The sequence below is a fragment of the Halalkalibacter sp. HAAS-P013 genome, assembly GCF_056619925.1.
This window is the reverse complement of the sequence record NZ_JBWQTU010000008.1, coordinates 57,672-173,014: the sequence shown is the minus strand read 5'-3', so window position 1 is coordinate 173,014 and position 115,343 is coordinate 57,672. Positions and strand designations below refer to the sequence as shown.

General features: G+C 36.7%; 105 protein-coding genes, 2 tRNA genes, 2 pseudogenes, 1 riboswitch and 1 other annotated feature (2 of these 111 cut by a window edge). Of the genes and pseudogenes, 30 read left to right on the top strand and 79 right to left on the bottom strand.

What is annotated here, in order from left to right; translation table 11 throughout:
* From AC1FXP_RS12590 to AC1FXP_RS12530, 13 genes are all read right to left on the bottom strand, one after another.
* Positions 1–304: the beginning of a DEAD/DEAH box helicase gene (locus tag AC1FXP_RS12590; RefSeq protein WP_480061856.1), read on the bottom strand. It extends 3,488 nt beyond the left edge of the window; only the first 304 of its 3,792 coding nucleotides appear in the window; its start codon is at positions 302–304; its stop codon lies beyond the left edge, outside the window.
* 1,016 nt (positions 305–1,320) lie between these two features.
* Positions 1,321–2,289, bottom strand: a complete 969-nt coding sequence (locus tag AC1FXP_RS12585; protein WP_480061854.1) for a sugar ABC transporter substrate-binding protein — start codon at positions 2,287–2,289, stop codon at positions 1,321–1,323.
* Between the two features lie 332 nt (positions 2,290–2,621).
* A complete protein-coding gene (locus tag AC1FXP_RS12580; protein ID WP_480061852.1) occupies positions 2,622–3,641 on the bottom strand; it encodes a LacI family DNA-binding transcriptional regulator in 1,020 nt (339 codons plus the stop codon).
* Positions 3,642–3,911: 270 nt separating this feature from the next.
* Positions 3,912–5,333, bottom strand: a complete 1,422-nt coding sequence (gene xylE, locus AC1FXP_RS12575; protein ID WP_480061850.1) for a D-xylose transporter XylE — start codon at positions 5,331–5,333, stop codon at positions 3,912–3,914.
* A gap of 190 nt (positions 5,334–5,523) precedes the next feature.
* Positions 5,524–6,351, bottom strand: a complete 828-nt coding sequence (locus AC1FXP_RS12570) for a sugar phosphate isomerase/epimerase family protein (RefSeq protein ID WP_480061848.1) — start codon at positions 6,349–6,351, stop codon at positions 5,524–5,526.
* Between the two features lie 41 nt (positions 6,352–6,392).
* Positions 6,393–7,415, bottom strand: coding sequence for a Gfo/Idh/MocA family oxidoreductase (locus AC1FXP_RS12565; protein WP_480061846.1), 1,023 nt, complete (start codon positions 7,413–7,415; stop codon positions 6,393–6,395).
* A 526-nt stretch (positions 7,416–7,941) separates the two neighbouring features.
* A complete protein-coding gene (locus AC1FXP_RS12560; protein ID WP_480061844.1) occupies positions 7,942–8,805 on the bottom strand; it encodes a sugar phosphate isomerase/epimerase family protein in 864 nt (287 codons plus the stop codon).
* A gap of 158 nt (positions 8,806–8,963) precedes the next feature.
* A complete protein-coding gene (locus tag AC1FXP_RS12555) occupies positions 8,964–10,403 on the bottom strand; it encodes a sugar porter family MFS transporter (RefSeq protein WP_480061842.1) in 1,440 nt (479 codons plus the stop codon).
* 325 nt (positions 10,404–10,728) lie between these two features.
* Positions 10,729–11,601, bottom strand: a complete 873-nt coding sequence (locus AC1FXP_RS12550; protein ID WP_480061840.1) for a sugar ABC transporter substrate-binding protein — start codon at positions 11,599–11,601, stop codon at positions 10,729–10,731.
* A gap of 228 nt (positions 11,602–11,829) precedes the next feature.
* Entirely contained in the window at positions 11,830–13,032 is a 1,203-nt protein-coding gene (locus AC1FXP_RS12545) for a Gfo/Idh/MocA family protein (protein ID WP_480061838.1), read from the bottom strand.
* 76 nt (positions 13,033–13,108) lie between these two features.
* Positions 13,109–14,086: a sugar phosphate isomerase/epimerase family protein gene (locus AC1FXP_RS12540; protein WP_480062057.1), complete on the bottom strand. Its 978-nt coding sequence runs from the start codon at positions 14,084–14,086 to the stop codon at positions 13,109–13,111.
* A gap of 463 nt (positions 14,087–14,549) precedes the next feature.
* Positions 14,550–15,428, bottom strand: coding sequence for a helix-turn-helix domain-containing protein (locus tag AC1FXP_RS12535; RefSeq protein ID WP_480061836.1), 879 nt, complete (start codon positions 15,426–15,428; stop codon positions 14,550–14,552).
* 37 nt (positions 15,429–15,465) lie between these two features.
* Complete coding sequence (locus AC1FXP_RS12530; protein WP_480061834.1) at positions 15,466–16,374, bottom strand: AraC family transcriptional regulator; 909 nt, start codon at positions 16,372–16,374, stop codon at positions 15,466–15,468.
* Positions 16,375–16,786: 412 nt separating this feature from the next.
* On the opposite strand from AC1FXP_RS12530, the gene AC1FXP_RS12525 reads away from it, so the two are divergent.
* Positions 16,787–17,629: a nuclease-related domain-containing protein gene (locus AC1FXP_RS12525; RefSeq protein WP_480061832.1), complete on the top strand. Its 843-nt coding sequence runs from the start codon at positions 16,787–16,789 to the stop codon at positions 17,627–17,629.
* A 36-nt stretch (positions 17,630–17,665) separates the two neighbouring features.
* Here the strand turns inward: AC1FXP_RS12525 and AC1FXP_RS12520 are convergent, their stop codons facing one another.
* Entirely contained in the window at positions 17,666–17,803 is a 138-nt protein-coding gene (locus AC1FXP_RS12520) for a hypothetical protein (protein ID WP_480061830.1), read from the bottom strand.
* A gap of 932 nt (positions 17,804–18,735) precedes the next feature.
* Between AC1FXP_RS12520 and AC1FXP_RS12515 the strand changes: the two genes are divergently transcribed.
* Positions 18,736–19,896 (top strand): iron-containing alcohol dehydrogenase, encoded by a 1,161-nt coding sequence (locus tag AC1FXP_RS12515; protein WP_480061828.1) that lies wholly within the window; start codon positions 18,736–18,738, stop codon positions 19,894–19,896.
* Between the two features lie 65 nt (positions 19,897–19,961).
* Complete coding sequence (gene adh / locus AC1FXP_RS12510; RefSeq protein ID WP_480061826.1) at positions 19,962–21,482, top strand: aldehyde dehydrogenase; 1,521 nt, start codon at positions 19,962–19,964, stop codon at positions 21,480–21,482.
* Between the two features lie 65 nt (positions 21,483–21,547).
* Here the strand turns inward: adh and AC1FXP_RS12505 are convergent, their stop codons facing one another.
* From AC1FXP_RS12505 to AC1FXP_RS12495, 3 genes are all read right to left on the bottom strand, one after another.
* Positions 21,548–23,014 (bottom strand): sigma-54-dependent transcriptional regulator, encoded by a 1,467-nt coding sequence (locus AC1FXP_RS12505; RefSeq protein ID WP_480061824.1) that lies wholly within the window; start codon positions 23,012–23,014, stop codon positions 21,548–21,550.
* A 78-nt stretch (positions 23,015–23,092) separates the two neighbouring features.
* Entirely contained in the window at positions 23,093–24,778 is a 1,686-nt protein-coding gene (locus AC1FXP_RS12500; RefSeq protein WP_480061822.1) for an ATP-binding protein, read from the bottom strand.
* Between the two features lie 11 nt (positions 24,779–24,789).
* Positions 24,790–25,944: an iron-containing alcohol dehydrogenase gene (locus AC1FXP_RS12495; RefSeq protein ID WP_480061820.1), complete on the bottom strand. Its 1,155-nt coding sequence runs from the start codon at positions 25,942–25,944 to the stop codon at positions 24,790–24,792.
* 378 nt (positions 25,945–26,322) lie between these two features.
* On the opposite strand from AC1FXP_RS12495, the gene AC1FXP_RS12490 reads away from it, so the two are divergent.
* Both AC1FXP_RS12490 and AC1FXP_RS12485 read left to right on the top strand, forming a co-directional pair.
* Positions 26,323–27,183, top strand: coding sequence for a LysR family transcriptional regulator (locus AC1FXP_RS12490; RefSeq protein WP_480061818.1), 861 nt, complete (start codon positions 26,323–26,325; stop codon positions 27,181–27,183).
* 206 nt (positions 27,184–27,389) lie between these two features.
* Positions 27,390–27,920, top strand: coding sequence for an AEC family transporter (locus AC1FXP_RS12485; RefSeq protein WP_480061816.1), 531 nt, complete (start codon positions 27,390–27,392; stop codon positions 27,918–27,920).
* 72 nt (positions 27,921–27,992) lie between these two features.
* Here AC1FXP_RS12485 and AC1FXP_RS12480 read toward each other — a convergent pair whose 3' ends face one another.
* The 5 genes from AC1FXP_RS12480 to AC1FXP_RS12460 all read right to left on the bottom strand — a co-directional run bounded on the left by AC1FXP_RS12480 (position 27,993) and on the right by AC1FXP_RS12460 (position 33,851).
* Positions 27,993–29,918, bottom strand: a complete 1,926-nt coding sequence (locus AC1FXP_RS12480; RefSeq protein ID WP_480061814.1) for a PTS mannitol transporter subunit IICBA — start codon at positions 29,916–29,918, stop codon at positions 27,993–27,995.
* 169 nt (positions 29,919–30,087) lie between these two features.
* On the bottom strand, positions 30,088–30,240 hold the full coding sequence (locus AC1FXP_RS12475; RefSeq protein WP_480061812.1) for a hypothetical protein: 153 nt from the start codon (positions 30,238–30,240) through the stop codon (positions 30,088–30,090).
* A gap of 439 nt (positions 30,241–30,679) precedes the next feature.
* Positions 30,680–31,660: an oxygen-dependent tRNA uridine(34) hydroxylase TrhO gene (trhO, locus tag AC1FXP_RS12470; protein WP_480061811.1), complete on the bottom strand. Its 981-nt coding sequence runs from the start codon at positions 31,658–31,660 to the stop codon at positions 30,680–30,682.
* Positions 31,661–32,024: 364 nt separating this feature from the next.
* The gene (locus AC1FXP_RS12465; protein ID WP_480061809.1) at positions 32,025–32,858 is read right to left on the bottom strand and encodes a hypothetical protein; all 834 of its coding nucleotides are present in this window, start codon (positions 32,856–32,858) and stop codon (positions 32,025–32,027) included.
* Between the two features lie 231 nt (positions 32,859–33,089).
* Positions 33,090–33,851, bottom strand: coding sequence for a MurR/RpiR family transcriptional regulator (locus tag AC1FXP_RS12460; RefSeq protein WP_480061807.1), 762 nt, complete (start codon positions 33,849–33,851; stop codon positions 33,090–33,092).
* Positions 33,852–34,063: 212 nt separating this feature from the next.
* Between AC1FXP_RS12460 and AC1FXP_RS12455 the strand changes: the two genes are divergently transcribed.
* Positions 34,064–35,392 carry a 6-phospho-beta-glucosidase gene (locus tag AC1FXP_RS12455; RefSeq protein ID WP_480061805.1) on the top strand — a complete coding sequence of 443 codons (1,329 nt, stop codon included), beginning with the start codon at positions 34,064–34,066 and terminating at the stop codon, positions 35,390–35,392.
* A 110-nt stretch (positions 35,393–35,502) separates the two neighbouring features.
* Here AC1FXP_RS12455 and AC1FXP_RS12450 read toward each other — a convergent pair whose 3' ends face one another.
* Positions 35,503–36,054 (bottom strand): hypothetical protein, encoded by a 552-nt coding sequence (locus tag AC1FXP_RS12450; protein ID WP_480061803.1) that lies wholly within the window; start codon positions 36,052–36,054, stop codon positions 35,503–35,505.
* Positions 36,055–36,297: 243 nt separating this feature from the next.
* Positions 36,298–36,420, bottom strand: coding sequence for a hypothetical protein (locus AC1FXP_RS12445; RefSeq protein ID WP_480061801.1), 123 nt, complete (start codon positions 36,418–36,420; stop codon positions 36,298–36,300).
* Between the two features lie 239 nt (positions 36,421–36,659).
* Here AC1FXP_RS12445 and AC1FXP_RS12440 point away from each other — a divergent pair, with 239 nt between their 5' ends.
* A complete protein-coding gene (locus AC1FXP_RS12440; RefSeq protein WP_480061799.1) occupies positions 36,660–37,193 on the top strand; it encodes a GNAT family N-acetyltransferase in 534 nt (177 codons plus the stop codon).
* A 394-nt stretch (positions 37,194–37,587) separates the two neighbouring features.
* Here AC1FXP_RS12440 and AC1FXP_RS12435 read toward each other — a convergent pair whose 3' ends face one another.
* The 3 genes from AC1FXP_RS12435 to AC1FXP_RS12425 all read right to left on the bottom strand — a co-directional run bounded on the left by AC1FXP_RS12435 (position 37,588) and on the right by AC1FXP_RS12425 (position 39,551).
* Positions 37,588–38,130: a sugar O-acetyltransferase gene (locus tag AC1FXP_RS12435; RefSeq protein ID WP_480061797.1), complete on the bottom strand. Its 543-nt coding sequence runs from the start codon at positions 38,128–38,130 to the stop codon at positions 37,588–37,590.
* A 113-nt stretch (positions 38,131–38,243) separates the two neighbouring features.
* A complete protein-coding gene (locus AC1FXP_RS12430; RefSeq protein ID WP_480061795.1) occupies positions 38,244–38,804 on the bottom strand; it encodes a sugar O-acetyltransferase in 561 nt (186 codons plus the stop codon).
* Between the two features lie 225 nt (positions 38,805–39,029).
* Entirely contained in the window at positions 39,030–39,551 is a 522-nt protein-coding gene (locus tag AC1FXP_RS12425; protein ID WP_480061793.1) for a GrpB family protein, read from the bottom strand.
* 444 nt (positions 39,552–39,995) lie between these two features.
* Between AC1FXP_RS12425 and AC1FXP_RS12420 the strand changes: the two genes are divergently transcribed.
* Complete coding sequence (locus AC1FXP_RS12420; protein WP_480061791.1) at positions 39,996–40,217, top strand: hypothetical protein; 222 nt, start codon at positions 39,996–39,998, stop codon at positions 40,215–40,217.
* 304 nt (positions 40,218–40,521) lie between these two features.
* Positions 40,522–41,475 carry an arsenic resistance protein gene (locus tag AC1FXP_RS12415; RefSeq protein ID WP_480061789.1) on the top strand — a complete coding sequence of 318 codons (954 nt, stop codon included), beginning with the start codon at positions 40,522–40,524 and terminating at the stop codon, positions 41,473–41,475.
* A gap of 182 nt (positions 41,476–41,657) precedes the next feature.
* Positions 41,658–41,800 (bottom strand) — a sequence feature (23S ribosomal RNA rRNA prediction is too short).
* Between the two features lie 149 nt (positions 41,801–41,949).
* Here AC1FXP_RS12415 and AC1FXP_RS12410 read toward each other — a convergent pair.
* The 11 genes from AC1FXP_RS12410 to AC1FXP_RS12360 all read right to left on the bottom strand — a co-directional run bounded on the left by AC1FXP_RS12410 (position 41,950) and on the right by AC1FXP_RS12360 (position 52,405).
* The gene (locus AC1FXP_RS12410) at positions 41,950–42,699 is read right to left on the bottom strand and encodes a GntR family transcriptional regulator (protein WP_480061787.1); all 750 of its coding nucleotides are present in this window, start codon (positions 42,697–42,699) and stop codon (positions 41,950–41,952) included.
* A gap of 574 nt (positions 42,700–43,273) precedes the next feature.
* A complete protein-coding gene (locus AC1FXP_RS12405) occupies positions 43,274–44,011 on the bottom strand; it encodes a GntR family transcriptional regulator (protein WP_480061785.1) in 738 nt (245 codons plus the stop codon).
* Positions 44,012–44,187: 176 nt separating this feature from the next.
* Entirely contained in the window at positions 44,188–45,003 is an 816-nt protein-coding gene (locus AC1FXP_RS12400; RefSeq protein WP_480061783.1) for a PfkB family carbohydrate kinase, read from the bottom strand.
* Between the two features lie 17 nt (positions 45,004–45,020).
* Positions 45,021–45,911 carry a carbohydrate ABC transporter permease gene (locus AC1FXP_RS12395; protein WP_480061781.1) on the bottom strand — a complete coding sequence of 297 codons (891 nt, stop codon included), beginning with the start codon at positions 45,909–45,911 and terminating at the stop codon, positions 45,021–45,023.
* 1 nt (position 45,912) lies between these two features.
* Entirely contained in the window at positions 45,913–46,797 is an 885-nt protein-coding gene (locus AC1FXP_RS12390) for a carbohydrate ABC transporter permease (protein WP_480061779.1), read from the bottom strand.
* Between the two features lie 100 nt (positions 46,798–46,897).
* Positions 46,898–48,202: an ABC transporter substrate-binding protein gene (locus tag AC1FXP_RS12385; RefSeq protein ID WP_480061777.1), complete on the bottom strand. Its 1,305-nt coding sequence runs from the start codon at positions 48,200–48,202 to the stop codon at positions 46,898–46,900.
* A 259-nt stretch (positions 48,203–48,461) separates the two neighbouring features.
* Positions 48,462–49,469, bottom strand: coding sequence for an SIS domain-containing protein (locus AC1FXP_RS12380; RefSeq protein ID WP_480061775.1), 1,008 nt, complete (start codon positions 49,467–49,469; stop codon positions 48,462–48,464).
* Positions 49,470–50,215: 746 nt separating this feature from the next.
* Complete coding sequence (locus AC1FXP_RS12375; protein ID WP_480061773.1) at positions 50,216–50,659, bottom strand: hypothetical protein; 444 nt, start codon at positions 50,657–50,659, stop codon at positions 50,216–50,218.
* A gap of 118 nt (positions 50,660–50,777) precedes the next feature.
* Complete coding sequence (locus tag AC1FXP_RS12370; RefSeq protein WP_480061771.1) at positions 50,778–51,386, bottom strand: FMN-binding negative transcriptional regulator; 609 nt, start codon at positions 51,384–51,386, stop codon at positions 50,778–50,780.
* Between the two features lie 22 nt (positions 51,387–51,408).
* On the bottom strand, positions 51,409–51,927 hold the full coding sequence (paiA, locus tag AC1FXP_RS12365; RefSeq protein WP_480061769.1) for a spermidine/spermine N(1)-acetyltransferase: 519 nt from the start codon (positions 51,925–51,927) through the stop codon (positions 51,409–51,411).
* Between the two features lie 25 nt (positions 51,928–51,952).
* Positions 51,953–52,405: a MarR family winged helix-turn-helix transcriptional regulator gene (locus AC1FXP_RS12360; RefSeq protein WP_480061767.1), complete on the bottom strand. Its 453-nt coding sequence runs from the start codon at positions 52,403–52,405 to the stop codon at positions 51,953–51,955.
* Between the two features lie 209 nt (positions 52,406–52,614).
* Between AC1FXP_RS12360 and AC1FXP_RS12355 the strand changes: the two genes are divergently transcribed.
* Positions 52,615–52,830, top strand: a complete 216-nt coding sequence (locus AC1FXP_RS12355) for a P-loop NTPase family protein (RefSeq protein WP_480061765.1) — start codon at positions 52,615–52,617, stop codon at positions 52,828–52,830.
* A 106-nt stretch (positions 52,831–52,936) separates the two neighbouring features.
* Here AC1FXP_RS12355 and AC1FXP_RS12350 read toward each other — a convergent pair whose 3' ends face one another.
* From AC1FXP_RS12350 to AC1FXP_RS12330, 5 genes and pseudogenes are all read right to left on the bottom strand, one after another.
* A complete protein-coding gene (locus AC1FXP_RS12350) occupies positions 52,937–53,485 on the bottom strand; it encodes a GNAT family N-acetyltransferase (RefSeq protein ID WP_480061763.1) in 549 nt (182 codons plus the stop codon).
* Positions 53,486–53,631: 146 nt separating this feature from the next.
* A pseudogene (locus AC1FXP_RS12345) lies at positions 53,632–53,869 on the bottom strand (GNAT family N-acetyltransferase); the annotation flags it as partial.
* 327 nt (positions 53,870–54,196) lie between these two features.
* Complete coding sequence (locus AC1FXP_RS12340) at positions 54,197–54,631, bottom strand: DUF4181 domain-containing protein (protein ID WP_480061761.1); 435 nt, start codon at positions 54,629–54,631, stop codon at positions 54,197–54,199.
* A gap of 165 nt (positions 54,632–54,796) precedes the next feature.
* The gene (locus tag AC1FXP_RS12335; protein ID WP_480061759.1) at positions 54,797–55,108 is read right to left on the bottom strand and encodes a hypothetical protein; all 312 of its coding nucleotides are present in this window, start codon (positions 55,106–55,108) and stop codon (positions 54,797–54,799) included.
* 227 nt (positions 55,109–55,335) lie between these two features.
* The gene (locus AC1FXP_RS12330) at positions 55,336–55,515 is read right to left on the bottom strand and encodes a hypothetical protein (protein ID WP_480061757.1); all 180 of its coding nucleotides are present in this window, start codon (positions 55,513–55,515) and stop codon (positions 55,336–55,338) included.
* Positions 55,516–56,308: 793 nt separating this feature from the next.
* On the opposite strand from AC1FXP_RS12330, the gene AC1FXP_RS12325 reads away from it, so the two are divergent.
* Positions 56,309–57,541, top strand: a complete 1,233-nt coding sequence (locus tag AC1FXP_RS12325; RefSeq protein ID WP_480061755.1) for a saccharopine dehydrogenase family protein — start codon at positions 56,309–56,311, stop codon at positions 57,539–57,541.
* 1 nt (position 57,542) lies between these two features.
* On the top strand, positions 57,543–58,670 hold the full coding sequence (gene nspC / locus AC1FXP_RS12320) for a carboxynorspermidine decarboxylase (protein WP_480061754.1): 1,128 nt from the start codon (positions 57,543–57,545) through the stop codon (positions 58,668–58,670).
* Between the two features lie 45 nt (positions 58,671–58,715).
* On the opposite strand, the gene AC1FXP_RS12315 is transcribed toward nspC, so the two are convergent.
* Positions 58,716–58,865, bottom strand: coding sequence for a hypothetical protein (locus AC1FXP_RS12315; protein ID WP_480061752.1), 150 nt, complete (start codon positions 58,863–58,865; stop codon positions 58,716–58,718).
* Positions 58,866–59,294: 429 nt separating this feature from the next.
* On the opposite strand from AC1FXP_RS12315, the gene AC1FXP_RS12310 reads away from it, so the two are divergent.
* Both AC1FXP_RS12310 and AC1FXP_RS12305 read left to right on the top strand, forming a co-directional pair.
* The gene (locus AC1FXP_RS12310; protein WP_480061750.1) at positions 59,295–60,008 is read left to right on the top strand and encodes an SDR family oxidoreductase; all 714 of its coding nucleotides are present in this window, start codon (positions 59,295–59,297) and stop codon (positions 60,006–60,008) included.
* A 12-nt stretch (positions 60,009–60,020) separates the two neighbouring features.
* Complete coding sequence (locus tag AC1FXP_RS12305; protein ID WP_480061748.1) at positions 60,021–60,668, top strand: ThuA domain-containing protein; 648 nt, start codon at positions 60,021–60,023, stop codon at positions 60,666–60,668.
* A 195-nt stretch (positions 60,669–60,863) separates the two neighbouring features.
* Here the strand turns inward: AC1FXP_RS12305 and AC1FXP_RS12300 are convergent, their stop codons facing one another.
* The gene (locus AC1FXP_RS12300; RefSeq protein WP_480061746.1) at positions 60,864–61,031 is read right to left on the bottom strand and encodes a phosphatase PAP2 family protein; all 168 of its coding nucleotides are present in this window, start codon (positions 61,029–61,031) and stop codon (positions 60,864–60,866) included.
* 193 nt (positions 61,032–61,224) lie between these two features.
* Between AC1FXP_RS12300 and AC1FXP_RS12295 the strand changes: the two genes are divergently transcribed.
* Positions 61,225–61,299 (top strand) — tRNA-Gln (locus AC1FXP_RS12295).
* Between the two features lie 70 nt (positions 61,300–61,369).
* Here the strand turns inward: AC1FXP_RS12295 and AC1FXP_RS12290 are convergent.
* The 5 genes from AC1FXP_RS12290 to AC1FXP_RS12270 all read right to left on the bottom strand — a co-directional run bounded on the left by AC1FXP_RS12290 (position 61,370) and on the right by AC1FXP_RS12270 (position 65,779).
* Positions 61,370–62,230: a MetQ/NlpA family ABC transporter substrate-binding protein gene (locus AC1FXP_RS12290; protein WP_480061744.1), complete on the bottom strand. Its 861-nt coding sequence runs from the start codon at positions 62,228–62,230 to the stop codon at positions 61,370–61,372.
* 18 nt (positions 62,231–62,248) lie between these two features.
* Positions 62,249–62,917, bottom strand: coding sequence for a methionine ABC transporter permease (locus tag AC1FXP_RS12285; protein WP_480061742.1), 669 nt, complete (start codon positions 62,915–62,917; stop codon positions 62,249–62,251).
* Positions 62,910–63,935 carry a methionine ABC transporter ATP-binding protein gene (locus AC1FXP_RS12280; protein WP_480061740.1) on the bottom strand — a complete coding sequence of 342 codons (1,026 nt, stop codon included), beginning with the start codon at positions 63,933–63,935 and terminating at the stop codon, positions 62,910–62,912. The genes AC1FXP_RS12285 and AC1FXP_RS12280 overlap by 8 nt, the downstream gene beginning before the upstream one ends.
* 136 nt (positions 63,936–64,071) lie before the next feature.
* A riboswitch (SAM riboswitch) is annotated at positions 64,072–64,185 on the bottom strand.
* 254 nt (positions 64,186–64,439) lie between these two features.
* Positions 64,440–65,171, bottom strand: a complete 732-nt coding sequence (locus AC1FXP_RS12275) for a hypothetical protein (protein WP_480061738.1) — start codon at positions 65,169–65,171, stop codon at positions 64,440–64,442.
* A 197-nt stretch (positions 65,172–65,368) separates the two neighbouring features.
* Positions 65,369–65,779 (bottom strand): hypothetical protein, encoded by a 411-nt coding sequence (locus AC1FXP_RS12270; protein ID WP_480061736.1) that lies wholly within the window; start codon positions 65,777–65,779, stop codon positions 65,369–65,371.
* 173 nt (positions 65,780–65,952) lie between these two features.
* Here AC1FXP_RS12270 and AC1FXP_RS12265 point away from each other — a divergent pair, with 173 nt between their 5' ends.
* Together AC1FXP_RS12265 and AC1FXP_RS12260 are read left to right on the top strand one after the other, a co-directional pair.
* On the top strand, positions 65,953–66,882 hold the full coding sequence (locus tag AC1FXP_RS12265) for an ABC transporter ATP-binding protein (RefSeq protein ID WP_480061734.1): 930 nt from the start codon (positions 65,953–65,955) through the stop codon (positions 66,880–66,882).
* A 1-nt stretch (position 66,883) separates the two neighbouring features.
* Positions 66,884–67,996 (top strand): ABC transporter permease, encoded by a 1,113-nt coding sequence (locus AC1FXP_RS12260; RefSeq protein WP_480061732.1) that lies wholly within the window; start codon positions 66,884–66,886, stop codon positions 67,994–67,996.
* A gap of 83 nt (positions 67,997–68,079) precedes the next feature.
* On the opposite strand, the gene AC1FXP_RS12255 is transcribed toward AC1FXP_RS12260, so the two are convergent.
* From AC1FXP_RS12255 to AC1FXP_RS12245, 3 genes are all read right to left on the bottom strand, one after another.
* Positions 68,080–69,105, bottom strand: a complete 1,026-nt coding sequence (locus AC1FXP_RS12255) for a LacI family DNA-binding transcriptional regulator (RefSeq protein WP_480061730.1) — start codon at positions 69,103–69,105, stop codon at positions 68,080–68,082.
* A 198-nt stretch (positions 69,106–69,303) separates the two neighbouring features.
* On the bottom strand, positions 69,304–69,555 hold the full coding sequence (locus AC1FXP_RS12250) for a hypothetical protein (protein WP_480061728.1): 252 nt from the start codon (positions 69,553–69,555) through the stop codon (positions 69,304–69,306).
* A 698-nt stretch (positions 69,556–70,253) separates the two neighbouring features.
* On the bottom strand, positions 70,254–70,406 hold the full coding sequence (locus AC1FXP_RS12245) for a hypothetical protein (RefSeq protein ID WP_250094592.1): 153 nt from the start codon (positions 70,404–70,406) through the stop codon (positions 70,254–70,256).
* Positions 70,407–70,584: 178 nt separating this feature from the next.
* Between AC1FXP_RS12245 and AC1FXP_RS12240 the strand changes: the two genes are divergently transcribed.
* Positions 70,585–70,659: transfer RNA gene (locus AC1FXP_RS12240), tRNA-Gln, on the top strand.
* Positions 70,660–70,737: 78 nt separating this feature from the next.
* Here AC1FXP_RS12240 and AC1FXP_RS12235 read toward each other — a convergent pair.
* The 4 genes from AC1FXP_RS12235 to AC1FXP_RS12220 form a co-directional block, all read right to left on the bottom strand.
* Positions 70,738–71,640 carry an AEC family transporter gene (locus AC1FXP_RS12235; RefSeq protein ID WP_480061726.1) on the bottom strand — a complete coding sequence of 301 codons (903 nt, stop codon included), beginning with the start codon at positions 71,638–71,640 and terminating at the stop codon, positions 70,738–70,740.
* 349 nt (positions 71,641–71,989) lie between these two features.
* Entirely contained in the window at positions 71,990–73,006 is a 1,017-nt protein-coding gene (locus AC1FXP_RS12230; protein ID WP_480061724.1) for a S8 family peptidase, read from the bottom strand.
* Between the two features lie 52 nt (positions 73,007–73,058).
* The gene (locus AC1FXP_RS12225; protein WP_480061722.1) at positions 73,059–73,253 is read right to left on the bottom strand and encodes a hypothetical protein; all 195 of its coding nucleotides are present in this window, start codon (positions 73,251–73,253) and stop codon (positions 73,059–73,061) included.
* A 373-nt stretch (positions 73,254–73,626) separates the two neighbouring features.
* A complete protein-coding gene (locus AC1FXP_RS12220) occupies positions 73,627–74,385 on the bottom strand; it encodes a carbon-nitrogen hydrolase family protein (RefSeq protein ID WP_480061720.1) in 759 nt (252 codons plus the stop codon).
* Between the two features lie 318 nt (positions 74,386–74,703).
* Between AC1FXP_RS12220 and AC1FXP_RS12215 the strand changes: the two genes are divergently transcribed.
* The gene (locus AC1FXP_RS12215) at positions 74,704–75,066 is read left to right on the top strand and encodes a hypothetical protein (RefSeq protein WP_480061718.1); all 363 of its coding nucleotides are present in this window, start codon (positions 74,704–74,706) and stop codon (positions 75,064–75,066) included.
* Between the two features lie 190 nt (positions 75,067–75,256).
* Here AC1FXP_RS12215 and AC1FXP_RS12210 read toward each other — a convergent pair whose 3' ends face one another.
* Entirely contained in the window at positions 75,257–76,327 is a 1,071-nt protein-coding gene (locus AC1FXP_RS12210) for an ATP-binding protein (RefSeq protein ID WP_480061716.1), read from the bottom strand.
* A gap of 197 nt (positions 76,328–76,524) precedes the next feature.
* Between AC1FXP_RS12210 and AC1FXP_RS12205 the strand changes: the two genes are divergently transcribed.
* The 6 genes from AC1FXP_RS12205 (at position 76,525) to AC1FXP_RS12180 (ending at position 82,471) form a co-directional block, all read left to right on the top strand.
* Entirely contained in the window at positions 76,525–78,027 is a 1,503-nt protein-coding gene (locus AC1FXP_RS12205) for a transposase (protein WP_480061714.1), read from the top strand.
* 335 nt (positions 78,028–78,362) lie between these two features.
* Positions 78,363–78,932 carry a biotin transporter BioY gene (locus AC1FXP_RS12200; protein ID WP_480061712.1) on the top strand — a complete coding sequence of 190 codons (570 nt, stop codon included), beginning with the start codon at positions 78,363–78,365 and terminating at the stop codon, positions 78,930–78,932.
* Positions 78,933–79,010: 78 nt separating this feature from the next.
* Positions 79,011–80,498, top strand: a complete 1,488-nt coding sequence (locus tag AC1FXP_RS12195) for an AMP-binding protein (protein ID WP_480061710.1) — start codon at positions 79,011–79,013, stop codon at positions 80,496–80,498.
* Positions 80,495–81,640, top strand: a complete 1,146-nt coding sequence (locus AC1FXP_RS12190; protein WP_480061708.1) for a thiolase family protein — start codon at positions 80,495–80,497, stop codon at positions 81,638–81,640. The genes AC1FXP_RS12195 and AC1FXP_RS12190 overlap by 4 nt, the downstream gene beginning before the upstream one ends.
* Before the next feature lie 11 nt (positions 81,641–81,651).
* Positions 81,652–82,080, top strand: a complete 429-nt coding sequence (locus AC1FXP_RS12185; RefSeq protein WP_480061706.1) for an FAS1-like dehydratase domain-containing protein — start codon at positions 81,652–81,654, stop codon at positions 82,078–82,080.
* Positions 82,081–82,090: 10 nt separating this feature from the next.
* Positions 82,091–82,471, top strand: coding sequence for a MaoC family dehydratase (locus tag AC1FXP_RS12180; RefSeq protein ID WP_480061704.1), 381 nt, complete (start codon positions 82,091–82,093; stop codon positions 82,469–82,471).
* An 11-nt stretch (positions 82,472–82,482) separates the two neighbouring features.
* Here AC1FXP_RS12180 and AC1FXP_RS12175 read toward each other — a convergent pair whose 3' ends face one another.
* The 5 genes from AC1FXP_RS12175 to AC1FXP_RS12155 all read right to left on the bottom strand — a co-directional run bounded on the left by AC1FXP_RS12175 (position 82,483) and on the right by AC1FXP_RS12155 (position 86,644).
* Complete coding sequence (locus AC1FXP_RS12175) at positions 82,483–83,430, bottom strand: ATP-binding protein (protein ID WP_480062055.1); 948 nt, start codon at positions 83,428–83,430, stop codon at positions 82,483–82,485.
* A gap of 33 nt (positions 83,431–83,463) precedes the next feature.
* Positions 83,464–83,640 carry a hypothetical protein gene (locus tag AC1FXP_RS12170; protein WP_480061702.1) on the bottom strand — a complete coding sequence of 59 codons (177 nt, stop codon included), beginning with the start codon at positions 83,638–83,640 and terminating at the stop codon, positions 83,464–83,466.
* Between the two features lie 254 nt (positions 83,641–83,894).
* The gene (locus AC1FXP_RS12165; protein WP_480061700.1) at positions 83,895–84,980 is read right to left on the bottom strand and encodes an acyltransferase family protein; all 1,086 of its coding nucleotides are present in this window, start codon (positions 84,978–84,980) and stop codon (positions 83,895–83,897) included.
* A 400-nt stretch (positions 84,981–85,380) separates the two neighbouring features.
* Entirely contained in the window at positions 85,381–85,632 is a 252-nt protein-coding gene (locus tag AC1FXP_RS12160; protein ID WP_480061698.1) for a biotin/lipoyl attachment domain-containing protein, read from the bottom strand.
* Positions 85,633–85,726: 94 nt separating this feature from the next.
* Positions 85,727–86,644, bottom strand: coding sequence for a proline dehydrogenase family protein (locus AC1FXP_RS12155; protein WP_480061696.1), 918 nt, complete (start codon positions 86,642–86,644; stop codon positions 85,727–85,729).
* Positions 86,645–87,185: 541 nt separating this feature from the next.
* On the opposite strand from AC1FXP_RS12155, the gene putP reads away from it, so the two are divergent.
* Positions 87,186–88,715 carry a sodium/proline symporter PutP gene (gene putP, locus AC1FXP_RS12150; protein WP_480061694.1) on the top strand — a complete coding sequence of 510 codons (1,530 nt, stop codon included), beginning with the start codon at positions 87,186–87,188 and terminating at the stop codon, positions 88,713–88,715.
* Positions 88,716–89,054: 339 nt separating this feature from the next.
* Here putP and pruA read toward each other — a convergent pair whose 3' ends face one another.
* The 6 genes from pruA to AC1FXP_RS12120 form a co-directional block, all read right to left on the bottom strand.
* Positions 89,055–90,686 (bottom strand): L-glutamate gamma-semialdehyde dehydrogenase, encoded by a 1,632-nt coding sequence (pruA, locus tag AC1FXP_RS12145; protein WP_480061692.1) that lies wholly within the window; start codon positions 90,684–90,686, stop codon positions 89,055–89,057.
* Between the two features lie 366 nt (positions 90,687–91,052).
* Positions 91,053–92,621, bottom strand: a complete 1,569-nt coding sequence (locus AC1FXP_RS12140; protein WP_480061690.1) for a sigma-54 interaction domain-containing protein — start codon at positions 92,619–92,621, stop codon at positions 91,053–91,055.
* A gap of 600 nt (positions 92,622–93,221) precedes the next feature.
* Positions 93,222–96,293, bottom strand: a complete 3,072-nt coding sequence (locus tag AC1FXP_RS12135) for an efflux RND transporter permease subunit (protein ID WP_480061688.1) — start codon at positions 96,291–96,293, stop codon at positions 93,222–93,224.
* A gap of 251 nt (positions 96,294–96,544) precedes the next feature.
* Entirely contained in the window at positions 96,545–97,582 is a 1,038-nt protein-coding gene (locus AC1FXP_RS12130) for a FecCD family ABC transporter permease (RefSeq protein ID WP_480061686.1), read from the bottom strand.
* Positions 97,575–98,588: a FecCD family ABC transporter permease gene (locus AC1FXP_RS12125; RefSeq protein WP_480061684.1), complete on the bottom strand. Its 1,014-nt coding sequence runs from the start codon at positions 98,586–98,588 to the stop codon at positions 97,575–97,577. The genes AC1FXP_RS12130 and AC1FXP_RS12125 overlap by 8 nt, the downstream gene beginning before the upstream one ends.
* A 120-nt stretch (positions 98,589–98,708) precedes the next feature.
* Complete coding sequence (locus AC1FXP_RS12120) at positions 98,709–99,701, bottom strand: ABC transporter substrate-binding protein (protein ID WP_480061682.1); 993 nt, start codon at positions 99,699–99,701, stop codon at positions 98,709–98,711.
* Positions 99,702–99,991: 290 nt separating this feature from the next.
* Here AC1FXP_RS12120 and guaC point away from each other — a divergent pair, with 290 nt between their 5' ends.
* Positions 99,992–100,975 (top strand): GMP reductase, encoded by a 984-nt coding sequence (gene guaC / locus AC1FXP_RS12115; protein WP_480061680.1) that lies wholly within the window; start codon positions 99,992–99,994, stop codon positions 100,973–100,975.
* 378 nt (positions 100,976–101,353) lie between these two features.
* Positions 101,354–102,631: pseudogene (locus AC1FXP_RS12110) on the top strand (MFS transporter).
* A gap of 338 nt (positions 102,632–102,969) precedes the next feature.
* Here AC1FXP_RS12110 and rbsK (AC1FXP_RS12105) read toward each other — a convergent pair.
* From rbsK (AC1FXP_RS12105) to AC1FXP_RS12070, 8 genes are all read right to left on the bottom strand, one after another.
* A complete protein-coding gene (gene rbsK / locus AC1FXP_RS12105; protein ID WP_480061678.1) occupies positions 102,970–103,920 on the bottom strand; it encodes a ribokinase in 951 nt (316 codons plus the stop codon).
* 332 nt (positions 103,921–104,252) lie between these two features.
* Positions 104,253–105,209, bottom strand: coding sequence for a ribokinase (rbsK, locus tag AC1FXP_RS12100; protein WP_480061676.1), 957 nt, complete (start codon positions 105,207–105,209; stop codon positions 104,253–104,255).
* 51 nt (positions 105,210–105,260) lie between these two features.
* Entirely contained in the window at positions 105,261–105,923 is a 663-nt protein-coding gene (gene rpe / locus AC1FXP_RS12095; RefSeq protein ID WP_480061674.1) for a ribulose-phosphate 3-epimerase, read from the bottom strand.
* 42 nt (positions 105,924–105,965) lie between these two features.
* A complete protein-coding gene (locus AC1FXP_RS12090; protein ID WP_480061672.1) occupies positions 105,966–106,790 on the bottom strand; it encodes a carbohydrate ABC transporter permease in 825 nt (274 codons plus the stop codon).
* Positions 106,791–106,800: 10 nt separating this feature from the next.
* Complete coding sequence (locus AC1FXP_RS12085; RefSeq protein ID WP_480061670.1) at positions 106,801–107,751, bottom strand: carbohydrate ABC transporter permease; 951 nt, start codon at positions 107,749–107,751, stop codon at positions 106,801–106,803.
* Between the two features lie 80 nt (positions 107,752–107,831).
* Positions 107,832–109,193, bottom strand: coding sequence for an ABC transporter substrate-binding protein (locus tag AC1FXP_RS12080; protein ID WP_480061669.1), 1,362 nt, complete (start codon positions 109,191–109,193; stop codon positions 107,832–107,834).
* A 549-nt stretch (positions 109,194–109,742) separates the two neighbouring features.
* On the bottom strand, positions 109,743–110,537 hold the full coding sequence (locus AC1FXP_RS12075) for a DeoR/GlpR family DNA-binding transcription regulator (RefSeq protein ID WP_480061667.1): 795 nt from the start codon (positions 110,535–110,537) through the stop codon (positions 109,743–109,745).
* 200 nt (positions 110,538–110,737) lie between these two features.
* Entirely contained in the window at positions 110,738–111,724 is a 987-nt protein-coding gene (locus AC1FXP_RS12070) for a sugar phosphate isomerase/epimerase family protein (protein ID WP_480061665.1), read from the bottom strand.
* A gap of 238 nt (positions 111,725–111,962) precedes the next feature.
* Between AC1FXP_RS12070 and AC1FXP_RS12065 the strand changes: the two genes are divergently transcribed.
* Positions 111,963–112,850, top strand: a complete 888-nt coding sequence (locus AC1FXP_RS12065) for an SIS domain-containing protein (RefSeq protein ID WP_480061663.1) — start codon at positions 111,963–111,965, stop codon at positions 112,848–112,850.
* Positions 112,847–113,758 (top strand): ribokinase, encoded by a 912-nt coding sequence (locus tag AC1FXP_RS12060; RefSeq protein WP_480061661.1) that lies wholly within the window; start codon positions 112,847–112,849, stop codon positions 113,756–113,758. Before AC1FXP_RS12065 ends, AC1FXP_RS12060 begins: the two co-directional genes overlap by 4 nt.
* Before the next feature lie 32 nt (positions 113,759–113,790).
* Here the strand turns inward: AC1FXP_RS12060 and AC1FXP_RS12055 are convergent, their stop codons facing one another.
* Positions 113,791–114,615: a cache domain-containing protein gene (locus AC1FXP_RS12055; RefSeq protein WP_480061659.1), complete on the bottom strand. Its 825-nt coding sequence runs from the start codon at positions 114,613–114,615 to the stop codon at positions 113,791–113,793.
* Positions 114,616–114,897: 282 nt separating this feature from the next.
* Positions 114,898–115,343, bottom strand: partial view of a sigma-54 interaction domain-containing protein gene (locus AC1FXP_RS12050; RefSeq protein ID WP_480061657.1) — the end only. Its footprint extends 967 nt past the window's final position; the window shows 446 of its 1,413 coding nt (coding positions 968–1,413); its start codon lies beyond the right edge, outside the window; its stop codon occupies positions 114,898–114,900.

Genomic DNA, 115,343 nt, shown 5'->3' with positions numbered 1-115,343 from the left:
CAGAGGCACGCGCCGTTTTCGCCGTTACATTCGTTACAATAAAACGGTCCTTCTCAACGACACAATGCAGTATGACCACAAGCCCTTCGTACATATCGGCCATCCGTACATTTGCCTCATTATCTACGTACAAAGCTACTGAAAGAGGGCGATCCTCTGTCTGCGGATATTTTTCTATATATATACGAAACGATTTCTCCAACGAAAAAAACGAACGCTCCTCGATCCCGAGCACTCGCATCTTATCCTTCGCTTTATTCGTTATAGTAATCGGACAACGGTATGTCTTTATAAGTGTATTCATGCGTCCACCTACTTGCATTATTCAACACCAAAAATGTTTAATAGTTTTCGTCCAAAACTGAATTATAGCATATTGAACTACAGCTGCTCATTAAGATTGAGTTTTTTTGTAGATTTATATGTATGTAATTTTTGCAAGTTTGGAATAAATAATGAGCTTTATCAATTGAGTCGGCTTTAATTATGTTTATCAATAGTTTTTTCAGGAGTCCCTACAGCCTTATGAACTTACTTTTCCTGTTTGATTGAGCATGGATTTGAGCTTCATTGCTCTCTTGAAGGACTTTTCTTCTTGGTTGAGCATGGGTTCGGGCTTCATTCCCCTTATGATGCACTTTTTCTCTTTGTTTAAGTATGGGTTTGGGCTTCATCTCTCTTATGATGCACTTTTTCTCTTTGTTTGAGCATGGGTTCGGGCTTCATCTCTCTTTTGATGAACTTTTCCTCTTTGATTGAGCATGGATTTGGGCTTCATCTCTCTTATGATGCACTTTTTCTCTTTGTTTGAGCATGGGTTTGGGCTTCATCTCTCTTATGATGCACTTTTTCTCTTTGTTTGCGCATGGGTTCGGGCTTCATCCTCCTTATGATGAACTTTTCCTCTTTGTTTGAGCATGGGTTTGGGTTTCATCTCTCTTATGATGCACTTTTTCTCTTTGTTTGAGCATGGGTTCGGGCTTCATCCTCTTTATAAGGAATTATTCCCGCTGAGTTCAGCTCGGATTCGGGCCCCTACCTTTTCATGAGGAACTTTCCCCGTAAGTCCAGCAAGGCATCAACCTTCTCCATTTAAAGCAAAACAGAATCGTAAGCATTATTTCCAAGTGTTCTCTGACACTCTCAATCCCTAAAAAGTCCTCCGACACTGTTACAATGCCAAAGGACCTCCAATCTTTTCACCTATACTCTTATTAAAGTGTATTTTTATAGTAAATCTAGGGGGCTGCTTTTCTTTTCAAAAAAGAATATAGTTCTTTCTGACTCTAGTATTTCAAAATTAGAAAAAGTTACTTACGTTTAGTTTTCCCCTATAAATTCATCCACATTTTCTGGAGTCACTAACTGAAATGGAATCATCACTGTCTCTACCTCTTCACCATTCGCAGCTTTGACTGCTAATTGAACACTCGTAGTCGCTTGTCCATTCGCATCCTGGAAGACTGTTACGTCCAGTTTACCAACCTCTAGTAATTCTAATGCGTCTGGGGATGCATCGATTCCTGCGACGACAATCTCATCTAACTTACCAGCTGCTTCAATGGCAAGTAAGGCACCGATCGCCATTTCATCGTTATTCGCTACAACTGCGTCAATTTGCTTTCCAGATTGAAGCCAGTTTTCCATTAGATTCATTCCTTGATTACGAGACCATTCTCCAGTCCCTTGTAACACGACTTCCATATCTGGGTTTTGCTCGATAATTTCCATGTTTCCTTCTGTTCTTTTAATTTGTGCTTCATGCCCTAACATGCCGTCAATGATCGCAATGTTCCCTTTTCCGTCTAGCAGCTTTGCCACTTCTTCCATTTGAAGCAAACCAGATTCAATGGAAGATGAGCCAACAAAGGCTGTCGCTTGATCGACTGCATCAAATGTTTGATTCACGACAATAATAGGGATACCAGCTTCATTCATTTTCGCAACAATATCAGGAGCTGCAACTGTATCTACTGGCATGAAAATAACCGCATCCACACCGCGAGTTATAAAGTTTTCGACTTGGTTCATTTGTCTTGAACTATCCTCTTGTGCATCGGAAAAAACAAATTCAAAGTCTGGGTGATTACTAGCTTCTTCATTCATTGCATCATAGATAAATGTACGGAATGTATCACTTACACTTGAAAGGGAAACCCCTATGACCTTTTTGTCTCCGCTTGAACCTCCTGTTGCTTCTGATGAGGCCCCTTCTCCTCCACCGCAAGCAGCGAGGATGACAACCATGACCAAACTGAGAATCAATAAAAATACTTTTTTGTTCACCATCTCAAATACCCCCTGAAATAATTTTTAATGACTTATCATTTGTTTACCTATGTAAACCTTCTTACGCGATCACCCCCCTTCAATGGATTGCTGGATTTTTTCAGCTTCACCAGGCAAGTATGCGCTTTCGCAAATCACTAAATAATTTACTGAATATTACAAAAACTAAAGCTGTGAATTCCCTCCTTGGACAATGTTTTCAATTTGTAATGCTATAAAAATCTATTAAAAGTTGTCTACCTTTTAAAATTGGTCTAACAGAATCAAAATTCATACCGAGACACTAGATCCCTTACTTCTATACTTGATTCGTATCTCGGTATTCTCATTCGTTACTTCTTTATTGAAGGTACGCTTATTTCACTCGCCGTTCCTCTAATCACTAGTTCGGGCGACATCACTATTCGCTGTTTCAATTTTTTCGGCTCCTTAATTTCTTCAACTAATAGCTCAACTACCTTTTCTCCCATTTCTTTTATTGGCTGAGAAACTGTCGTTAACTCGGGATAACACATATTAGCAAGGATCGAATTGTCAAATCCAACAATGGAAATGTCTTTTGGAATATCTAATTTTAATTCACGCGCCCCTTTCATTGCTCCAATTGCCAGAGGTTCCGTAGATGCAAAGATAGCTGTTGGAGGGTGCGGTAACTTAAAAAGGTCAACTGTTGAATCTTTCGCATCAGTAAACGTCGTATTATTAAGTGAAACTAATCCCTCGTCATAACTAATTCCCGCTTGTTCAAGAGCTTGTTTGTAGCCATCAAGTCTAGCTCTTGTAACCGGAAAATAAATATCCTCCGTGACCATGGCAATGGATCGATGGCCAAGTTCAATTAGATAAGAAGTGGCTTCATACGCGCCCAAAAAGTCATTTACAACGACCGTATTCAAATCTAGTGAAGGCACTTCCCTGGAAAGTAAAGCGACAGGAATATCATTATTCAATAATGTTTTTAAAGCTTTCGTATTTTTTAACCCTGTCGCAACAATAATTCCATCGATGTATTTCTGTTTTAGAATCGAGACATACTCCATTTCCTTCTCTAAATTATTATCCGTGCTGCAAATCATTAAACTAAACCCATGTTTTCTCCCGTAATCCTCTATGGTTCTTGCGATTTCTGCCATAAATGGATCGGCTATATTTGGTATGAGTAAGCCTATTGTTTGTATTCTTTTTTTAACAGATGCTGCTACACTAGGTTGGTAATCTAATCTCTTCATCGTATCTTCAACTTTTTTTCTGGTCTTTGCCCCGATACTCCCTGTATTATTAAGGACTTTCGAAACCGTTGAAATAGCAACACCCGCCTCTTTCGCAACATCATAGATAGTCGGTTGTTTCAAATCCATTTCCTCCTTTCCCGTAAGGACCAATACATTTATTTTAATCTTTTTTACTTTAGATTAAAATCACCAAGTTAGAGTGATATTTTAGAGCCGGGAACTATTGAACATAAATCACTCTTGAGAAAGAAGGTCATGCAGTTACTAGCGAACGATTTAGTAGCTTCTCGTTTTTTCAACCATTAAAAACTAGCCCAGTCACTTGTATCGATAAAACTTTATGACTTCTTTCACCTTTTTCTATCTCAAAATCCCCATTAATGGTAACGATTACAAATCAATTTTTTTTTGACATAAATCTGTAACTGGTTCATTAGATTGCCAATGTTTTTCGATTTCCTCCAGCGATTTCCCTTTTGTTTCTGGTACCCATTTCCAAACAAAGACAAAAGAAAGAATACACATGACACCGTAAAAGCCATACGTCATGACACTGCTAATTTCTAATAATGAAGGGAATGTCGATGAGATAAGTAAATTACAACTCCAGTTCGCCACAACGGTAATCGCCATTACTTGCCCCCTGATTTGATTAGGGAAAAGTTCAGAAGCTAGCACCCACACCAGTGGTCCAAACGATAGATTATAAAAGGCTGCGTAAAGTAAAATGAACAGCAAAGCACTGAGTCCCATAGACTCCTGAGCTGACAAGGCCGCTACCCCAAACATTCCAATTGCCATACCAACCGACCCTATTAAAAGCAAGCGTTTTCTCCCCCACTTATCTACAAGTGTAAGAGCGATAAAAACAAAGACAAGGTTCACGACTCCAAGCAATACCGTTTGCATCATAGAGTCATCTGCACTCGCTCCCATATTAGCAAATATACGCGGGGCGTAGTACAAAATAACATTAATTCCTACAAACTGTTGCGCCGCAGCTAATAAAACCCCAACAACAACAACTGTCTTTCCAAAAGAAAAAATCTTTCCTTTTGGCACATCTAAGGATCGTTTCACATCATCAAAGATTTCTTGTGCTACTTTCTTCGAACCATTCACTTTCACTAAGATTTTCATTGCCTCTTCATCTCTATTTTTCGAAATTAAATAACGAGGCGTTTCAGGCACTAAGAAGAGCAGGAAGAAGAATAAAAGTGCTGGGATTGCTTCAGAAGCAAACATATATCTCCAGCCAAGATCATGGATCCAGCTAGCACTTTGCCCAGCTGCAATTCGCCAGTTTACAAAGTAAACAACTAATGTCCCAAAAATAATAGCTAGATTATTTAACGTTACTAATCTTCCTCTAATATTCGCCGGAGACGTTTCACTGATATATAACGGCCCTAACCCTGAAGCCAAACCAACACCTATACCTCCCAATATTCGATAGATGTTAAACATAACGAATAGGCCAAGTGTCGGCTCATCCTTTGTAAAAAAGAGGAATTCCGGATAAGCTGAAAGCAATGCTGAAATAAAAAACAACCCTGCCGCAACCATAAGAGAATTTCTACGGCCAATTCGATTCGATAGAATTCCACTTATTAATCCGCCGATAATACAACCAATCAAAGCACTGGAAACTGTTAACCCATGAAATAACGTACTTAAACCAAGTGCATCTATAAAATAGACTTGCAACGACTGCTCTGCACCAGATATAACCGCGGTATCGTACCCAAACAACAGGCCACCCAATGCTGCAATAACGGTTAAATAGATAATATACTTCATATTTTGTTTCAAAATTCTCCACTCCTTCTATTGGTACTGTAATAAGTCCCCGTAGACATTCTTTATATAGGAAACGTTATTACAGTTTGGTTTAACTCCTCGTCTCAACGCCACTCATAGACGTTGAGACGGGGAGTGGCCGCGTTTTCGTAAACGCTTTTCATACATTTAAAAGTGGCAATGATTAGTAGAATTGTTTCTTCTATACTTCTACCTTAGCAACTTCCCATTCTTTCAGTTGTTTCAGAGAGTTTTTATAGTGACCAACAATTTCATCTAAGTAATGATCATGTTTAATAGGCGTAAATGGATTAGGACCTTCTGCCACCATTTCCATAATAACCGGACCGCTGTAACCGATTTCATCCAAAGCCTTGATTTGACTTTCTAAATTAGAATGACCTTCACCGATTCCTTGTCTATTTGAATCAGCAACATGGTAAACGCCTAAGTATTCTCCCGCATCCTTAAGAGCATGGATAGGACAAGCTTCTTCAATATTCATGTGATACGCATCTAATAGAACTTTAAGGTTATCACTTTCAACTTCATTAATTAATTTCAACGCTTCCTTGCCTGTTACAATTTGGTGGTTTTCATAGCGATTTAATACTTCAAACACCACTTCAATGCCTTGCTCTTCTGCTTTCTTAAGCACTTCCCTTGTACTTAGAACAAGCAATTCCCAATCCTTCGCTATTTCTCCACATCCATGAGTCTTCCCAACATCACCATGTAAGCAAATTCTTTTTGCGCCAAGTTGGTCAGCCCAACTTACTAAATCCAAAAAATATTGAACGGCACTAGAGCGAACGTCCTTATCGGCACTTGAAATATCTACATTATCAGGAGTAATGGATAACACTTTTAAATCATACTTCTTTAATACTTCTGCCAATTCCGCGGGGTTCTGCGATAAATCCCCTTGTACTTCCACTCCATCAACACCAATCTCTTTGGCGAGTTTGCATTTTTCTTCAAATTCAATATCCCCAAACGTCCATAAGCAAAGACCATAATCTCTAATCATTTCACTTTCCCCTCCATTATAATTAGTAGAGATCTTTTAAATTATTTAACTAGCACTAGATTATCAATTTTAATGGGACTGTTCGTTTTTACAGATTCAATACTCGCTAACGCAATTTTCAATGCCCATCTAGCATCTTCAGCCGTCGCTTCTACTGGTTTATTTTGAATGATGCAATCTGTAAAGCTTCTTAATTCCTCCACATACGCATCAAACAATAAATCTTGGTCATAACGCGATGTATCGAAACTAACACCATTGTGATTGTATCTAGTCATACTCGATTCACGTATTCCACCCATAGTCAGCATACCTTCCGACCCAAACACTTCCGCTCGAACATCATAACCGTAAACAGCTTGGAAGTTTGCATCTGCCGTAGCAATGGCACCGTTATCAAATTTGACTGTTACAGAAGCTGTATCTAATAATCCACTTGCTTTTAAGTCTGGTCGAATCAATGCATCTGCAACCGCATATACTTCAACTGGTTTGGCACCCGGATTCAAATACATAAGTGCATCAAAGTCGTGAATTAATGTTTCTAAGAAAATCGTCCATTCAGGGATTGATTCAGCTCCATTTAACTTGGGATCTTTAGTCGTAGATTTCATTAATTGTGGAGTTCCAATGTTTCCAGCTTTGATCTCCGTATGAGCTGCTTTAAAGCCTTTTTCAAACCTACGATTAAAACCAACTTGCACTAAAACATTACTTTCCTCTGCCACTTGAACAACCTCATTTGCTTCCTCTAAAGTAACAGCCATAGGCTTCTCACAAAATACTGCCTTCCCTTGTTTAATCGCAGCAAGTACATTGCTTGCATGTGTACGAGCTGGTGAAACAATAACAACCGCTTGAATTTCCGGATCTTGAATTAAATCCATTGGGCTTGTATAAGCCTTCGCATCGACACCTAAACGTTCAATTAGTTTTTCAGCCGAACCTGGAACAGGATCTGCAACCGCATACAAATTAGCTTGAGGTAATCGCTGAGCAATCGTTTCCCCATGAAAAGCCCCCATTCTTCCAGCACCTATTAAACCAATATTTACTTTATTCATAACTATACCTCCATAATAGTAATATGTATCATCCAAATTTTCAGGAAAGTTCTTTCCTTGTTTCTGATATTAACCTATCTATTTTTATTAGTCAAACTATTTTTTGAATTTTACTATTTAAAGATCCTTAGTTTATGTAGGTTGACCCCCAACTACAACACGTGTTATTACAGCATCCCTTACAAAACAATGATAAAACCGCACTCAATAATTCATTTCTTTCTTATAAAGCACAGTCACCCTATAGGAAAGTACTTTCCTTCATTTCCGCTATTTTAATTCGTTTCATTCTATTATGAGGTTCTTTCATTTATAGAATCTTTGTTTACAGTGAATTGATATGATAATTGGAGAAGAAATAAAAGAAAAAAGACCTCGGCAAATACCGAAGTCTTAAAGTTCAAATTGATTTTTAGGATTTTCATAGTTTTTCAGGGGGGAATTTCTATGAAAAAATAGTGGGTTGTGAAACCTGTATTGAATGATCTTCTACTATTTCTTTAAACCATCCTATACTGTTAAATTGTTAAGTATTTAATCCCTCTTTAATGGATTTCAGCGTCAGCTCGTTTGACCATTCTGGTCGATCAGGATAAGCAAAGACTGAATTTGTTACAATTCCATCAAACTTCATTTCTCGTAGCTTACGATATAATGCATCAAAGTTTACTTCCCCTTCACCAGGATTTAGGTGCTGATGAATCGTAACTTTTGCATCAGGTGGATTCACAATATAACGTAATCCAAATGCCGCTTTATGATTAAGCGTATCAGCAATGAGAACATGATCAAGTAAATCTCCTGCTTCTTCTAAGTGTTTCTCTACATCGCCAATTCCATCATCATAGAAGAACGCATGGGCAACAGAATATACCAACTTAATCCAATCTTTATCGAGCGCACGAATCATTCGAATCGCTTCTATATTCAACTCAATAAAATCATTCGGATGCGATTGTAAATTCAGTCTAATCCCTTCTTTTTCAAAAAGTGGCATTAATTCGTACATTGATTTCACAAAAGCAGCTTCACTTTCAACCGGCCGGCTTATATCACCAGCAAATTCACTGTTCATTAAATCGACACCTAATTCAGAAGTGATTTCAATACAACGCTTCCAATTTCGCACTGCCGCTTGACGTTCTTCCTCATTTGGAGAAGACCATTGTTGAACAGGAAGGACCGAAGAGATCTTCACCCCAGCATCTGAGCAATATTTTTTAAGGTCTTTGATCAGCTGCTTATCTACCTTTGGATATTCATAAAACCAAATAAAATCTTTACGCGGCGATAATTCTACATATTCATACCCTAACCTCGCAACGGCATCGATTGTATCTTTTAAATTGGTGTTATCACGATAATGAGACGGATCATAAGCTAAACGCATTATTAAAATTCTCCTTTCATTTGTGGAAAACGGATTCCCACTGTAAAAAAATTTTTATTTATGAACTCTAACCTGTTAGATGAAAACTCTAGAAAACCATTCTTCCCAGACGTCATTCATCTTCTAGTTAGTTGTTCTACTTGGAATTCTGGTCATTTCTAATTCGCCTTTTTTTCAGCCATATCTTGTACTTCTACTTCAATTTTTTTTTCAGCAAGCCATACCTCTTCAATTTCTTCAAGTGATTTATTTTTTGTTTCTGGAACAAATTTCAATACAAAGAAAAAGGCAAAAGCACTAATAAGTCCGTAAATAAGAAACGTTCCTGTACCTAAAGCTTCATTTAGTGGAGGAAATGTAGATGAAGCTGTTAAGTTAGCTCCCCACACTAATGTGACAGCTATCGCAACCGCTTGGCCTCTAATCTTAGTAGGGAACAACTCCGAGATTACAACCCATGCAACAGGTCCCCAAGTCATCTGAAATAAAGCTACAAATACTAAAATAAATATCAAAGTACTAATTCCTTCAATGTTCAAAAAGAAAGTTGCCGCGACTGCAATTAAACTAATTGCACATCCTGCAGAACCCAAAAGCAGTAAGAACTTTCTTCCTTGTCTATCAATGAGCCTTACAGCTATTAATGAAACAATAACACTTATCACTCCAACAAATATCGTTTGAAACATGGATGTTGACGCATCCGCACCAAGGCTTTCAAAGATCCGCGGCGCATAATATAGAATGATATTTATACCGATAAATTGGCATAAAATAGCCAATGTCATACCTACGATCAAAACTCGCTTTCCATAATAGAAAATGTTTACTTTTTCTGTTGAAGTGTTTAAAGAATGTTTGATTTGTTGCAGAGTTTCTCTAGCTATTTGTTTAGATCCATTTATCTTTTCTAATAGGGTATATGCTTTATCATAGTCCTTTTTAAGGGCCATATATCTAGGTGTTTCCGGAATAAATAAAAGAAGGCCGAAAAATAAGGCAGCTGGGATCAATTCTGAAGCAAACATATATCTCCAGCCAATATCATTTATCCAAGCGCTGGTTTGTCCAGAAGCTATGCGCCAGTTGACAACGTATACAATTGTTTGCCCAAAAACCACAGCCATATTATATAAAACGACCAATTTTCCCCTAATATTCGCAGGACTCATTTCACTAATATACATTGGCGCTATGGCCGAAGCTAAACCTACTCCAATACCACCTATGATTCTATAAATGTTAAAGGTAACCAACAATGCAAGGCTAGGTTCACCATAAGTGAAGAATAGTAACTCCGGGTAAGCTGAGCCTAGTGCTGATAGAAAAAATAAAACAGCTGCAATAACGAGTGTATTACGTCGTCCAATCTTGTTGGACAACATTCCAGAAATGATTGCTCCTATAATACAACCTATTAATGCACTAGATACAGTAAAACCATGAACGAACGAACTTAACCCTAAACTGTCCACCAAGTATAATTGTATGGATTGTTCTGCCCCTGCAATAACCGCTGTATCATAACCGAAAAGAAGTCCACCTAAAGAAGCCACTGCTGCTATAAAAAAAATGTAATATCTCTGGTTATTCATCATAAAAGCGAAGGAAGTTCCTTCTATCCCCCCTTATTTTTTCAATGATTCTCAACATCAACGATCAATGCTAGTTTCACAAATTAATTTTTTATAAATTATTTTATACAGTAATAGAGAAAGGGAAGGGTACATATTTATGCACCCACTTACTATTGTTTTATTTTTCAGCTAATACTATTCGTATTTTCTACAACAAATAGAATAAAATGAAATAGGGTTTTCCCTCTTTAATTTTTCCCGACAAATTCGTCTACATTTTCAGGAGTTACTAAAAGATACGGAATGATCACCGTTTCAACATCTTCACCATTTGCTGCTTTAACAGCTACTTGTACCCCTGTAGAACCTTGGCCTTTCGCATCTTGAACACCGTTACGTCCATTTTACCAGCTTGCATATATTCTAACGCATCTGGGGATGCATCGATTCCTGCTACGATAATCTCATCTAATTTGCCTGCCGCTTCAATTGCTAGTAAGGCACCAATGGCCATTTCATCATTATTAGCGACAACAGCGTCAATTTCTTTTCCAGATTGAAGCCAGTTTTCCATTAGGTTCATGCCTTGATTACGAGACCATTCCCCTGTTCCTTGTAAGACGACTTCCATATCTGGATGTTCCTCAATAATTTCCATATTTCCTTCTGTTCTTTTAATTTGTGCTTCATGTCCTAACATTCCATCCATAATGGCAATGTTTCCTTTTCCATCAAGCAAATTCACTACTTCTTCCATTTGAATCAGTCCAGATTCAATCGAAGATGATCCAACAAAGGCCGTTGCTTTATCAACTCCATTAAATGTCTGGTTGACAACAACAATAGGGATGCCAGCTTCATTTACTTTCGCGACGATATCAGGAGCTGCAACTGTATCTACCGGCATAAAGATGATGGCATCTACACCCCGAGAAATAAAGTTCTCAACTTGGTTCATTTGTCTTGAACTATCTTCTTGTGCATCAGAATAAACAAATTCAAAGTCTGGGTGATTTGCTGCTTCTTCATTCATTGCGTCATAGATAAATGTACGGAATGTATCACTTACACTAGAAAGGGAAACCCCTATTACTTTTTTGTCGCTGTTAGAGCCTTCTGTTGCATCCGTTGATGCCCCTTCCCCTCCTCCACCGCAAGCAGCGAGTATGAACACTAAGACTAAGCTAAGAATCATTGAGAACATTTTTTTCTTTGTCATCATAATCCCCCTAATCATTTTTTCATTGCATGTAGAAACTGAAACTTTTCTTTTTCTCCCCCCTTTCAGAGAATAAAAAGTATGCGTTTTCATATTTTAAAGAGGAAACTAAAGACTACTAATGCTTATAGAGTTTTTTAATAAAGCTTGAAAGTCCCAGACAACTTTAGGGGGGACTTTGAAATCAATAGCAGGGTATGAAACCTGCTATTGATTTCATTTATCCTTTTATACTGAAAGACTCTCTTCCACTTCTTCAAAATCTACCCAAGTTGCACCATTGTCTGCTGAGCGTACACAATTCTCAACCCAACGAACGCCATCCAATCCAGCATTAATATCAGGGTAAACAAGGTTACGTAATGTTTCTTCGTCGCCGCGATTTTTCGCATCAATTGCAATCGCAAACTTCAAGTAAATATTAGCCCATGATTCAGAAAGCCCCTCTGAATGTAGAGCTCCTAAACGCTCATCTGCCTTGCAGCTTTCATCTAAATAAGACATACCACGAACCAAAATTTGTGAAGGTTGTCCCTGAACTTCATATCGTAACTCATTCGGATTGCTATCCCACCACTCTAAACTCGCTTTTGAGCCAACAATACGGATTCTATGGCCATCCATACATCCCGCATTGATAGCAGATGTCCACATTGTTCCGACAGCGCCATTTTCATAATGCATTAGGACATGTGCGTTGTCCTCTAACGGGGAACGGCTAGGTATGAAGCTTTGACGGTCACATAATAATTTTTTGATTTTCATGTGAGGCATCACTAGCTGTGACATGTAAAAAGTGTGTGTAGATAGATCGCCTAGTGCAAAGCTTGGTCCTGCAATTTTTGAATCAACACGCCATTTTTGCGCATCACTAAATTTATCTGCCTCATCATTTGCACTAAATCCATGAGTATACTGTAGATCAACAACACGAACTTCCCCAATTTCTCCTTTTTCAATCATCGCTCTCATTTGAAGCAGCATTTGATTACCAGAGAAACCATATGTTACACCAACAATTTTTCCTTTTTCTTCTGCAAGTTCTTTAATTTCTAGAACTTCTTTACTTGTAAAGAATAGCGGCTTTTCACAAATCACGTGAAGGTCGGCTTCTAGTGCTGCTTTACAAATTTCATAGTGCGTTCCATTAGGTGTTGCAATGGAAATTACTTCAATACCATCTTCACGTTTTTCTTCCTCTGCAAACATTGTTTTGTAATCAGGGTACAAGCGATTTTCATCTACGCCTAGATTAATACCGAAGTCTTTCCCTCTTTCAGCATCGATATCAAAAGCACCAGCTACGAGTTGAAAAGCTGTGTTATCTCTTAATGCCCCTGTGCGGTGTTTGTAACCAACCTGTCCGTGTCTTCCTCCACCAACCATAGCCCAACGAAGTGGTCTTGCGATTCTTTTCTCACCATTTAACATAGTAAAAACTCCTCTCATTTTAATAAAATTTATAGAATACTATTTTTAACTGAGGTTAATTTACAATTTTAATTCCTTAAACCGTTACTGGATTTAACAATGAGCTTGTTTTCTTGAAATCTCTTGGCAAAGATTCTTTCAGAACATCCATAGACTTTTTCACACCTGTAAGTGGGTCCATTGTTAAATCTTCCATTTCAAGAACAATTGGACCCTCATAGCCCATCATTTTCACTACTGTAAAGAATTCCTTCCAATAACCGACATCATGACCATATCCTAGTGCTACATAATTCCATGAGCGAGTTGCAAAGTCTTCCATTGGTTTAATATCAATTAAACCGTTTACTTCATTGACCCCTCTTTCAATTCGAACATCTTTAGCATGAACATGGTGCATGGCACTTCCTAATGCTCTTGCTGCTGCAATGGGATCTCCACCCATCCAGAATAAGTGACTTGGGTCGAAATTCATCCCCACCATTTCTCCGACTTCATTTCTTAACTTGAACAACGTTTCTGGATTGTGGACTAGATTGAAGCCAAGGTTTTCAATCGCAATTTTTTCTACACCCAGATCTTTTGCAACCTTTACAGCTTTTTCCCAGTAAGGGAATGCTACTTCATTCCATTGCCATTCTAATTGTTCAAAATGAGGAGGCAAAATTGGATGTGTAATCCAGTTTGGAATGGTGTCATTTGGTCCAGCACTTGGACATCCAGACATCATAACAACAGTTTTTACCCCTAATAATCCAGCTAGCTTAAACGTCTTTTCAACCACTTTTGCGTGCTTTTTCCCTTGTTCTGTTGGTTCAAGCTGGTTTCCTGAGCAATTTAAAGCCGCAATTTCAATCCCTCTGCTTTGAATAGCATCTAAGAATTTTTTACGTGCTTCTGCACTTTCTAATAAACCGTCTAAATCAAGATGTGGAGCTTTTGACCAATTTCCACAACCTAACTCTAAAGTTTCAATACCTAATTCCTGACAAGTGTCTAGCATTTTTTCAAATGGCATATAGCCTAAAATATCTGTAACTAAGCCTGTTTTCATCATGCGATTCTTCCTCCGATTCAATATAGATTAAAGCAATGAAATCGTTATCAATACTCACTACTTTTTTGAAACATTTTTCCTTCGACTTGTAGGGGAGAAACCTAGTAGGTCTAAGAAAATCCTCCCTTTTAGCTTCAGTAACCTGCTTTTAGTTGTAAACCACTGAAAACGATTTCTTAAGTTGATTATAGGAAAATGTAGATTCTTTGTATTTCTAATATCAAGACTACTCTTTGTCTTTTGAGGACATAGTTGAAATTCCGGCAATAAAAAAGAAGGATGTGCCAAAGGAAAAAAACAAACCTTTGGTACACCCTTAAAGAGATTATTGATTTGATAAATCTTATGAAAGTATTGATATTACTAGGTTTATCCTTTGAAGACGATTTAGAAATCAGCCCCAGCACCCCTCTTTTCCTTTCTTATAAAAACGTTAATAAAAATATGGATGTTTTTAAATTTATGTTAAGTCACGAAAACGTCCTGGTGATTTCCCTATAATAGAAGTAAATACACTTGTAAAATAATGAACTGTTGAGAATCCGCTTTCTTCTGCCACATCCTTAATGGAAAGATCCGTTGTTTTCAGTAACGTAGCAGCTCTTTCTATCCTTTCATTTTGAACAAACTCAGAGAAACTAACACCTAATTCAGAAACAAATATTCTAGACAGCTGTCTCCCCGACACATGAAAATGATCTGCCACATCAATTAATTTTAAAGGATTAGATAGATTATCTCGAATATGTAATTTCACTTCATATAGAAGTAAAGAATTAGGATTAGGCAGAGCCTCTTGAATATTATTTTGTGGAAATGGAGCGAACATCTCTAATAATGACTGGATTAATGAACTAGCTAGGCTAGTAATGGTTTCCTTAAACAAAATACAGTCCGTTTTTGCAGCCTGTTGAAGCAACGACTTCCAGAGTAATGCAGAAATGGTCTCTTCGTTTACATGCAACATGACTTTTGAACTTTCCTTTGCTTCTTCGATAATCTTGAACCATTCTTCGCTTGATTCTGACTCAACTAGTTCAAACGCAACATATAAAATAAAAAGCCCTTCTTCACTTTCTATTTGGTGCAAAACATCTGGTCTTGATAGAAACATGGTATTAGAATAAAGAGAATACTTTTTACCTTGTTCTTCCACATAATAACCTTCACCATCAAGCACATAACAGATCTCAAAGAAAGAATGTTTATGAAATATATTATTATAATGCTTTGGCATCGCACCCCAGTAATGAATACGAAAACATGCACCGTTGTGATTTAATAGGTGAACATATTCATTCAAAGGGGTGATTCCCGACACAGTATTTAGTAATGTCAAAAAAAGCCCTCCTTGATCTTAAACTCTATGGGTAAGGTTAATCTTCTTGATAAGTTGTTGTTTTTTGGCTTATATAAAGTGATCGAAAAAGGCCTGGTGAACTCCCCATTGACGAAGTAAAAACCCGAGTAAAGTAATGAACATTAGGAAAACCCGTTTGCTCTGCGATTTCTTTTATAGAAATTTCAGTTTCCTTGAGTAAGATAGCAGCTCTTCGGATTCTCTGGTTTCGAACATAATCAGAAAAACTTACACCTAACTCTGATATAAAAAGTCGAGACAAGTGTCGACTAGATATATTCAAATAATTAGCTAAATCTGCTAGTTTTATGGAATGTGATAAATTATCCTGAATAAATAATACCGCTTGATGCAAGAGTGGTGAACCTCGTTTACTAGGATTCCTCTGATCCTCTTTACCTGAATGAGGGACGAACGCTTGAAGCAATGAAAGGATAAGGGACGAAGCTATACTCCTTAGAATTCCTACAGCAAAAGCACGTTCCATCCTTGTTGCTTTTATCATCAGAGACTTCCAAAGTAACGCACTTGGGTTGTCATCTTCTACGTTAATAACGACTTTTGAACAATTAATAGCTTTTTCCATTAACTTTATCCATTCGACCCTGGATTCTGACTCTACTAATTCAAACCCAACATAGACAATCGATAATCCACTTTCACTTTTTATCTGGTGTACCACTTCCGGCTTAGAGAGGAATATCGTATTTTTATGTAACTTATAGGTACATTCATTATCTATATAAGTCCCTTCCCCATCGACAATGTAACACACTTCAAAATAGGAATGTTTATGAAGTTGATTATCATGATGCCTTGGTATAGCACCCCAATAATGAATATGAAAAGTCGCTCCATCCTGATCTAAGCTATGAACATATTTATTTAGTATGATTTTACCGGGGATTAACTGATTGAGATCCAAGGAAAGCCCTCCTTTCATCGACCTTTTCGATAAGTACCGGCACCTCTAGCATGAATTATAGCATATAGCACTGGGAAGGCTTAGTAGGATTGGGATAGAGATACTTGTTTTATGAACGACTTTTTCTATTTATTTTTTCTTTCTTTGGGCTTTCATCTCTTTTATGAATGACTTTTCCTCTTTGCTTTTGTTCCCTTTGGGTCTTCATCTCTTTTAGGAAGACTTTTCCTCTTTACTTTTACTCTAATACAGCTTTCATCCCCTCTATATTAAAAAATATCCAAAATATTCACACTATTATGTATAATAGACTTGTTAGTATTAAAAAATAAAAGGATGTGGACAATTATGCCCTTATAAATCTCGCACTGAATCGAATGAATTACTTATTCTTAGATCCTTAAACAATAGGATGAATTTATCTGACAAAGAAAAGCAGTACTATTTCTATCTTGAAAAGGGTTTTGAGGGGGAAAAAGCATTTGATTTATTAACAGAAAATCTTCAGTGTGAATGCCTTATAGTAAATGATTTGCTACTCAAACAAAATAACACTTTATTCCAAATCGACTCACTGATAATTACTCAAGAATCTGTTTACTTATTTGAAGTAAAAAATTATGAAGGTGATTATTATTACGATTCAGAAGGATTTTACAAGACCCCCAATTCTGAAATAACGAATCCCTTCAATCAACTGATTAGAAGTGAATCTTTGTTACGGCGATTATTTCAAAACCTTGGATTTAACCTCTCTATCCATGCGTCCGTCGTTTTCATCAACCCCGAATTTACATTATATCAAACACCTCTTAACATCCCATTTATTTTTCCAAGCCAAATGAATAGATATTTAAGGAAACTAAATACGACACCATCAAAGCTAAGTCCCAAACACAAGATGCTAGCTGATAAATTAGTTTCCTTGCATATTACAGACTCTCCCTTTAAAATCCTACCAACTTATGATTATGACCTACTTAAAAAAGGAATTACTTGTACCAAGTGCACCTCATTCTCAATTGCCATCGACGGAAGAAAATGTGTTTGTAAAGAATGTTGGCATGAAGAAGCAGTTACAGGCGCCGTACTGCGAAGTGCAAAAGAGTATAAACTTCTATTCCCTAATCGAAGAATTACAACAAACGAAATGTATAATTGGTGTAAGGCCATAGACTCCAAAAGGAGAATTAGTAAAATTCTACAGAGAAATTTTAAGAGAGTTGGTGTTCGGCAATGGACTTATTATGAATAAGAAACTCTCATAACAGCGATCTTTTTAAGCATAGTTCTATGACGAACCTTTCCTTCTTTCTATTGCTGTCTTTATGCCTTCATTACCTCTATGATGACCTTTTCTCGATTCTATTTCTTCATTTGGGTCTTCATCGCCTTTTTGATGACCTTTTCCCCCTTTCGTTTGTAGCATTTATGTCATCATTACCTCTATGACGTCCTTTTCTCGTTTCATTTTCCAGCATTCGGGTCTTCATCAGCTGCTCCTCTTAATCCCACATTCTTTTGCTAAATTATAGGTAATGCCAGACACTTATCGAATTCGACAGTGTCTGGCGAGCCTCTAACCTCTTAAACCAATCTACACTTTCTGAAATTCATGGATCATCACGAATTCATGAAACAGAGTGGTTTAAGTAATAATGGTAATTCGGAATTCCAATCAGTCAGCTTGTTTTTCAGCATAATCTACTTAGGTTTACGGTACAAATCATTGTCATGATTTTTCAAAATCTCCTTACCTTCACATATGATTTATTCAAATGCTGTATCGGCCGAAAAAAAAGGATTTCATGCAATAGGACTCTTTCTAAAAAATCCCGTTATTTATGCCTTCTTGCTTAGCTTTTTCATCCCCTTCCCTTCTATCAATACACTTTTTCACATACATGGAACTTCCCTACGCAACCGTTATTCCGTGAGTCAAGCTCGAAAACGTATTTCCCCACTGCACATTTACATTCAATTCTAACGTTAGATCGACTGGAAACGGCGCTAGTTTGCACATTGGAAAGCAACGTTTTCGTTGTTACATTCGTTGCAATAAAACGGTCCTTTTCCACGAAACAATGACGATTACTAAACCGTCACTTGGCTAAACGAGACAAAACATCGTCAAATCTAGCCGGAAATTCGGCATTTTTTTCAGCTTAATCATTGTTTTTTCATGCCTAACAAAAAAAGCTCTACTCTAAATTGACCTATTATAACTATGAAAATAGGTAATAAATCAAGATTTACTAAGTATCTATCGGTCTTATCAATTTTTATAAAACGCTTTTCCAAAAAAGTTGGCACAACAATTGCAATATGGTTAGTGTATTTAATTTTAAGGGGGAATTTAAAATGACTCACGAACAAGTATATGGATTCTTTATTCCAAGTGTAAATCTAATGGGAATTGGGGCTGTTAAAGAAGCAGGTCCTCGAGTGAAAAACTTAGGTTGCAAAAAAGCGTTAATTGTAACTGACGAAGGTTTATTGCAATTGGGTGTTGCCGATGGCGTCGCTAAACTTATTCGTGAAGCTGGAGTGGAAGTAGAAATTTTCTCTGGTGCTGAGCCGAATCCAACAGATTTAAATGTTGAAGAAGGTTTACGCATTTATCAACAAAAGGGATGCGATACGATTGTTTCACTCGGTGGCGGAAGCTCTCACGATTGTGCGAAAGGTATTGGTCTGGTTGCTGCAAATGGTGGGCGAATCCATGATTACGAAGGAGTGGATCAGTCAGCTTCACCGATGCCGCCACTTATTGCTATTAATACAACTTCAGGTACTGCAAGTGAAATGACTCGCTTTTGTATTATTACTGACACAGAGAGAAAAGTAAAGATGGCTATTGTCGATAAACATACGACTCCTACCATTTCGATCAATGATCCCATTTTAACTGTAAAGAAACCCAAGGGATTAACTGCGGCTACTGGAGTCGATGCACTTACTCATGCAATTGAAGCTTATGTTTCTACAAATTCAACACCAATCACCGATGCTTGTGCAATACAAGCGATGAAAATCATTAGCAAGAATCTTCGAGCAGCAGTTGCCAACGGAGAAGATGTAGAGGCCAGAAATCAAATGTCTTATGCACAATTTTTAGCTGGAATGGCATTTAATAATGCTTCATTAGGATATGTGCATGCGATCGCACACCAATTTGGCGGGATTTATAACTTACCTCATGGTGTGTGTAATGCTATTCTCTTGCCACATGTTGAACGATATAACTTAATTGCAAAACCAGAACGCTTTGTTGAGATCGCAGTTGCTTTAGGTGAAAATGTAAGCGGTTTATCTACGAGGGAAGCTGCTGAAAAAGCAATTACAGCAATTGAGACTTTAACCAAAGATGTTGGAATTCCTACTGGATTTGCACAACTAGGTGCTAAAGAAGAAGATATTCCGTTACTTGCTGAAAATGCAATGAGAGATGCTTGTGCATTAACGAACCCTCGCAAAGCAACATTGGATGAATTACAAGAAATCATTCGTGCTTCTTTTTAATCAATCGTACTCACTAGGATGGGTCAGTCCATCCTAATTTTCTATAGCTGATGGAGGGAATAACTATGATCTATGCAAATCCAGGAGAAATAAATTCAAAAGTTACATTTAAAAAACGTTACGATAATTATATTAACGGTGAGTGGACAGCCCCTATAAACCAGCAATACTTTGAAAATAAGACTCCAGTTACAGGAAATGTTTTTTGTGAAGTGGCCCGTTCTTCTGCGGCAGATATTGACCTTGCACTCGATGCAGCTCATGCTGCTAAGGAAAGCTGGGGAAAGACGTCCCCCGCTGAACGAGCCAATATTTTAAATAAAATTGCAGATCGTATGGAAGAAAATCTAGAAATGCTAGCAGTTGCCGAAACATGGGAAAATGGAAAAGCCGTTCGTGAAACGATTAATGCAGATATCCCCCTTGCTATTGATCACTTCCGTTATTTTGCAGGAGTTGTTCGAAGTCAAGAAGGAAGCCTTTCGCAAATAGATAACGACACGGTTGCGTATCATTTCCATGAACCACTTGGCGTCGTTGGGCAAATTATTCCTTGGAACTTCCCTATTTTAATGGCAGTCTGGAAACTAGCTCCGGCTTTAGCAGCTGGAAACTGTGTTGTTTTAAAGCCAGCCGAGCAAACTCCGGTTTCGATTTTAGTTCTTATCGAGTTAATCAGTGATCTTCTTCCAAAAGGAGTTGTCAATATTGTCAACGGATTTGGCGTTGAAGCTGGTAAGCCACTTGCCTCTAGTGACCGAATTGCCAAAATCGCGTTTACAGGTGAAACAACGACTGGACGTTTAATAATGCAATATGCTTCAGATAACATTATTCCTGTCACACTCGAGTTAGGGGGGAAATCTCCGAACATCTTCTTCCCTGATATTATGGAAAAAGACGATGCATTCTTTAATAAAGCGATTGAAGGCTTCGTGATGTTTGCCTTAAACCAAGGGGAAGTGTGTACATGCCCTTCTCGCGCGCTCGTACATGAGTCGATTTATGAGCCTTTTATGGAGCGCGTTCTTCAACGTGTCGAATCCATCAAAACAGGGAACCCTCTTGATACTAATACAATGATGGGTGCTCAAGCCTCCGAAGAGCAACTAGAGAAAATCCTTTCTTATTTAGAAATCGGTAAACAAGATGGGGCCCAGTGCTTAATTGGTGGTGAGCGAAACGAACTTGGGAACGAATTTGAAAATGGCTACTATATCAAACCAACTGTGTTTAAAGGGGACAATCGTATGCGGATTTTCCAAGAAGAAATTTTCGGACCTGTTGTTGCCGTTACAACCTTTCAAGATGTAGAGGAAGCACTTGCAATTGCTAATGACTCATTATATGGCCTAGGAGCCGGTGTATGGTCTCGTAACATTAACACTGCGTATCGATTTGGTCGGAATATTCAAGCGGGGCGCGTCTGGACAAATTGTTACCATGCGTACCCTGCTCATGCCGCATTTGGTGGATACAAACAATCAGGAATCGGTCGTGAAAACCACAAAATGATGCTTAGTCATTACCAGCAAACGAAGAACTTGCTTGTCAGCTACAGCGAGGATTCATTAGGGTTCTTTTAATAGCGTAGAGAAACTATCTGCTTCTAAAATCGTACCTAACTAAATAATAAAATGAAAAAGGACATTTATGTTTGTCCTTTTTCATTTAATAGATAACGTAATTTTCTTACACTAATATTAAGCTTTTTCGATGCTTCTTTTCGATTACCTAATGTCTCACGGAGCGCCTTAAAAATAAATGCCTTTTCAACGATTCCCTCTAAACTTCTTAGGTTTTCTTTTACTTTTTCTAAATCAAGCTCATTTTGTTCTTCTAGGAGATGAATCATTTCTGCATTCCACCGATCTAAATACCTCTCAAATTCGGATTTAGAAAAATCTTTAACAACAGGCTGATGTTCTAGCTCCATCATTTCTTTTTGGACTGGAAGAGTGTGTTTAGACTCCGTTATACTATTTGGCAGGTAATTAGGCGTTATTAGTGTTGTCTCCCCTTCTGCCAAAGCAGCCGCTCTTGTAACAACATTTGACAGTTCTCTAATATTCCCTGGCCAATCATAGTTTTCCATTATGGAGATCGTTTCGTTTGTAAATTCCATTCCAGGATACTGTTCAAGTAACTTATTAATAAAAAGCGGGACATCTTCTTTCCTTTCTCGTAAAGGAGGGATCTGTAATTTCACAACATCTAATCGATACAGTAAGTCTTCTCGAAACAAACGATTGCGAACCGCTTCATATAAGTCCGCATGCGATGCCGCGATAATTCTAGCATTTGTTTTTAACGTATGTTCACTACCAACTCTCATAAATTCCCGTGTTTCTAACACTCTCAATAGTTTCACTTGAATGGCTGGCGAAGCTTCTGCAATTTCATCTAAGAAAAGGGTTCCATTGCTCGCAATTTCAAACAAACCTTTCCTAAGTTGATTCGCTCCACTAAAAGCCCCTTTCTCATGTCCAAATAATTCACTTTCCAATAAGGTTTCAGTTAGAGCTCCGCAGTTCAACCCAATAAACGAATGTTTAGCGCGGCTACTCGATTCATGAATAAAACGGGCCAATACTTCCTTACCGGTACCTGTCTCCCCTTCAATTAAAATATTAATATTTTTACTCGCAAATTTATAAGCCATCTTCAGCATCGTTTTCATCGAAGAAGAGTTACCCGTAACCATTCCAATATTTCGGGCTACTTTATCTATTTCTTCGTCTAAAAAGGTACCTGGTACATGCAATAAATTGTCCACATGCTTTTCAAGTTTATCAATATCATCAAATGGTTTTTCAATATAATCGTTCGCCCCATTTTTTATCGCATCCACTGCCGTTTTTACTGTACTATAGCCTGTCATAATAATCACTTTACAAGATGGCTGTTTAGTTTTAATCAGTTGTAATACGTGCAATCCATTCGTATCAGGCATTTTTAAATCAACCATGGCTAAATGAAACTCGTTTTGATCAATATGGGCGACCACTTCACGGAGCGTTCTGGCTACACACACTTCATAACCTCTTTTCGTAAACAAGTAACTTAAAAAATTTCCAATTTCAATTTCATCATCTACGATTAGTAATTTCGTCGTCATTTAACCATTCCTTTATTTAGGTCATGTTCAAAGTTTTCATTCCTTTGCCTATTCGTACACACAAAAGGAAAATCCGTATCAGTCTATTACATCCTCCGTCTCAGTACCTTTAATAGGTATTAATAACATAAACGTACTTCCCTTCCCCTTTTTACTTTTTACTTCGATCGCCCCTCCGTGTTCCTTTGCAATCCCTAAACTGACTGATAACCCTAAACCGGTCCCGTTCATTCTATCCTTTGTCGTATAAAAAGGTCGAAAAATTTCGGTAATTTCCTTCGTACTAATCCCAACCCCATTATCCTCAACAGACATAAAAACATATTTTTCATTTTCGCTTTCCTTGGTGCCTGTTCTAACAATAATTTCTTTTTGTAAATGATCACATTCATCAAGAGCATCTCTAGCATTTAGTAGAAAATTGATCACTATTTGCTCAACCTGTTGTAAGTTGCCTGAAATCATTGGGATCTCTGGATCGAGATCTAGACGTAACGATATACATTGCCTTTCTATTTGATAGCTAATTAAGCTTAACACTTGTTCAACTGCTTTATTTAACGAACATTGTTCAAATTCATATTCATCCTGTCTCGAAAACGTCAATAAATTGCGGATAATATTTTTACTGCGAATCCCGCAATTATGAATATCTTTTAATAATTTGCAGGTCGGATCTTTTTGATTAAAATCTCTTAATAGTAATTGACTATTCCCTATAATAGCAGTTAAAGGACTATTAAGTTCATGGGCCACTCCTGCTGCCATTTCACCAATTGCTGCGAGTTTTCCAGAATGCATTAATTGTGCTTCTGTATACAACTTTTTAGTTACATCTTTTAAATAAATAATGACACCATACATTTCTTTCTTTTCATTAAAAACTGGATAAGTATAAATATCACAAATCCGTTCGTTATCTAACCTCGACTGGCGAAAAGCCGTCTTTTTGGTTCGATAACTTTCTGTCAATGGACAATCAATTGGGTCTTTATAATGAATTACTTCATCCGTCTTTCTTCCATATAATTGATCTTCACTAAGTTTGAAAAAAAGTTTCACTGGATCATTAAAACGAATAATTCTATAATCTAAATCTACGAAAACGAGTAAGTCTTGTACAGCACGAAACGTTTCTTCCCACTCTTTTTTCCCATTTAATACCTCATTATATAAGGATGAATTTTCCATACAAACAGCCATTTGGTCAGCTAATTGTTCAAGAAAAAAAAAGTCGTCATTCGGATAATCAATCTTCGTTTTACTACCTAAAGCCAATACTCCTATCACCTGGTTCTTTCTGTATAAAGGCAAACATAAGATGGTTTCAATTCCTAATGACTTCATTGTATTCTTCTCAACATCTGATAATTGACCAAAGGTTTCATAAGCATCATTGATCAGAACCTTTTTTTCTGTTGCCGCACGGTAATAAAGTGAATTTTCTTTTGGGAGGACTTCCTCCACTTTCAAGAAGAACGAGTCTCTTGGATATACATTCTTTAACACTAGTTGTTCACTTTTGTAGATGGAAAGACTAATTCGATCAAATTTGTAAAGCTTTACAAGCTTATCCATAATGTTTTTCAGCATTTCATCCATCGTCATATCAATCGTAAAACTTTTTGTGACTTCATTAATGATTTCTAGTTTCATATTCTTTTTTTCTAGTTGTTCAATCATTTTCTTTAATTCAGTATAGTAGCTTTTCTTTGACGACTTGACTCCTGTTAACCTCTCAATCATGAGCTGTTTTTGATTCATTCCAATCTCTCCTACATCGCTCGTGAGAAAATATTCTTAATATCATGTGTTGTTATATCACGAGGATTCGTAATCATGCATGCATCTTCAATTGCAGTAAGTGCCATTTCGTTAATACTTTCTTCGTCTGGATCCATCAAATTTAAATCTGAAAAATGTTGTGGTGCCCCTACTTCCTTAACTAACTGCCGAACAACCTCAATACCTTTATATCCTGCTTCATTAGGCTGCAGTGATCTCGTGTCTACCCCTAGTAACTCCGCAATCTCAACATACCTTTCTGGCTTAGCAATGAGATTAAAATCCATAACATGTGGTAAAAGTATCGAATTTACTTCCCCGTGTGATAAATCGTATCTCCCGCCAACGGCATGTGAAATGGCGTGAACAGCACCTAAAATAGCATTGGAAAAAGCTAAACCAGCTTGAAGACTGGCCATCGCCATAGCATCTTTCGCCTCTTCATTCGATCTTGAAGCAACAGACGGCCTTAAAAATTTACCAACTAATTGAATCGCATTCTTTGCCTGTACATCTGTCAGAGATGTAGCCGCTATGCTCACATATGCCTCAATCGCATGAGTTAACACATCTAACCCTGTTGTTGCAGTTAATCTCGCATCTTTAGTCGATAAAGTAAGTGGATCAGTAATTGAAATATCAGGAATGAGCGACTTAGAGATGATCGTCATTTTCTTTTTCTTTTCCGAATCGACAATAACTGAAAATTGAGAAACATCAGAACCTGATCCAGCTGTAGTCGAAGCCATGATCATTGGTGGCAATGGCGCAAACAACTTATCTACACCCTCATAGTCATTGATCTTCCCTCCATTTGTAGCAACAACCGCTATTGCCTTTGCAACATCAAGGACACTTCCGCCACCAATTCCAAGTACTGCGTCACAGTCCGTTTCTTCAAATACTTGAGCTCCGAGTGTAACCTCAAAGTCCTTTGGGTTAGTTGTTAAATTAAAAAAAGTTGAATACTCTAGTCCAGCACTCAGACAATTTTGAGCCACGCTTTCAACCCATCCAGCATCACACACACCTTTATCACTTACTATTAACACTTTCTTGGCACCTAAACGTAAAAAGCTCTCCCCAACTTGTTCAAGTGCCCCCTTGCCAAAAATAATCTCTGGAGACATAAACTTTTTAATCATCTATCATCAACTACCTATCTTATAATCTGTCTTTTTGTAATCGTTTCCAATAATTTTACTATAAAAGTGTTCTTTTATAAACAATATTTCAGAGTTTGTCACGTCTTCACCCACACTTATGAATCTAGACTCAAGAATTAATTGCATGTTTTATCTTAATCAAATATTAAAACCCGACTTTGTTAATTTCATCCACATCTATCTCTCTTATTATCAAATCTGAACTTTCACCAAATAATCAGGAAATAATACTTAAATTTTCAATTAAAGTCTCCATATGAATTCCCCCCTCTATATACACTCTATGTAAAAAAGCGTTATAATTTGATAGAGTAAAATTTGAGAAATCGGAAAAACAGTATTACCGGAGGAAGAAAAATGGATGAACGGGATTGGCTCATTTTAATGAAGCTATATGAAAAGAAGAACATTACGAAAACGGCTCAAAGTCTATATATCTCACAACCGACATTAACGAAACGAATTCAACAAATCGAGAAAGAATACAATACAGCAATCATTAATCGCGGTACAAAAGGAGTTCATTTTACCCCTCAGGGTGAGTATTTGGCTAAATGTGCAGAGGAGATGCTTGTGCGTTTTCAAAGCATTAAAGAAACGGTCCTAAATATGGAGGAAGAGGTTAGCGGTACCTTGCGTTTAGGCGTCTCAAATTACATAGCGACACACATGCTCCCACGCCTATTAGGCCAGTTTCAAGAACAGTTTCCGAACGTGAGTTACAAGGTGACAACAGGATGGAGTCAAGAAGTGTTTCATCAAGTCTATCAGCGCGATGTGCAAATTGGGATTGTACGTGGGGACTATCAGTGGCCCGGACCAAAACTCCTGCTTTTTGAAGAAAACATTTGTATTGCTTCAAAAAACAAGATTGAACTTCACGATTTACCCTCGCTACCGAGGATCGACTATAAAACGGACACCCTGCTTTTGCAAACCATAGATCAGTGGTGGAGTCGAACTTTTTCACAGCCCCCATTCATTGGGATGGAGGTCGATAAAGGGATTACCTGTAAAGAAATGGTGCTGAACGGGCTAGGCTACGGGATTCTTCCTAGTGCGCTCGTCGATGATCATCCCGACCTTTATAAAATTGACCTAACAGATGAACAAAGCAACCCATTAGTTAGAAAAACATGGATGTTCTATCACGAGGACTCTTTAAAGATGAAGGTAATGAAAGAATTTGTCCTCTTTGTTGAACGATTGAATTTTTAGCCCCCAAATCTGTATCTTTTTGGACAACATCGAAGCAATAAGCGCATTCGCTATATGCCTTGAGAGGAGGGGGTGTCTCCTCCCAAGGCACGCACATTTGTAGTCAGTCCCCTTGTTTTGCCCGAAGCATTCCTTTTTTGCATAGCGCTTCATAGATAAATTGAATTTTACGAACGACTCATTCATTTATAAGCTTTAAATAAGGAGTGATCGTTCATGGACGTTTTAGCAGTGATTGTTGTCAATGTGATGTTGCCCATTTTCTCACTTATAGCAGTTGGTGCATTGGACTCTTTCTAAAAAATCCTGTTATTTATGCCTTTTTGCTAGCGGTTGTCTTGCAAACCTTTGCGATTACTATTCCAAGCTATTTGTGGACACCGATTGAAAACATTGCGAATGCGTTTCTTGCTATCGCCCTTATTACACTTGGAGCGCAAAGTGCCTTTATTAAGATTTATCGATTTTCAAAGCCTTTAATTTTGAGTTTAATAGGACGTCTTATTATATCGCCTTGTATTGGGCTCATCGCGATTATCATGCTAAATCTTGAAGGAACGACAGCACAAGCATTATTTATCGCAAGTGCTTTTCCTACTTCTAGAAACAGCTCAATTTTTGCATTAGAGTACGGCAATCACCCAGAATACGCGGCACAAACAGTTTTAGTGTCCACTGTGTTTAGTATGGTCACGGTGACAAGCGTCGTTTATTTAGCGAAGATCTTTTTTCCATGATTGCTCTACTGTAACATTCTTCCAAGAGCAAAAGCAGAATAGAAAGGCAGGAGAACCCGCCTTTGCCTTAGATCATTTACTATTAATGATATCCTTTAGTTCTGCAGCAGTTTTGGCTTGTACCATTTGATCAACATTTGCTTGTTCGGAACAAATCACAGCAATACCTGAAAGGATCTCTAAGTGTGTATTATCTTTTCCGGCAATTCCGAAGATTAATTTTGTTGTTTCTCCGTTAAATTCTACCCCATTTGGTACATGAACAACTGTAAAACCTGATTTGATGACTGCTTTCTTAGCTTCTTCTGTGCCATGTGGAATAGCTACATTATTCCCCATATAAGTAGATGTGATCTCTTCACGTTCAATCATTGCATCTACATAGCTCTCCTCAACATAACCAGCTTTTACTAACGCTGTTCCAGCAAAACGGATTGCTTCTTCTTTTGTTTTGAATTCTTTACCGATAAAGATGTTTTCTTCTAGTAACAAATCATCATCTTCAGCCATATTAGGCTCTACGCCTACAGCATCTTTCTCAGATTCTTCAACAAGCTCTGCCTGTTCTTCTGTTACTCCATTTTGCAAGCTTGCAATTAGCTTATCGTATTCGGGACTTGATAAAAAGTTATCAACTGAGATGTGATAAGCACTTGGCAGCTTGTTCTGCGCTCGAGGCGTCAATTCTTCCTGCGTAATAACAACTTGAGCATCAGCTGGTATATTACTTATCGCTGTATTTGTTACTGATACATCTAGGCCAGCTTCTTTCACTTTCTTTTTCAGAAGTGAAGCCCCCATCGCACTTGATCCCATTCCTGCGTCACAAGCAAAAACGATCTTGTTAACATCTTCAGGCAAAACACCTTTATTTGCTGGAGCTTTTCCTGTTACATTCCCTGCAACTGAACTTTTCTTACCTTTCATTTGCTCCATTTTCTTTGTAGCTTCATTAATATCTTCTTCTGTTTGTTTGCCTGTTTTAAGTACGATAGCAGAAGTAATGAAGGAAACAACTGTCGCTGCGATCACTGCTGCGAAGTTAGCTACATACACCATTCCCTCTGGTGGAGTAACAGCGGTTATCGCTATAATACTACCCGGAGATGCTGGTGCAACTAGGCCTCCCCCTAGAAGTACAAGAGTAAATACGCCACTCATTCCACCAAGGATAACAGAAATAATTAGCATTGGTTTCATCAACACATACGGGAAGTAAATCTCGTGTATCCCACCAAGGAAATGAATAATTGCTGCTCCCGGTGCGGATTGTTTTGCCGTTCCTCTTCCAAACAATAAATATGCTAATAACACACCAAGACCCGGCCCTGGGTTTGCTTCAAGCAGGAAGAGAATCGAACGACCGGCATATTGAACCTGTTCTAGACCGATTGGTGTCATAACACCATGGTTTATCGCGTTATTTAAAAACAAAATTTTAGCAGGTTCAATTAAAATACTTGTTAAAGGAAGTAATCCCGCAACCACTAACCAGTCAACACCTGCTACTAGTACTTGTGTAAAAGATTGGACTAAAGGACCTATACCTAAGAATGCAAGAATAGCAATAATTCCACCAATAATACCAGCAGAGAAATTGTTAACAAGCATCTCAAATCCAGATCTAATTTTCCCATCGATTGCTTGGTCAAACTTCTTAATAATGTATGACGCAAGAGGGCCCATAACCATGGCACCTAAGAACATTGGAGTATCAGGAGCACCAACGATCACACCTATCGTAGCAATCGCACCTACAACCCCACCACGCTGATCATGAACCAATTTACCTCCTGTGTAACCAATTAATAGAGGTAATAAATAAGTAACCATAGGTCCAACTAATTGGGCGAGGTTTTCATTTGGAAAAAAACCAGTAGGAATGAATAATGCCGTAATCAATCCCCAGGCTATAAAAGCACCAATGTTAGGCAATACCATAGAACTAAGGAAGTTACCGAATTTCTGAACTGCAACTTTAATATTTGATTGAGCCATTCTTTTCTTCCTTTCAGTAAATTTATAAGATTTTAACCAAATGATAATTATTGATTGCCAATGAAAACGATCTTTGTCATAGTTAGATGACAAACCTATTGTTTCTCAATTTGCCACTGTTATACTAGACAAAAATATAGGTATACGTCCAACAAAATCGTGGGATTCTTTATGAAAGACTTTTTCTAATTGGCGTCGGTCTTAAATGGTCTTCACACTCTCTACTTGATGCACTCCTCCGTTTCGATTCACTGTCAATTCGGGCTTCATCCGCTGCATGAAGCACTTTTCCTATTCGATTCGCTTTCGATTCGGGCTTCATCCTCTACATGAAGCTCTCTTCCTAATCGATTCACAGTCAATTCGGACTTCATCCTCTACATGATGCACTCTTCCTATTCGATTTACTTTCAATTCGGGCTTCATCCACCGCATGATGCACTCTTCCTATTCGATTTACTTTCAATTCGGGCTTCATCCGCTTGCATGTTGCACTTTTTCTATTCGATCCGCTTTCGATTCGGGCTTCATCCTCTACATGATGCACTCTTCCGTTTCCATTCGGGCTTCACCCTCTACATAAAGCACTCTCCCTTTTCACTTCACTTTCAAAACTAAAAATAATTACCAATTAATAGGTAAAAAAGTTAGAGAATCGAACAGTCCTTCTATTTCAAAGGCTAACCTAACAACAAACGAGGGCGTTTATACAACAAAAAAACGCATGAGATTTTCAATTACGAAAATTCATGCGTCACGTGTTATGAAAGGACTTCTTGTTCCTTTTTTTCTAATTCCTCACCTAGTAGAGAAAGTCTATCTTTTACTTGCTCATCAGACAAATTGTGCTCTTCTACGTAGCGATTTCTTGAATGCACTCTACACTCATGTGTACAACCACGTAGATATTTATGTTCATTCACTTCTGAACATAGGATTTTTTTATTACATTCGGGATTACCGCAGTTTACATATCGTTCACACGGTTCCCCTGTAAAGTGATCTTTTCCAACTATGACGTGTTCGGTTTGATTAACAGGGACACTTATGCGCTCATCAAATACATAACACTGCCCATCCCACAATTTCCCCTGAACTTCAGAGTCTTTTCCGTACGTAACAATCCCTCCGTGTAATTGAGAGACATCCTCAAAGCCTTCTTTCACTAACCATCCAGAAAACTTTTCACAGCGAATCCCGCCGGTACAATAAGTTAAAATCTTTTTCCCCTCGAACTTTTCTCTATTTTCTTTAATCCAATCAGGAAGTTCGCGGAAGTTCGTTATTTCTGGTTTAATCGCTCCACGGAAGTGTCCTAGATCATATTCGTAATCATTTCTAGCATCAATGACGATTGTTACTGGATCTTGCATAGCTTCATAGAATTCTGAAGGCTTTAAATATTTTCCCGTTGTTTCAAGCGGATTAACGTCATCCTCTAATCGCAGTGTAACAAGCTCTTCACGATGTCTAACGTGCATCTTTTTAAACGCATGCGAATCAGCTTCATCCACTTTAAACACCATATCAGCAAAACGTGAATCAGCCTTCATTGATTGCATATATTTTTCAGTTTGTTCAATCGTGCCTGATACAGTCCCATTTATTCCTTCTGCCGCTACAAGGATTCTTCCTTTAAGATCTAAGCTTTTACAGAACTCTAAATGATCTGATGCGAACGTCTCTGAATCTTCAATCGGTACATACATGTAGTAAAGTAACACTCTATATGAATGGTTCATTTTATTCTCACCTATACTTTCTATATTTACTACCTTTCTATAATCCCTTTCCCAGGAAGGGTACAATATGAAAAGAATAGTTGCTAAAACAACTATTCGCCATGAAATATTCGTCTGTAAGTTACGCCAAGAAACTTTTTATACATAAAAGTATAAAAAACACTTCTTAATTACATCATATATCCGTGAAAAAAGCAAATAAATTTACAATTGATTGTGAGGTAATTAAACAAAAAGAAACCCCATTAAACAGATTACTTTATAATCTGTTTAATGGGTGCACAACCCTATATTGCTTGGCCTAATAAGACAATATCAACAGTTCTTTGTATTTGATCTGAGAAAAAGGAGCTCATTTAACATGTTATTTCTTTATCCATCCTTGCAATTGAAATGACAATAAATGAGCTATCATTCTTATTGGAAACAAACCAAGCCAATAGCTCCCTTTCACTTTTAAGCGATCCATTTTTAAAAGAAACCTGTCAACAATAACAATTATGAATAGAGGCAATACGTTCAACCATTTCTTCTTCCGCTCTAATATAAACGTTGTAATGACTGTCTCAATCACAAGATACACCTTAGTAAAAGAATAGTGTTCATACCAAGGCTGTGTTGTCCGGGAAGTCGGTGTAAATCTAAACAATCCAAATAACGAAGCTGAAAATAATAAGCTCATATAAGTGAGGTGAATGGAATGGTACAAAGTCAAGTTCGAGAACAACTTCTTACTTTTTTTAATCCCCTTATAACAAACATCACTTACAAAAAAATAGGTACATATAGCAAATGCCGTAAAAGAGGTATGCCACCAGTTATTTTTAAAAATCTTTACTTTTATAAATAGCCTTTCAATGAATACAAAGTAGAATGTAAATAATATTTTCACTTTCCAACCCAATTGGAAAGCTGATATGAATATGGCTACAGAAGGAACAAATAAAGCTTGAGATAACACGGACCCAAATGAGTTATCTTTTTCTTTGGTTTTAAGTATCCCTGTTCTATATCTATAAGCTTTTAAGATATAAAGAGGATATTCAAAGTGAAAAGCGAATCCAACGATCGATAATAATGTAAGAAAAATCGTTTTCCTGTCTTTCTTTTTAGTAAGAGTCATACTCAAAAGAAGGATATGAATGATAATTAGACCTATATAATACAATTTGTTTTTGGCATCTCTCTTTTTATTCACATTGTTCTCCTTAAGTTGATTTTCCTGTTTTAGTTTTCAACTTAGAGGAGAAAAAATACGTCCTGCTTTTTAGCTGTTATTAACTCTATCCGGTCCATTACCAGTACCATCACATTACATTTTCACCTTCACAAACTTCCGCTTCCCAACTTGTACGACTAATCCATCAGTAAGAGATACACGTAATCCTGTATAAACATTGGTCTCACTTTCCCCAATGCTTATCACTTTTTAATTACTTACCTTATAAACCTCACGAGCTAGTGATTCCAAAATATAAACAACCGGTACTTGTGTCGTTATATTCGAATACTTAAATTGTGGTTCTGTTACAATCCCAAGCGAAGTTTCAAATCGCTCTTCCGTTACATAATATGAAATATTTATATCAGATATTTTAGAAATCGTTGAGTGTTTGCTATTTGTGATGCTAATGACTTCAATTCCCTGTCCTTTTAGTTGGTTAATATGCGTAATGATGGCAGGGGTTTCTCCTGATACAGATAAAGCAAGTACGACACTATCGGAAAGCAGTTTAGCATGAATGGGAAAGTATGGATCTTTTATGTACATGGAGAATTTTCCTATGCTTGAAAAATATCTAGCCCCATATTCAGCCATAATGCCTGAGCTTCCTGTCCCAATAAAGATGACATTATTCGCTCTTGCTAGTAAATAGGCTGCTTTCATTATCTGCTCTTCTATATTGCCCTGTGAGATTCTCTCGAAAAAATCCATTATAGAATGTTCAATGTTTTTAATCGTTGTCTTTTTATTCTCTTTCAAATGTAACTTCAGTTTAGTTTTAAACTCTGAAAAACCGTCACAATTCATCTTCCGGCAAAAACGCAAAATGGTCGAAGTCGACACATGAGTTTCATCTGCTAGTTCACGAATTCGCATATACGCCACTTTATCTTCATTTTTCATAATATAGTTATACAGAGATGTTTCTAATTCATTTAATGAAGCAATCATTTCAGCTGTAAACATGTGTGTCCCACCTCCAAGTTCAACTAGATAGTACCCTCTTTTCTGTCATATTACTATAACTACTTAAGGAAACATAGTGTTACATAGATAAAACAAGTTCCTTTCCATGTTATAAAACTCTAGATACTCCACATGTATTTACTCCCTACCATTGTCTAGATAGAATCAACTTATAAAGTTTATTAAACAAATCCTTACGGAGGTGCAGTAAAATGACAAAAGGAATTAAAATTGTAACGATTGGCGGAGGATCAAGTTATACACCTGAGTTAGTAGAAGGTTTTATTAAACGATATGATGAATTACCGGTAAGAGAATTATGGTTAGTCGATATAGAAGAAGGAAAAGAGAAACTAGAAATTGTCGGAAACTTAGCAAAACGAATGATTCAAAAAGCTGGTCTACCAATCGACGTGCATTTAACTCTCGATCGAAAAACAGCTTTAAAGGATGCTGACTTTGTTACAACTCAATTTCGAGTAGGATTGTTAGATGCTCGTTCGAAAGATGAAAGAATTCCTTTAAAATATGGAGTCCTTGGACAAGAAACGAATGGCCCAGGCGGATTATTCAAAGGTCTACGCACGATACCTGTTATATTAGATATTTGTAAAGATATAGAAGAGCTATGTCCTAATGCATGGTTAATTAACTTTACAAACCCTGCTGGTATGGTTGTTGAGGCCGTATTACGTTATTCGAATATCAAAAAAGTGGTAGGTCTATGTAATGTTCCAATTGGAATCGAAATGGGCGTGGCAAAATTATTAGATGTAGATCACTCCCGAATTCGAATTGACTTTGCCGGACTAAATCATATGGTATACGGCTTAGATGTCTACGTTGATGGAATCAGTGTAAAAGATAAGGTCATAGATCTATTAACAGATCCAGCCAACAGCAGCTTTGTGAAAAACATTGACGGATTAGGTTGGGAACCCGAATTTATTCGCTCTTTAAATGTTCTAACTTGTCCATATCATATGTATTACTACAAAAAAGATCAAATGCTCGAGAAGGACCTAAAAAACTATGAAACCGGAGAAACACGTGCTGAAGTTGTACAAAAGCTAGAAAAAGAACTATTTGAGCTTTATAAAAATCCGGATCTAGCTATCAAGCCACCACAGCTCGAGGAACGCGGTGGAGCGTATTATAGTGATGCAGCCGTTCGATTAATTTCATCCATCTATAATGATAAGCGTGATATTCAACCAGTTAATACACAAAATAATGGGGCGATTGCTGGTATTCCATCCGACTCGGCTGTAGAAGTAAGTTGTATGATTACAAAAGATGGTCCAAAACCAATTGTCGTAGGAGAACTACCCGTACAAGTTCAAGGTTTAGTACAACAAATTAAATCATTTGAGAGAGTAGCAGCAGAAGCTGCCGTTACAGGAGATTACGAAAAAGCCATTCTTGCTTTAACGATCAATCCCCTAACTCCGTCTGATTCAATTGCCAAGGAAATTATCAATGAGATGTTAGAAGCTCATAAGGAACATTTACCTCAATTTTTTCAAAAAGTAGAAGCATAAGCAATCACCTGCATGCTAATCATGAAAGACCTAGCCATATATGTACACTAGATCAACAAGGGACAGTCCCCCACTTTTTAAAGAAGGGGGAACTGTCCTTGTACCCACGACTATGCATTTTTCCATACACTTGCATATTTCTTTTGGTATTTACTATCTTCTTCTTTAGTTATTAAATCTAGGGCTTTTTGTTTAATCTCTTCTTTCTTTACTTCATCATATAAGTTTCTAAGACCTTGGATCATATCATATCGAATCAACGTATAATTCTTTTCCTCTACACACTCGTTAAAACGAGTAGTAAAGTGATTCAATACCAATTCTAATTGTTCATCCCCAGCTAATCCTACTCTCCAGATCGATTGCAAGCTATGTCTTGCAGTGACAAACTTAGGATCTCTTGTCACTCCCCATATGGCTGGAAAATCCGTAAGCATTCGTTTTTCTGGATCACTTATCGCCAAATAAGAAAGAAATTGTGCTGCTCGGGATCTTTTATGATGGTCACGATCGGTTAGATCTTGTAATAGTTGACCCCAAACTTCATATGCCCAGTTCACTTCTTTTTCTGTTAAAGTTAATATATTCTTGTATGCCTCATATTGAGTTTCTTTGTCTGTTGATTCTAAATCGGCAAAATACCTTTGAACTTGTTCTTCCATCGGATCAACTCCTATGTATAACGATAATCCATTTTACCATTTCCTTCTTCGCTGTTCTAAACATTCGTGAGCAATTTATAAGGCTTCTTTAACAATAACTCTGTTATTAGATCCGTTACACGTTACCATAAGTGAATCTCTTCACATTTTGCAGTTAAAACTAACATACTAAAAAGAGAAACTTAGTACATTTATGATGAACATTTCTTCTATTTTTCTGTATTGTTTTGTCCTTCATTAGCTTTATGAAGGACTTTTCTCCTGCATTTTCACGTTGTCTTGTCCTTCATCAGCTTTATATAAGACTTTTTTCCAGCTTTTCCACCTTGTTTTGTACTTCATTTCAACTAACTTTTGATTCTTCAAAAATTAAACAAGCCCCCTCTATTTGTAGGGATTTCTGCCTGCTTTTTTTAGCAAGTAGTAAAATATTGAGATTGACCTCGACACCATCACTTTATAAAATAAAAACATACTATAATGGATATTTTTTTGTTTAACTTATATTTAGAACTTTATGCGTAAACCTTTCTATTAAGACTAGCACATTAAGAGATGACATTTATAGGATAAAGAAACGTTAATTAAGGAACAGGAGACTATAAATGGAAATTCTAATTAGACAAGAGCTCACTAAAGATTATATTATAACTGAAGAAATGGTTAAAAAAGTCTTTTCACATGAAGAATATAGCAATAAGAAAGAGCACGTACTTGTAAATAAGATTAGAAAATCAGAGGCATTTATTCCTGAACTTTCATTAGTCGCTTTAAATCAAGGGCATGACATAATAGGGCATATTCTATTATCTAAAATAAAAATCATAGATGGTGATGCCGCTTTCGATTCTTTGGCACTTGCTCCAGTTTCTGTTTTACCTAAGTATCAGAAAAAGGGAATTGGGACTCAGTTAATTCATGCTGCGTTAAAAAAAGCAAAGGAGCACGGGTTTCATTCCGTTATTGTTTTAGGACACAAAGACTATTATCCAAAATTTGGTTTCAAACCAGCTAGCTTATGGAATATAAAAGCTCCATTTGAGGTGCCTGATGACGTATTCATGGCACTAGAATTAACTGATCATTCTCTTAAAAATGTGCATGGTATCGTTCAGTATGCAAAAGCTTTTTCCGAGTAATGCTTGCTAAATTCTGAGATTTAAAGATGTTGTTCTCATTTAGTTCCTATAAAAAGTAGATGAGAAAATGGAGCAAAATAAAATGGTTTTATTTTATTATGTTAACTGTAAGATAATTTATTAGAGAGAGTTGCCAAGGGAGGCCGTATGACTTTTTTAATTATATTAGTTGCAATTGTGTGTATCGCAGCTCTAGTCATTACATTATCATTGACAAGAGCTGAAGACTCCAACTATAGCAGTAATCGAAGTATCAATAATCAATTAATCATGTATCTTGCACTTATTCCCATTATCGCTGTGATTTTAGTGCTGGCGTGGGTGTTAATTATGTAATACGTACAAAATGCAAAGAGCTGGTGAGAAATTCCGCCTGCTCTTTGCATCTATAACCCTAAATACTTCTTAATATCTTCGCTGGATTTCCAGCTACAACCACATTAGCAGGGACATCCTTGGTAACAACAGAACCAGCAGCAACCACTGAATTCTCACCAATATCAACTCCAGCTAATATGACACAACTTCCCCCAATCCAGACATCGTTACCGATTTTAATAGGTATAGCAAATCCACTTTTATTCCTGCCTGTAGATTCAAGTGAATGACCAGCAGTATAGATTCCAACGTTAGGACCTAACATACAGTTGTCACCAATTCTTACCTCAGCCATATCTAAAATAGTACAGTTATAGCCAGCGTAAAAGTCATTACCAACATGAATATTATAGCCTAAGTCGCAATGAAAATTATGCTCAATACTTGGGTTGTTGCCTACACTCCCAAACAAGTTTCTAATAATCTCTTCTTTCTTTCCATCTTCCTCAACTTCAACATGATTAAATTCTTTAATAAGTTTGTGCGCGCGAATGTTCTTCTTTTTTAGATCCTCTGTTCCTCGTTCATAATAGATTTTTTCTTTACTATTACCTCCCAAAGCTTCTCCCCCTATTATAGTTTATTTTCTTGTTGAGCTAAATTGCTCCATTAGCAGAATAATGAAGAACGCTGTTCCTTATTGAATCAGGCGCTCCCTTTAGTATATTAGCTTTAAATTTCAATCTTTTTAATTACTTTGGCTGGGTTCCCACCTACTACAACATTATCTGGTACATCTTTAGTAACTACTGCACCTGATGCAATCACAACATTATCTCCTACTGTTACTCCTGGATTTACGACTGCACTTCCACCAATCCATACATTGTTTCCAAAAGTAATCGGTTTTGCGTATTCTTTACCTGAATTACGTTCAGTTGGGTTAATAGGATGTGTCGCTGTGTAAATTTGTACTCCAGGTGCGAGCATACAATTATCCCCAAACCGCACTTCGCAAACATCTAAGATCGTACAGTCAAAGTTCACAAAGAAATTTTCGCCTACATATGTGTTATAGCCATAGTCAAATCTAATGTTTGGCTCCATGTACACGTTTTCTCCCGTTGAGCCAAGTAATTCCTTTAATAATTTAGTCCGTTTCTCTCCTTCAGTTTCCAATGTTTGATTATAGATTCTAACTTTTCTTCTTGCTTCCTCACGTTCTTTTAGTAATACTGGGTCAGCAGGGTTGTACATTTCTCCGGCTAACATTTTTTCTTTTTCCGTTCTCATTACAAAGTCTCCCATCTCGGTTAATTAAACTTTACTTTAATAATAACATTTGAATGATCGTTTTCATTACAGCATTCCACGCACTCTCGTACTCTACCTTATTCTCCTACTTTTCTTACTCTTTATCTCGTGAAGTAGTTCAACTCTTTTTGCTTACTTCCTTTAGATCTATGTACAATAATGAATGAGCGCTGTTTTCATTGAATCAGCCTAGCATTATCAGATTCATTTATGATTTTCTTTATACCAGTCCAGTGCTTTTTCTTCTATTTCTCTTACAAGACATTCTTTACCATTTATATACGATTGAATATCATAGGGAAATTGCTGTGCCAATTTCTCCTTTAACTCACCATAACTCATCTTTAAACCTGGATGTCTTTGCAAGTAGTCTCGAAAAGCCAAATGTCGTTTTATTTCATGACTTCCAACCTGATAAATGTGAACGTGATGGGAGCGATTATCCCCACCTTTTTGAAAGTACCTTCGTCCAGGTATTTCGTTCTCACCTTTGGGGTCATATCCTAAGTCTCGCATCTTATCATTATATTTATCAACGATGTGAATGTCTTTAACGATAGGCATAATATCTATTATTGGTTTGGCTTTTAAACCTAGAACAGAAGTACTACCAATGTGATGAACGGTTACAATTTCATTTCCGAAAATGAGATTCAGTTTTTCGGCTTCTTCCGCAAACATTAAAGCCCAATTATCATTATATGAACATACTTCAACCTTTCTCAAAATTGCCCTCTTTCCTTCAACTAAAGTGCCTCTCAGTAAAAAGCTATCTATTAACCATAGGGCCAAGATCGCTAATTTCGAAAAAACAACGGACCCACCCCATCACCCTCAACTGAGAAATATGCAAAGATTGAAAATAACAATATTATTATTGCTACAATACATACTAAAATTGATAAAATAGTAATGGTAAAAGAATGCACATGACCAATTTTAACTGAATGTATACCAGCAATTAAAGTTCTTCTCAAGTAATTCGTTATTTACCGGCTTATTCCACGAAATTCAAAACAGACCTCTGGTAGCACTGGAAGTTTTAATTAGATTTGATTATGGTGATCATGGATAATAAGAACCTTGTACGACTCCACGATCCACTGCAACAGTTCGGAAAGGCATGTGTCGTTGAGTCACATTGGATCTATTCTATAAGGAGAGGAAATAATGAAAGATATTACTAAAAATGTCCATATAGGTGAATTAATAGCTATTTCTAATGTATTTAAATTAAATACTTATCGAATGCTAACATTACTAGAAAAAGGTTTAATGGAAGTATTCGAAAATAAGGAAGCTTTTTATAAAAAGTATGGAAAGAAGGAAACTTATCCCGAATTAGATTGGTGTGAATTAAATAACGGAAAAATCTTCACTAAATTAAAATAGGTAGGAAATAAAACCTTAGAATAGTTATCAGTGACCGTAAAAAATGACTATTGAAGTAAGGGAATTCCTGATCGTGCCCAGGAATTTCCCTTATCTTGTTGGGTTTGGGTTAATAAAATATTGTTGTAGTTAAAAGCCATAAACTACGATCTTCAGTTGCATTGTTATAGTACAAGTGTAGAAAACTTATGAATCTGTTGCTCTATTATTCGCAACCGTTATTACAGTAAGCAAAACTTACTGTAATAAAACTATGGTAAAATTACATGTGCATTAAATTATTTTTAGCAGGTTGTGATCTACAATGAACTTATTTGAAAAATTATATACTCTTATTATTTTCTTAGCTGTAATTATTGGTATAGGTCTAGGGCAAGTAGAATTTATAAGAGCTAATGCTGAAAGCTTCATTGTTCCTTTATTAGTAGCGATGCTTTATATTACTTTCTTACAAATTCCTATTGAAGAAATAAAAAAAGCTTTTAACAACATCAAATTTACATACACTTCAGTCATTATAAACTTTGTTTGGACACCTCTCCTAGCATGGCTGCTGGCACTGGTATTTTTAAGTGATAACCCAGCGTTGTATATTGGATTTATTATGCTTATGGTTACACCATGCACTGATTGGTATTTAATCTTTACAGGGATAGCAAAAGGAAATGTTGCGTTATCAACGGCAATCTTACCTTTAAACTTAATCTTACAAGTCATCATGCTACCTATTTATCTTCTTATTTTTGGTGGAACAACAGGAGTTATAGAGCTTTCATTTCTAATGGAAAGTATCTTAATTGTTTTATTTATACCATTAGTTTTAGCTTTTCTAACAAAAATGTTCTTGAGAAATAAACAGCAGGTAAGAGATCATCTTCTATCCAATCTTAGCGTTTTACCGATTATTTTTCTAAGTCTTGCAATCGTTGCTATGTTTGCTTCACAAGGGCAATTATTGCTTGATAATTTAGATTTAATGTGGCAAATTACCATACCTATTTTTTTATTTTTTATTGTAAACTTCTTCGTTGGCCAAAAGGTTGGTCAGCTTATGAAGTTCCCGAACTCCGACAGAACAAGTTTAAGCTTAACAACTTTAGCAAGAAATTCACCTATCGCTTTAGCAATTGCTATGACCGCATTTCCAGACCAACCATTAATTTCTTTGACACTAATTATAGGACCATTATTGGAATTACCTATTCTAGCTATCTTTACACAACTTTTATTATTTATTTCTAAAAATAAAAGTAAATAAAAATTCGGAAGCACATTGAAAAGCATCAAGGTAAAAAAAGCCGCTTTCCCTTCGCAGCCTCCAAACACATCAAAGAACCAGGAAAATAGCGATTAATCATATTCTGGATACGCCCTTCTGTAACCATTAGCTATTGGAAGCGTCGATCTTTAAATAAACAGGGTTTGATATACCCTTCTAAAAAAGAATGGATCTACCCAATAGGTAGACCATTCTTTTGATTTGCCCGACTTTCATCCCTGCTCGACTTGTAGGTCTCGCAGTCAATCTCCCCTATGCCTTTACACTCTTCGATGATTTCCAACCATTCTGAGGGAACCTTTGAGCTCCTCCATTACTCCCAATGTCAACATTTACCGAAGCAATTTTGGTATGCGTATACAAATCGTGGGCTATGATACAGCGTAATGGAATCAAATTTACTGCTCTTAAGTAACTATATAACTTCCCTAAAAATACACTTAACTCTAGGTACTAAATTTCATTCATGTCAACATCGATATAGAATTTTACCATACTGGCTAGAAGATAGTATAAGGAATAATGAACAGGGAGACCCTTTTCATCTTTAATGACCTTCTTAACTTGTATTAATGGCTCTATACTTGAGACTTCCATAAGTTTACTAATATCGGTGGAAGGATGAACAATCTCTATTTCCTTATTTGCTTTACTGAATTCCACTCCATAATCGTTACGAATAATCTGAAAGGTAGATACGTTATCTTCCAGTTTGTTTAAAATACCTGTATATAAATCATGAGGTAAATATGCATAATCAATACTAAATACAACATTTTTGTCCCTAATGATTCTTATAATCTTCACTACTTCAAAAGGTTTATCACGATTAAAGACTTTCATTAACGACTCGTCTGCCATTTCAATACTTTTTGCGTGGATCTCTTTTGAAAGACTATTTTCTTCTACGGATAGACCTTCGGTAAAACCTTTAAGGTTTAAAATATGCAGCTGTTGTTTTGCCCTCTTGATAAAGGTACCTTTACCATGAATAATCTCGATAACACCTTCACTAGCCAGCTCCTTTAATGCTCTTCGTATCGTAATTCTGCTCGTATTGAAAGTGTCACACAAATCCTTCTCATTAGGCATCTTATCCCCCTGAACAAGCTCTCCATTTGCAATCATTTCCTTTATTCGAATTTTCACCTGTTCATACAAAAAGACCGAACTCTCTGATCTAACCGACTTTTCCTTTGACATAGCACACCCCTACATTTCAAATAAATATAGTCATCCCCTATTATAACTCAGTTTTTAGAAGATTTAATTTACCCAGTATAAACAATCGTGCCTATACTTTTAATTGTTCGTCATATACGTAATAAGTACCATCCCATAAATTTACAATTGTGTTATTAGAAGAATATAAGGATCCTGTCACTATAATTCCCTAAAATATCCAACGTTAAGACAGGAGTAAAATGCCCCTTTAGAAAGTTTGTTCCATGTGTGACAGCATACCATCTATCATTTAACTTCGAAAAAACCGGGATTCGTTCCCTTTTACCGTCTAAATTAGAAAAGGGATCTATGCCCAATTGTTTTTATAGTAAGGAGGAGTATATACTATATCAATATTTGATCACATTAGAGACCAAGCTCTTCTCCTATTAATTTTCCAGAGGGTAACCTGCCCTCTTTATTATAAGCTAATAATTATACCACCGGCTATACTCACAACTACTTTTTGATCCTATTTAAACTCTACATCTAACCATTGTCTTTATTAAATAATGGAAGCAAGAAACCTAAAACTCCTATCTTCAATACCAACTTACATATCAACATTAATGCAAAACTTTACTGTATTTATAGGTAAATAATATTTAGAATAATGGATAGGAAGATCCTTTTCATTTTTTATTATTTTTTTAATTTGCACTACCGGTTGTAGATTAGATATACGAAGAGCCTCGCAAATTTCTAAAGATGGCTGTATAATCTCCATCTCTTTTCTCGCCTCTTTAAAGGAAATACCGTATTTATTGTTAATAAGTTTGAAGGTTGAGACATTATCTTTCACTATACTAGAAATCCCTGGAAAAATATCATTTGGTAAATAAGCATAGTCTATACTTACTAATTCGTCTTGATCTCTTATTAATCGAATCAATTTTACTACCTCAAAAGGTTCCTCACGTTCAAAGACTTTTACTAGATTCTCATCTGCTATTTCAACGTTATTAACTAAAACTTCCTTTGTGATATTTTTTTCTCCTATTCCTAGGCCCCCTTCAGTAAATCCTTTAAGGTTCAAAATTTGAAATTGACGCTTCTCCATTTTCACAAAAGTGCCTTTACCATGAATGATTTCAATTACCCCTTCACTTGCCAGCTCCTTTAGCGCTCTTCGAATTGTTATCCTACTTATATTAAACATCTCACATAGTTCCGCTTCATTTGGAAGTTTGTTACCAACAATAAGTTCGCCATTGGTAATCATCTCTTTTATTCGAACTTTTGCCTGCTCATACAAAAATATATTACTTTCTAAATTGGTTATTTTATTCATTTTAACTTTTCCACCACTTTCCCCATAACCTTGATGTGTCATAGTTGCTTTTTACAAACGGATAAGTAACCACACCGACCCATTTTTTAATTTTAGTAAAAGAAATGTAGCACTTTAAGAAGTCAAATAATAGCCTTCTGCACCTATTGCACAAGGCTATTATTTGATCACTTTTATTACAACTCTTTTGGATATCCAAATCCTCCATAAAACCCACATGTAATACTTGCATTTTCCGCTGCCACTTTTAAGGAATTGACCATATCATTCGTATTTAAAAATGCTGTTAAAAATCCACCGATAAAACTATCCCCCGCGCCCATTGTATCGATAACTTCCACCTCGATAATTTCCTGATGATATCGCTTTCCACGATTAATAAATAGTGCAGGTTTTGAGCCACGTGTTATACCTATAACTTCTAGGTTATATTTTTCAAGCTCGTCTAATAGCTCTTCCAACTCCTTTTCACTTAAGTCGGCCCCTGAAAAAAATCCGAAAGAAATATGAGGACAAATCTTTGCAAGATATTCAGGCTCACGGCGATCTGAAAAATCAAAAGAAATCTTAATATGTTCTGATAAGTCTGGAAGCTCTTCTTCTAAAAACGAGTAACAGCTAGAATGACACACATCAAACCTTTTCAAATAATCATAGTCATCCTGTACTAATCGTATCTTTACTTGGTGTTGCACCGTATTCTTCGGCCCACCAATAAAGATCCGATCACCATCCTTAGATAGATTGACCTTTGGTTGTCCACTAATTCCCTCTACTGTTCGTGAACGATTGTATTCTATATTCTCTTCATCTAGTACAAATCTTAAATGGTCTGCTTTATCGTCTGTTGCCAGGAGACCGATATATCCTACCTCCTCCGCCCCAGATCGTTTACAGTTAACTGCTACATTGACACAATTTCCTCCTGGGTAATATTTTCCCTGGTCCAAATAACAATCAACTACATTATCTCCGATAGTTATGATTTTCATCTGTTTAGCCTCCCAATTTATCCTTTAACAGAACCTTCTGAAAGTCCTCTAACCAAATACTTTTGTACAGCGATAAGTAAAACAATCATTGGTAATGACGCTATCACCATCCCTGCCAGAAGAACCCCCCAGTCCGTACGTAAAGAGTCTCTAAAATTCATTAGACCTGCAGGAATTGTTTTTAATACGTCTGAATCAACAAAGATGATCGCAAAAAGAAACTCATTCCAAGCAAAGAAAGATGTCAAAACAACGGTAGTTACAAGAATCGGTAATGCAATCGGCAGGTAAATTCTAGAATAGATCCCCCACTCACTACACCCGTCAATGACAGCTGATTCTTCAAGCTCTCGTGGAATACTCAAGAAATGAGCACGGAGTAATAGTACTGCGAGTGGCAACCTGTATGCGATATAGGTAAGGATCAGAGCCCATCTAGTATTAATTAAATCCAATGTACTTAAGATGTTAAACAAAGGAATTAACGCTACCTGCGGATTCATCATCAGTCCACCGATAATGAAAATAAGCATAAAGTCAATTAGTTTAGATTGGTATCTTGACAAAGCAAAGGCAGCCATGGAACCGAACAGGACTACTCCTAGTATTGTAAAGCCTGTTACAAACAAACTGTTAATAAAGTAATTGGATATCCCTTTTGACCAAGCTTCAATATAGTTTCCTACGAGCCATGTACTTGGAAGACCCCAAACATCGTTATAGATCTCTTCGTAACTTTTCATAGATGAAATAACCATCCAAATAAGTGGATATAAAATGATAACTGCGAAAGCAACCAGTCCAACAGCTGTAATAAATTCCCCTAATCCAAACTTCCTGCGCTTTCTAGGCGAGTGCTTTTTCGTTTTCGTATCCACCATCTTTTCCGTTTCCATTATTGCTTTCAAATCAATCATCCTTTCCAGTACGAGACAGTCGAATTTGAATGATTGCAAATAGAGCTGAAAGTCCAAAGATACAAAGGGCTAATGTAGAAGCATATCCCATATTATCCTTTACAAAGCCTTCCTGGTACATATGAACAGCCATTGTAATCGAGCTAAATCCGGGACCACCATTTGTAAGAATATAAGGTTCGTTAAATACTAACATGGATCCAGTAACTGTAATGAGAACGTTTACAAAAATTGCCTCTTTCACCTGCGGTACCGTTACACTAAAGAATTTTCTTATCTTACCCGCACCGTCAATATCAGCTGCTTCATATAATTCTTTCGGAATTTTCTGAATTGCAACAATAAATAACAACATAATAAACCCTATACTCTGCCATTGAGACATAGCAATAACTGCATATATGGCAGTGCTTGCATTACCAAGCCACGGTTTTGCCCAATCACCTAATCCTACCAAATCCAAGAAACTATTTAAAAGACCCATTTGCGGATTATAAACAAAACCAAAAAGTAAAGCTATTACAGAAATAGAAATCATTACTGGTATAAAATAAACTACCCTGAAAAATGGTGCTACCCTTCTAAACACCTTATCTTCTAATATATAAGCAAGGACTAATGCGAACCCAACCTGTAAGATTACAGATATAATGGCATATTTAATAACATTGGCCAATGCCACAGGCACAACTCTATCATTTATAAGTATCTTAAAATTGTCTAGGCCGACAAATGTTTTACTCGGTGAAAAAACTGAAAATGAAAAGAAACTATTATAAAAATTTTGAAAAAGAGGAATGTACACAAACGTTACAAGTAATAAAATGCTTGGAAGTAAGAATACAATAGGAAGTAATAAGCTTTTTCTGTGTTGCAATTGCCCCACCCCTTTCCTTTCAATCTCATCATGTGTTTTTATATTTTCTAGGATTAAGGAAACATCCTGAATCCTAGAAAAGGGGGAATACAGTTAATTACTACTTTAAACGCGCTGCCTGTTCCTGCGCATCCTTGAGAATCTCTTCAGGAGTTGCTTGACCTATTGCTAGCGACTGACCGCCTCTCATGAACGCATCTGCCACATTAATATTAACAGCATTATCAAACCACGATGCAGATCCACTGGAATTCAACAAAATTTCATATGCTTCTAATCTTGCAGGAGAAGTATTTTCTTCTGTTACTGCTCCTTTAATAGCATTTAATTGCCCATCTACTTTTGTAAATTCAAAAGCTGTTTCTGCAGAAGTTAAGAATTTTAAGAAATCAATCGCTTCTGGAGGGGCATTATTACTTAACATCCATCCTTCCGGAGCTCCTGTTAATAAACTAGCATCTCCTTTTCCATCTGCAAAGGCAGGGAAGTTGAAGAATCCGAAGTCTACTCCGCCAATATCCTCTACCATCTTAATTTCCGCAAATTGCATATAAACAATTGGAATTTCACCGTTACCGAACATATTTCTCGCATCCTCATGCGTGATAGCAGTAGATAGGTCACCCATGTATGTTGTAAGCTCTTCAAATATTTCTAATCCGCGGATATATCCAGGATCCGTAAACTCTCCTTGGCCATCGACATAATCTACTGCGGTTACAGCAGGATCTAAGATTCGTTGGAATATCGTCCCCATATAGTGAGAAATGGCCCATGTATTCTGTAAACCCTCTACTAAAGGTGTTTCATAACCAGCTGCTTGAAGGTCATCTAAAACTACAATAAACTCATCATACGTAGTAGGTGCTTCTAGATTATTCTCAGCAAAGATATCTTTATTATAGAAGAATACTTTACCATCAATTGTAAATGGAACACCATACGTTACATCGTCAAAAGTAAAACCTTCAAACTGAGATTCCATAATGTTTCCCGACCATTCTGGATCTTCTGCTAATATATCATTTAAAGGCATAATTCTGTCGGATGATACTAGATTTGAAGCAAACGAATCGGACCAAGACGAGAAAACATCTGGCAGGTTCTCGTTGGAAATCAACACTCTGATCTTTTCCTTATAGGCATCATTCAAAACCGCATCCACATTGATTTTTACATTAGGGTTTGCTTCCATATACTCTGCAATCTTCTGATCATAGAAGGATTTACGTGGCTCATTTGGCCATCTGTGATTGAAATTAATTTCAACAATCTTATCCTCATTGCCTGAGGCTGTACCTTCCCCCCCTGAAGGCTCATTGGAGGCAGTCCCCCCTGACGTACACGCCACAAACACCGGCAAAAGAAACAGTACCATAACTAAAACTGCAATTAACCTTTTCACTTAGTTCACGCCCTTTTTTATTTATTTCAAAAAACTCAACACGTGATGATCAGAAGTATAGTACCGATTAATAGTATTAATATACTACCAATATTCCATTCTGTCTCTAACTCTAGCAAGTTATTTTTCTAGCAGAAAGAGTCAATATCGGAAACTACACTCCCTTACATAGAAATTAAATTAAAAACAGTTACTCAGTCTGGGCAGGGGTAAAGATTTTTGGAAATCTTGTTGTTAGTTAAAACAAATAATTCACCTTTTAATATTCCATTTTCCACATATAGCGTCTTACGGATAGTGGATGACCTGTATGCTCTGCTAATCCATCTGCATATTGTCTTAGTACAGCACCTACAATGGCAGGTCCAAAGTACTCACGGAGGTCTTTATCAATACCCGTATAATCAAGATCTGCAACATCTATTACTTCTACTTTTTCACTAAACTTCTCAGCAAAGTTGATAGCTCTTTGATCTAGTGGCCGGGTAGCACCTTCGCCTTTAATTATTAGGAAAGGAACATCGTAATCTGTAATTTCGAATGGCCCATGGAAATATTCACCAGAGTGAATTGCATTTGAGTGGATCCAAAGCATTTCCATTAATAGGCAGCTTGTAAAAGAATAGGCTTGATGATAATAAACACCGCTACCCATTGTATAAATTAACTTTTCTCTTTTATTATCTTTACCAAATTTAAATGCTCTTTCTAACGTTTGCTTCTTATTTATTTCAAAAAGATTTTCTATATTTTCTAATTGGTTTAAAACACGTTGGTACTTCTCATCTTGAGATAAAGCATTGATAATTCCGAAAATTAAACTAAAGTAAATGCCTACTTCCTCATCAATAGCATTAGATCCATCTTTGTAGTTGTAGTGAACTGTATATTCAGCCTCTTGGCAAAGTGGAGAATCTACGTCCATTGAGATAGCAATGGTAATAGCACCTTTTTCCCTAGCAAACTTTGCTGCTTCTACAGTCTCCGGTGTAGTTCCAGAGTGTGAGCGAAGAATTACTACACTATTTTCCCCTAGACCACGAGGGTTAACATGAATGAACTCGTTAGAAGTATAAACTCTAGTAGGAATATCTAGCTCTCGATCGATGAAATAATCCCCAGAACCTAAGGAAGCCATAGACCCTCCACAAGCTACGAAGTAAAAATTCTTTACGTTAACTGCTTTCACTGCATCTACAGCAGCTTGGATTTGTTGCACATGTTCAGTTTTCATGGCTTGGCTTTGTTGCACGTGTTCAGTTTTCATGAATAAGTACCCCCTAAAAAATATTACATCATATGATGTATTAAACACATAATATAACGTTATATTATGTGTTGTCAATTCATTTTTTAAAATTTTCAGTTAATACCCTCGAGAAAACGCCTACTTCTAACTAATAGGGATATCGTATCAAGAACAAAAAAGTATACAGATATATTTTATTTTCCAAGAAAACATTACAGGAAATTCTAATTACCACTAATTTTATCGGGGTAAATCCTGCATGCAAGTAGCATAAAATATTAGTTATAAATATCCAAAAATAATTAATTAATTATTTAATTAATCTATGTAACAGCCTTAAAAAATTTAACTTTTCTAATTTTACGGAAGGAACAACTTACTAGCACAGCTATTACTGATTCATTTTTTGCATAATAAAACAGACCTTATTTTCATAAAGATAAGGTCTGTCATTATGATTGTGTCTGGGTTATTACGGTTAATTTCTATCATCAATTAGTTTTATAACTTGAGTTAAGCTTTTTTCTGACATGTAATATAGAGTAAATGATGGTTTCTAAACTTAATACTTATAAGATAAGAGGGACTCATTCTAATAGTTGTCGATAAAACTGTTATCCTATATTCTGAAAACGACCATTAAAAACATTCACCCAATATCCGGAAGTCAAATTTATAAAAGCTACTCCTGTACTTGATTGCACTCTAATATACTGACCCACCAGCGTAATTCGATTTCGATTAACTTTTTACATTTTCTTTTTTTATTCTGCTTTATTTATCAACTCAAATGATTCTTCAGAACCATTCCATTTAACAATTACAGGTATGGTTTCATCTTTGTTTATTTTAGCTCCAGTTCCTCCACCACTTGTTCTAAATGAAATATCATTAGGTGGTTGGTCAAACTCCCTGCTAACACTACTTCCTCCAGCTGATGTTTGATAAGAATAATCAAGATTCTTTATTGACTGCACCTCATCTAAAGAACCTTTAAATGTAAGTACAAATGTATCCTTTTTTTCATGTGAGTAGGTAGTTCTATTATTTTCTTCTCCCCATATCTCTGTTCCTTCATAAATGTACTCAGCTTCCCAATATTGCCCTTCTCCTGTAAATAAATAACCGTGCTTAATAACTTCCTCATTGGAACAAGCAGAAAGCAACAGAGTTAATAGTAATAGTGAAATCGGAACCAAACTTTTCATCTCCTCATTCTCCTTCCAATAATAACCATAACATACGAAAAGGAAACTGATGAATCTCCCCCTTAAAAACTATTTTGTTATTCAATCATCGCTCTCGTTCGTAAATAACATGAAACAATTACATTTTTAGATTCGCCTTCATTAATGAAGAAATCTGTTGCTCATCAGTATTTGAAATTTGTTCTAGTTGATTTATAACTAGCTCTTGTCGCAGTGCTGAATGGTTTTGACTTAATTTAGCTTTTCCTTCTATCTTAGTGATTTTTATTTTGAAACCTTGAACTCCTTTGTTCATGGCAGCGAGGAACTCAGGATCTACTTCTCCTAAGCTGTATGAACTGTCAGGAGTTTCATATTTCACTACCATTTCATGTAAGGAATCCATTAACTCATTTTCATCTTCTAAAAGCTCGACTTCTCCATAAACATGAACGGTTACATAATTCCAAGTTGGTACTGCTTTATTCGTTTCATACCAGGATGGGGATATATAACAATGAGGACCGTGGAAAACAGCTAAAACGGTTTGATTTTCGATATCTTTCCACTGAGGATTCGGACGAGCAAAGTGTCCATATAAATATGTATTCTTCTTATTCAAAAGTAACGGTAAATGAGTTGCAAATGGCACTCCATTATGCTCTGAAAAAAGAGTCGCAAAACTAAATTCTTTCATAATCTCGTAATTCATTTTTTCTGTGACTTTAAAATGTGAAGGAATATACATACTAATCCACCTTTCAAGAAAGTTATTTGATTGTTTTGGTCATAATAAAGTCCACTTGTTCTTCATCACCCATATAAAAAGAGTGGGCTCCAGTTTGAACAAACCCCATTTTTTTATAAAAGGCGATAGCATTTTCATTTTTTTCCCATACGCCTAACCAAACTTTCTTTTTATTAAGTTCCACCGCCATTTTCATAGCTTTATCTAGCAGATATTTACCAAGTCCATGTTTTTGAAATTTGTTCTTTATATAAATCCTTTCAATTTCAAGTGATTCACCACCCATATCTTCAGACTGAGCGTCATTGGTATTAACCTTTAAATAACCAGCAACCTCATTATTAAAATAAACAAAAAAGAATTGCGAGAAAAGGTTGGATAATTCATTTTCCAATTGTTTAGACTGAAATGCTTTTTCCAGATAGGCTTTCATATTTTCAGGTGAATTTTGACCTTTAAATGTTTCATTGAATGTTTCAATACTTATTTCTTGGAGTATTTGTAATTCTTCACGGTTGCACTTTTTTATTTTTAAAGTCATCTTTATACATCGCCCCTTCAGAAAATCAATAATTTCTCTTGTTTCCCTTTTTTACAAATTCCCAGTCTTTCTCTATATTTTTTCTTACTCTTTGAAGAAGATCGAAAATGGTTTCCACTTCTCTTTCGGAAAAACCCTTTAAAGCAACGGTATTGGAATAATCATTTTCTCTTTTTATAAAAGGAAAAACATGTTTTCCTTTCTCTGTCGGGAAAAGTTTTTTGATTTTTTTGTTATGTGTATCTTCTTTCTTTTCAATAAAGCCATTCATTTCAAGTTTTTTTATAGCACGAGCTGCTGTTGTTCGATCTACTTTTATCATCTCAGCTAATTTTTCTTGAATGATTCCTGGGTTTTCACATATTCGTACAAGATACAAATACTGCCCCTTTGTTAGGTCATATTCTTTAAACTCTATATTACTTATAGAATCTAATGCCCTTGCTATCATCCCAATTTCACGAAGAATTTCCTTCATAATTACCTCCTTAGCATATATTTATGTTGCAAATGCAACATAAATGGCATATGTTAAATTTAACTCGTTTTTGTTGTATTTACAACAAAAAAACTCTAGTAAAGTGATACTAACAGACAGTTGTCATTTGGTCTTCGTTTTTAATTGTTTATTTTTATGTCAGCACTTTAATTATCCTCAAGAAAACGGGCTCTATTGTAAGGATAATAGTGAAGAAATTGATTATTGGACAAGAAGGAAACGGTATGTTTAACTTAAATACGCTCATTAAAGAAGACGGACTCTACTTTGTAAACGTTGAAGCAAGTACGATTGATTCCAAAGTGATGCCAACGAAACAATTTATTGTGGGCTCCCTCTCCGAAGAAGACATTGATTCTCTACCAAGTCAAAGGGATGGAGGACATCATGAAAGTCATCATTAACACATAATAAATTCTAACCTGCTTTTCAATTGCGATTTTGATAGTTTAAAAACCAACCTTTTTCACCGGAGAGTGCGTTGATTATCTTGATCAACGCACTCTTTTGTTATATAAGTCGGTTATCATCTTCTTTTATTAGCCCGTATACATAGTGATCAACGAATCTATCATATAAAAATTCAGAACTTTTTAGACAACCCTCTTTTTGAAAGCCTAGGCTTTCAGGAATAGCTTGGCTTTTATAATTTTCCGTTGCTGCACGAATTTCTATTCTTTTTAAGTTTAGTTCATTAAAACAATAATCTATAACTGATTTACAAGCACTGGTCATTAAACCTTTACCTTGAAATCCTTCACCTAACCAATATCCAATTGAAGTTGATTTATTAGCCCAGTTTATACCATGTAACCCTATGACTCCGGCTAATTCGCCTTTATACCAAATACCGGCTTGAAAGCCATTATTATTACTAAATTGCTTAAGTGTACTTTCTATAAACTCCTTTGAATTGCTTACCTTATTTGTGAAATCAACCCAAGGCAGCCATTCCCTAAGATAATCTCTTGATTTATCCGTTAACATGAATAGATTCTCAGCATGTCGCGGTTCTAACAAACGCAATTTAGTATCATGGTTAAGTTTAAAATAAAACATACTTTCCCCTCTCTTTATCCTTTTAAAGCCTTATTCAACTCTACTGCTGTATTACAAAGAAAAGATTGCACTTGTTGAGCAATTGCTTTCCAATACAACAGAAAAAGCGCTACCCCTTTTTGGATCAACGCACACCGGTAAGCTAATCATTTTACTTTTAAAACCATTCGCACGTTTTAAGATATGTCCATCGAAATCATCATCGAACTGTTTAATAACCTCAAAACCTTTTGCTTCATAAAAGGGCTTTCCTATAACATTTTCCTTTTCTACTTCTATATAAATCTCTTTTAAACCATCTAACTCGCTCGTTCCTTGCTGTAACAAAGCTGAACCAACCCCTTTACCTTGGTAATCAGGATAAACATAAATAGCACCTAATTCTACGGTAAAGCAACATGGAAAGACTTATTCAATTTTTTTAAAGTCTTCAGGTTAGCAATAACACCTATAAACCCTGAAACTGCAAATGCTATTGGAACAGCCACTAGAGAAATATCAGTTGGAGCTTCCACTAGTAAACGATATACCCAAAAGAAACAGATAATCAGTCCCTATAAGTCCAATCTTTGCTTTTGTTTTTTATTCATATTCAAGCACCACCTTGAAACAATTAAAACCCTTACTTCCATTTAAAGTTTAATTGACTTATAACCTTTCCTTGCTGAGAGTTAAGTCGTTCCTCTAAATAGATTACATTCGCATGTCATGTTATCCAACCAAACCGAAGAAATTCGTCTTGTATATCAAAAAGAATAATATAGTTGCAAACGCTAATTGACTTAGAGTTAATCGATAAGCATTTCTATTTTTTGCGTATTTCCATTCCATATATGCTTGAGTTGCTCCTGACAATAGTATAAATATAAGCATAATAAACCATGTTTCAAAAAACCAAATACTCTCCATGTAATCCCTTTGGCTATTAATGATGTACCCGAGTATGATCATGACAATAACAAAAATTCTTATCGACCAATCAATTTTTTTGTGTTTATTGTTTACGTGATGGTATAAAAAAAGGCTTTCCCTCTTTACTTTTAACCACCTTCTCATAACTACATCAAATGAAATGATCAATACTACAACAAGCGTTAATAAGAGTACTAGATTCAGCCAAAAATTCGGTTCTAAGCCATAATACACAATATCCCTCATCTCGTAAGCCTATATCAAGACTAATAATGATCAAATTAAGTTCAATAACTCTATTGTATTAGAAGTGAAATAATGAACTCCCATATAAGAGTTGCGATCTGCTTTACTCATTTTAACATCTAAGGGTATGAGCATGCAGAAGCTCCAGAAATACTAGCAAGCAAAAAGAAGAAAAATGAAAATTTGATACCAGTTGTAAGAAGTAGCAACAATAAGCCTAGTTCCAAGGGGACTAGGCTTATTGTTTGATTCTCTTGTAAGCTCCCATATCTCTATTAATACAGGCATTTCTTCAAATTCAATTTCAGTTACTAACTCCCACTGTAATCCTGCTGGCTTCTTATAAGGGGAGTTGGTTTTAATTAATTCGCTTTCAGGTGCAATCCAGTCAACTGTTAGATCAAATGGATCCCTTGGTATATCAGCAACCGTTAATTGTGCACTATGGACAGTGCCTAAGAGCAATTTCTCTGCCGTACGATTTCATGTAAAAAAGACTAGCCGCCTTTCTTTCTTCACCAGCAGGAACCCATTCTGGCCTAATCATGATAAACCCGGCTTTTGGACTTGAAATTTCTTTACTAAGCCTTTAACGAATAAAATGAAGCACGATTGCTGTAATTATAAAAAACCTTACTTGTTCGTGCTTTTAAAGATAAAGAGCCGTCAATCATTTAGACGGCTAGCTTTTACTATATATGATCACTTGTTCCACTAACAAGTAGTGCAATACTTACGCTCAATGAATAAGAGAGCGCATATTCAATTGTAGCAAAGCACATCTCTACTACTTTCTTCCCTTTTAATTCAGATACCAGGCAAAAGTGCTCGTCCATTTTCTCAATTACCATCGTATTATTTACTTTATACATGTTTATTCCTCCTTGTTTTTCTTAATAGGTATCAACTTTTTTCTTAGTTTATCATCCACAATTCAAAAATCGATACTTAATAATAATTAATATCAAGAAATACTTTGTTTTGTTTTAGGTCTATTCGTCTTTCTATAGAATAACAATAGGAGAGCTCTGATTGTTCCACCATTTAAACCTAGATAAATTTCCCAGTTTATTTTTTTTATTTTTTTTTAATATGCCTATTGATATTTTGATAAGATGTTGCTACGCTAGAGAAGCATTATTTGGAGAGCTAAATTTTACTGAAACTGGGTCTTTCCAAGCAGATAATTTTGACCACTTACAAACGGTAAGTTAAAGCCATACGGACAGCTGGTCAAAGCCGACTGGCAACTTAGTTGCCTTATTGATTGAGTTAAAAGCTCAAATTTTATAAGTTGGTTACTTTACAACCAGTGCATTTGCACATCAACTTGTGAAACGGTCAATAAGAGTGCTAAAAAGTAATTATTTGCTATATAGACTCTGATCCTATTAAGATATTTTAAATATTAAAAAGCCTTCTATCATAATGTTCTTTTATGGTAGTCGATGTCTACTTATGTGGTTTTACTTATGCTTATTTAATATTTATTAATGTTGATATCTTAGCAAGTGTTGTGCGCAATCATGCGTTTGGCACTTGCTTTTTGTTGTTCAAACGTTTTTTGAGAGGTTATATCCATACCATCTTGGGTATAGACATTCTAAGAGTTTGTTACGGACTTCTCTTCCATTTGTAAAATTTATTTAGTTAGGAGATAGGATAATGGGAAAAGCGCTTATTATTGGTTGTGGTGGAGTGGCATCTGTAGCCATCCACAAATGTGTTCAAAACAGCGAGGTATTTGAAGAAATTTGTATCGCTAGTCGTACAAAGTCAAAGTGTGATGATTTAAAAGCAAAACTTGATGGCGGGAAAACGAAAATTACGACTGCACAAATTGATGCAAACAATGTCGATGAGTTAATCGCATTGATTGAAGAGGTAAAACCAGATATCGTTATGAACTTAGCATTGCCATATCAAGATTTAACAATTATGGATGCTTGCCTTGCAACAAAAACACACTATTTAGATACAGCGAATTATGAGCCAGAAGATACGGCAAAGTTTGAATACAAATGGCAGTGGGATTACCGCGAGCGTTTTGAAAAAGCTGGTATTACAGCTCTTTTAGGAAGCGGCTTTGATCCTGGTGTAACAGGTGTCTTTTCAGCACATGCCCTAAAGCATCACTTTGATGAAATTGAATACATCGATATTCTTGACTGCAACGCAGGCGATCATGGCTATCCTTTTGCTACGAACTTTAACCCTGAGATCAACATCCGTGAAGTTTCTGCAAACGGACGTTACTGGGAGAACGGCGAATGGGTAGAAACGAACCCAATGGAAATCAAACGTGTCTACAACTTCCCAGAAATTGGGGAAAAAGATATGTACTTATTATATCATGAAGAACTTGAATCTCTTGCTGTAAATATTCCTGGCATTAAACGAATTCGCTTCTTCATGACATTTGGTGAGAGCTACCTTACTCATTTAAAATGTCTAGAAAATGTTGGTTTAACTTCAATTGAGCCAATCGAATATGAAGGGAAAGAAATCGTTCCACTTCAATTCCTAAAAGCACTACTACCTGATCCATCTACTCTTGGACCACGTACAAAAGGAAAAACAAACATTGGTTGTATTTTCAAAGGGAAAAAAGATGGAAAAGAAAAAACATACTACGTATATAACATATGTGACCACCAAGAATGCTTCAATGAAGTAGGCTCACAAGCAGTCTCTTATACAACAGGTGTTCCTGCCATGATCGGTGCTATGATGATTATGACTGGAGAGTGGAATAAAGCAGGCGTATACAACATTGAAGAATTCGATCCAGATCCATTCATGGAAGCATTAAACAAGTGGGGCTTACCTTGGAAAGAAAGTTTAAACCCAGAGCTTGTGGATAATGAGCCAATCAAACAACCGGAGTCTGTACGTTAAGATGCGGTTTGAAGAATTACCAACACCTTGTTATGTAGTAGACAAAAGTCTTTTGGAAAAGAATCTAAAGACTCTAAATGGAGTTATGCAACGTACAGGTGCGAAAATCATTCTTGCACAAAAGGCATTTTCAATGTCGACGATGTACCCACTCATCGGGAAGTATTTAAGCGGGACAGCAGCAAGCGGGTTATATGAAGCAAGACTTGGTCATGAGGAAATGGGTAAAGAAAATCATGTCTTTGCCCCAGCTTATCGTGATGATGAAATTGATGAAATCATCTCCTATTGTGATCATATTATCTTTAACTCTTTCTCGCAGGTAGAAAGGTTTAAAGATACAGTTATTCAAGCTGGTAAGAAAGTTGGCTTGCGTATCAACCCTGAATGCTCTACACAGGTTGGGCATGCGATCTATGATCCATGCTCACCTGGTTCCCGTTTTGGTGTTACCATTGAGAATTTCCGTCCAGAGTTGCTTGATGGTGTATCTGGCTTCCACTTCCATACCCTGTGTGAGCAAAACTCTGACGACTTAGAAACAACGCTTAATGCAGTTGAAGAAAAATTCGGCCCTTGGCTATCACAATTAGAATGGATCAACTTTGGTGGAGGTCACCACATCACCAGAGAAGATTATGACATCACATTATTAGAAGAATGTATTAAAAGAATGCAAACGAAATACGATTTAGAAGTTTATCTTGAGCCCGGAGAAGCGATTGCACTTAATGCAGGTTACCTCGTTACGACTGTTCTTGATACCATGCAGAACGGAATGGAAATTGCCATTCTTGATACGTCCGCAACATGTCATATGCCAGATGTACTTGAAATGCCTTATCGTCCTCCTCTTCTAGGATCAGGTGAAAAAGGCGAAAAGCCATTTACATATCGACTAGGTGGACAAACATGTCTTGCCGGTGATGTCATTGGAGAATATTCATTTGACGAGCCCTTAAAAAGCGGAGATCGATTAGTGTTTGGAGATATGGCGATCTACACAATGGTGAAAAACACAACATTTAACGGGATGCCATTACCAGCGATTGCTCTGAAAGATAAAGATGGAGATTACCGTATTGTGCGTGAGTTCGGCTATGAGGACTTTAAGGTGAGACTTGCATAATCAATTGGAAGCACGATCTCGCAATGGTCGCTCCCCCTTCACAGATTAAATTTGAAAGAACCAGATTCTTATGAGAGAATTTGGTTCTTTTTCTTTTGGCTGTGTTAAATACAAAGGTTGATATAGAACAGAAAACAGGCGTACTCTTGAATCATTAGCAAAAGACGTACAACCATTGTTATAGCTCATCGTCATTCTACTATCCTCCATGCGCAGCGATTTATCGTTTTAACAGAGGAAGGTATTGCTGAAGAAGGGATACATGATTCATTTCTTACACGAAATGGAGCGCATGCACACCTGCACTCTAAACAATTTGAACTACAAGTATAGACGATATACCAAGATCGGCTCTCTTTTAAAACGTTATCAAATCCAGAGAATTCCACAAAAGTTGTCTTATGCTCTGTAGTACTAAAATAAATGATATGTAATACAGGTTGTTGTCTTTCGTTCATTTTTTCCCCCTCCTGCTTTAGCGTATAGCTATGAAAAGCTGTAAAAGAAAATATGTCAGTCATTCTTCTTCTCCACTTCCTATAAAAACCAGAAGGAATTACCTTACCAGTGGAGAATTTTAGATAGATGAAAGCACTTACTTAAATACAGGAGGTTTCATAATCAATGAAAAAAACAATTTATATAACAGGCGCAGATAGAGGGTTAGGTTTAGCTCTGTCAAAAGTTTTCTTGAAATCTAATTTCAAAGTTTTTGCTGGTCGCTACATGACGGATTGGGCTGAGCTTGATGAATTAAAGGAGGAGCATGGTGACGATTTACACATTATTACATTAGATGTTACCGATCAGCAATCTGTGGATCAGGCCGCGGACTATATTAAAGAGCATGCCGGTCAATTAGATATTTTGATTAACAATGCTGCTATTTATAAGGATCGCTCTGAGGATGTATTCGGAGAGTTTAATTATGACGATATGATGGCTCATTATAACACCAATGCCTTAGGGCCGTTACGTGTATCCAAATCTGTCGTTCCATTATTAATGAAAGGTGATAGTAAGATCCTCGCAAATATTTCTTCAGAAGCCGGGAGTTTAGCAGATTCTTGGAGAAAGAAAGAGTATGGCTATTGCATGTCAAAAACTGCATTAAATATGCAATTAACAATCTTACAAAACCAATTAGAGGAATATGGAATCAAAGTATTAGCTTTCCATCCAGGTTATGTGAAGACGTATATTTTTGGTGACTTTAATCCTGATGCAACGATTGATGCGTTCGAATCAGCGACTGGGATTATGGAGCAAATTTTAAAATCCCCAGCGATAAATGAACACATGTACATTGATTATCAAGGAAATAAACTAAACTGGTAAGGAGAGATAAAATTGATTAGGATCATAGCACTAGTAGGCGATTACTGGCATGCTGGAGATGATGCCAAAGTTGGTTTGGAAGCTGCAGTTGACCGAATGCCAAACAAAAAAGACGTTCATCTTCAGTACATTACTCACGAGGAAGTATCCAAAGCTCTAGATGAGAAACCAGACTTATTGATCAATGCAAAAATGGATCAACTAAACCCTAAGGATGAACACGTCATTACTTGGTTAACAGAAGAATTGGACCAGAAGCTTGCCACCTATGTTAAAGAAGGAGGCAGTGTACTAGCTTGGCATGCTGGGATGGCTGGATATAAAGGGGAAAGCAATTATATTCAAATGTTACGAGGATCTTTTGACTATCACCCACCGGGACTTCAAGAGGTTACATACATGTTGAAGGAAAATGAAAAAAGCGGAGAAAATACATTCCTCCTTACCGATGAGCAGTATTTTGTCCACTGTGAAATAGAAAACACAGAAGTCGACCTTTGGAGCACAGGTGTTGATGGCGATTCGATCGCAGGCTGGAAGCATTCCTATGAAAAAGGGAAGGTTTGCTGCTTTACTCCAGCCCATACAAAGGAAGGCATGTTGAACAAAAATGTCTCAAATTTGTTAGTAGAAAAAATACTTTGGTCGTTATCAAAATAGGTTATTAGGATGAGATTCGGGTTCTTCCCCTTCTCTCCTTTTTCACTAACTAAAAAAACTTAGCTAAGAAAAGAATAAGGAGGAAAGTCAATCATCTTTGCTCTTTTTTCTGGAAGGATTCAGAATTTAATTAAGTCACATATCCTGAATAATAAATTGGTCCTCCCCTCAACAATACAGAACCTTATTCACTGATTATGCGAAGTCCCTCTTTATTTTTCGATTGTGTTGTCTTTCTTTTATGTATTGATAAACCCAAATTGTCAAAAAGAGCCAAAACCCACTTAATAAATAAGCTCCTACTACATCGCTTGGAAAATGCACTCTGAGATAAACCCTGCTTGTCCCAATAGCAAGGATCATAACTGTACTAACGTATTGTTAGATACTTTTTTCGGTTTATGCATTTGATTTCAACTACCCCATGATGCACTTTTCACAACTCCTATTCCTCAGTTTGAGTCTACATCCCCTCACAAAATGACTTTTCTTCATCTTTTTCTGAGAAAGAAGAATAATATCTCTGCAAGTACATACTATAAGATTGTCACTTCGATGGGCTATAGCCAAGCGGTAAGGCAACGGACTTTGACTCCGTCATGCGTAGGTTCGAATCCTGCTAGCCCAGCCAGTTACAAATACATAATCCAAAAAAGCTGCTGAGTAACAAAACTCAGCAGCTTTTTTCAAATTCTATTTTATTATTCACCTGTTAAAGGAATGACCGCACCATCATACGTGTCGATAATGAACTGTTGAACTTCTTCTGATTGAAGAATTTCAACTAATTTTAAGATCTCAGCACGGTTTTCGTCTTCTGAACGAACAACAATTAGGTTTGGTTGAAGAACATCTGCTCCCTCAAACGCAATACCATACTGCTCAATGTCTACTCCACCTTCAAGTGCATAGTTTGTGTTAATCACAACTGCTTCGCCTTCTCCTGCTTCAAATGAAGGAGCAAGCATTCTTGCTTCTACTTGATACTTGTCAAACTGTAAGTTTTTAGGATTTGATACGATATCGTCTACTGTTGCTAAAGCACCTTCTGCGACATCAAGCTCAATTAAGCCTGCTTCTTCAAAAATTGGAAGAATACGTCCATGGTCACTAATTGAATCACTCATGATAATTGTTGCACCTTCTGGAAGCTCATCTAAGCTGCTGTATTCTTTAGAATACACACCAATTGGCTCAGCGTGGATAGCCCCAATGCTTACAAAATCATAATCAGGATTTTCATCTAATTGCATCGCTAAGTAACCAGGTGTCTGGAAATAGTTTGCATCGATATCGCCATCACGTAATGCTTGGTTTGGCAAGATATAATCTTGAAATGTGACAATTTCAAGCTCAATGCCTTCTTCAGCTAAAAGTGGTTGAACATATTCAAGTACTTCTGTATGCGGCACAGCAGATGCCCCAACTACTAGCGTTGATGTTTCAGCTTGTTCTCCCTCTTCACCAGCTGCATTTTCTGTTGTTTCTTCTTCTGCAGCACCACAAGCTACTAAAGATGCGGATAATGCTGCTACACCAAGTAAGCGTAAAAACTTTTTCATAATTAAAAATCCCCCTTGTTATCGTTTATCTGTTTTATTTGTAAAGTAGTCACCAATCCATTGAATAAGAAAGACAATGATTAAAATGACCACTGTTGCAACTAATGTAATTTGACTGTTGTTTCGTTGAAAACCTTCAAGGTAAGCAAAGTGTCCGAGTCCACCTGCTCCAATTACACCGGCCATAGCCGTGAAGCTAACTAACGAAATAGCTGTTACGGTTATACCGGAAATGAGTGCTGGAAGCGACTCAGGAATAAGGACTTTTCGAATGATATCCCATTTGGTTGCTCCCATTGCTTGAGAAGCTTCAATAACACCTTTATCAATTTCCCTTAATGCCATCTCGACCATCCGAGCATAAAACGGAGCCGCTCCAATGATTAATGCTGGTAAGGCTGCATTGGCTCCAAGCATCGAACCAACGAGCATACGTGTAAATGGTATCAACAAAACAATTAAAATAATGAACGGAATCGAGCGAAACACATTAACAATTAAACTAAATACCGTATTAATCCACTTGTTTTCCCAAAGGTTTCCTTTGCTCGTTAAATACAAGACAAGGCCTAAAATTAACCCAATGATAAATGTCGCCGCGACGGAAATCCCCGTCATATAAAGAGTCTCGAGTGTGGCGTCCCATAACCGATCCCATCTTACCCTTCCAAACCATTGATCAAGCATGGGCGATCACCTCCACTTCCACTTGTTTCTCGCGGATAAATGCAATGGCTTTGTCGATTTCATCTTTGTCACCTGTTAAGGCCACAAATAATGTTCCGTACGAACCCTCTTGTATCTTCGTTATTTTTCCTTGGATAATGTTGACCTCGACATCAAATTGTCTAATCAACTGGGTGATCAACGGACGTTCTGCTTCTTCTCCGACAAACGTCAGCTGCACCAGCTGCCCGTCCGGATAATCAGCAAGCATATGATCAACGGCTTCAACTGTTTCATCAGTCTCCGTAATTTGCTTAACGAATTCCTTTGTCATCTTCTCTTTTGGTTTACGGAACACTTCTCGTACAGGCCCTTTCTCAACAATCTTTCCAGCTTCCATAACCGCAACTTGATGACAAATCTTTCGAATGACATGCATTTCGTGCGTAATTAATATAATCGTCAATCCTAGTCGCTCGTTAATATCTACAAGTAAATCCAAAATTGAATCGGTTGTTTTAGGATCTAATGCCGACGTTGCTTCGTCACAAAGAAGAACTTTCGGGTTATTGGCTAACGCACGTGCAATACCGACACGCTGCTTTTGTCCCCCACTCAATTGAGATGGATAACTTTCTTCTCGGCCCTCTAAGCCAACAAGCTTAATTAATTCATCCACTCGCTTCATTCGCTCAGTCTTCTTCACACCAGCAATTTCAAGCGGAAACGCAATATTTTCCCGTACAGTCCGCGACCAAAGCAAGTTAAAGTGCTGAAAAATCATGCCGATTTCTTGTCTAGCTTTACGGAGCTCTGTTGGTTTTAGTTTTGAAAGATTTCTTCCAGCAACTACAACATCACCCTCGCTTGGCCTCTCAAGCATGTTCAACATTCGAATTAATGTACTTTTTCCCGCACCACTATATCCAATAACACCATAGATTTCACCTTCATTGATGGTAAGGTTAATCCCATCAACTGCCGTAACTTGACCATTTTTTGTTAGGAATATTTTCCGAATTCCTGTTAATGAAATCATCCGCTCCTCCTTCCCCTTATAGGTAGCATTCCCTATAAGAATACTCAAATTTATTACAACATTTTTTCTGAATTATTATTCCCACAATGTAAAAAACCTTTCTGTATGATGAGCAGAAAGGTTTATTTATTCCCTTCTCTCATCTTTCAAAGCATTACACTTTGCAGGATTTAGCACCTTCTTAGATCGCATTCGATCCAACGGTTGCCGGGCATCGTCGGGCCAGTCCCTCCGCCACTCTGGATAAGAGTCTATTAAATTCAGTTATTTGTTTATATTAGCAATGAGAGAATGATAGCACAATCACAAAATGATTGTCAACAAATAATATTACATTGATATAATTTTTTATTCAGATTTATCGAAAAATAAAGTAGCGGTACTCCCTTTTACTTTTTTACTCGCCATAACTCCGCATTAATTCGCCATGTACAGAAAAGAACAAAAAAGCACGATCACTCGTCTCAGTTAGACTGATGATCGTGCACCGCACATTTAAGAGAGTTATTCAAAGAATTTATAAACCTCTTCTATACTACTAGTTTCCAATACAATCTCTTCAGTGTCAAAAATAATATAGAAAGGATATTCTTCTATGCCTAATTCTTTCGCACCGCTTGGTAGGTTAGAACCACCTATGTTCACACTACCGGTTTCAATTTCTTCTAAGTCATCCATTAAAGCCATCAACTTGTGAACATGATCAATATTCTCTTCATATGTTCTTGAACTTTCAAAGTAACCATGAACTGTATACTTACCATTATCATACGCCTTTAAATTGGCAATCACATCATCTCTCGTCAATTTAACTGTGAAAAAAGTAACTTGTTCCGCTTTATAATAAGGAAACCCCTTTTGTTCTTCCATCATTTCAAAGAACGTTTTCCTATCACCATTAATTGCCGTTCTTGTTTCTTTAAAGTTTCCTTCAACCCAAACCCTCACATTGCCTGATTCTGCTTCACCGATGGTGATCTCTTCTCCTTCATCATTTAAAAGTATAGTGCTATTTGTTAATTCAACCCAATAACCATATATATAGTCTGGGATATAAAAGTCCTGTTTTTCTCTAGGAGTTAAATCATCATCAACATACACAAAGAATAATGAATTTAGTTCATCTTCATAGTGAATCATCCCTTGAAAATCTGGTTCTTTTTCTAGCACCTTCTCTGTTTCACTACAGCCAACGAAAAGAAAGAGCAACGTAACTACAAATAATAAGTGTTTCATATTTTAAAAAACCTCAACTTTTCTGCTCAATTGTGTTATTTTCTATCTTAACATTGATCTCCTTTAAGTTGGGTAAACATAAACCTTTGTCCCATCCATACAAACACTACTCATTCACAACCAATTCAAAGTCTATTTCAGCTGTCCAACCACAAGTAAAGCGAACAGTGCTAGAACTGTTCGCTCTTATTTATCTGTTATGGCGCAAACGGAAAGTATGTGAAAGTAACGACAAAAAGTGCAAATGCTCCGAAACATAGATAAATAAGACTAAATAATATATCCAAACTAATTAATCCCCATTTTTGCCACGACTGTTTCTTTAATGCAGCATTGATCCAGCGGTAATTAATCATCATAAGTAAATAGAGTGCTAGAACAATAAAACAGGATACGACCCATTGCCCGACAGGTTCTGAAGTTTCTACACTTCGTTCTATAAAGAACCCCGATTGGAGTTTAATTATTTGACTAACAACAATAAAAATGACCGCCATTATTCCCCCAATTCCACCAAGCCATTTCTTTTCTTGTTTTGTCGTACCAATTAACAAACACCCACCAACCACAGCAAATAAAACAAATATAAAAAAATCGATTGTGACCATCCCCCTTCACTTATCTACACTACCCTATTCAAATCTACTACTTTGTTTTAAATTTTAACACTAATTCCCATTTTAAGTTAATAAAATAAAAATGGTTCAGATATCGTGAAACTATTCTGCAAATTATTTCGTATTATTACATGCTGAAATTTCAATGAAAGTGAGGAGAGTAAATGGCTGTATTAACAGTAAAAAATCTAAAAAAATCATTTGGAACCATTCATGCTGTGCAGGACATCAATTTTTCAGTAAAAGCTGGAGAAGTATTTACGATCATTGGTCCAAATGGAGCAGGAAAAACGACGACTCTTGAAATGATTGAAGGGTTGGTTACACCGGATCATGGAGAGATCCACTTTGGTGAGTTGAATTGGGATCAGCACGCAAAAACGATTAAAAAGAAAATTGGTGTACAGCCCCAGTCAAGTGCTATGTTTGACTTATTAACCCCTGAAGAAAACCTGAACCTTTTTGCTACTTTTTATGACAAGGCCCGCCCTACTGAGGAAATTCTAGAACTCGTTAATCTTACTGATCACCGCAATAATCATGTAAAAAAACTATCTGGAGGTCAGCGCCAACGACTTGCCATTGGCCTCGCGATGATTAGTGACCCTGACATCATCTTCCTCGATGAACCGACAACAGGACTTGATCCTCAAGCAAGGCGAAACATCTGGGACATTGTCCTCCAGCTAAAAGCATTAGGAAAAACGACAATCTTAACAACCCACTATATGGAAGAAGCTGAAAAGTTGAGTGATCGAGTTTGTATCGTAGATCAAGGAAAAGTCATCACCGTAGATACACCATCTGCCCTTATAGAAAAGTTAACGGAAGAACGCGAAGTACGATTATCATTCCTTGACGGAGCTGAAGCTGCAGAAGAAGCTGATCTATTTTCTAGAAACCTTGAATCCGTTGCCCGTACAGAACGCGAAGAAACGTCTTTAAAACTATGGACAACGAACCCTGAGGATACATTGTATGACTTATTTGGATTTACGAAGGAAAAGAACTATCAGGTAGAGCAAGTCTCGATCCGTGAAATGAGTTTGGAAGATGTGTTTATTGCCTTCACTGGTAAGGAATGGAGGGATTGAGTTGAAGCAGTTTAAGCAAATGTTCTTAGCCCAATTAAAGCTGACGTTTCGTGAAAAACAAGCTTGGTTTTGGGGGATTTTCTTCCCTGTTATCTTGATGGTCATCTTTATGTCTATTTTTAGCGGCAGTTCAGATAGTGAGTTTACTGCAGAAGTAGCGATCGTAAATGAAAATCCAAATGCAACTTCAGAAATGCTCCTTGAGCAAATTATTGAAATTCCAGTACTGGAAATGGAAACGACTGAACTTATCAGTCGAGAGGAAGCCGAGGAGATGGTAAAATATCAGGATGTAAATGCAGCCATCGTTTTACCAGAATCAGAAGATGACACTTCTATCCTGCTTATCGTAAATAAAGAAGACGAACAAGGGGTAACTACACAAGCCCTTTCAGGCATGCTTAATCATTTTGTACAACAAGCCAATCTCTATGCTGTGGGTGCAACACCTACATATGAATTACAATTTGAATCGATCTCTTCTGGCGATACCGAATTAAGCTATACAGACTTTCTTCTTACTGGAATGATTGCCTTAGCCATCGCTCAAGGTGGAATGTTTGGTATGGTTGATTTAGTAGAAATGCGCCGAAAAGGGTTGATCAAAAGGTTGCGAATGACGCCTGCAAATATGAACCTTTTTGGGTTAAGTGACATGGTCATGCGCTTGCTATTTAGCGTCATACAAATTATTTTATTATCTCTCATAGGTGTACTCATATTTGGGGCAAATCTATTTATTAACTTTCCGAGTCTCCTTGTCGTCTTCTTATTAGGGGCATTATCTTTTAATGCGTTAGGATATTTCTTTTCTTCCTTCAGCAAAACGACAGAAGCTTATATGGGAGTGGCCAATATTACGAGCTTCCTCATGATGTTTTTAAGCGGTGTGTTCTTCCCAGTTGAAACGATGCCGTCATGGCTTCAGCCCATATCAAATATCCTTCCCCTCACCTATTTTGTGGAAGGCTTAAGAGAAAGTATGGTTTATTCAACTAGTGTCTTTTCAAGTACACTTTGGAGTGGCATTGGGATTATGGTCTTATGGGGTTTCATTACCTTTATGATTGGATCATGGTTATATAAAAGAAAATCAATTGTAGCAACGCGGTAAGTATTTGTATATGAACCAAAAATGGGGTGTCTCAATAGGTCAAAAATAGACCTTTTGAGACACCCCCTCTCCTAAATCGTCATTCAACCTTCATCCAAACGCTTACCTATAGACAATTCCTTTGTGGATTTACGGATCACTAACTCTGGCGGCAGCATAATGCGTTGCTTGTTTCCTAATTCCCCATTAATTTCACTAATTAATATATCAACAATCTGTTTACCTATTTGTTCAATTGGTTGAGCAATGGTTGTTAATGGTGGATCGCAAATCGTTGCTAGTAATGTATTATCAAATCCAATGACAGAGAAATCATTTGGGATATCTAGCTGGAATGATCTTGCCGCCCGAGATACTCCTATTGCTAAAATTTCATTTCCTGCAAAAATGGCCGTAGGAGGTTCTTTCAAAGACAATAATTCTTCGGTTGCCTGTTCTCCTCCTGTCACTGTTGGTTCTACTTCTCGGATGAGTGCGTCATCAAAAGGTAAGCCCATTTCAATCATTGCATCAACATACCCTTTTATTCTCTCATGACTGCTTCGAACATTTTTCTCAGCAATCATTGCTATTTTTTTATGGCCAAGAGAACCAAGATAAGCAGTAGCTTTATATCCACCTTTGTAATCATCAACAGAAACAGTATTTAAATTAAGAGAAGGGATATCCTGACTAGTTAAAGCAACGGGAATCCCTTGCTTCACCATATTTTCAATTAAACCGACTTGCTTAAAACGGGATGCTAGTATACAGCCATCCACTTTTTTTCTCAATAGTAAGGAGATGTATTTCGCTTCTTTCTCTTCACTATCATTTGTGCTGCATATGACTACACTGAAGCCACGTTCATGAGCACGTTCTTCCATACTAGCTGTAATTTCTGCGAAAAAAGGATTAGTTAAATCCGGAATTAATACCCCTATTGTTTCCGTCCTCTTCCCTGTCAGAGCAGAAGCGAGAACGCTAGGTTGATAGTTTAATTCCTCCATAATCTTCAAAACTTTTTTTCTTGTTTCTTTTCCGATTCGTCCATTTTTATTAATCACTTTCGATACAGTTGCAATAGATACTCCTGCCTTCTTCGCAACATCATAGATAGTTGGTTGCATAATAATTTACCTTTCCATGTCTGATATCCCTATTTAATACGAGTCATAGCGTTACCAGCATTTCTTCTACTTTCGTTATGTTACAGAATCATAATTTTTTAGTTTAGACATAATACTCCTACTTTAATTATACACTTATATGAAAACGATTTCAAGACACTTACTAATGCTAACATCAAACCTTTAATGTATGTATAATCAATGAAATTCCCCGGCGTTGTACTTATCTAACAGTAGCTCTTGAACAAATTGAATGCATTCAGGAGATAAAGTAGACCTTTCAGGATGAATGATATCCCCATATGGCCTGCCACCAACAAATTTAACCTCTCCTTCAAAATCTTTTTCTAAAAAGTGATCGTACCCAGAGAATTTCACAAAAGTTGTTTTATGCTCTGTATTGCTAAAATCAACTATTCTTAATACGTGGTGTTGAAGTTCTTGATCCATTATGTTTCCTCCTTTGCTGTCTTCCAACATAAAAACCTGTTAATGGGATTATGTCAAATTTTGAGTAGGTCTGTAAAATCATTTTTTGACTAGACTGTAACAAACAAAAAAACCTAGCTACCATCAGCTTGAATTTTAATCGTTAACACCTTAGGAGACCCAACCAGTCCAACATCACCTTATCAAACTTGCTTGACTGAAATTAATGCTTCTGAGAGGGAACTGTGATGTTTGTTCGTTCCGTAGGTTCATAAAATTTTGTCACTTACTCAAAAAATTCATCCATACAGCACGATACATTTAAGAGATGCAAGAGTTTTTAACGGCGATTACCAACTCTTCTTACTCAGCAATAATACGACGAACATGTCGGAATGATTTATGTCTTAGATCATGGAAATCGGTTTAGAGGGATGCTGTTAAATGAATGAGTAATGAACCCATTACCTCCCTTCCAACAATTGTTGCTCATGACCAGCACCAATATGTTAAAGATAATAAGGCAACATGAATTTCATTTGAATTACCCATGGGAGGTTTGATTATGACGAAAAATAGTAATAAAAGCGGCGGTACGAAACAGAAAAAAGGAAGCAGACCTAAGCACAAAACAAGTAGTAGTGCAAATGGACGAAATAGTTACCACTAAATAACGTAAAGTGTCTGTCCCTTCAACTCGATCAGGGACAGACACTTTTTTACTCTTCAGTTACTCGATTTCTAAATGCCTCTTTTGTAACTAAGTACCCATCTTCTTCAATATTATTTTTCGGCTTCTTCATTTCACTACCTTTTGGAAATGCACCGGGATGACTTTTCCTCTTATGATTAAAGCTTTTTCCAGTTGCCAATACGATCCCCCCTTTTGAAGTTATTCTTAATTAGTTTTTTCATAATTGTCGTAGTTATGCATGATTATCGTACTAAGGCAGCTTTTCATAAGTAGAAGATTGAATCAACATACTATAAATTTTACATTTAAGTCGTATAATCTTGCTGAATGAGCATATTATATAAATGTCGCTTCGCTGGGCTATAGCCAAGCGGTAAGGCAACGGACTTTGACTCCGTCATGCGTAGGTTCGAATCCTGCTAGCCCAGCCATTTTCTTTTCATTAAATAATCCCACAGGATAGCTTCTTTTAACCAAGCATAATCCCTTCACCCAATACACAGTTGCATCTAAATAATAAAATTAGCAAAAACATACAATATTATGATACTAATGACAATCGTTATGTTAGATATAGTAGCAACTAGACGAGTAGTGCTATATTTAAATTCGACCGCAAATACTAAGGCAGATGCTGCAACAGGTAGTAACAGCCCAATCATTATTGTATATCGAAACATCTGATCGTATGGAAGGGAGAAATACAAAGCTACACCAACAAGCAAACCTAAGCTATAACGAAAAGTTAAATATTTCAATATAGGTTTTATAAATTGTTTTTCAACTTTAAAATTCAAATAAAGTCCTAATAGTAATAAAGATAAAGGAATATTGGCTGCTGATATTGTACTCGCAACTTGAATCAGTGTATCAGGCAATTGAACATTACTAAAATTTAATGCACTCGCAATAATATAGGTCATTAAAGGGATAGACTTGCCAAGCTTCTTAAATATATCTAATGGCTTAAGACGTAGCCCTTCTTTTGAAAAGTAACTTCCGAAAATATAGGCGAGTCCAAAGACAATAAATGATGTTCCAACATCAAACATACTAAAATGCGTTAACCCCTCCATTCCCCACATTGCATAAACGAGAGGAAATGCAAATAATCCAACATTAAATCCGGAGAGCATTAGAAAAGAGCCTTTTAGTTCTCTTTCCTCATTTTTAAAAACTAACAAACCGAGAAACACTGTAATTAAACCAAAAATGAACACGATAAATGGTAAATAAATTAAAGTGGTATCGATATCCACTGAATGAAATGTAACAATCACTAAAGCAGGAAGGGTAATTTTAAAAATAATTTTCGAGATAACTTCCCCATCTTTTTCTTGTAAAATATTGAAACGTTTTAATAGGTATCCAAGACCAATGATTAAAATAATATAAAGAAATTCCTGGTTCATAAAAACATACGCTCCTCAGAGTATTTGTATTTGCATAAGAAAGAGTTTGAGTAAAAAAGCTACTCCTCCACTATAGCTTGAAATACAAAAAAATTCATATGTTTCAGATTCCGAACCAGAATTATAAATATCTGGAAATATAAATTTTGGCCTTCTCAGCGGTTTTCTATTTCTTCTTTTGGCGGTATAAACCCATAGATTTATAGCCTTGGGCCGTAACTGCAGTTTTACTCACCGTAACTTTTGCCTTACTTACCATAACGCCTCGAACACTCGCCACTTTGGTGCTACTAAGACAAAAAGCTGCGATTTCAAAGGGAAATCAGCAGCTTATTCTAATTCTTATTCTTTATTTCGTGGAAGTAATCTTATGATCTTCTTTCGCTGTAACTAAACTAGATACTAGCTTCAAAATACCATTCCCTTGAAAGCGTCGGCTATAATTTAATGAAACCGTTCTTTTAATAAGCTGAGCGTAAAGTTCCGGTTCTGATAACGGACAATCAAACTCTTTCTCACTCTGTTCAATAATAAGCGCGGCCGCTCCTGATATATGCGGTGCTGCCATCGATGTTCCTGATAATACCGCAAATTCATTGTTAAGATAGGTAGAAAGGATCTCTTCACCTGGGGCAACTAAGTCAATCTTACAATTGGTATTACTAAATTTAGAGATCTCCTCTTGTAAATTCACCGACCCGACTTGTACTACTTCTGGATATGCACCCGGATAGGCATACTCATCTGTTTCATCACTTCCATCCCCATCATTACCTGCAGCACATACAACAAGGATATTCTGCTTTATTGCTTCTTGAATGGCCTGATGCAATTCAGGGCTATCTTCTCTACCTCCTAATGACATAGAGATAACGCGTACTCGTTCACCTTTTTCTCCTCGCCAATTTATAGCATGACGGACACCTTCTGTTACCCACTTTGTATCTCCATACCCTTGTCCTGACAAAACTTTCAGGACAAGAAGCTTTGCTTTTGGTGCTACACCGATGACACCAGCCTCATTCTCAGCAGCACAAATTGTTCCACAAACATGAGTTCCATGGCCGTTATAGTCTTCAAAAATGGTTCGATCACCATTATCATCTGTTGAAAAATTGTAACCATCAATGATTTGGTCTTTGAGTTCAAAATGATCGGAATCACAACCTGTGTCCAGAACAGCAATAACAATTCCTTCACCAGAATAACCTTGCTCCCAAACAGAAGGAGCCTCGATTAACTCTATCCCTGGTGGAATAATTTTTGTTTCTTTCATGACAGTTTGAACCGTATAAGGGATTAAGCTTACTTTACTCAATGTGATTCCCCCTTTTCGAATAATGGCGACATATATTCCATTTACCATTAGTACGCCACTATAAATATAAACATTTTGTATCATTTTAACTATTCATGCATCATTCGACTAAACTCGTATTATAATAATTGGTAAGAAGGTTTTCATTTTGTATAGACGGTTCCTTAAGGGAAGCGTCTTTTCTTTTTGGACTTTTTCTGAGTTCTTTCACATTTTTTAATCCGAGAGTGATGGAAGAGAAAATTGTGGCGGCAAGCACTAACAATTTTAGAAAAAGCTCCAGCCACTCCAACACGACTATCACCTCCTTGTTTACAAAACAAGCCCTACACAGTAAATAGATAACTGGCAAGGCTTGTTCGAGGAAATTCATAAAATAGTAGCACTTCAGGATAATTATGGAATATATGTCACTTATTATTCTATCATGATCAGAGGCGTCAAGGTGAAAAAATACGAATATTCGTTCGTTTATACTGGTTAGATTTCTATCCTAAAATCATTACTTATTACTTAATCCCTAGGTCAAGCAACTCTAGTAAATAGAAGAGGGATAAATGGATTAGAGTTATGACAAAGGTCGACTTATCGGTATATTCGGCTGTCATATCTTACTCTATCAGCTGTCTTGTTGATACTCTGACGTACCTGAAATATAAAATAAAAGGTCAATCAATCTTAATCACTTCATAGTCAGACGATAATAAGTTCATGTTATCTAAATCCCAGTCAAAAATTAAAATAGCAGATTGATCAGATTTGTACGAAAGTAGTCGTTCCCCATTCTTAATAACCAAACTTTCCGCGTCCCAAAACGAAACAGTTTTATCTTCCCCCGTTCGATTGCACACAAATATAGGTAACTCAGTATCAATAGACCTTTGTTCCCACTCACCATTCGGTCCGTGTAAACCTGGCCCCCAAGACGCAGGAGCAACTAGAACTTCTGCCCCTTTTGTTACTAAAATATCTGCAATATTTTTTGTGTAAGCATCTGCACAAATTAACACTCCAACCTTTATATCTCCCAAATCTATCGGCTCTAAGAACTCACCTGATGTAGACCAATTATCTACTCTTGCGATTTTACTTTGTTTTCCTAGCAATTCACCTTTTTGATTAATAACAAAAACTGAATTATATAGCTTATTATCCTGCTTTTCCGCACAACCTATAAATAAGGTTGTTTTTAGCGACTCAACCTTTTGAAAAAAATCCGTCAGCCATTTATCCGGTTGTTGATTAATCCAATCAGTCCCAACGATATGAGTAAATTGTAGTCCACTAGTAGCTAATTCTGGTGTAATAATCCAATCCACATCTTTTTCTGCTGCTTGTTTAACTGCTTTTTCTATAAGGTTTTGATTATATGTAATATCGCCAGCAATTGGTAATAAGTGCAATAAAGCAATCTTTACTTCCCTCATGAAATTCCTCCCACTTCATCCTCGTACTTTTATACCTTAGATCATACTACTAAACTTTTAGAACTTTGTGTGAGTTTACTTCATTTATTATAGGTAGGTATTATTCATATGAATTGTGAAATCTTGCTAGTTTTATTGTCACTTGTTAAAAAACCACAATAACATTGGGGATTTTCTTACACCGGATGCTTTTAAGCATATTGTTTCATTCAAACGCACTAATAAACTTTTTAAAAAGACTTTATTAGTTTAACGTTTTAAACTTTGATATTTCGGGTAATGAAAGAAAAAAGTGTAAGTACTTTAGGAGTGAAAGCTGTGTTAAATAAAGATAATTTAAATGTGGTTTGGCAAGGGATTGAATATAACATAACTGTCGTAGAGGAATTATATGGAATTCAAGTGTTTAGAAGAAATGACGATGAGTACTTGATTGCCATGGTTGAGAAACCGATCTCGAAAATTAAAGTGAAGGAACTCGGATTAAAATATCAACATATTTACTTTATCTATACATACCAAGAATTCGAGGATGAACCTTTTCGAGTCGTTTGCTATAGAAACAAAAAAATCATCACATGCGATACTTCTTGGAACAGTCTGATCGATGTATTGAATTATTTGTATGAAGGTTTTGGCTTTGATTTAGAAGATGAATACGACGTCATGAATAATGAATAATTGACTTCATTTTAATAATAGTACTACCCCCTTAAATGTTTTCTCTACCTTCCCAATATATACATATTGAGGACTGAGAACGAAGGGGGTTTTTAGATTGAGTGAGTATAGTTCACCTTACCATGAGATGCGAAAGCTAACAAAGACCCGTTTCGATTAGCTTACTAAAAAGCGCTATCTATTTCTCAGCTCAACTACCGTTGTTAGATTTACTGAATTCAGGAATGTTAATAGAAAACGTCGTCCCTTTGCCTTCTTTACTCTTTACACTGATACTGCCATGGTGATTTTTTATTATGTTATAAGAAATCATCAGTCCCAAACCTGTACCCTTTTCTTTTGTTGAATAAAAAGAAGTTCCAATTTTTTTAATTTGTTCGTTAGACATGCCGCAGCCTGTATCAGAAATAGTAACTGTAGCCCCATCACCATCATTATTAATTGTTACATCTACCTTTCCCTTTTCAGGAGTTGCTTCAAGAGCATTTTTGATAAAATTGATAAAAGCCTGTTTTAAATGGCCTTCATCACAGTTAACTTCTATGTATTCATTGTCACAATATAACTGCAAAGCGATATTCCTTTTAGTAGCTATATTACCTAATAATATCATCACATCCTTCATTAACTTACTTAGGTTAGTAGACTTTAATTGCTGTTCATGGGGTTTTGCAAATAATAACAAATCATTCGCTAATGCTTCTACTCGTTCTAACTCCTTTGTCATGATTGCTATGTAATCTTTGCCCTTTTTTGAGGTTTCATTATTCAATAAATCTGAAAAGCCTTTAATAATTGTCAAAGGGTTACGTATTTCATGTACAATTCCTGTTGCTAATTCGCCCATAACTGCTAATTTCTCAGATTGGAGTAAACGCTTTTGTATTTCTTTTCGCTCTGTTATATCTTGGATAATCACTTGTACGAACGTTTCATCTCCAAAATAAAAGACTGCCATTTTTGACTCTACTTCAATTATCTCCCCATTCGCATCAATCATTTGAAGTTCAGTCAGTCCTAATGACTTCTTTTCTTTTATAACTTGTTTCAAAGACTTTTCAAATAAAGCATGAAATTTACGATGGAGGAAAGTAAAATAGTCTTGGTTTAATAAGCTTTGCGAATACTTTAATTTTAACAATTGGAGACAAACTTTATTTGCATAAATGATCTCATGACCTTTAAGAACGAATTTCGCTGTAGCTGAATGCTCCAGAAGTTGATGAAAATCTAATTGCTTTCCATTAATCTCTAAAATCACAAATCTTTTCCCCTCCCTTATAATAAAATAGCTTCTCGGAAATTAGTTTTCCGTATCAGCTCTAGTCTTTCGACTAGGGCTTTTTTAGTGCTTCACCCCCAAACCAGGAGTGCGAACAAACTTTCCTCTTGACAAACATTTGTTCCCTGAACAATTTAAGTGAATGGTTTTTTCATCACTTGAACTGGGGGAACAAGATGCTTACTAACATTCGTACACATGAGACTTATCTTAACTTTGTAGTTGAACAGTTAGTCCTACAATTTAATGACAAAACATTTTTAAAGGATTTTTACTTAAAACCTATCGTTTGGTGTTCTTTGGTTGATCTAACCGATACTGGCACTCTGCTGAAAAATCGTTACTCCTCTAATCCTAGAGGAAGAAAACCTCGTAATCCTTGTGATATGCTTCGTAGTTTAATGCTTATGCATTATCAAAAGGTTACCAGTGTAGATCAATGGGTGTTCACCTTAAAAACAACTCCCATTTGGGCTACTCTTAGTGGCTTTACTCCAGATGATGTTCCTGGAGTGGGGACCTTTTATGACTTTTTCAACCGCTTTTGGCTGGCTTCAACTCCGCATTTATCGAATAGGAAGAAACGAAAGCTAAAAAAACCAAGAAAGAAAGGAAAAAAGAATCAGAAACTTGAACCGAAAAACCCGCAAGTTGTTCAATACCTAGTGAAACGCGGCTTAAAAAACAAGGAAGTTCGATATACATCCAAGGCGCATGATCAACTCCAAGTCCTTTTTCAATCCCTATTCGTCTATCCATCAGCGTCAAAAGGATTAGTAGGGAACACGAAATTGTTAAGCATTATGGCTGATGGGTCACCCGTTGTCACAGGTGGACGTCCATATGGTAAGTTTCTTTGCGATTGTCGCAAAAAAGGCAATTGGAAATGCCAATGTCCACGGAAATTTTCAGATCCTGACGCTGATTACGGTTGGGATAGTTCTCGTGAAAAGTACTATTATGGCCGAAGTCTTTTCATGGTAGCTGCTTCAGATAGTCCTTATGATTTACCGATTTATCCAAGGATGTATCGAGCTAGTAAACATGATTCCGTCTTGTTTGTAAGTACTTTTCATGAACTCAAATATTGGTATCCCGATTGGACATTTGGAGAAGTCATTCTAGACTCAGCTTTAGATGCTTATCCAATCTATGAAATGTTAGAACACCATGATATTTCTGCCATCATTGATCTGAATCCAAGACGTTCGAAACAGTTCATCTACAATGAAATGGACATAAATTTAGAAGGCGTTCCGATCTGCCCCATCGGTCGAAAAATGCTCGATTGGGGAGTCGATAAGAAACGATATCGTCGTAAATGGCGATGTCCAGCTGTCGTTGGTAAGTGGAAATGCCCAACACCTTGTTCCGAATCTGCCTATGGACGGACTTTTTATACGTCGACGAAGGACAACCCTCGTCTCTTTCCTAGAGTAAAACGTGATAGTAAAGAATGGTATAAGCGTTATGCTTTACGTACTGGGGTCGAGCGTTGTATCAAACGACAAAAAATTGATTATCGTTTAGAGGATTCAAGAGGGCGTAGTTCAAGACATTGGAATATTCGAAGTTATATCATCGGCATGTGCCACCATGCCGATGCGTGGTTCAAGGAAGCAAAAAAGAATAATTTTTTGAGCCTCAATCAAGCAATTAAATCTATTTTGTCCCTATAAACTCATCTTAAAGAACATATTTTAAAAAATCCACTACTTGTGGTTTATTTGAATATGCACTTTTTTGAAAATGGCTTTGAAAATTCCATTTTTTCCTCTAGAAACCTGCTTTCATCCCCCATAAGACCCAAAATCAGTCACTTAATTTCCGAGTCTCTATATAAAAAATACTATAAACTAAACGTAACACAATTACCATAATTTTGGTATCCTATTAACAATTTTATTAAATCCCCATCGTTAACCAAATATAAAATAACGTTGACAATTCAGGATCCCTCCTTTTATACTACGAGAAAGCTCACTTCAAAAAATTACAAAAAAGAGGGAATAATATGAAACTACGTAACATGATTTTTGCTGCACTTTTTGCCGCTGTTGTTGGCGCTTTAGGGATTCTACCACCGATTACACTTCCAATTTCCCCTGTTCCTATTACAGCTCAAACGTTAGGAGTTATGCTTGCCGGTGCGATTTTAGGTGCACGAAACGGTGCTCTCAGTCTTGGAATCTTTGTCGCTCTTGTAGCAATTGGCATTCCACTTCTTGCTGGTGGTCGAGGGGGCATTAGTGTACTATTTGGTCCAAGTGGCGGCTATATTTTGAGCTGGCCAATTGCTGCATTTGTCATCGGATATTTAGTTGAAAAGTATTGGCTTAAGATGAATATTGCCCGTTTTATTCTATTTAACATCATTGGCGGTATCGTTCTTGTCTATGTTTGTGGCATTAGTTATCTTTCAATTATTACTGGGATTCCTTGGACAACTGCTGCGTTTCAATCACTTATTTATTTTCCAGGGGATGTAACAAAGGCGATCATAGCGGGAATTACGGCAATGCAAATTAAGAAAGTTTATCCTCTTATTAAAAAATCGACTGACGAATTACATAAAACTGCTTAACAAAGTGAATAAAAGGGCTGTCCCTTTTTGACTCCTTTTTATTCTTTTTCATTACTAGAATCGAAGAGAAATGGAGTCATGAAAATGTTTATAGGTGAAACCATTACACACGCCGCCAAAACTCACCCCAATAAAATCGCGATCTCCTGTGATGGAGAACAATACTCGTACAAAGAATTAGATAAAAACATTGAGTTCTTGAAGCAACAAATTGGCTCTATTCTTGGCTACTCTTCAAATAAGAAAGTTGCCTTCTTACTAGAAAACGATCATCAATTTTTATCAATCTTTTTAGCTATTAGTCAACTAGGGGCAATTGCCATTCCACTTGACCCAAAATGGAGTGAGGCTGATCTCAAATATATACTAATCGACTGCTCCCCTGACCTTTTCATTGGTGAGTCTAGCATTCCGGAAATTGTCAGTCTTTCGTTTAAGGATTTAATCGAGAAAAAAACTATACATGTTCCTGTCCAAGATAGATTAGATGACCCTCTTTTTTATATTGGCTATACATCAGGAACAACGGGAAAACCAAAAGGGTATGCACGTACCCAATCTTCATGGATTCATAGTTTCTCGGTAAGCAATCAAGTTTTTCGTATTAAAAAAAATGATGTCATCTTTGCACCTGGTCCACTTGTCCATTCACATTTTTTATATGCAGCACTTCATGCACTTCACATTGGAGCAACGGTCTTCATTACGAAGAAATTTCGTGCAGATGCTGTATACCAAACATTAACAACCAATCTCATTACGATTTTATACCTCGTTCCTACGATGTTCCAAGCGCTGAATATCGTATATTCGAACACGAGAATACCTATAAGACAACTAAAAAAAGTCATCTCAGCTGGTGCTAAATGGCAAACGAACCTAAAACAGAAAGCGAAATTAGTTATTCCTCATGCAGAAGTATTTGAATTTTACGGAGCGTCTGAATTAAGTCTAGTAAGTGTTTTAGACGAAAAAGGCTACCTCGAAAGCCCTGAATCTGTTGGCCGACCAGTACCTAGTGTTGAAGTGTCAATTCGAAGACTAGACGGTACCGAAGCAAGCACAAGAGAAATAGGAAAGTTATTTGTAAAAAGCAAACTTCTATTTAGCGGATACCACAATCAACCAAAAGCAACAAGCGAAGTATTTCATGGAGACTGGGTAACAGTCGATGATCTCGCCTTTATTGATGAACAAGGCTACATTACTCTTGTCGGTCGTGAAAAAAACATGATTATTAGCGGCGGATTAAATATTTATCCAGAGGAAGTGGAAAAGGTTTTATCTACCCTACCTGAGATTGATGATGTCATCGTCATTGGTCTAGATGATACATATTGGGGTGAAAAACTCGTTGCCATTATAAAATGGCACAAAGGAAAACACCTAGCTGAAGAGCAATTACTAATACATTGCAAACAACACCTTGCTTCCTACAAATGTCCAAAACAATTCATTGAACTTAGCCACTTCCCTTATACGACAAGCCATAAAATCGCTAGAAAAGAAGTGATCAAGCTAGTAGAAACAAAAATGACACAAACGAGGGAGGATATGATCAAATGAAGGAAGCCGTCATCGTAACAGCGAAACGAACAGCAGTAGGCAAATCTGGAGGAATGTTTAAAAGCGTTCCTCCTGAATACTTAGCTGCTCCTCTTATTCAACATATTATAAAGGAACACAAACTAGATCCTAAATCAATTGACGAAGTGATCCTCGGTAATGCAGTCGGACCTGGAGGAAATCTAGCACGCTTCTGTGCTCTCTCAGCAGGTCTTCCCCTCTCGGTTCCAGGAGTTACCGTTGATCGTCAATGCGGGTCAGGATTAGAGGCTGTCAACATGGCAGCTCGCCTCGTTCAGGCTGGCGCTGGTGATATATATTTAGCTGGTGGCGTTGAAAGTACGAGCCTAGCACCGTGGAAACTGGCGAAACCCACATCCCTTCACGACCCACAAGGACCGCAATTATTTATGAGGGCTCGTTTTTCTCCAGATGAAATCGGTGACCCAGATATGGGATTAGCTGCAGAGAATGTAGCTGAAGCGTACAACATTTCGCGCGAAGCTCAAGATAAGTTTGCTTACGACAGCCATTTAAAAGCTATCCATGCGATTGATTCTGGTTATTTTAACGAAGAAATTGTACCCACCAAAGGACAATCAACTGATCAATGCCCTCGCAAACATTTAACAATGGAAAGACTTCATGCCCTCCCTCCTGTTTTTAAAGAAAATGGAACGGTAACAGCTGGGAATGCTTGTCCATTAAATGATGGGGCATCAATTGTTTTAATTATGTCATCAGATAAATGTAAGGAACTAGGCTTACAACCGATATTACGCTTTGTTGATGCTGTCAGCTCAGGAGTTGATCCAAATTATCTTGGTATTGGACCAGTTCCTGCTGTCAGGAAACTCTTAAAGCGCCAGCAGCTATCTATTGATGATCTTGATATTATTGAGTTCAATGAAGCATTCGCCTCACAGGTGATTGCGAGTTTACAAGAGCTAAACATTCCCTTTGAGAAAGTAAATCGAAATGGTGGTGCTTTAGCGATCGGTCATCCATACGGAGCATCAGGAGCCATTTTAATTACGAGACTTCACACGGAAATGAAACGTCATCAGCTTAAACGTGGCCTTGCTACACTAGGAATTGGTGGCGGATTAGGCTTAGCAACGCTAGTAGAATTAATAGAATAGAGGAAGTAGACATGATTGATGAGAAATGGGTTGGCACTATCACAGATGCTGTAGACATTACCATCACAAGAGAAATGATCTCATCCTACGTAAAAGCGATCCATGATGACACTTCTATTTATGTTGACATTGACTTGGCCACGAGAGCTAGATATCACGACATCCCTGCTCCTCCAACGATGCCGATCATTTTTTGGTCATTTCTGAATGTTCCTTGGTTAGAAGATGTTGGTTCTGTCGTGCATGCGAAACAACACTTTACCTATGAGCATACATTGATAGCCAACCGAACCTATAAATGTGTCATTCGATTAACAGACTTGAAGGATGTACAAAACAGGCGCGGCCTCATGCAACGCTCTACCCATGAGTTACTTATTTCATATAACGATGCCATTCATGCAACCGCACGTACGACATTAATCCTATTTGCAAAGTAAGGTGAAACAGATGGAGCTACCTGTCATTTATATTCCTGAAATTAAAGACGAGCATATTGCAGCATATGGTGAAGTTGCAAATGATTTCAACCCTCTCCATTTTAACAAAAAAGCAGCAAACCAAGTAGGGTTCAACGACCGAATTGCTCACGGGATGATGACTATGGGGATGAGTACAAAACTTATTTCTCCTTGGTTAACTAGTGATTGCTTCGTTAAAGAATATGAAAGTTCGTTCAGGCATCCACTTTTGATTGGTGATTCGCTTTTTATATATGGAAAGATAGATGAACACAGATGTCCGCAGGTGCGTATTTCTTTTAAGGGAGTTAATCAAGATAGCCAGGTGGTTATTATGGGGAATATTTGGGTTGAAGGGGTGCCAATATAGAAAAATGCCTGTCATTGACAGGCACCCCTCCTAATATTTAAATCTTCACCAACTAACGGCAGTATCACCAATACCTTCGTTCCATCAACCAAATTCTCAAACCGGATCGTCCCTTTATGCTCTTGTATGATTCGTTGAGAAATCGATAACCCTAACCCCGTTCCCTCATCTTTCGTTGAAAAGAACGGTTCACCGATTCTCCCAATAATCGAAACGGGTATGCCTGGCCCATCATCGACAATTTCAATGACGACCTCTTGTTGATTCTGGACGTTTACGGCAACTTTTACTTTTTCACCTTCAGCTCCAGCAGCTTCAATCGCATTTTTCATTAAATTAATCAAAACTTGTTTTATCTGTGATTTATCAACATGTACAGTCGTTTTTTCAACTTTAAATGACAATGCTACATCTACGTTATGCAACGTTGCTTCATTTTTCATAAAATCAACAGTCTCACTAACAAGATCATTTACATTGTAATAATCTCTTTTAGGTGCCGTTGGTTGAGTTGCCATAAGAAAATCATTGATTAGTTGATTCATTCGATCCATTTCACTTAAAACGATATCTCTAAAGTGGTTATGTTTTTGATCTTCAAATAAAAACTGAACAAATCCTCTTACCGATTGCATCGGATTGCGTAATTCATGTGCCAAGCCCGCAGACAATTGTCCAAGCAATGATAATTTTTCCAGTCTCATTAATTTATCATCGAATTCATCATAGCTTGATTTCCCTGCGTTCTCTATAATAACTGAAACGACAGATGATAAACGCTTAATCGTTTCGATCTCCTGCTCTGTAAAAGCATAAGGTTCAGGATCGATCGCACAAACGGTACCAAACAACTTCCCATTTGAAAGGTAAACAGGCATCCCTAAATAGGAACCTATTCTCGCTTCATAAATCGCATCAAATATACTTGCTCTGTCATCTTTTTTTGTATCATTTATAATTAATGGTTCACGACCATCACAAGGAATAAGACTTCATATAGCATGGTCTTTCGGCAGTTCTACTCCTTCTTCCAAGGAACAACCATTTTGGTTAAAAACCTTAATGACTTTAAACGTCTCTTCTATATGACTCACAAAATGGGTTCTTGTCCCAATTGATTGGCTTGCAAACCATAGCATATCCTCTAATGCCTGCTCGTACTGGTTCATTATACGCCCCCTAACTAACAACCAACTCTCTTTTTCTTTGTAACAACTTTATAAGAATAAAGCATAAAAGTCTATGCACATATACAAATTAGCATTACTAATCAAATAATATCAAGAGCTAATTCTACCAATTTGGGAACCTTTTTTGGAATCCTCAATTAAATTTATGTTATGAAAGATCATGATCTAAAAGAGATGCCTGCCACTTGGAAAATATAACCATCGACAGGCATGAACATATCAATTACTATAATTTATGCTGCTTTTGACATTTTCGTTTCTCTGAAGACCTTCTTTCGTACTGGAGTTTTCCCCACCACAAAATCCCCAAAAGGCACCTTAGAAATAATGTAGATTAGAAACATAGGAACCACAACACCAGCAATAAATTGGACCATTAAATAATTAAATTCTGTTGTTTCTGTTAATGGAAACCTTCTGCTTACAACTGTTTGAACAAACGGATGAAGCAAATAGATCCCAAACGAATATCCACTTAATGAAACTATCCACGACGGAATTTGTTTCACTTTCGATATGAATAAGACTAAGAGAAAAAACAACAAAACCGTATAAGGAATCAGATCAAATCGAGCCGACGTCACTCGCATCAGAACTCCTGTATGATATATATATTGAACAAGTCCTAGCGAAGCAATTACCCCCAAAAAAATAAGCTTCCAATTTTTATTCAACATTTCAATAAAACGTTCATAGTTTCGTCCACAATAATAGGCAACTACATAATAGAAAAACCAACCTACAAACAAAACTCGTGAAAAGAATAAAGTTAAATAACTCGAATGATTGAAATAATCTATAAGATGAAAATATAAACTTACCCAATACCCCACACTAACAAAAAAACTGACCGTCAACACAAGTACTGGTTTGAACCTATTTATATATTTTACAAAAAGCAAATGTATTAAATAAAATTGAAAAATGATCAAAACAAAATACCCATGCCATTGCCCTATAAAGTTATATCCGACCTCTCTAGCAAAGTCATTGAATGTCCAGTTAAATCGATAATATTTATCACCAGCATAAAACGCCGCCATAACAAGATAAGGGATGAGAATATACTTGATTCTCTTTATCAAAAAACCTTTCGGAACGTTATCTTTATAAGCATGCGTCATAACCATGGTCGAGATCAATACAAACATCGGTGTCCCGTACAATAAGGTCATTTGAAGCGTACGGTAAACAACCCGCTCATCCCCAGTCACAGAAAAATCTGTAAGTACTCTGCTAACAGCGTGAATGAGAACAACACTTAAACAAGCAATGATCCGGAGCCAATACACTTCGTTCATCTGTTTCGCGCTCATCATTCACGCTCCTTCGCAATTATAATGAACTCTACCTATTTTCTTTGATTTCTACCTTTTTCTCAATAAAAAAAAACATCCTGATATGTAAAATTGAGGATAAATGGTCTAAGTTATGTTCAGTAATAACCATGAAGCGAAGCCCTCCTGCATATGCAAAGGGCTTCGCTTCATGATTAAAGATTACTTTCGAAAAAAAGGAACCACATTATCTGTCGGACCCTCAACTAATGTACTTGCTTCATTTATTGTGTCTTGAATTAGCATCAAGGTAATCAGTGAAATAATTCTTCAATACGAGGATTAGAATAACACGGGAATGGACAGCTTTAAAAAAGTCCATTACTCGGTTTCATTTCATCTTGTCTAAAAAATTCTTTCTTTAATCCTTAGTAATTAAATATCAATCACAACCACAAGGGAAATCATCTTCTTTCAGTATAGCTAAAATCATATCATGAATGACTTTATCACCCGGTTTCACATTCAAAGAAGAAATATTCCCGCCTACCCCTATTTCTATTTTTCTTCGTACACCCTCGTTCGTCTTCAACAGAAATAAAGGCTCCCATTCATGTACATAGGCCCCTTCATTTACATATACCTCATCAATCGTTCCATTACAAACACTAACAACTGTACGGTAAGTATTCACAAGAACTTCCTCCTTCATAAATCTACCCTCAAAATTTTGAAGCTTCAACCATGGACAGCCTCATTTTAGTCACCTCGAAAGATTAAGATTAAGTCTATTTTAAAAATAAACCTCTTAATGCGAATGCTACATTTTGAGGACGTTCGGCCATACGTCTCATAAAATATCCAAACCAATCCTGTCCAAACGGTACATAGACACGCATCGTGTAGCCTTTTTTCACTAACGCTAATTGTAAATCTGTTCGAAAACCGTAAAGCATCTGAAATTCAAATTGACTGTTTTTAATTTCGTTCTCTTTCGCAAAGCTTATCACTTTTTCAATAATATGATGATCGTGTGTTGCTATGGCCGTATAACTTCCACTTAATAAATGGTCTTTAATTATATTGAAGTAATTTTCATCGATTTTCGCTTTATCTTGAAAGGCTACTTCAGGTGATTCTTTATATGCACCTTTTACTAATCTTAGTGAAATGCCTTTTAAGTTTCTAATATCTTCTTCAGCTCTCATTAGATAAGCTTGAATAACCGTTCCAACATTGTCATAATCTTTCCTTAACACTTTTAAAATATCTAAAGTCTGCCGACAATGTGAGTGATCCTCCATATCAATCCTTACAAAGTTGTTATACCGTTTAGCAGTTCCGACAACTTTCCTCATATTATCTAAACAAAACTCTTCACTAATATCTAAACCAAGCTGTGTCATTTTAAGCGATAGATTGCAGTCGACACCTGAAGATGCAATGGCGTCTAGCGTCTTCATACAATATTCTGTTGCTGCTGTGGCTTCTTCCTTACTGTCTACAAACTCCCCCAAATGGTCAAGTGTACACGTTAATCCTTGTTTATTTAATTCTTTCACTTTTGCTATTGCACTTTCAATATTTTTCCCCGCCACTACTTGAGATGCCCCTACTTTTAATCCCCACCTTTTTGCAGCAACATTCAGTGCTTTATTTTGTGAAAGAAACATAAAGAAAAGTTTCATTGGCTGCTGTAAAATCATTTTGATCCCTCCAGTATTAAAATTTGAATTTTTGCTTGCTACCTTCCTTAATGCAAAACCCATGCCAATTAATTTAGAAAGATTATTCAGCGATTTGTTATAAATACTGTCCATCTATCCACACACTTTTGTTTAATATCCGTCTAGTTTATACACATATGTAAACGCTACCATATATACTTTTACCTAGAGCCCTACCATATAACTTATAAAAACATTGGCACTTCTATGGAGGAACGATAAAAGGTGAGAACAGCTTGTTCTCACCTTTTATCGTTTGTGTCAACTATCTAAACAGATTAGACATTCTATTAAAACACTTTTGTCTATTTATTACAGTTTAAACATTATAGTAAACCGCTTATTGGTGTTGGCATAATTATTGCAAGTAAAAAGTAGTAACCCCATTTAAAGAAAGGAGTGAGTTACTAATGGATTATAGCCTCTCATCTGTGACATGGCTTTGGATCTGTATTCCTTTAATAGGGATTATCGGTCTATCTATTTTAACCCTAATTTTTGAAAAGGAGTGAGGAACTAAATGAATACAGCCACTATTATTACGTTTACTGTATATTTAATTGGAATGTTAGGTATTGGTTTATGGACCTACAAAAGAACTAATACCATTTCCGATTATTTCTTGGGAGGAAGAAGTTTAAATAGCTGGGTAGCCGCCATGAGTGCACAAGCTTCTGATATGAGTGGTTGGTTACTTTTAGGTCTTCCTGGTGTTATCTATGTTTCAGGGTTAAATGGAATGTGGATCGCCATCGGGTTAGCGGTAGGTACATATCTCAATTGGCAGTTTGTTGCCAAACGGTTACGTAAGTACACTGAGGTTGTAAATTCAATTACTATACCAGACTATTTTGAAAACAGATTTAAAGATTCAACAAAGATGTTACGTGTTATTTCTGCGGTAACGATTATTGTCTTCTTTTTATTCTACGCATCCTCTGGTATGGTTGCAGGAGCTGTCTTGTTTGAGCAAGCATTTGGTATTGACTACAACATGGCATTATTTATAGGAGCTATCGTCATTGTATCTTATACCTTTCTCGGGGGGTTCCTTGCAGTTAGTTTAACAGATTTTGTTCAAGGCATTTTAATGTTATGTGCTTTATTATTTGTACCAGCGTTAATTATTGTTTCACTCGGAGGTTTGCCAGGACTATGGAATAATGTCGGACAAGTTAATGTCGACCTACTCGATATTATGAAATCAGTTGGAATAGAAGACAGCACATGGATAACAAACGCTACTTCATTTAGTATAATTGGAACCGTTTCATTACTTGCATGGGGAGTTGGATACTTTGGACAACCCCATATTCTGACTCGTTTCATGAGTATTAGAAGCGCTGCTGAAATCCCAAAAGCAAGGCTTATTGCTGTCGTATGGGTTGTTCTTTCCCTTGTTGGCGCAGGATTTGTAGGAATCGTCGCAATCACGCAATTTGATGTGCCAATCAAAAATCCCGAAAGCGTATTCATACTCCTTGTCCAAAATTTGTTTAATCCTTGGATAGCTGGTATCTTACTCGCTGCAATTTTAGCAGCCATTATGAGTACTATTGACTCACAATTATTAGTTTCCTCAAGTGCAGTTGCTGAAGATTTTTACAAGCAGATTTTCAGAAAGAATGCTAGTGAAAAAGAGCTTGTATGGGTCAGTCGTGGGTCTGTCATTTTCATTTCGATTATTGCTGTTATATTAGCTAAAAGCGGTGGAAATGTATTAGAGCTTGTCTCTTATGCTTGGGCAGGTTTTGGAGCCGCATTTGGCCCAGTTATTATCCTCTCTCTTTTTTGGAGACGAATGACGAAAAATGGAGCTCTTGCCGGGATGTTAACCGGTGCTTTAACTATTATCCTATGGGGAAATATTGAAATATTAAATAGTATAGGCTTATATGAACTTGTTCCCGGGTTCATTTTAGCTTGGATTGCTATTGTCATCGTTAGTCTGATTGATAAAGCTCCATCTTTTGAAATTAAGGAGGAATTTAACCGGGCAGTTAATCAGACTGGCGAGCAGCAGCAACATGAACATAACAAATCTGTATAAGGCTTTCTATGCAAGATAAAAAGGTAGATGGCTCGTGATATTCCTCACAGTGAACTTCTCCCCTTAAGGTAGACAGGTTTGTCTTACTTTAGGGGGAGCTTTTTTCTATCCAATAAATTTTATGCTAGTCTGTTTAAGTGTGAAACGCTGGAAATCATCAAAAGTAAGATATAAGAAAATTGAGAACCTGTCAGATGCGGATAGAGGAGTATATCATTTTTATAATAATAATAGATATCAAAAACGACTAAACGGCCTCAGCCCTATGGAATAGAGCTAAAGCCGATTAGGTCATTTTATTATTTCCCCTGTCTACTAAACGGGGGCAGTTCATTTAAGTTATTCTTCATTCATAAATGGATATGCAATTTCTGTAGTTGGAGTAAAGTTTTCTTTGATAATACGAGGACTGGTCCAGCGAATCATGTTAAATACAGAACCTGCTTTATCGTTTGTACCCGAACCACGAGAACCGCCGAATGGTTGTTGATTAATCACCGCACCAGTAGGTTTATCATTAATATAGAAGTTTCCAGCTGCACCAGATAAGCGGCGTTCTAAGTGCATAATTGCTTGACGATCTTGTGCAAAGATCGCGCCTGTTAATGCATACATAGACGCTGTATCTACTGCAGTCAATGTTTCTTCTAATTTTTCATTTTCATATACATAAATCGTTAATACTGGTCCAAAAATTTCTTCTACCATTGTTTTGAAGTTTGGATTTGTTGTCACAATGATTGTCGGTTGAACGAAATATCCAACAGAATCATCATACGTACCACCAGCAATAATTTCTGCTTCTTCTGAAGCTGCAGCATAGTCGATGTAGCTTGTGATTGAATCAAAAGCTGCTTTATCAATTACCGCACCCATGAAATTTGTAAAGTCTTGGATATCCCCTACTTTAAGCGTAGCAGTTTCTTCCACTAAACCAGATTTCACTTCTTCCCACATGTTTTGAGGGATGTAAGCACGAGAGGCTGCTGAACATTTTTGACCTTGGTATTCAAACGCACCACGAACAAGGCCAGCTACTACTTTGTCTGCTTGTGCAGTTTCGTGAGCAAATACAAAATCTTTTCCACCAGTTTCCCCAACCAAACGGGGATATGATTTATAATTTGAAATGTTTTCTCCTACTGTTTTCCAAATTGATTGGAACGTACTCGTTGATCCAGTAAAGTGGAACCCAGACATACGAGGGTCTGTTAATACTACTTCCGATACTTGAGAACCACGAGAAGGGACGAAGTTGATTACGCCTTTTGGCAATCCTGCTTCTTCTAAAATACGCATAAAGTAGTAGTTTGATAATAAAGCAGTTGTTGCTGGTTTCCAAACGACTACGTTCCCCATCATTGCAGGAGCAGACGGTAAGTTCCCACCAATTGCTGTGAAGTTAAATGGAGAAATTGCTAATACAAAACCATCTAATGGACGGTATTCTAAACGGTTCCAAATATTCTTCACACTTTCCGGTTGAATTTGATAAATTTGATTAGCATAATCAACGCCAAAACGTAAGAAATCTGCTAATTCTTGTGCAGCATCAATTTCAGTTTGAAAAGCTGTTTTGGATTGTCCTAACATCGTAGCAGCATTCATTACGTCACGGTATGGACCGGAGATTAAATCAGCAGCTTTTAAGAAAATGGATGCACGGTGTTCCCATGGTATATTTGCCCATGATTCTTTTGCAGCCATTGCCGCTTCTACAGCATCACGCAACTCTTTTTCTCCAGCTTGTGAAAAGTTTGCCAAAACATGTTGATGATCATGCGGCATAACCACTTGCTTCACTGTATCTGTCTTTATATTTTCTCCATTGATAATCACAGGGATATCTACTACGATCTCAGATTGGCGTTTTAATTCTGTCTTTAATGTTTCCCTTTCCTTTGTACCTGGAGCATATGTATTGCCAGGCTCATTTTTAGGTGTTGGGATTTTGAAAATTCCGTTACTCATTCATTTCACATTCCTTCCTGTGTGGTTTATCTTGTATACACCTATAAACAATGCAATATCTGTGCCAAAAAGTAAAAGTTCTCTAAAATAGCTTTCTAAGCACTTTTTTCTGTCAACTCATTGGGAAAATCTATACAGTTCATTTACATAAGTGTAGACCTTTTACACTTATGTATAAAAGATTAAGAGACCGCGTTCTCCCGTTTGCCCTTCAAAGAGGTCGTGACGATATTACTGACAGAGCCTTACGTTAAATATCCTATATATTTATGGCAGTGTTATTGGATTGATAGAAACAAACGTGCGTACTTACAAGAACTTGTTACATACAAAAAAAGTGAGACCTAGCGGTTCTCACCTTTACTCTTACAATAATTCATACTTCTTAAGTTTGTTATATAAAGTCGCACGTGAAATCCCCAATAACTTCGCTGCAGCAGCTTTATTTCCAAATGTTTTTTGTAACGCGTATTGAATCTCTTCTTCACCTTGCCCATTTATTTTCTCTGTGTTCTCAAATTGTCTCTTTAAAGTAGGTGGTTTATTTTCCCTCATGAAATTCTTTGGTAGATGGTGTGCCTTAATCTCCTCATTGTTGTTTGCTAAAATAATAACACGTTCGATAATATTACGAAGTTGCCGTATATTTCCCTGCCATGGGTGTTTTAGAAAACAATACATTACATCTGGAGCTATTTCAGGAATTGGCATAGCGTATTTCAGAGAGAATTCTTTCAAAAATAATTGAATCAACTCAGGAACATCTTCAATTCGATCCCGTAACGGAGGTATAGATATTGAAATAACATTTAAACGGTAATACAAATCCTCCCGAAAACTTCCTTCATCAATCATCTTTTCTAGATCTCGATTTGTAGCAGCGATGATTCGGACATCAGTTGGAATGGCTTCATTCCCACTAACACGGTAATAATGCTTTTCTTGTAATACACGTAATAGTTTAACTTGTAATTCAAGTGGCATTTCTCCAACTTCATCAAGGAAGATCGTCCCCCCTTTTGCGGCATCAAATTTTCCTTTCTTCCCTCCTTTAATAGCTCCGGTAAACGCCCCCTGTTCATAGCCAAAGAGTTCACTTTCAAATAAAGCGTTCGGGATGGCACCACAGTTAATTGCTACAAACGGGTGATTAGATCGATTTCCAGCTTTATGTATACCTTCAGCAAATAACTCTTTCCCAACTCCACTTTCCCCAGTAATCAACACCGCTGCATCTGTTTTTGCCACTTTATTAGCTAGATTAATAGCCTCTTTTATTACAGGACTTCTGCCTTTAATTTTGTTAAAGGGCGAAAGGTTCTGTTCGTTTTGAGTCGTACTTTCTAGATTATGCAAATATGCAGTTGTTGAAGATAATTTATCATTTAATTTAACCATCTCGGTAATATCTCTTTCTATAGATATCCCCCCAACGACTTCTTCATCAACATAGACAGGAGTTGTATTAATTAGCACGTGGACATTAGGGTGAGGCTGGTTATATTTACCTTTAACGCCTTGTCGTTCTTTCATCGTCGACATCAGAACAATAGCCTCTTTTTCGAAGAAGTTTGTTATAGACTGGCCATACACTTCTTTAAGGGAAATACCGTACATTTCTTCAGAGATAGAATTCAAAAATATGATATCTCCATTAGAATCAACAGTTGTAACAGCAGATTCAACCGAGTCAAGAAGAGCATCATAATATGCTTTTGTTAATTTCCATTGTTTCCAAACTTCTCTCATTACTATTGCATGAGGAATCCATCCACAAAAGTCACCATTTTCCCCTTTTAAAGCAATATCTCTACCTTCATCGTTAATATCAATTTCTGATAAGAGAGTCGTATGGCTATATATAGCCATTTTTTCACTATCTAAGTCACTTCTCCATTGCAGTGCTAGCGCTTCTAAAGTCATATGATATTGCAAATTAAAGACCTCCCCAATAAAATCAAAGATTTTGTAAAAGGTAACTTACATACGAACCTAAACTCAATTAAATTGTTTCCAGGTCTTTTAACATTTAATTCTACTCACTTAATCAATGTCTCTCGGTTTGTACGTGGATAACTCGAAGCTTGATAGAACGAATTGTCCCATTATTACAGGTGGTCTAATTTGATCAATGCTGAATATAAATAATCAAATAATCCAAACCTGTTTGTTTTTAGACATTCCATTGTTTTTTTCATTTCTCTTGCCTTACTATGCTATTTGTTTCTTTACTTTTCTTCATCACGCGATTGTAATCCTACCTCCTCTGCTTAATTTTTTTAAATTACAAATTCATAATAGAATCGAGGAACCTCTTGAGCAAATACCTAAAAGCATACATTCTGATAAGAACGTATGCTTTTAGGTATTAATTTAAAAATATTTTTAAACAGGTCTTTCTCTATCAAAAACGCTTTCCAAACTTGAAGAAAGGAAGTCCCATTTTTGTCTCCTCCTAACTCACTAAGTCCAATAACTAGGAAATTTAATAAGGAATAGCAAGTAATCTCTTGGCTATTCCTCCACATACTAAAATCAATCAGAAATATCTGTTTTAGTATTTGTTTCTACCAATTCCTCTTCCATTCCTTTCCTACCTCTACGAAAAATCCTTCTAACAGCAACTGCCACATCATCAAACAACATATAAACAGCTGGGATTAGCAATAACGTAATCAAAGTAGCAAACAATAGGCCTGTAATAACCACTGTTGCAAGTGGTGCTTGGTAATTACTTGCCACCCCTGTAGATACAGCCAGTGGAAGCATTCCGGCAACCGTTGTTAATGCTGTTAAGAAAATCGGACGAATTCGATTCTTTCCCGCTTCAATAACGGCTTCATGAACCGACTTATCTTCTAGACGTAATTGCTTCGTTCGGTCAATAAGAAGAATTGCATTGTTTAAGACAATTCCGATTAGTATGATTACCCCCATGGCTGACATGATGCTTAACTCTCTTTGCGTAATAAACAGTCCAAGAATGACACCAGTTATTGTCATCGGAATGATCGTCATGACGATGACTGGGTGAACGAGATGATTAAATTGAACAGCCATGACAACATATACTAAGAAAATAGCCATTCCTAAAATAAGAAGCATCTCTTGAATGGCTTCCTGCTGCGCCTCTAAATCCCCACTAATGGAGATCGTATAACCCTCTGCTGTTTCATACTGTTGTATGAGCGCTTGAACATCACGATTAATGGAGCCTAAATCGCGCCCAGAGATATCTGCTAATACTTTTACAACGCGCTCCCCATCTTTTCGATCAATTTGCGTCGGAGCCATAATCGCCTCTAACTCCATATAATCTGATAAAGACTTCTGACCTTGTGGGGTGTTTATTTCTAGAGTAAGTAAATCTGACTTTTTCACGATTGTATTTTCTGTTTCAACATAAATAGGGGTTGCATCAAAATTAGATAGGTGACCAATTGGTTGTTTGGCTTGACTAGCATTGATCTCATGAAAAAGTTGCATAGCTGTTACACCGTCTTTTTTCATTTGATCTTCGTTTAAAACAATGAGCTGCTCTTCTACTTGCTTATCCAATGTTCGTTTCGATCCAACAATTCCGTCGATTTGATTAATCTTGGCTTTTATATCTTCAGCTAGTTCGGATAGTTGGTCTACGTTTTCCCCTGCAACCTCTACTTGTACTGGGAAACCGCCCCCGCCTTCATCTAACGCGGAGTTCACACTGACAATAGGATGAGACTCTTCTAACTGCCTTAGTTCGTTAAAAATTTGCTCATTGACTTCTTTTTGTTCAACAGTCACGTCATCACCTGTTGTCATATTAATTAAAACGTAGAGATATTCGACGTGATCTAAGACAAAATTCTCTTTTACATCCGTAATGGTTTCAAGCCTATTGTTCATTTCGCTAACAATTTCCTCTTTTTCAGCTGGAGTTACCCCATTTTCAAGAGTAACCATGATTTCAGAATAACGGTTAAATACATCAGGCATGATCGTCATTGGTATCTTTGTTGTTAAAAAAAGAGAACCGATAAACATGACCACAAACAAACTTATGACTCCATATCGTCTTCGTTTCTTTTCCGTCATCCAGGATAGAATCGATCCATACGCACGAATTGTTCGATTTTCCCTTTTTTCATTTTGTTTAGTACGAACTTTTAAAAAGTTTTCCGATAACGAAGGAATCAGAGTAAAAGAAACAATGACTGAACTTACTAACGTAACAATAACAACGACAGATAAGATCATCATGAACTTACCCGTCTCTCCACCTAGCAGCCCAATAGGTAAAAAGACTACAACTGTCGTAAGCATCGAAGCTAATACTGCGGTCGCTACTTCTTTGATTCCTTTCAGGACAGCCTCCCTATTACTTAACCCTTGTTCTTTCTTTCTATAGATAGATTCCATAATAACAATGGAAGCATCGACCATCATCCCAATCCCTAACCCTAATGCAATTAAAGAGATGATATTAAAGCTATATCCAAGAATCCACATACTTGAAAAGGTTAGTAAAATCGAAGCGGGTATAGAAATTCCAATGATGAATGTCGCTCTGATGTTTCTTAGAAATAAGATGAGTGTTAGGATAGAGAGTAGTCCACCGAGCAAAATATTATAAGTTACCCCATCTATGGCATCTTCTATATAGTCTGCTTGCGACACAATGTACTCAAAGTCGAAACCACTTACTAGACCTTCATCTTTAATTTTTTCAACTTCACTTCGTACCGCTTCTGCCATTTCAATTTGTGTCACATTTGCTATACGTCCAACTTGTGTAAAGATAAAATCTTTGCTGCCATCCTTCCAAACTGCTGAACTTACATCACTTCTTACTAGTGAAACGTCTGCTATTTCAGATATATTCTTTATGCCATCGGCTGTTGGAATCAACAAATTCTCAATGTGCCCAATCTCTTTATAAGTTGTGTCCCAGCGAATCGTTGGCTCATTCTCTTCTTCTGTAAATGTTCCTAATGAAGTGATGAGATTAGATTGCTGAATTAATGGAATGACTTGGTTAACATCTAGATTCAGTTCTTCCATTGTATCTTGCTTAAATTGTATGGTAACTTCGTAGTTTTCTAACCCTTCAAACTTAACCTCACGTACCTCAGGCAATTGTTCCAAGCGTGGCTTCACTACATTTTTTGCGAATTCCGTCATTTCTTCCATCGATCCATTTGAAAGTGACATAAAGAAATCAAATGGCTGTTCCGTGGAAAACTGAAATGTTTCTAGCTGGTTGATAGCTGGCAGCTGTGTTTGAAGTGATGCTATTTGAGCTTCTATATCCTTAAATACTTCATCTCCTCTCCCCTCTTCTATATATACCGTTATTGCACTTTGTCCTATATAGGAAGAGGATTCATACGACTCAACACCGTCTATGCTGCTTACTATTTGTTCTATAGGCTCGGTGACTTGTTGTTCAACATCCATTGTTGCAAGTTCTCCTGCATCCACTTGAATCAAAGCCATATCAAAGGAAATCGGAGGAAACAGTTCTTGATCTAATTTTGTTACTGAGAATAAACCAATGAAAAATATAAAGACGACCATGAGCCCAACCACAATTTTTCTGTCCAAAAGGAATTTAATGAAGGACATAGCTTTCACTCCTCATCTATTAACATACCTTTTTATTATAGGAGCAATTCTCAGAAAATATATTACTTTTTTTCATAATTTAAGGTCTTTTTAGAAAAAATTTACATAACGCATAGGACTAAAGTTAACTACAAAGCAATGCGCGGAGTTGCTACATCTTTTAAAAGCCTTGAGAGGAGTGGGATTCTCCTCTCAAGGTGCGTAGCAAACGGAGCCATTGCCATCACTATTCCGGACATACGAGACAGCCCCTACATGTTCCTTTTCTTATACAATAAGTAAATAAAAAACGGTGCTCCTATTCCCGCAGTGAAAACCCCTGCTGGTACATCTAGAGGTAAGAAAGCCGTCCTTGCCACCAGATCAGCAATCATCACAAGCCCCCCTCCAATAAGTGCAGTAATAGGGATTAATCCCCCATAAGACCGGCCAATTATTTTTCTTGCAATATGTGGAGCAATTAACCCAACAAAACTAATCCCTCCTGCAAATGCGACAGCTGATCCTGCCAAGGCAACACTAACAAACAGCAGCAAAAAGCGATAAAGCTGAACGTTCACCCCTAAACCAGCTGACACATCATCTCCCAGTTCCTTCACATTCATCACTCTAGACAAAACGAAGGCAAGAAAAAGAAAGCCAAACACCCAAGGAAGCATTGCCTGCACATTTGACCAGCTAGCTCCATACACACTACCCGTCAACCAAACATAGGCTTTGCTTGCAACACCAATATCAGTCAAAATAAGTAACATCATGACCAAAGCTTTCGCGGCTGCAGCTATCCCTATTCCAATTAGAATCAAACGTATCGGTGTAACGCCTTTCTTCCAAGACAGTACATATACGAATACAGAGACGATACTTGCACCCAAAATGGCTGCAACTGGGATCCACTTCAAACTTAACGTTCCAGAGAACAAAACTAGAAAAGCAATCGCCCCAACCGACGCTCCTCCGGTGACTCCTATTATGTCAGGAGCGGCAAGTGGATTACGAACAATCGCTTGCAAGAGTAAGCCTGAAACTCCTAACGCCATACCAACTAAAGAAGCAAGAAGTACGCGAGGAAGCCGCAACGTATCTATTATAAAGTCGTGTTCCCTGCTTCCCAACCCAAAAAGGTGAGAAACTACCACTATTGGGGAAATCCAACTGCTTCCAGCGGATAAGGATAGAATAAAGACAAGTACAGTAACCAGCAACATAATGAATAAGACAACAAGAAAGCGTTTCTGTATTTCAAAAGATAAAGATTCTTTTTTATTTCTATAAACGAGATTATCCATCCTTTGTCAACCCCTTACGCGCAATCGATATAAAAAATGGGGTGCCCATTAAAGCTGTCATTACACCAATAGGCATTTCTTGTGGCATAATAATAAACCTTGCCGCGACATCAGCTAGTAATAGCAGACTAGCTCCAACTAATGCGCATGATGGAATCACCCACCTATAATCGACCCCAATTAAACCTCTTACCATATGGGGGACAATTAATCCAATAAAGCCAATGGCCCCGCCAATAGCAACAGAACCTCCAGCAAGAAGAATAATCACCACTCCAATAAGAAGCTTCACTATGATCGTTCGCTGTCCCAAGCTTTTTGCAATATCGTCGCCTGACAGGAGAATATTTACAGATCTCCCTAAAAATAAGGCTACAATTGCAGCTCCTAGCATAAAAGGTAAAATAGGAAGAAGCATATCCATTGTTCTTCCAGCTACCGATCCAGCTAACCAAAACAAAACCGTTTGTAGATTTTGCTGACTTATTACGAGCAACCCTTGTGTACTTGAAATAAATAGCGCTGTTATCGCAGCTCCAGCTAATACAATTTTTACAGGAGATAACCCATCTCTGCCTAACGACCCTAAAATATAAACAAAAGCTCCAGCCAAGCCAGCTCCAAGAAGTCCAACCCACATATATTGAACGAGTGATGTCATGGAGAAAAGTGAAATAGCTAAAACAATGAAAAATAAGGCACCCGCGTTAATACCAAGAATATCCGGGGCCGCTAACGGGTTTCTCGTCAACGCTTGCATTAATGCTCCCGCAATAGCTAAACTAGCTCCAATCACAGTCGCAATGCTCGCTCTACTTAACCGGGTTGTTGCAATAATTACATGCTCGGTATTTGTTTCATCATAGTTTAAAAACGCATCAACAACACTTTCAATTGGAATCGCGGTTTTTCCTAGTAGAATGCTTAAGCTAAAAGAAACGACAAACAAACCACTAAATATTAATAAACTGACTAGTTTTGGTAACCGGGAAAATAACTTTACCATTTTTCTCCCTCTTTTCTATTACGTAATATAAAGGGGTTATCCTCAAAGGTTGATTTTGGCCTTTTTGGATAACCCCGAATCTATATTCCTATCTATTGAGATAGCTCCACATTCTTCGTATTATTTTTCTAATTCTAAACGATCATAAATATCATCCAACATTAGATTAGCTGCAATCACGCCTCCAGCCATATTCCAAGTTACTTCATCTACCATAAACACTTTCTCATCTTTCACAGCATCTAAGTTAGCCCATAATGGGTGACTCGTCCACTCATCAAAGCTCTTTTCAACTGATGGATCATCTTCGTTAAATATATAGAAAAGATCTGCATTCATTTCTGTGATACTTTCCTTATCTTCTAAAATAACTCCCCACTCTTCGCTTTGTTGATTTTCAGGACGAGCAAAGCCAAGTTCAGCTAAAATCGAACCTGCAAAACCCGTGTAATAAATACGGGCATGATCAGGTCTGAAGTTAAGAATGGATACTTCTAACGGCCATTGTTCGCCAAGCTTTTCTTGAGCTTTTATTTGGAAGTCGGCTACACGTTCATTCCAATCATTAAGAATTTGATCAGCTTCCTCTTGTTTATTCATTGCTTCTCCCATTAGTTCAACTGTCTCTTTATAAGCAAATACGGTTTCATGTGACACTGTTGGTGCAATTGCTGATAATTGATCATAAATTTCTTCATGACGTAGTTGTGAAGCAATAATTAAATCTGGTTTAAGTTTCGCAATTTCCTCGATATTCGGTTGGTTTTCTTCACCAAGATTTTGTACACCCTCTAAGTCCGAGCGAAGGTATTCATATACCGGTTTTTCCACCCATGATTCTACTGCTCCAACTGGCTTGACTCCAAGTGCAACTGCAACATCCGTTGCGCCTTGATACAGCGTAACAATTCGCTCAGGTGTTCCAGAAACATGGGTTGTACCTAGTGGATGAATGATCTCTCTTACATCTTCTGATTCTACTTCTTCCTTTTCTGGCTCAGCTTCAACCTCAGCTGTTGTTTCCTCTTGCCCGCAACCTGAAATAAAGAGAATGATTCCTAACAAAATGGCAAACAGCCAAAAACCCTTTTTTGAACCTTTTACTAATGTCATTTCAATTCCTCCCAATCAATCGATATTGATAATCATTTTCAATATTTTCGATTATAGTTTAGCTCTATGAGAAAAAGCAATATTATTTTTTAAAAATTTTCTGTTAGTGATAAGAAATTAGGTCGAATTTCTATAGCCTAATTTACTCCTGCATGAAAGCCTTTTCTATTAATTAAAACCCTATTTTTATTAATTCATTGACATCGACACCAAACTATTGTAAAGTACCTAAGGGTCGAACATTTCTGTTCAACCCAAACCACAATATTCGTATTTAGAGGTGGATACCTATGGAAAATGTGTTTGATTACGAAGATATTCAATTAATCCCTGCAAAATGTATTGTTAATAGCCGTTCAGAGTGTGATACAACGACAACGCTAGGTGGACGTTCTTTCAAATTACCTGTCGTACCTGCAAATATGCAAACAATTATAGATGAGAAGATCGCTCTTTACTTAGCTGAAAATGGTTACTTCTACGTGATGCACCGTTTCGAACCAGAAAAGCGCCTTGATTTTATTAAAGATATGCATGCACGTGGTCTGTTTGCTTCTATTAGTGTTGGAGTCAAGGACGAAGAATATAGCTTTGTTCAACAACTTGCAGATGAAAAGCTTACACCAGAATACATTACGATCGATATCGCACATGGTCATTCCAATGCAGTTATCGAAATGATTCAACATATTAAGAAACTTTTACCTGAAAGCTTTGTCATTGCAGGAAATGTTGGAACACCAGAAGCAGTAAGAGAATTGGAAAATGCTGGTGCAGATGCAACAAAAGTTGGAATCGGACCAGGAAAAGTATGTATTACGAAGATTAAAACAGGTTTTGGTACGGGAGGCTGGCAATTAGCAGCTCTTCGATGGTGTGCAAAGGCAGCAAGTAAGCCAATTATTGCAGACGGCGGAATCCGTACAAATGGCGACATCGCTAAATCCGTTCGCTTTGGTGCAACGATGGTGATGATCGGTTCCCTATTTGCTGGACATGAAGAATCACCAGGAGAAACAATCGAAAAAGATGGAAAGCTTTATAAAGAATACTTCGGTTCAGCTTCTGAGTTTCAAAAAGGTGAGAAGAAGAATGTAGAAGGGAAAAAGATCGTTGTCGAGCATAAAGGGGCTTTACAAGATACATTGACTGAAATGGAACAAGATCTTCAATCTTCTATCTCTTATGCAGGCGGAACGAAATTAGACTCAATCCGTCACGTAGATTATGTTATTGTTAAGAACTCTATTTTTAACGGTGATAAAACGTACTAAGATTTCATAATAGTTAACTACTAAAAGAAAAAGGTTTCTGTCCCATGTACTTAACTTGAGGGCGGGAACCTTTTTTAAAGTTAAAGAGCATAGAGTCATGCTATTAAGGAATACATTAGATATAGTCTTTTATCACTGAATCTTTTATTTAGTATTGAGGTATTCCATTACTATCTATAGTATGATAAATGGTATGTTAAATTGCTTTCGTAGACTACATATTCAAGATTAATATTGTCATTACACTTCTCTATTTCAGGTGCTTTTAATAAAACGCGCTCACCCTCTCCAATATTGCGATCGTTTTCAATAAAAGAATCGACATTCTAAATGTGTAAATCATATTAGTCAATTCATTTACAAATTAGAGGTGTCTGCATGATTAATAAGCTATCTCAATCCTTTTACTACGGCTGGGTGATTGTGTTTATTGCAGGGTTTGCGATCTTCCTTTCAGGCCCTGGACAAACGTATTCAAATTCCGTTTATATTGATCAATATATTGAACACTTTGGTTGGTCGCGCTCCGAGGTTTCTGGCATTTATTCCATCGCCACCTTTTGCGCAGGTATTCTAATGATGTTCATTGGTCGATTAGTCGATAAAATTGGTCAAAAGAAAATGATGGCCATTGTTGCTACCATACTAGGGCTTGCTTGTTTGTTTAATAGCTTCGTCTCTAATATTTGGATGATGGCCATTGGTTTCTTTTTGATCCGTTTATTTGGTCAAGGCAGTATGACCCTAGTCCCAAACACATTAGTCCCGCAATGGTTTATTCAAAAACGCGGGAGAGCATTGAGCTTTATGGCTATTGGTAGCTTTTGCAAGCGCAGCCTTCTTTCCGATTGCCAATACGTGGATGATTAATCGCTGGGATTGGCAAACTTCTTGGAAATTTGGGGATTTGTGATCTTGTTCCTCTTTGTTCCGCTCGTACTTATTGGGGTTCGCAATAAACCGGAAGATATAGGGTTGCTCCCTGATGGTTTGATGAATGAAAAAAAACAAAAAAATGAAAAAGAAGCGGGAAAGACTCCGCCGATCGCTGAAGAGAATTGGACGCTTCGTCAAGCTACAAAAACAGTCGCATTCTGGACCATTTTAGTATGTGTCGGAATCCCAGCACTCGTTAATACAGGGATAACCTTTCACTTAATTTCAATCATGGGAGAAAATCAATTATCTCCACAAATTGCAGCAACTGTTCTTAGCTTGATGGCTCTTGTCGGGTTTCCGATCTCCTTTGTATCAGGTTTCATACTAGAAAAAGTAAAAACAAATATTTTACTTGTTGTTATTTTCATTATTGAAATTACTCTTCTATTCATGTTATTAATGCTTAATAGCGTGTGGTTTGCTGTTCTATTTGGGGTGCTGTGGGGCGTAGCAAATGGAATTGAACGGATCACCTTAAATATTATCTGGCCTGATTACTTTGGACGTAAGTACCTTGGTAGTATTAAAGGGGTTGCTGTTACAGTAACGGTTATTGCTTCTTCTTTTGGACCACTTCCGCTTGGAATAGGTTTTGATGTGTTTGAGAGTTATACTCAAGTTTTATTAATGTTTTTGATTTTTCCTGTTGTTGGCTTGATTTGTGCGGTATTAACGAAAAAGCCTGAGAAGGTGAATGTGAAAGAAATGGTTTCATAGACCTTTACTTCAAGTTAAATAATACAATTGAAACACAATTACTGAAATAATGGTGTTTCTCTAAATAAATTCCATATGATAAAACAACAAGACCTCAATATCCAATCATCATATCAATAGTTGGATAAATTCTGGTATTTTCAATTTGACTACAAATATTCCAGTTAACAAACCGCGTAAATCACACCCGCTCACCCTGAAAACACTTAAAATCTTGGCATCGTTGTAAATATAACAAATAAGCAATTATTGTAATGAAGGACTTCAAGCTAGAAAAAGAAATAAAAAATAGACATTCCTTAAAAACGTCTATTTTCATAAATCATAAAACTATTATGTTAAACAGAATATCGATTTAATCCATAATAAGTAAAGCCTTTCTGCAAACAAAACTGCTTTACTTCATCAAGGTTAGGAGTTCCTTCTTGCGCTCCTAACCTAGTGACTCTTAGTGCTGATACAATCGATGCAAATCTAGCAGCTGAGAACAGCTCTTCTCCATCAGCGAGCGCACAAGCCAGTGCACCAGCAAATGCATCTCCCGCTCCAACTGTATCAATGGGCTTGACAGGTAGCGGTTCAAAGTGTTCCCACCGTTCACTTGTATAAACAAGCGATCCCTTTTCTCCCATCTTAATGATTGACTTATCTACCCCCATTTTTGCAAAAAACTCACCTGCTGCCACCGCACTCTCAATATTCGTAACATCAATACCAGTCATAAATTTTGTCTCTTGACGGTTAGGCATAATTAAATCTGCATAATTTAATGCGCGTATGGTTATTCCTTCAGCTGGAGCTGGGTCAAGAATAACATATGTACCATTCTTTCTAGCATTAATCATTGCATCAATAACTACATCTTCAGGCACTTCCATTTGCACTAGCAAAACTTTACTATTCTTAATAGTCTCAAGACTCTGATCAATATCGCTTATTGCAAGGTCGTCATTAGCTCCTCGCATAACCAACATTGTGTTTTCAGCTGTTTCATCAATGGTTATTAAAGCTGTACCAGTTGGGTTCCTATTAGACCGTTTAACAAAGGTGGTATCCACCTTGTTTGAGCGTAGCTTTTCTAATACTTTTTCTCCAAATGGATCATTTCCAACAGATCCGACCAAGACTACATCTTTCCCTAATTTGGCAGCTGCTGTCGCTTGATTGGCTCCTTTTCCTCCCGATAAATATTCAACTTGCTTCCCAAAAAGTGTTTCTCCACGATTAGGATATTTATCCGTGAGTGCGACTATATCAATATTAATACTCCCCACTACCGTTATATCCATTATTTTAAGTCCTTTCATAACAATATAGAAAATATATATAATGAACATCTAACCTTACAGTTATTGTTTTATAGTCAAATTAATTATTTAAGACATACCTGTATATACTTAATATAACATGAAAGCACTCACATACACGATTTTTTTAATATCTGAGTATATGACTTTTTGTAATATATATATCAGCTATACAAGAGGTAGGGCCTTTACTAACTTGCTGATTTTCCTAAACTCAAAGGCACCTACCGTTTGTTAGCATATTATTTGATAAAAGCCTATCTAATTCTTGTCTAAAGCCAACTTCTCCACATTTGTAGTACATATTATTCAAATCAGGTAAAATTTTCTCTTCTATAATAATGCTTTAAATCTTGCTCTTCACAAAATGCCATTACCTCTTCCATTGTAGGTGTTCCCTTTTGAGCACCTAATCTTGTTACATTTATAGCACCTACTACATTCGCAAATTCAACTGCTTGAATAATGTCAGAACCATCAGCAATCGCACATGCAAGTGCTCCTGCAAATGCATCACCAGCACCTATAGTATCCAAAGCCTTTACCGGAATAGACTGAATTTGAGTTGCAATACCATCTATATAGACTAATGAACCTTTTTCTGCCATTTTTATAATCGAATTCTTAACTCCAAATTCTTCAAACTTTTTAGCAGCAACTAATGCACTCGCTACATCAGTCACCTTTACTCCCGTTATACATTCAGTTTCCTGAATATTTGGTATAATTAAATCAGCATAAGCTAATGCACTTGTTGTGATCCCATCAGCTGGAGCCGGGTCCAAGATAACAAAGCCCCCATTGTCCTTAACAATTCTCATAGCTTCAATGATAATATCTTCAGGTGTTTCCATTTGAAGAAGTAAAACATCTGTGTTTGCAAGAAGGTCCATACAAGGAATTAAATCACTCTCAGTAAGACTATCATTTGCACCTTTCATTACAACCATTGTATTATCTAGTGTGTTGTCTAATGCATTCAAGCATAACGCTACACCTGTTGATGCTTCACTTGTTTGCTTAACAAAAGAAGTATCAACATTATTTTCTTTTAAATTGTATAAAATCGTTTTTCCAAATGCATCTTCCCCAACAGCACTTATAAATGATACCTCTTTTCCAAGCTTCGCAGCTGCGATCGCTTGATTGGCTCCTTTTCCTCCACAAAGATACTTTATCTCTTGACCAAATGTCGTTTCTCCTTGCTTAGGAAAATGATTGGTTATGGTCACAATGTCCATATTTGTACTACCTAAAACCGTTAATGTCATAGTATTCTACTCCTTTTTTTATCTCTCCTATACTAGTGACTTCCTTTCCTATTAACTGGCAGTAAATTTTTTAAGTTCTAATGTTGATTGTTGTAAATCAACATCTTGCTTAAATAAACTAGACGTACCACAAACAACCATTGTTGCCCCTCTTTCAACAACTTTTGGAATGGTTTCATAACTCATATTGCCATCTACTTGAATTTCAATTTGATAATTATTTACTTGAATAATTCGATTCAGATCCTCTAGCTTCTGATATGCGGAAGGTACAAAGGACTGTCCTGCAAAACCAGGATTTACGGACATAATGCAAATATAATCAATGTCTTCATATACATAATCTAGAGTTGAGAGTGGAGTTGAGGGATTTAGCGCCACACCCGCTTTGACTCCTCTTGCTCGTATTTGTTGTAATGTTCTTTGCAAATGTTTGGTAGCCTCAACATGTACAGAGATCATATCTGCACCTGCATCAACAAACATGTCTATATATCGTTCTGGGTCTTCTACCATTAAATGAATATCAAATGGTTTATCTGTATATTTACGCATGTTCTTAATCAAATCGGGTCCCATCGTAAAGTTAGGTACAAAGGTACCATCCATAATATCAAAGTGGTAATAATCCACTCCACCGTTATCGAGCTTTTCAATCGCTCCCTTTAAATCACCCATATCTGCACACATTAATGACGGTCCTATTTTCACCATATTTCTCATCTCCTCTTGAATATTTATTGGTAAACTACTTAACTATTTAACTGAACCGGAAGCAACACCTTTTGTGATCTGCTTTGAAAAGACAAAATAGATAATTAACATAGGAATTGTCGCAATACTTAGACCTGCAAACAGAACACCCATATCAAATCCCGTTTCCCCAGAACTTAAACCAGCAATAGCAACTGGAAGGGTTCTAGCAGATGGAAGGGTCATTAATACCGAAGCAAATAAATACTCACTCCATATCGCGATAACGTTAATAATCGTGATTGTCACCATTCCAACTTTCGTCATCGGAACAGCTATATTCCAAAAGACTCTCCACTTACTGCATCCATCGATAACCGCTGCCTCTTCAATCGCTTTAGGAACTTGTTCAAAGAAGGAGCGCATAATGATGATACTAATTGGTAAGTTGAAAGCGGTATAAACCAAGATCAATCCCCACGTATTATTAGTAAAACTAAATTTTTCCATTATGTGGTACACCGGGATCAATAATGAATGAATCGGAATTGTAAGGAGAGCGATCATTAAAATGAAAAACAGTTTATTTCCAGGAAAAGGAAATCTCGCTAGAGCATAACCACTCATTAATGATACAAGCGTAATGAGCAATAACGTTCCAACTGTCACGAAAACGCTGTTGAAGAAATTTACACCTAGATTACTTCCTGTCCACACTTCTATATAGTTCCAAAAATGAAGCGATTCAGGCAATGAGAATGGACTTTGAATAATTTCTTGGTGTGTTTTTAGGGAAGTTATAAACATATATAGCAGCGGGATTACTACTATTAGAGCACTTATAATCAATAAGACTTGAACGACAATCTTATTTAATACTTTTGACATCAATTATCACCTACGCTTTCTCTTGGTTTGACAATTTTGACACTCGTAAATAAATGAGAGCAACGATCATAACAATAATAGACATCGTAATAGCTACCGCAGAAGCATAACCAAATGATTGTTGTTCAAACGCTAAACGATATAACATTGTTCCCAATACTTCAGATGCGTAGTTTGGTCCACCTTTTGTCATTACCCAAATTAAATCAAACGTTTTTAAAGAGTTAATGATTTGTAACATGACCAAAATTAGAGCGAACCTTTTTACCATTGGTAAAGTAATATACAGAATGCGTTGTAAACCAGTAACACCATCTAGTGTTGCTGCTTCATGTACTTCTGTTGGGATTCCCTCAATAGCTGCTAAGAATAATAGCATAGTCCAACCTGTGATTTGCCAAATTGCGATGGCAATGATAGCATACATCGTTACGTTGGGATCCCCCAACCAAAGTTGCGTTAAAGGATCTAACCCTATAGCTCTAAGGAAGCTATTTAATAATCCATAACTAGGTTCATAGATTTTCGCGAACAACGCAGCAACAATCGCTGTAATCAACATAACAGGTATAAAGAATACAAACTTATAAATTTGCCAACCAGCGACTCTTCGCTCAATTGCTACAGCAAATAGGAAACCAAAAACTATTGTAAATGTTGTAAATAAAGTAGTAAAAAGAGCATTGTGTCCCAGTGCTTTCAAGAAATTGGCGTCTCGAACCAAGTTAATATAATTTTCAAATCCAACAAATGTAGGTGCTGTCATCCCATTCCATTTTGTGAAACTCATTGTTAAAGAATAGAAAAATGGAAAGACCATAAATCCTACTAATAGCAATAACGTTGGAAGTATTAAAAAATAGGCGAACTTATACTTTGAAACTTCAGCTAGAAACTGCTTTAACATGCTAGTTTTCTTTTTTGAAACTTTCCCGGTGTTAATAACTGTTGCCTTTTCCACCTTTACCGCTCCCTTCTATGTAGATAGAGTATGGAGAGGGTCCCACCTTTACTAGGTGGGAATCCCCTCTTAAACTCTATTTAATGAATTCTATTAATTAGATCATTCATGTCTTCTCCAAATTGCTCTGGACTAATTTGACCCATTACTAGCCCTTGAATCATTTGCGTTGCAGCTTGGCGATATTGACCAGGCATAACTGTATTAAAAATTTTGTGTGTTCCTGTTTCGTTGTGCATTTCATAAATATCAGCAACGACATCCATATATGAATCTTTCAAATCATCATACTCAATATCATCACGAACCGGGAAGTTGGAAGACGCATGGCCCATCTGACTTTGACGCTCTTGACTCAAGACAAAACGGACAAACTCTTTACCCCATTCTTCATTTCCAGTTCCATCGATAACTGCTAAACAATGACCATCGTAGTAACCGATTGTATGACCTACATCATCACGTCCCTGTGGATAGAAGAAGAAACCTAATTCGAAATCTTCAGGTAATTCAGCACCTAACATCCCTGGGCCTGCATTTACAGATGCATCACTATACATTGCAGCTCTTTCCTGCGCAAAAATGGATCTAGCTTCGTCTGCATGAATACCTGCTACACCTTCTGGCATTAAATTCGTTGCAATATTGTGTACAGCTGTATACGCTTCAATGAGATCAGGATGTTCATAATCCATCTCCTCTTTATCTAATAATTGTTGGTAATGTTCATCACTAACAAAACGTTTAATAGTAATATCGATTAACGCGGTTGCCTGACTTGGATTAAACATTCCAGATACCCATGGAATATACCCTGCCTCACGTAAAGGATCTCCTAATGCATAGAACTCTTCATATGTTTGAGGCTCTTCAATCCCTGCATCTCTAAAAGCTTGCTTATTATAGAAAACGATTGGGTTAAGTACAACTGATTCAGGTACTGCATATTTATGTCCGTCATCCATAGTGTAATGGTCAATAGACTGTTGATTTAACACATCATACAAACCTTCTTCTTCGTAAATATCATCAAGCGGGATAAACGCTCCTGATTCAACAATATCTGGGAAAAATGAAGTTCCCCACGTCCATGCAACGTCTGGTTTGTCATTGGAGTTAAAGAATCTAACACCATTTTGATCATACCAATCATCCGCATAATCTCTTAGCTCGATCGTAACGTTAGGATATTTCTCTTCAAACGCTCTAATTTCTTCCTCAAAACGAACAACATTGTCTCCACTAGTTGTTGAGAAAACAAGATTAACTTCCTCATCTAAATTCAGTTCACCTGGTTCTGTTTCGCTTGCATCTGAAGTTTGACTATCATTCCCACCCGTGTCTTCACTTGTTGTTTCCTCATTACTTCCGCAAGCTACCATAAACATAGACACTAGAAAGACCAATAACAGTGCTTTCAAAAATGAAAAACTTTTCCCCATCTTTTAATTCCCCCTATTTAGTAGATATAAAATGGCTACTGACATCTTCAAACTCCCTTTAGCAAGCTTCACCCCCTAGATCAAATTTAAAGTTGTTCTTATGCAGTCTTCTAGTTGAATTAGAAAAAATCAGGCCCCTCTTGTCAGCGCTTTCATTATAATAAAAAAATGAGATTGAAGCTAAAAAGAGTATGTATTTTCATTTTTTGTACAGCCCAATTTGTTTTCTTAAGATTAGTATAATTCAATAATCTTTGTTTAGCAACATGTTTTTTTGAAAAACCAACAAAATATTTGGGTTGATTTAAAAAAACCAAAAAATACGTCTTGGTTTTCAAATATAACCTTTTTTATTGCATGTTTCATTTGTAAACCCACTCCAAACGTTATATATTTTCAAATAATTTATACTAAACACCCTGTATTCTTCCCTCCCTCCCCTTCGAAAAACCACATTTCATTTTCCGAATCAAACATTTAGATTAAAAGTGAACAAAAAAAAGGAGAATGAATCCCACTAATCAGATTCGTTCTCCTTTTTATATTTAATTAATCAGCAAAGATTGTAGGGATACCAGCAGCTTTTATTTCCGAAGATTGATTGATCGTCAACTTATTATTTGTAACAATCTTATCAACTTCTTTTAAATCAGCAAGTTTCACTAAAGCTTTTCTTCCGTATTTACTATGATCAGCTAATAAAATAAGCTGTTCAGATATATCTATAAACTTCTTCTTAACTTGCGCTTGCAATTCATGACTTTCACTTATCCCTCTCTTTAAATCAAACCCACTACAAGAGAAGAAGAACTTATCGATATGGTAGCCATCAATTATATGCTCTGAAGTAAATCGAGCCAAAGACAATGAATCCGCATTTAGATAGCCTCCTACTACCATCACAGTGATTGCGTTTTTATTCATCAATTCTAAAGCAACAGCTATTGAATTTGTAATAACAGTAATTTCTTTATTTGATAAATGTTTAGCCATTTGTAAACATGTTGTACTAACATCAAGAGCAATCACATCGCCTTCCTCTACAAGCTCACACGCTTTTGCACCAATGGACCGCTTTTCATCTATGTTTACGTACTGATTATTCAAAACAGGTATTTCAAAACCTTCCTTTCGATTCAAAACTGCCCCACCATGAATTCGAGTTAAAAAGCCTTCACTATCCAATTTTTCTAAATCACGTCTAATAGTTTCCTCGGTAACTTGAAACCTTTTGCTCAATTCACCAACCCTTACAGTTCCCACATCTTTTAATAAATCAACTATTTCTTGATGTCTGTTATTTCCTGGCTTTACCTCTTGTTTATTCTTTATCTCCTTAGACATATGTCCTCCCAAATGTTTATACAGCGTAATATTATAAACATAGTATAACAACTTCAGGATGTTTCTTCCATCTAATTACTATACAGTAACCTGTTTGTTTTATATTTGGGAAACGGATATCGATATGTCCGTTTCCCAAATATAAAAAGTGTTTCCTAATTAGATTAGAAAACACTTCTTTAATATTATCACTCCAACGATTAGATAACTTTAGTAGGTTGGCTTATTTGTAAGAGCTTACATAAAAGCTCTTGACTTGCTAATGCATTCCTTTCTTCTATAATACTTTGAATCTTTTCCATTCCAATTTCGTCAATTTTCATAGACAAGCCCTTAAAAATATTAATATTCATTTCACACTCAGCAACTGGGTCTTCTCTTAACGGAAATGTATCAAAATAGATAAGCCCTGAATAGTTATACTTCTTCAAGTAATATATTAATTCAACTGTCTGCATTAAATGAACAGAACTTAACATCATTCCATCGTCGTTATCTTTGTATCCGTCATTCAAGTGAACCCCTAATAATCTTCCTTTTTCTTCTGCTAACGCGAGTGAAAAAGCAGGACTTTCTTTTTTCATAAGCATGTGACAGAAGTCTAACGTAATTCCCACATTATCACAACCGACTTCCTCGATCGCAAGTAAGCTAGTTCCAACATCTCCTACCAAAGAGTAAACTCTTGGCTGATACGGTTTATATTCAAAACTTATTTTCATATCTGGGTTTCTATTAGCAATTTCTCTTATTGCTTCGATTTCTCGCTTCCATGCTTTGCGATAATCTAATTGAAATGAGTAATCAAATCCGTCATTCGGTAACCATATGGTTGTGACACTCCCTCCAAGTTGCCTGCAAACTTCTATTGCTTCCTCTGTAATTTTAATTGCTTTATTTCGAATTCCCTCATCATTATTTATAAATTCCCCTTCAATAAACTGGCTATCATACCTTAGAGCAATTCCACTTAACTGTAGATCATGTTCCCTGAGACACTCTCTTACTTCATTTACAGAATTAGAAACAAAGTGTTGAGGGTAGTTTAATTCAACATGTGTCAGTCCTTTTACTTTTGACATTCTTTCAATAAGGTCAATTGTAGTAATTTCTTTTTTGTCTACCCAATACTCGTTTGCCTTTGTATGAAATGAATTAATCCTCGTTGAAAAGCTCCAATTTGTCATATGCGCCCCCTGGATATTTACTAATTGTTATCAAAAAGTAAACTTTTAATCATTCACAGTATAGTTCACTTCATTTTTGTTTGTCAATAATTTTCAGAAAAATATTTATTTTACTTAATTTTTATCGTATAATACAATTATCACGAATACTATTACCAATCACAGAAATACCCAAATAAGTTTACTATTAAAAATTCATTTATAAATATTAAGTTGAAAAGAATGGAAGGTCATCTAAATGGATAACAAATTAAACATCGGAAAAGAAATTATTCTTTACGCAAGAAGCATTTCCCCTTCTTTAGGGACAAAAGAAAAAACGGTAGCGACCTTCATTTCAAATAATCCTTACGAAGTATCAGCAATGACTATAAAAGAACTTGCCAATCATTTAAATGTAAGTGAGGCAACGATTATTAAAGTATGTAAGAAGTTGAATTATGATGGCTACCACTCATTAAGAAAAGATTTGGTCCAGTTTTTCACTGATCCAAAAATGAAAGATGTAGTCGAGGAAGATTTTAATAAAAACGATACACCCTCTGAAATTTTAGAAAAAGTTTTTTTGAATTCTATTACTGCTTTACAAGATACTTTAGCGGTTATAGATAAAGAAGAATTCAACAGAGCCGTCAATTCTTTTAAAGATGTTAACAAAGTTCTATTATTAGGTGTTGGTGGCTCTGGTTCTATTGCTGATGATATGACACATAAATTTTTAAAAGTTGGTATTGAAGCTTACTCATACAGAGATACTCACCTTCAAGCTATGGCCTCCTCATTACTTACGGAAAATGACATAGCAATTGGTATTTCTCATTCAGGTGCTACAAAGGCGGTCAACAACGCATTAACTATAGCAAAACAAGCTGGAGCCACTACTATTTGTATTACTAACTATGTAAAAAGTCCGATTACAGAGATAGCTGACATTAAACTAACTTCCTTTGCAAAGAACTCGCCGTTAACTGGAGAAAATGCGGAGACTAGAATCGTTCACTTAAATCTATTAGATGCCTTATTTAACGCTGTAGTTCTAATGAATTACGATAAATCAATCGCTAATCTCAAGAAAACACACGAAGCCGTTATTAATAATAGGCTGAACAAGGAGGGGCTAACTTGAAAAAAGAATTGGTCACGGTCATAGGGAGTTTAAATTATGATTTTATTATTAAACAAGACAGACTTCCTGAATTAGGGGAAACCTTTAGTGGGAATGATCTAAAAAAAGCAGCAGGTGGAAAAGGGGCGAATCAAGCATCTCAATGCGGGAAGCTAGGATTAAAAACCTTTCTAATCGGAAGCGTCGGTGATGATATGTTTGGTGATTTACTAATCAAACATGCGAATGACGCATCAATTGATACATCATATGTAAAAAGAAGCAAAACTAACACTGGTATGGGCTTTGTACAAGTTATGGCTGATGGGAATTACTATAGCACCATCATTCCAGGAGCGAACCACTCAGTAACGGAAACGGACATTTTACGCGCTGAAGACATAATAAAGCAAAGCAAAATGGTGATTCTTCAATACGAGCTACCAAAACATATTATTGAATATACTATTCAATTAGCTAACAAAAATAATTGCTATATTCTCTTTAACCCTGCTCCTGTAAATCATATTGAAGAAAAGTACTTAAATATGGTTGATTGTTTAGTACTAAATGAAAATGAAGCTGCGTATTTCTATGGAAAAGAGATTAACTCTATTACTTCGGCGAAACAAGCATGTGAACAGATTTTTCCTAGAATAAAGCAATTAGTCATTATCACACTAGGTAGTAATGGTAGTGTTGTTTTTGATGGTACAAATCTATTCCATATACCTGCAAAAAAAGTAGATGCCGTTGACGCAACAGGTGCTGGTGATTCCTTTATTGGTGCACTTACTTACAGCCTCTACCACCGGTTAGAACTTAAAAAGGCTCTCGAATTTGCTACACAAGTAAGTGCAATAAGTGTAGGAAGATTCGGGGGACAACCTTCTTTCCCTAGTTTAGAAGAAGTAAGAGACTATATTTAATTTTATAGTGATAATAAGAGGCTGTCCCAAGGTTAAAATGGTCTATTGGTGGGGGCAGCCTTTTTTTGTACCTCAAAACAAGGAATGATAAACGTAATTAAACTTTTTTCTTTTTCCCAATCACCAATCACTGTTCCAGTTTGATTTGCCACCATTTCTTTTGGAAGCTCGATCTTTTCACCTACTAATTCATGGTTACGGTTATAAACAATCTCTCCTTCTTGGTTCACAATCATTTCCTGAGAATCCTGCTTCTGAAGTCCTTTAAATACGTCATCAAAGCGATCCAACTTCACGTCAATAATGAGATATCCAATTTCATTCAGAGTATGAATATCCTTTATTACACGTCCTTGTGAAAAGATTGGTTTCTCTCCTTCAACAAACTTCTCGCTTTCAGTAGATGATAACCATACAGGGCGCCCTTCCCCTTCCACCATAAGGCTAAAGAACTCTGATTCTTGAAATTGTTCTAATGAAGGAATACTTGGCTTTTTAAAACTATAAACATAGCCATTAGCACTATAGAGTACTAAATCATCAAGTTTCGATTGACCATACATTAATCCAGCAATGGCTTGCCCTTGATTGTAAAAGTCCAGTAATGACTGCTCATTTTTAAATTTAATAAAGTCTTGAACTTCCCTAGAAGAAATAATGTAATTTGATAGATTATCAACCTCAGACTTAATCATCTGTATATTTAGGTCAATCGCTTCTAATGTATGTAACGTTTCATCACCAACCTTGTTTTTCAACGTTGTAGAAGTGACATGATACGAAACAAAACCTAATATAAAAATCGGCAATAATATTAAAACCAAAAATGCAATAAGAATTTTATTTTGAAACTTCATAAAAACACCCATTTTTCTGAATGATTTGTGTTATTGAAATAGTAGCACATGTGAAGGGCCAAATATACTTGGGAATATAAGGTAGAAGTGGCGTTATGGACAGTTTTATGATTCGTTAATTTATTGTCTATCTTTTAATTATATTTCTATTAAAACGCTTTCGAAGCAAGGTATTTTTTTTGATTTATGTTTAAATTCTTATTATATATGATACAAAAATAGGTGATTCAAGCCTAAAAGCCCTTTCAACTCTATGAAAAGGACTTTTACTCATGTAATAACTTATCTAATATCGTAAACCTTACACTTATCATAAAAACTAGTCTTACCAATTCCTAGTAACTTCGCTGCTGCTAATTTATCACCGCCAGCTACCTCAAGCGCATGGGTAATTGCCTTTTTTTCAGCTTGCGCTATCGTCTCTTTTAGTGGTTGAACAACTTTATGAGATAGACTGCTAGGTGCATCGTTAACAGGAGGATTTTGGTCTGTTTTATTTTCTTGATCTCGTATATATAAAGGCAAATGCTCCGATTTAATGACTGTACCATCCAATACATTAATCGCACGCTCTAGTACATTTTCTAGTTCTCGAACATTCCCTGGCCACTTATGTTCTTCAAGCTTCGCAACAACTTCAGGTGATAAGACGGTACCTTTTCGATAAAACTTCCTTTCAAGCTTCTGTAATAACTTATTTGAGATCGCCACAATATCCTCTTTCCGCT

Excerpts from the sequence above, each read along its gene's own strand:
- AC1FXP_RS12570 (WP_480061848.1), bottom strand. The coding sequence starts at position 6,351 with ATGATTAGAGATTATGGTCTTTGCTTATGGACGTTTGGGGATATTGAA.
- AC1FXP_RS12490 (WP_480061818.1), top strand. The coding sequence starts at position 26,323 with ATGGATGAACGGGATTGGCTCATTTTAATGAAGCTATATGAAAAGAAG.
- AC1FXP_RS12280 (WP_480061740.1), bottom strand. The coding sequence starts at position 63,935 with ATGATTTCATTAACAGGAATTCGGAAAATATTCCTAACAAAAAATGGT.
- AC1FXP_RS12275 (WP_480061738.1), bottom strand. The coding sequence starts at position 65,171 with ATGAAACACTTATTATTTGTAGTTACGTTGCTCTTTCTTTTCGTTGGC.
- guaC (WP_480061680.1), top strand. The coding sequence starts at position 99,992 with ATGGAAAATGTGTTTGATTACGAAGATATTCAATTAATCCCTGCAAAA.
- AC1FXP_RS12405 (WP_480061785.1), bottom strand. The coding sequence starts at position 44,011 with ATGAATAAAATAACCAATTTAGAAAGTAATATATTTTTGTATGAGCAG.
- AC1FXP_RS12065 (WP_480061663.1), top strand. The coding sequence starts at position 111,963 with ATGGATAACAAATTAAACATCGGAAAAGAAATTATTCTTTACGCAAGA.
- AC1FXP_RS12230 (WP_480061724.1), bottom strand. The coding sequence starts at position 73,006 with ATGGTAAATGGAATATATGTCGCCATTATTCGAAAAGGGGGAATCACA.
- AC1FXP_RS12190 (WP_480061708.1), top strand. The coding sequence starts at position 80,495 with ATGAAGGAAGCCGTCATCGTAACAGCGAAACGAACAGCAGTAGGCAAA.
- AC1FXP_RS12135 (WP_480061688.1), bottom strand. The coding sequence starts at position 96,293 with ATGTCCTTCATTAAATTCCTTTTGGACAGAAAAATTGTGGTTGGGCTC.
- AC1FXP_RS12375 (WP_480061773.1), bottom strand. The coding sequence starts at position 50,659 with ATGAAAAGTTTGGTTCCGATTTCACTATTACTATTAACTCTGTTGCTT.
- pruA (WP_480061692.1), bottom strand. The coding sequence starts at position 90,686 with ATGAGTAACGGAATTTTCAAAATCCCAACACCTAAAAATGAGCCTGGC.
- AC1FXP_RS12560 (WP_480061844.1), bottom strand. The coding sequence starts at position 8,805 with ATGCGTTTAGCTTATGATCCGTCTCATTATCGTGATAACACCAATTTA.
- AC1FXP_RS12360 (WP_480061767.1), bottom strand. The coding sequence starts at position 52,405 with ATGAAGGAAATTCTTCGTGAAATTGGGATGATAGCAAGGGCATTAGAT.
- nspC (WP_480061754.1), top strand. The coding sequence starts at position 57,543 with ATGCGGTTTGAAGAATTACCAACACCTTGTTATGTAGTAGACAAAAGT.
- AC1FXP_RS12525 (WP_480061832.1), top strand. The coding sequence starts at position 16,787 with ATGAATTTATCTGACAAAGAAAAGCAGTACTATTTCTATCTTGAAAAG.
- AC1FXP_RS12075 (WP_480061667.1), bottom strand. The coding sequence starts at position 110,537 with ATGTCTAAGGAGATAAAGAATAAACAAGAGGTAAAGCCAGGAAATAAC.
- AC1FXP_RS12300 (WP_480061746.1), bottom strand. The coding sequence starts at position 61,031 with ATGATCCTTGCTATTGGGACAAGCAGGGTTTATCTCAGAGTGCATTTT.
- trhO (WP_480061811.1), bottom strand. The coding sequence starts at position 31,660 with ATGAACCATTCATATAGAGTGTTACTTTACTACATGTATGTACCGATT.
- AC1FXP_RS12125 (WP_480061684.1), bottom strand. The coding sequence starts at position 98,588 with ATGGTAAAGTTATTTTCCCGGTTACCAAAACTAGTCAGTTTATTAATA.
- AC1FXP_RS12195 (WP_480061710.1), top strand. The coding sequence starts at position 79,011 with ATGAAAATGTTTATAGGTGAAACCATTACACACGCCGCCAAAACTCAC.
- AC1FXP_RS12400 (WP_480061783.1), bottom strand. The coding sequence starts at position 45,003 with ATGAAAATCATAACTATCGGAGATAATGTAGTTGATTGTTATTTGGAC.
- AC1FXP_RS12325 (WP_480061755.1), top strand. The coding sequence starts at position 56,309 with ATGGGAAAAGCGCTTATTATTGGTTGTGGTGGAGTGGCATCTGTAGCC.
- AC1FXP_RS12250 (WP_480061728.1), bottom strand. The coding sequence starts at position 69,555 with ATGGATCAAGAACTTCAACACCACGTATTAAGAATAGTTGATTTTAGC.
- AC1FXP_RS12180 (WP_480061704.1), top strand. The coding sequence starts at position 82,091 with ATGGAGCTACCTGTCATTTATATTCCTGAAATTAAAGACGAGCATATT.
- AC1FXP_RS12515 (WP_480061828.1), top strand. The coding sequence starts at position 18,736 with ATGACTCACGAACAAGTATATGGATTCTTTATTCCAAGTGTAAATCTA.
- AC1FXP_RS12495 (WP_480061820.1), bottom strand. The coding sequence starts at position 25,944 with ATGATTAAAAAGTTTATGTCTCCAGAGATTATTTTTGGCAAGGGGGCA.
- AC1FXP_RS12290 (WP_480061744.1), bottom strand. The coding sequence starts at position 62,230 with ATGAAAAAGTTTTTACGCTTACTTGGTGTAGCAGCATTATCCGCATCT.
- AC1FXP_RS12315 (WP_480061752.1), bottom strand. The coding sequence starts at position 58,865 with ATGACGATGAGCTATAACAATGGTTGTACGTCTTTTGCTAATGATTCA.
- AC1FXP_RS12270 (WP_480061736.1), bottom strand. The coding sequence starts at position 65,779 with ATGGTCACAATCGATTTTTTTATATTTGTTTTATTTGCTGTGGTTGGT.
- AC1FXP_RS12555 (WP_480061842.1), bottom strand. The coding sequence starts at position 10,403 with ATGATGAATAACCAGAGATATTACATTTTTTTTATAGCAGCAGTGGCT.
- AC1FXP_RS12080 (WP_480061669.1), bottom strand. The coding sequence starts at position 109,193 with ATGGGGAAAAGTTTTTCATTTTTGAAAGCACTGTTATTGGTCTTTCTA.
- rbsK (WP_480061676.1), bottom strand. The coding sequence starts at position 105,209 with ATGACATTAACGGTTTTAGGTAGTACAAATATGGACATTGTGACCATA.
- AC1FXP_RS12450 (WP_480061803.1), bottom strand. The coding sequence starts at position 36,054 with ATGGAAGAACAAGTTCAAAGGTATTTTGCCGATTTAGAATCAACAGAC.
- AC1FXP_RS12475 (WP_480061812.1), bottom strand. The coding sequence starts at position 30,240 with ATGAAGCCCGAATCGAAAGCGAATCGAATAGGAAAAGTGCTTCATGCA.
- AC1FXP_RS12545 (WP_480061838.1), bottom strand. The coding sequence starts at position 13,032 with ATGTTAAATGGTGAGAAAAGAATCGCAAGACCACTTCGTTGGGCTATG.
- AC1FXP_RS12585 (WP_480061854.1), bottom strand. The coding sequence starts at position 2,289 with ATGGTGAACAAAAAAGTATTTTTATTGATTCTCAGTTTGGTCATGGTT.
- AC1FXP_RS12310 (WP_480061750.1), top strand. The coding sequence starts at position 59,295 with ATGAAAAAAACAATTTATATAACAGGCGCAGATAGAGGGTTAGGTTTA.
- AC1FXP_RS12350 (WP_480061763.1), bottom strand. The coding sequence starts at position 53,485 with ATGTTTTATTTTAAACTTAACCATGATACTAAATTGCGTTTGTTAGAA.
- AC1FXP_RS12430 (WP_480061795.1), bottom strand. The coding sequence starts at position 38,804 with ATGAGAACGGAAAAAGAAAAAATGTTAGCCGGAGAAATGTACAACCCT.
- rpe (WP_480061674.1), bottom strand. The coding sequence starts at position 105,923 with ATGGTGAAAATAGGACCGTCATTAATGTGTGCAGATATGGGTGATTTA.
- AC1FXP_RS12200 (WP_480061712.1), top strand. The coding sequence starts at position 78,363 with ATGAAACTACGTAACATGATTTTTGCTGCACTTTTTGCCGCTGTTGTT.
- AC1FXP_RS12520 (WP_480061830.1), bottom strand. The coding sequence starts at position 17,803 with ATGCTACAAACGAAAGGGGGAAAAGGTCATCAAAAAGGCGATGAAGAC.
- AC1FXP_RS12550 (WP_480061840.1), bottom strand. The coding sequence starts at position 11,601 with ATGACAAAGAAAAAAATGTTCTCAATGATTCTTAGCTTAGTCTTAGTG.
- AC1FXP_RS12265 (WP_480061734.1), top strand. The coding sequence starts at position 65,953 with ATGGCTGTATTAACAGTAAAAAATCTAAAAAAATCATTTGGAACCATT.
- AC1FXP_RS12420 (WP_480061791.1), top strand. The coding sequence starts at position 39,996 with ATGAAAGATATTACTAAAAATGTCCATATAGGTGAATTAATAGCTATT.
- AC1FXP_RS12070 (WP_480061665.1), bottom strand. The coding sequence starts at position 111,724 with ATGACAAATTGGAGCTTTTCAACGAGGATTAATTCATTTCATACAAAG.
- AC1FXP_RS12255 (WP_480061730.1), bottom strand. The coding sequence starts at position 69,105 with ATGCAACCAACTATCTATGATGTTGCGAAGAAGGCAGGAGTATCTATT.
- AC1FXP_RS12090 (WP_480061672.1), bottom strand. The coding sequence starts at position 106,790 with ATGTCAAAAGTATTAAATAAGATTGTCGTTCAAGTCTTATTGATTATA.
- AC1FXP_RS12500 (WP_480061822.1), bottom strand. The coding sequence starts at position 24,778 with ATGAATCAAAAACAGCTCATGATTGAGAGGTTAACAGGAGTCAAGTCG.
- AC1FXP_RS12130 (WP_480061686.1), bottom strand. The coding sequence starts at position 97,582 with ATGGATAATCTCGTTTATAGAAATAAAAAAGAATCTTTATCTTTTGAA.
- AC1FXP_RS12185 (WP_480061706.1), top strand. The coding sequence starts at position 81,652 with ATGATTGATGAGAAATGGGTTGGCACTATCACAGATGCTGTAGACATT.
- AC1FXP_RS12235 (WP_480061726.1), bottom strand. The coding sequence starts at position 71,640 with ATGAACCAGGAATTTCTTTATATTATTTTAATCATTGGTCTTGGATAC.
- AC1FXP_RS12220 (WP_480061720.1), bottom strand. The coding sequence starts at position 74,385 with ATGAGGGAAGTAAAGATTGCTTTATTGCACTTATTACCAATTGCTGGC.
- AC1FXP_RS12170 (WP_480061702.1), bottom strand. The coding sequence starts at position 83,640 with ATGAACCAGTACGAGCAGGCATTAGAGGATATGCTATGGTTTGCAAGC.
- AC1FXP_RS12055 (WP_480061659.1), bottom strand. The coding sequence starts at position 114,615 with ATGAAGTTTCAAAATAAAATTCTTATTGCATTTTTGGTTTTAATATTA.
- AC1FXP_RS12165 (WP_480061700.1), bottom strand. The coding sequence starts at position 84,980 with ATGATGAGCGCGAAACAGATGAACGAAGTGTATTGGCTCCGGATCATT.
- AC1FXP_RS12480 (WP_480061814.1), bottom strand. The coding sequence starts at position 29,918 with ATGGCTCAATCAAATATTAAAGTTGCAGTTCAGAAATTCGGTAACTTC.
- AC1FXP_RS12505 (WP_480061824.1), bottom strand. The coding sequence starts at position 23,014 with ATGACGACGAAATTACTAATCGTAGATGATGAAATTGAAATTGGAAAT.
- AC1FXP_RS12330 (WP_480061757.1), bottom strand. The coding sequence starts at position 55,515 with ATGTATAAAGTAAATAATACGATGGTAATTGAGAAAATGGACGAGCAC.
- adh (WP_480061826.1), top strand. The coding sequence starts at position 19,962 with ATGATCTATGCAAATCCAGGAGAAATAAATTCAAAAGTTACATTTAAA.
- AC1FXP_RS12415 (WP_480061789.1), top strand. The coding sequence starts at position 40,522 with ATGAACTTATTTGAAAAATTATATACTCTTATTATTTTCTTAGCTGTA.
- AC1FXP_RS12380 (WP_480061775.1), bottom strand. The coding sequence starts at position 49,469 with ATGAAAACTGAACACGTGCAACAAAGCCAAGCCATGAAAACTGAACAT.
- paiA (WP_480061769.1), bottom strand. The coding sequence starts at position 51,927 with ATGACTTTAAAAATAAAAAAGTGCAACCGTGAAGAATTACAAATACTC.
- AC1FXP_RS12370 (WP_480061771.1), bottom strand. The coding sequence starts at position 51,386 with ATGTATATTCCTTCACATTTTAAAGTCACAGAAAAAATGAATTACGAG.
- AC1FXP_RS12565 (WP_480061846.1), bottom strand. The coding sequence starts at position 7,415 with ATGAATAAAGTAAATATTGGTTTAATAGGTGCTGGAAGAATGGGGGCT.
- AC1FXP_RS12455 (WP_480061805.1), top strand. The coding sequence starts at position 34,064 with ATGACAAAAGGAATTAAAATTGTAACGATTGGCGGAGGATCAAGTTAT.
- AC1FXP_RS12460 (WP_480061807.1), bottom strand. The coding sequence starts at position 33,851 with ATGTTTACAGCTGAAATGATTGCTTCATTAAATGAATTAGAAACATCT.
- AC1FXP_RS12285 (WP_480061742.1), bottom strand. The coding sequence starts at position 62,917 with ATGCTTGATCAATGGTTTGGAAGGGTAAGATGGGATCGGTTATGGGAC.
- AC1FXP_RS12205 (WP_480061714.1), top strand. The coding sequence starts at position 76,525 with ATGCTTACTAACATTCGTACACATGAGACTTATCTTAACTTTGTAGTT.
- AC1FXP_RS12410 (WP_480061787.1), bottom strand. The coding sequence starts at position 42,699 with ATGTCAAAGGAAAAGTCGGTTAGATCAGAGAGTTCGGTCTTTTTGTAT.
- AC1FXP_RS12440 (WP_480061799.1), top strand. The coding sequence starts at position 36,660 with ATGGAAATTCTAATTAGACAAGAGCTCACTAAAGATTATATTATAACT.
- AC1FXP_RS12155 (WP_480061696.1), bottom strand. The coding sequence starts at position 86,644 with ATGATTTTACAGCAGCCAATGAAACTTTTCTTTATGTTTCTTTCACAA.
- putP (WP_480061694.1), top strand. The coding sequence starts at position 87,186 with ATGAATACAGCCACTATTATTACGTTTACTGTATATTTAATTGGAATG.
- AC1FXP_RS12120 (WP_480061682.1), bottom strand. The coding sequence starts at position 99,701 with ATGACATTAGTAAAAGGTTCAAAAAAGGGTTTTTGGCTGTTTGCCATT.
- AC1FXP_RS12540 (WP_480062057.1), bottom strand. The coding sequence starts at position 14,086 with ATGAAAACAGGCTTAGTTACAGATATTTTAGGCTATATGCCATTTGAA.
- rbsK (WP_480061678.1), bottom strand. The coding sequence starts at position 103,920 with ATGGATATAACGGTAGTGGGGAGTATTAATATTGATATAGTCGCACTC.